Annotated in this window: 99 protein-coding genes, 1 tRNA gene and 1 pseudogene (1 of these 101 only partly in view); 46 read left to right on the top strand and 55 right to left on the bottom strand. The window is 65.8% G+C overall.

All coding sequences use genetic code 11. From position 1 onward, the window contains the following. Positions 1-175, bottom strand: partial view of an enoyl-CoA hydratase-related protein gene (locus tag AC3A6P_RS02080; RefSeq protein WP_487687716.1) — the beginning only. The gene continues 605 nt to the left of window position 1, outside the view; 175 of the gene's 780 nt are visible here — the first part of the coding sequence; its start codon is at positions 173-175; the stop codon falls past the left edge of the window. 11 nt (positions 176-186) lie between these two features. After that, positions 187-1,422 (bottom strand): CaiB/BaiF CoA transferase family protein, encoded by a 1,236-nt coding sequence (locus tag AC3A6P_RS02085; RefSeq protein ID WP_487687718.1) that lies wholly within the window; start codon positions 1,420-1,422, stop codon positions 187-189. 173 nt (positions 1,423-1,595) lie between these two features. Between AC3A6P_RS02085 and AC3A6P_RS02090 the strand changes: the two genes are divergently transcribed. Continuing rightward, positions 1,596-2,516 (top strand): LysR family transcriptional regulator, encoded by a 921-nt coding sequence (locus AC3A6P_RS02090; protein WP_487687720.1) that lies wholly within the window; start codon positions 1,596-1,598, stop codon positions 2,514-2,516. A 25-nt stretch (positions 2,517-2,541) separates the two neighbouring features. On the opposite strand, the gene AC3A6P_RS02095 is transcribed toward AC3A6P_RS02090, so the two are convergent. Next, positions 2,542-3,273 (bottom strand): TVP38/TMEM64 family protein, encoded by a 732-nt coding sequence (locus AC3A6P_RS02095; protein ID WP_487687722.1) that lies wholly within the window; start codon positions 3,271-3,273, stop codon positions 2,542-2,544. Here AC3A6P_RS02095 and AC3A6P_RS02100 point away from each other — a divergent pair. Continuing rightward, positions 3,272-4,225 carry a prenyltransferase/squalene oxidase repeat-containing protein gene (locus AC3A6P_RS02100; RefSeq protein ID WP_487687725.1) on the top strand — a complete coding sequence of 318 codons (954 nt, stop codon included), beginning with the start codon at positions 3,272-3,274 and terminating at the stop codon, positions 4,223-4,225. The genes AC3A6P_RS02095 and AC3A6P_RS02100 overlap by 2 nt on opposite strands. On the opposite strand, the gene AC3A6P_RS02105 is transcribed toward AC3A6P_RS02100, so the two are convergent. Both AC3A6P_RS02105 and AC3A6P_RS02110 read right to left on the bottom strand, forming a co-directional pair. Then, on the bottom strand, positions 4,203-5,168 hold the full coding sequence (locus AC3A6P_RS02105) for an isopenicillin N synthase family dioxygenase (RefSeq protein WP_487687727.1): 966 nt from the start codon (positions 5,166-5,168) through the stop codon (positions 4,203-4,205). The genes AC3A6P_RS02100 and AC3A6P_RS02105 overlap by 23 nt on opposite strands. A gap of 16 nt (positions 5,169-5,184) precedes the next feature. Further along, the gene (locus AC3A6P_RS02110; RefSeq protein WP_487687731.1) at positions 5,185-6,345 is read right to left on the bottom strand and encodes a nitrate ABC transporter substrate-binding protein; all 1,161 of its coding nucleotides are present in this window, start codon (positions 6,343-6,345) and stop codon (positions 5,185-5,187) included. Between the two features lie 260 nt (positions 6,346-6,605). On the opposite strand from AC3A6P_RS02110, the gene AC3A6P_RS02115 reads away from it, so the two are divergent. The 6 genes from AC3A6P_RS02115 to AC3A6P_RS02140 all read left to right on the top strand — a co-directional run bounded on the left by AC3A6P_RS02115 (position 6,606) and on the right by AC3A6P_RS02140 (position 11,722). Further along, on the top strand, positions 6,606-7,382 hold the full coding sequence (locus AC3A6P_RS02115) for an ABC transporter ATP-binding protein (protein WP_487687733.1): 777 nt from the start codon (positions 6,606-6,608) through the stop codon (positions 7,380-7,382). Beyond that, entirely contained in the window at positions 7,379-8,245 is an 867-nt protein-coding gene (locus tag AC3A6P_RS02120; RefSeq protein ID WP_487687735.1) for an ABC transporter permease, read from the top strand. The genes AC3A6P_RS02115 and AC3A6P_RS02120 overlap by 4 nt, the downstream gene beginning before the upstream one ends. 14 nt (positions 8,246-8,259) lie before the next feature. Continuing rightward, entirely contained in the window at positions 8,260-9,327 is a 1,068-nt protein-coding gene (locus AC3A6P_RS02125) for an isopenicillin N synthase family dioxygenase (RefSeq protein WP_487687738.1), read from the top strand. A 15-nt stretch (positions 9,328-9,342) separates the two neighbouring features. Continuing rightward, complete coding sequence (locus AC3A6P_RS02130; RefSeq protein WP_487687741.1) at positions 9,343-9,987, top strand: GntR family transcriptional regulator; 645 nt, start codon at positions 9,343-9,345, stop codon at positions 9,985-9,987. 3 nt (positions 9,988-9,990) lie between these two features. Beyond that, entirely contained in the window at positions 9,991-11,223 is a 1,233-nt protein-coding gene (locus AC3A6P_RS02135) for an amidohydrolase family protein (RefSeq protein WP_487687743.1), read from the top strand. Between the two features lie 175 nt (positions 11,224-11,398). After that, positions 11,399-11,722, top strand: coding sequence for a hypothetical protein (locus AC3A6P_RS02140; protein ID WP_487687746.1), 324 nt, complete (start codon positions 11,399-11,401; stop codon positions 11,720-11,722). A gap of 70 nt (positions 11,723-11,792) precedes the next feature. Here AC3A6P_RS02140 and AC3A6P_RS02145 read toward each other — a convergent pair whose 3' ends face one another. Both AC3A6P_RS02145 and AC3A6P_RS02150 read right to left on the bottom strand, forming a co-directional pair. Then, positions 11,793-12,326: a hypothetical protein gene (locus AC3A6P_RS02145; protein WP_487687748.1), complete on the bottom strand. Its 534-nt coding sequence runs from the start codon at positions 12,324-12,326 to the stop codon at positions 11,793-11,795. Then, on the bottom strand, positions 12,323-12,892 hold the full coding sequence (locus tag AC3A6P_RS02150) for a hypothetical protein (protein ID WP_487687751.1): 570 nt from the start codon (positions 12,890-12,892) through the stop codon (positions 12,323-12,325). Before AC3A6P_RS02150 ends, AC3A6P_RS02145 begins: the two co-directional genes overlap by 4 nt. 606 nt (positions 12,893-13,498) lie before the next feature. Between AC3A6P_RS02150 and AC3A6P_RS02155 the strand changes: the two genes are divergently transcribed. The 3 genes from AC3A6P_RS02155 (at position 13,499) to AC3A6P_RS02165 (ending at position 15,839) form a co-directional block, all read left to right on the top strand. Next, positions 13,499-14,137: a cutinase family protein gene (locus tag AC3A6P_RS02155; protein ID WP_487688138.1), complete on the top strand. Its 639-nt coding sequence runs from the start codon at positions 13,499-13,501 to the stop codon at positions 14,135-14,137. Positions 14,138-14,285: 148 nt separating this feature from the next. Beyond that, positions 14,286-15,131, top strand: a complete 846-nt coding sequence (locus AC3A6P_RS02160; RefSeq protein ID WP_487687753.1) for a DUF5995 family protein — start codon at positions 14,286-14,288, stop codon at positions 15,129-15,131. Positions 15,132-15,236: 105 nt separating this feature from the next. After that, positions 15,237-15,839 (top strand): sigma-70 family RNA polymerase sigma factor, encoded by a 603-nt coding sequence (locus AC3A6P_RS02165; protein ID WP_487687756.1) that lies wholly within the window; start codon positions 15,237-15,239, stop codon positions 15,837-15,839. A 36-nt stretch (positions 15,840-15,875) separates the two neighbouring features. On the opposite strand, the gene AC3A6P_RS02170 is transcribed toward AC3A6P_RS02165, so the two are convergent. Further along, the gene (locus AC3A6P_RS02170; RefSeq protein ID WP_487688140.1) at positions 15,876-18,311 is read right to left on the bottom strand and encodes a glycogen/starch/alpha-glucan phosphorylase; all 2,436 of its coding nucleotides are present in this window, start codon (positions 18,309-18,311) and stop codon (positions 15,876-15,878) included. Positions 18,312-18,525: 214 nt separating this feature from the next. Between AC3A6P_RS02170 and AC3A6P_RS02175 the strand changes: the two genes are divergently transcribed. Further along, on the top strand, positions 18,526-19,416 hold the full coding sequence (locus AC3A6P_RS02175; RefSeq protein ID WP_487687758.1) for an aminoglycoside phosphotransferase family protein: 891 nt from the start codon (positions 18,526-18,528) through the stop codon (positions 19,414-19,416). Here the strand turns inward: AC3A6P_RS02175 and AC3A6P_RS02180 are convergent. Continuing rightward, positions 19,413-20,246 (bottom strand): SMP-30/gluconolactonase/LRE family protein, encoded by an 834-nt coding sequence (locus AC3A6P_RS02180; protein WP_487687760.1) that lies wholly within the window; start codon positions 20,244-20,246, stop codon positions 19,413-19,415. The genes AC3A6P_RS02175 and AC3A6P_RS02180 overlap by 4 nt on opposite strands. After that, on the bottom strand, positions 20,243-22,018 hold the full coding sequence (locus AC3A6P_RS02185; protein WP_487687763.1) for a hypothetical protein: 1,776 nt from the start codon (positions 22,016-22,018) through the stop codon (positions 20,243-20,245). Before AC3A6P_RS02185 ends, AC3A6P_RS02180 begins: the two co-directional genes overlap by 4 nt. A gap of 124 nt (positions 22,019-22,142) precedes the next feature. Here AC3A6P_RS02185 and AC3A6P_RS02190 point away from each other — a divergent pair, with 124 nt between their 5' ends. Then, a complete protein-coding gene (locus AC3A6P_RS02190) occupies positions 22,143-22,964 on the top strand; it encodes a glycoside hydrolase family 16 protein (protein ID WP_487688143.1) in 822 nt (273 codons plus the stop codon). 30 nt (positions 22,965-22,994) lie between these two features. Here AC3A6P_RS02190 and AC3A6P_RS02195 read toward each other — a convergent pair whose 3' ends face one another. From AC3A6P_RS02195 to AC3A6P_RS02205, 3 genes are all read right to left on the bottom strand, one after another. Further along, positions 22,995-24,407, bottom strand: a complete 1,413-nt coding sequence (locus AC3A6P_RS02195) for an NCS2 family permease (protein ID WP_487687765.1) — start codon at positions 24,405-24,407, stop codon at positions 22,995-22,997. Positions 24,408-24,517: 110 nt separating this feature from the next. Next, positions 24,518-25,183: an IF2 family translation initiation factor gene (locus AC3A6P_RS02200; RefSeq protein WP_487687767.1), complete on the bottom strand. Its 666-nt coding sequence runs from the start codon at positions 25,181-25,183 to the stop codon at positions 24,518-24,520. Between the two features lie 26 nt (positions 25,184-25,209). Further along, entirely contained in the window at positions 25,210-25,764 is a 555-nt protein-coding gene (locus AC3A6P_RS02205; RefSeq protein ID WP_487687769.1) for a CsbD family protein, read from the bottom strand. A 101-nt stretch (positions 25,765-25,865) separates the two neighbouring features. Between AC3A6P_RS02205 and AC3A6P_RS02210 the strand changes: the two genes are divergently transcribed. Both AC3A6P_RS02210 and AC3A6P_RS02215 read left to right on the top strand, forming a co-directional pair. After that, positions 25,866-26,780, top strand: coding sequence for a quinone oxidoreductase family protein (locus AC3A6P_RS02210; RefSeq protein ID WP_487687771.1), 915 nt, complete (start codon positions 25,866-25,868; stop codon positions 26,778-26,780). Between the two features lie 57 nt (positions 26,781-26,837). Then, positions 26,838-27,677 carry an SDR family oxidoreductase gene (locus tag AC3A6P_RS02215; RefSeq protein ID WP_487687774.1) on the top strand — a complete coding sequence of 280 codons (840 nt, stop codon included), beginning with the start codon at positions 26,838-26,840 and terminating at the stop codon, positions 27,675-27,677. Position 27,678: 1 nt separating this feature from the next. On the opposite strand, the gene AC3A6P_RS02220 is transcribed toward AC3A6P_RS02215, so the two are convergent. Continuing rightward, complete coding sequence (locus AC3A6P_RS02220) at positions 27,679-28,752, bottom strand: esterase family protein (protein WP_487688145.1); 1,074 nt, start codon at positions 28,750-28,752, stop codon at positions 27,679-27,681. Between the two features lie 492 nt (positions 28,753-29,244). Between AC3A6P_RS02220 and AC3A6P_RS02225 the strand changes: the two genes are divergently transcribed. From AC3A6P_RS02225 to AC3A6P_RS02240, 4 genes are all read left to right on the top strand, one after another. Next, on the top strand, positions 29,245-32,694 hold the full coding sequence (locus AC3A6P_RS02225; RefSeq protein ID WP_487687776.1) for a GMC family oxidoreductase N-terminal domain-containing protein: 3,450 nt from the start codon (positions 29,245-29,247) through the stop codon (positions 32,692-32,694). Further along, a complete protein-coding gene (locus tag AC3A6P_RS02230; RefSeq protein ID WP_487687778.1) occupies positions 32,691-34,265 on the top strand; it encodes a GMC oxidoreductase in 1,575 nt (524 codons plus the stop codon). Before AC3A6P_RS02225 ends, AC3A6P_RS02230 begins: the two co-directional genes overlap by 4 nt. A gap of 89 nt (positions 34,266-34,354) precedes the next feature. Then, positions 34,355-37,522, top strand: a complete 3,168-nt coding sequence (locus AC3A6P_RS02235) for an ATP-binding protein (RefSeq protein ID WP_487687781.1) — start codon at positions 34,355-34,357, stop codon at positions 37,520-37,522. A gap of 26 nt (positions 37,523-37,548) precedes the next feature. Continuing rightward, the gene (locus AC3A6P_RS02240) at positions 37,549-39,369 is read left to right on the top strand and encodes a hypothetical protein (protein WP_487687784.1); all 1,821 of its coding nucleotides are present in this window, start codon (positions 37,549-37,551) and stop codon (positions 39,367-39,369) included. Between the two features lie 10 nt (positions 39,370-39,379). Here AC3A6P_RS02240 and AC3A6P_RS02245 read toward each other — a convergent pair whose 3' ends face one another. Both AC3A6P_RS02245 and AC3A6P_RS02250 read right to left on the bottom strand, forming a co-directional pair. Then, positions 39,380-41,407 (bottom strand): glycoside hydrolase family 183 protein, encoded by a 2,028-nt coding sequence (locus tag AC3A6P_RS02245; RefSeq protein ID WP_487687787.1) that lies wholly within the window; start codon positions 41,405-41,407, stop codon positions 39,380-39,382. A 133-nt stretch (positions 41,408-41,540) separates the two neighbouring features. Then, positions 41,541-42,350 carry a TIGR03620 family F420-dependent LLM class oxidoreductase gene (locus tag AC3A6P_RS02250; protein ID WP_487687790.1) on the bottom strand — a complete coding sequence of 270 codons (810 nt, stop codon included), beginning with the start codon at positions 42,348-42,350 and terminating at the stop codon, positions 41,541-41,543. A 218-nt stretch (positions 42,351-42,568) separates the two neighbouring features. Here AC3A6P_RS02250 and AC3A6P_RS02255 point away from each other — a divergent pair, with 218 nt between their 5' ends. After that, positions 42,569-43,885, top strand: coding sequence for a glycoside hydrolase family 183 protein (locus tag AC3A6P_RS02255; protein ID WP_487687792.1), 1,317 nt, complete (start codon positions 42,569-42,571; stop codon positions 43,883-43,885). On the opposite strand, the gene AC3A6P_RS02260 is transcribed toward AC3A6P_RS02255, so the two are convergent. The 4 genes from AC3A6P_RS02260 to AC3A6P_RS02275 form a co-directional block, all read right to left on the bottom strand. Further along, positions 43,882-44,091, bottom strand: a complete 210-nt coding sequence (locus AC3A6P_RS02260) for a DUF1918 domain-containing protein (RefSeq protein ID WP_487687794.1) — start codon at positions 44,089-44,091, stop codon at positions 43,882-43,884. The genes AC3A6P_RS02255 and AC3A6P_RS02260 overlap by 4 nt on opposite strands. A gap of 83 nt (positions 44,092-44,174) precedes the next feature. Then, a complete protein-coding gene (locus AC3A6P_RS02265; protein WP_487688147.1) occupies positions 44,175-44,612 on the bottom strand; it encodes a hypothetical protein in 438 nt (145 codons plus the stop codon). A 9-nt stretch (positions 44,613-44,621) separates the two neighbouring features. Next, positions 44,622-45,362, bottom strand: coding sequence for an SDR family NAD(P)-dependent oxidoreductase (locus AC3A6P_RS02270; protein WP_487687797.1), 741 nt, complete (start codon positions 45,360-45,362; stop codon positions 44,622-44,624). Then, positions 45,355-45,918: a TetR/AcrR family transcriptional regulator gene (locus AC3A6P_RS02275; RefSeq protein ID WP_487687800.1), complete on the bottom strand. Its 564-nt coding sequence runs from the start codon at positions 45,916-45,918 to the stop codon at positions 45,355-45,357. The genes AC3A6P_RS02270 and AC3A6P_RS02275 overlap by 8 nt, the downstream gene beginning before the upstream one ends. 84 nt (positions 45,919-46,002) lie before the next feature. On the opposite strand from AC3A6P_RS02275, the gene AC3A6P_RS02280 reads away from it, so the two are divergent. Both AC3A6P_RS02280 and AC3A6P_RS02285 read left to right on the top strand, forming a co-directional pair. Continuing rightward, positions 46,003-46,740 (top strand): SDR family oxidoreductase, encoded by a 738-nt coding sequence (locus AC3A6P_RS02280; RefSeq protein WP_487687803.1) that lies wholly within the window; start codon positions 46,003-46,005, stop codon positions 46,738-46,740. Positions 46,741-46,923: 183 nt separating this feature from the next. After that, positions 46,924-48,300 carry an HNH endonuclease signature motif containing protein gene (locus AC3A6P_RS02285; protein WP_487687806.1) on the top strand — a complete coding sequence of 459 codons (1,377 nt, stop codon included), beginning with the start codon at positions 46,924-46,926 and terminating at the stop codon, positions 48,298-48,300. A 66-nt stretch (positions 48,301-48,366) separates the two neighbouring features. Here AC3A6P_RS02285 and AC3A6P_RS02290 read toward each other — a convergent pair whose 3' ends face one another. From AC3A6P_RS02290 to AC3A6P_RS02310, 5 genes are all read right to left on the bottom strand, one after another. Then, entirely contained in the window at positions 48,367-49,974 is a 1,608-nt protein-coding gene (locus tag AC3A6P_RS02290; RefSeq protein ID WP_487687808.1) for a dipeptide ABC transporter ATP-binding protein, read from the bottom strand. Further along, entirely contained in the window at positions 49,971-50,852 is an 882-nt protein-coding gene (locus tag AC3A6P_RS02295) for an ABC transporter permease (RefSeq protein WP_487687812.1), read from the bottom strand. The genes AC3A6P_RS02290 and AC3A6P_RS02295 overlap by 4 nt, the downstream gene beginning before the upstream one ends. Beyond that, positions 50,849-51,805, bottom strand: a complete 957-nt coding sequence (locus tag AC3A6P_RS02300; RefSeq protein WP_487687815.1) for an ABC transporter permease — start codon at positions 51,803-51,805, stop codon at positions 50,849-50,851. The genes AC3A6P_RS02295 and AC3A6P_RS02300 overlap by 4 nt, the downstream gene beginning before the upstream one ends. Continuing rightward, complete coding sequence (locus tag AC3A6P_RS02305) at positions 51,802-53,334, bottom strand: ABC transporter substrate-binding protein (protein WP_487687818.1); 1,533 nt, start codon at positions 53,332-53,334, stop codon at positions 51,802-51,804. The genes AC3A6P_RS02300 and AC3A6P_RS02305 overlap by 4 nt, the downstream gene beginning before the upstream one ends. 243 nt (positions 53,335-53,577) lie before the next feature. Then, positions 53,578-54,831 carry a PE-PPE domain-containing protein gene (locus AC3A6P_RS02310; RefSeq protein ID WP_487687819.1) on the bottom strand — a complete coding sequence of 418 codons (1,254 nt, stop codon included), beginning with the start codon at positions 54,829-54,831 and terminating at the stop codon, positions 53,578-53,580. A gap of 209 nt (positions 54,832-55,040) precedes the next feature. On the opposite strand from AC3A6P_RS02310, the gene AC3A6P_RS02315 reads away from it, so the two are divergent. Continuing rightward, on the top strand, positions 55,041-56,120 hold the full coding sequence (locus tag AC3A6P_RS02315; RefSeq protein WP_487687821.1) for an NAD(P)H-dependent amine dehydrogenase family protein: 1,080 nt from the start codon (positions 55,041-55,043) through the stop codon (positions 56,118-56,120). 101 nt (positions 56,121-56,221) lie between these two features. Continuing rightward, positions 56,222-58,081, top strand: coding sequence for an Hsp70 family protein (locus tag AC3A6P_RS02320; protein ID WP_487687824.1), 1,860 nt, complete (start codon positions 56,222-56,224; stop codon positions 58,079-58,081). A gap of 1 nt (position 58,082) precedes the next feature. On the opposite strand, the gene map is transcribed toward AC3A6P_RS02320, so the two are convergent. Then, entirely contained in the window at positions 58,083-58,853 is a 771-nt protein-coding gene (gene map / locus AC3A6P_RS02325) for a type I methionyl aminopeptidase (protein ID WP_487687827.1), read from the bottom strand. An 87-nt stretch (positions 58,854-58,940) separates the two neighbouring features. On the opposite strand from map, the gene AC3A6P_RS02330 reads away from it, so the two are divergent. Then, on the top strand, positions 58,941-59,207 hold the full coding sequence (locus AC3A6P_RS02330; RefSeq protein WP_487687829.1) for a helix-turn-helix domain-containing protein: 267 nt from the start codon (positions 58,941-58,943) through the stop codon (positions 59,205-59,207). Between the two features lie 5 nt (positions 59,208-59,212). Here the strand turns inward: AC3A6P_RS02330 and AC3A6P_RS02335 are convergent, their stop codons facing one another. The 3 genes from AC3A6P_RS02335 to AC3A6P_RS02345 form a co-directional block, all read right to left on the bottom strand. Further along, positions 59,213-59,509, bottom strand: coding sequence for a hypothetical protein (locus AC3A6P_RS02335; protein WP_487687831.1), 297 nt, complete (start codon positions 59,507-59,509; stop codon positions 59,213-59,215). Continuing rightward, positions 59,506-60,162, bottom strand: coding sequence for a DJ-1/PfpI family protein (locus AC3A6P_RS02340; RefSeq protein WP_487687833.1), 657 nt, complete (start codon positions 60,160-60,162; stop codon positions 59,506-59,508). Before AC3A6P_RS02340 ends, AC3A6P_RS02335 begins: the two co-directional genes overlap by 4 nt. Positions 60,163-60,240: 78 nt before the next feature. Further along, on the bottom strand, positions 60,241-61,320 hold the full coding sequence (locus AC3A6P_RS02345) for a class I SAM-dependent methyltransferase (protein ID WP_487687836.1): 1,080 nt from the start codon (positions 61,318-61,320) through the stop codon (positions 60,241-60,243). A 110-nt stretch (positions 61,321-61,430) separates the two neighbouring features. Between AC3A6P_RS02345 and AC3A6P_RS02350 the strand changes: the two genes are divergently transcribed. Continuing rightward, on the top strand, positions 61,431-62,210 hold the full coding sequence (locus AC3A6P_RS02350; protein WP_487687839.1) for an SHOCT domain-containing protein: 780 nt from the start codon (positions 61,431-61,433) through the stop codon (positions 62,208-62,210). Here AC3A6P_RS02350 and AC3A6P_RS02355 read toward each other — a convergent pair whose 3' ends face one another. The 3 genes from AC3A6P_RS02355 to AC3A6P_RS02365 all read right to left on the bottom strand — a co-directional run bounded on the left by AC3A6P_RS02355 (position 62,211) and on the right by AC3A6P_RS02365 (position 65,215). Further along, positions 62,211-63,200, bottom strand: coding sequence for a glycoside hydrolase 5 family protein (locus AC3A6P_RS02355; RefSeq protein WP_487687841.1), 990 nt, complete (start codon positions 63,198-63,200; stop codon positions 62,211-62,213). A 312-nt stretch (positions 63,201-63,512) separates the two neighbouring features. Next, entirely contained in the window at positions 63,513-64,133 is a 621-nt protein-coding gene (locus AC3A6P_RS02360) for an MBL fold metallo-hydrolase (RefSeq protein WP_487687845.1), read from the bottom strand. Then, positions 64,130-65,215, bottom strand: coding sequence for an S-(hydroxymethyl)mycothiol dehydrogenase (locus AC3A6P_RS02365; protein WP_487687847.1), 1,086 nt, complete (start codon positions 65,213-65,215; stop codon positions 64,130-64,132). Before AC3A6P_RS02365 ends, AC3A6P_RS02360 begins: the two co-directional genes overlap by 4 nt. A gap of 164 nt (positions 65,216-65,379) precedes the next feature. Between AC3A6P_RS02365 and AC3A6P_RS02370 the strand changes: the two genes are divergently transcribed. The 5 genes from AC3A6P_RS02370 (at position 65,380) to AC3A6P_RS02390 (ending at position 70,104) form a co-directional block, all read left to right on the top strand. Next, on the top strand, positions 65,380-65,781 hold the full coding sequence (locus AC3A6P_RS02370) for a hypothetical protein (RefSeq protein ID WP_487687850.1): 402 nt from the start codon (positions 65,380-65,382) through the stop codon (positions 65,779-65,781). Between the two features lie 54 nt (positions 65,782-65,835). Beyond that, positions 65,836-67,473 carry a LuxR C-terminal-related transcriptional regulator gene (locus AC3A6P_RS02375; protein WP_487687853.1) on the top strand — a complete coding sequence of 546 codons (1,638 nt, stop codon included), beginning with the start codon at positions 65,836-65,838 and terminating at the stop codon, positions 67,471-67,473. Between the two features lie 55 nt (positions 67,474-67,528). Then, positions 67,529-68,602, top strand: a complete 1,074-nt coding sequence (locus AC3A6P_RS02380) for a class I SAM-dependent methyltransferase (protein ID WP_487687855.1) — start codon at positions 67,529-67,531, stop codon at positions 68,600-68,602. A 51-nt stretch (positions 68,603-68,653) separates the two neighbouring features. Further along, positions 68,654-69,475, top strand: coding sequence for a serine hydrolase domain-containing protein (locus AC3A6P_RS02385; RefSeq protein ID WP_487687858.1), 822 nt, complete (start codon positions 68,654-68,656; stop codon positions 69,473-69,475). Between the two features lie 113 nt (positions 69,476-69,588). Further along, positions 69,589-70,104, top strand: coding sequence for a DUF3145 domain-containing protein (locus tag AC3A6P_RS02390; RefSeq protein WP_487687861.1), 516 nt, complete (start codon positions 69,589-69,591; stop codon positions 70,102-70,104). Here AC3A6P_RS02390 and AC3A6P_RS02395 read toward each other — a convergent pair. After that, positions 70,076-70,987, bottom strand: coding sequence for a diacylglycerol kinase (locus AC3A6P_RS02395; RefSeq protein ID WP_487687863.1), 912 nt, complete (start codon positions 70,985-70,987; stop codon positions 70,076-70,078). The genes AC3A6P_RS02390 and AC3A6P_RS02395 overlap by 29 nt on opposite strands. Further along, positions 70,984-72,564, bottom strand: coding sequence for an FAD-binding oxidoreductase (locus AC3A6P_RS02400; RefSeq protein ID WP_487688149.1), 1,581 nt, complete (start codon positions 72,562-72,564; stop codon positions 70,984-70,986). Before AC3A6P_RS02400 ends, AC3A6P_RS02395 begins: the two co-directional genes overlap by 4 nt. Positions 72,565-72,596: 32 nt before the next feature. Between AC3A6P_RS02400 and AC3A6P_RS02405 the strand changes: the two genes are divergently transcribed. After that, a complete protein-coding gene (locus tag AC3A6P_RS02405) occupies positions 72,597-73,181 on the top strand; it encodes a TetR/AcrR family transcriptional regulator (RefSeq protein ID WP_487687865.1) in 585 nt (194 codons plus the stop codon). Continuing rightward, complete coding sequence (locus AC3A6P_RS02410; RefSeq protein ID WP_487687867.1) at positions 73,181-74,734, top strand: glycerol-3-phosphate dehydrogenase/oxidase; 1,554 nt, start codon at positions 73,181-73,183, stop codon at positions 74,732-74,734. Before AC3A6P_RS02405 ends, AC3A6P_RS02410 begins: the two co-directional genes overlap by 1 nt. Positions 74,735-74,770: 36 nt before the next feature. On the opposite strand, the gene AC3A6P_RS02415 is transcribed toward AC3A6P_RS02410, so the two are convergent. The 7 genes from AC3A6P_RS02415 to aceE all read right to left on the bottom strand — a co-directional run bounded on the left by AC3A6P_RS02415 (position 74,771) and on the right by aceE (position 84,372). After that, entirely contained in the window at positions 74,771-76,192 is a 1,422-nt protein-coding gene (locus tag AC3A6P_RS02415; protein WP_487687870.1) for an acyl-CoA carboxylase subunit beta, read from the bottom strand. 27 nt (positions 76,193-76,219) lie between these two features. Further along, on the bottom strand, positions 76,220-77,479 hold the full coding sequence (gene kasB, locus AC3A6P_RS02420) for a 3-oxoacyl-ACP synthase KasB (protein ID WP_487687873.1): 1,260 nt from the start codon (positions 77,477-77,479) through the stop codon (positions 76,220-76,222). Positions 77,480-77,502: 23 nt separating this feature from the next. Then, on the bottom strand, positions 77,503-78,753 hold the full coding sequence (gene kasA, locus AC3A6P_RS02425; RefSeq protein ID WP_487687876.1) for a 3-oxoacyl-ACP synthase KasA: 1,251 nt from the start codon (positions 78,751-78,753) through the stop codon (positions 77,503-77,505). Continuing rightward, positions 78,750-79,046 (bottom strand): meromycolate extension acyl carrier protein AcpM, encoded by a 297-nt coding sequence (gene acpM / locus AC3A6P_RS02430; RefSeq protein WP_487687878.1) that lies wholly within the window; start codon positions 79,044-79,046, stop codon positions 78,750-78,752. Before acpM ends, kasA begins: the two co-directional genes overlap by 4 nt. Positions 79,047-79,124: 78 nt before the next feature. Further along, positions 79,125-80,042: an ACP S-malonyltransferase gene (locus AC3A6P_RS02435; protein ID WP_487688151.1), complete on the bottom strand. Its 918-nt coding sequence runs from the start codon at positions 80,040-80,042 to the stop codon at positions 79,125-79,127. A gap of 140 nt (positions 80,043-80,182) precedes the next feature. Continuing rightward, the gene (locus AC3A6P_RS02440; RefSeq protein WP_487687880.1) at positions 80,183-81,472 is read right to left on the bottom strand and encodes a PucR family transcriptional regulator; all 1,290 of its coding nucleotides are present in this window, start codon (positions 81,470-81,472) and stop codon (positions 80,183-80,185) included. A 110-nt stretch (positions 81,473-81,582) separates the two neighbouring features. Further along, positions 81,583-84,372 carry a pyruvate dehydrogenase (acetyl-transferring), homodimeric type gene (aceE, locus tag AC3A6P_RS02445; protein WP_487687882.1) on the bottom strand — a complete coding sequence of 930 codons (2,790 nt, stop codon included), beginning with the start codon at positions 84,370-84,372 and terminating at the stop codon, positions 81,583-81,585. A gap of 132 nt (positions 84,373-84,504) precedes the next feature. On the opposite strand from aceE, the gene AC3A6P_RS02450 reads away from it, so the two are divergent. The 6 genes from AC3A6P_RS02450 (at position 84,505) to AC3A6P_RS02475 (ending at position 87,417) form a co-directional block, all read left to right on the top strand. Next, positions 84,505-85,053: a hypothetical protein gene (locus AC3A6P_RS02450; protein ID WP_487687885.1), complete on the top strand. Its 549-nt coding sequence runs from the start codon at positions 84,505-84,507 to the stop codon at positions 85,051-85,053. 96 nt (positions 85,054-85,149) lie between these two features. Beyond that, on the top strand, positions 85,150-85,575 hold the full coding sequence (locus AC3A6P_RS02455) for a DUF3052 domain-containing protein (protein WP_487688154.1): 426 nt from the start codon (positions 85,150-85,152) through the stop codon (positions 85,573-85,575). Beyond that, entirely contained in the window at positions 85,576-86,037 is a 462-nt protein-coding gene (locus AC3A6P_RS02460; protein WP_487687887.1) for a peroxiredoxin, read from the top strand. It abuts the gene before it with no gap. 48 nt (positions 86,038-86,085) lie between these two features. Beyond that, positions 86,086-86,160, top strand: a tRNA-Val gene (locus tag AC3A6P_RS02465). Positions 86,161-86,342: 182 nt separating this feature from the next. After that, positions 86,343-87,200 carry a GAF domain-containing protein gene (locus tag AC3A6P_RS02470; RefSeq protein WP_487687890.1) on the top strand — a complete coding sequence of 286 codons (858 nt, stop codon included), beginning with the start codon at positions 86,343-86,345 and terminating at the stop codon, positions 87,198-87,200. 64 nt (positions 87,201-87,264) lie between these two features. Further along, on the top strand, positions 87,265-87,417 hold the full coding sequence (locus tag AC3A6P_RS02475; protein ID WP_454790807.1) for a hypothetical protein: 153 nt from the start codon (positions 87,265-87,267) through the stop codon (positions 87,415-87,417). 302 nt (positions 87,418-87,719) lie between these two features. Here the strand turns inward: AC3A6P_RS02475 and AC3A6P_RS02480 are convergent, their stop codons facing one another. The 3 genes from AC3A6P_RS02480 to AC3A6P_RS02490 all read right to left on the bottom strand — a co-directional run bounded on the left by AC3A6P_RS02480 (position 87,720) and on the right by AC3A6P_RS02490 (position 92,760). Continuing rightward, on the bottom strand, positions 87,720-89,669 hold the full coding sequence (locus AC3A6P_RS02480; protein WP_487687894.1) for a hypothetical protein: 1,950 nt from the start codon (positions 89,667-89,669) through the stop codon (positions 87,720-87,722). 206 nt (positions 89,670-89,875) lie between these two features. Next, complete coding sequence (locus AC3A6P_RS02485) at positions 89,876-92,071, bottom strand: hypothetical protein (RefSeq protein WP_487687895.1); 2,196 nt, start codon at positions 92,069-92,071, stop codon at positions 89,876-89,878. Beyond that, the gene (locus AC3A6P_RS02490; protein WP_487687897.1) at positions 92,068-92,760 is read right to left on the bottom strand and encodes a hypothetical protein; all 693 of its coding nucleotides are present in this window, start codon (positions 92,758-92,760) and stop codon (positions 92,068-92,070) included. The genes AC3A6P_RS02485 and AC3A6P_RS02490 overlap by 4 nt, the downstream gene beginning before the upstream one ends. Positions 92,761-93,200: 440 nt before the next feature. On the opposite strand from AC3A6P_RS02490, the gene AC3A6P_RS02495 reads away from it, so the two are divergent. After that, entirely contained in the window at positions 93,201-94,166 is a 966-nt protein-coding gene (locus tag AC3A6P_RS02495) for an AlbA family DNA-binding domain-containing protein (RefSeq protein WP_487687900.1), read from the top strand. 114 nt (positions 94,167-94,280) lie between these two features. Here AC3A6P_RS02495 and AC3A6P_RS02500 read toward each other — a convergent pair whose 3' ends face one another. The 4 genes from AC3A6P_RS02500 to AC3A6P_RS02515 all read right to left on the bottom strand — a co-directional run bounded on the left by AC3A6P_RS02500 (position 94,281) and on the right by AC3A6P_RS02515 (position 97,606). Then, a complete protein-coding gene (locus AC3A6P_RS02500) occupies positions 94,281-95,708 on the bottom strand; it encodes a site-specific integrase (protein WP_487687902.1) in 1,428 nt (475 codons plus the stop codon). Between the two features lie 112 nt (positions 95,709-95,820). Continuing rightward, the gene (locus tag AC3A6P_RS02505) at positions 95,821-96,054 is read right to left on the bottom strand and encodes a helix-turn-helix domain-containing protein (RefSeq protein WP_487687903.1); all 234 of its coding nucleotides are present in this window, start codon (positions 96,052-96,054) and stop codon (positions 95,821-95,823) included. Between the two features lie 298 nt (positions 96,055-96,352). Beyond that, positions 96,353-96,736, bottom strand: coding sequence for a hypothetical protein (locus AC3A6P_RS02510; protein WP_487687905.1), 384 nt, complete (start codon positions 96,734-96,736; stop codon positions 96,353-96,355). A 126-nt stretch (positions 96,737-96,862) separates the two neighbouring features. Beyond that, positions 96,863-97,606, bottom strand: coding sequence for a hypothetical protein (locus tag AC3A6P_RS02515; RefSeq protein WP_487687908.1), 744 nt, complete (start codon positions 97,604-97,606; stop codon positions 96,863-96,865). On the opposite strand from AC3A6P_RS02515, the gene AC3A6P_RS02520 reads away from it, so the two are divergent. Then, a complete protein-coding gene (locus tag AC3A6P_RS02520) occupies positions 97,565-97,831 on the top strand; it encodes a hypothetical protein (RefSeq protein ID WP_487687910.1) in 267 nt (88 codons plus the stop codon). The two genes, AC3A6P_RS02515 and AC3A6P_RS02520, sit on opposite strands and share 42 nt — an antisense overlap. On the opposite strand, the gene mobF is transcribed toward AC3A6P_RS02520, so the two are convergent. After that, on the bottom strand, positions 97,799-102,757 hold the full coding sequence (mobF, locus tag AC3A6P_RS02525; RefSeq protein WP_487687913.1) for a MobF family relaxase: 4,959 nt from the start codon (positions 102,755-102,757) through the stop codon (positions 97,799-97,801). The genes AC3A6P_RS02520 and mobF overlap by 33 nt on opposite strands. Before the next feature lie 232 nt (positions 102,758-102,989). On the opposite strand from mobF, the gene AC3A6P_RS02530 reads away from it, so the two are divergent. Further along, positions 102,990-103,457 (top strand): hypothetical protein, encoded by a 468-nt coding sequence (locus AC3A6P_RS02530; RefSeq protein WP_487687915.1) that lies wholly within the window; start codon positions 102,990-102,992, stop codon positions 103,455-103,457. 1,110 nt (positions 103,458-104,567) lie between these two features. Here the strand turns inward: AC3A6P_RS02530 and AC3A6P_RS02535 are convergent. Then, positions 104,568-105,923, bottom strand: a complete 1,356-nt coding sequence (locus tag AC3A6P_RS02535) for a hypothetical protein (RefSeq protein ID WP_487687917.1) — start codon at positions 105,921-105,923, stop codon at positions 104,568-104,570. A 185-nt stretch (positions 105,924-106,108) separates the two neighbouring features. On the opposite strand from AC3A6P_RS02535, the gene AC3A6P_RS02540 reads away from it, so the two are divergent. Beyond that, positions 106,109-106,972 carry a S1 family peptidase gene (locus tag AC3A6P_RS02540; RefSeq protein ID WP_487687919.1) on the top strand — a complete coding sequence of 288 codons (864 nt, stop codon included), beginning with the start codon at positions 106,109-106,111 and terminating at the stop codon, positions 106,970-106,972. Between the two features lie 336 nt (positions 106,973-107,308). Here AC3A6P_RS02540 and AC3A6P_RS02545 read toward each other — a convergent pair. Together AC3A6P_RS02545 and AC3A6P_RS02550 are read right to left on the bottom strand one after the other, a co-directional pair. Continuing rightward, positions 107,309-107,803 (bottom strand): annotated as a pseudogene (locus AC3A6P_RS02545) (IS3-like element ISMysp3 family transposase); the annotation flags it as partial. Positions 107,804-107,813: 10 nt separating this feature from the next. After that, positions 107,814-109,367 (bottom strand): hypothetical protein, encoded by a 1,554-nt coding sequence (locus AC3A6P_RS02550; protein WP_487687922.1) that lies wholly within the window; start codon positions 109,365-109,367, stop codon positions 107,814-107,816. A gap of 1,321 nt (positions 109,368-110,688) precedes the next feature. Here AC3A6P_RS02550 and AC3A6P_RS02555 point away from each other — a divergent pair. Further along, positions 110,689-111,000: a hypothetical protein gene (locus tag AC3A6P_RS02555; RefSeq protein WP_487687925.1), complete on the top strand. Its 312-nt coding sequence runs from the start codon at positions 110,689-110,691 to the stop codon at positions 110,998-111,000. Here AC3A6P_RS02555 and AC3A6P_RS02560 read toward each other — a convergent pair. Together AC3A6P_RS02560 and AC3A6P_RS02565 are read right to left on the bottom strand one after the other, a co-directional pair. Next, on the bottom strand, positions 110,949-111,788 hold the full coding sequence (locus AC3A6P_RS02560) for a mycofactocin-coupled SDR family oxidoreductase (RefSeq protein WP_487687927.1): 840 nt from the start codon (positions 111,786-111,788) through the stop codon (positions 110,949-110,951). The two genes, AC3A6P_RS02555 and AC3A6P_RS02560, sit on opposite strands and share 52 nt — an antisense overlap. Before the next feature lie 172 nt (positions 111,789-111,960). After that, positions 111,961-112,575, bottom strand: coding sequence for a TetR/AcrR family transcriptional regulator (locus AC3A6P_RS02565; RefSeq protein WP_487687930.1), 615 nt, complete (start codon positions 112,573-112,575; stop codon positions 111,961-111,963). 193 nt (positions 112,576-112,768) lie between these two features. Between AC3A6P_RS02565 and AC3A6P_RS02570 the strand changes: the two genes are divergently transcribed. Both AC3A6P_RS02570 and AC3A6P_RS02575 read left to right on the top strand, forming a co-directional pair. Next, complete coding sequence (locus AC3A6P_RS02570) at positions 112,769-112,975, top strand: ferredoxin (protein ID WP_487687933.1); 207 nt, start codon at positions 112,769-112,771, stop codon at positions 112,973-112,975. Positions 112,976-113,026: 51 nt separating this feature from the next. Next, complete coding sequence (locus tag AC3A6P_RS02575) at positions 113,027-114,307, top strand: cytochrome P450 (RefSeq protein ID WP_487687936.1); 1,281 nt, start codon at positions 113,027-113,029, stop codon at positions 114,305-114,307. A gap of 396 nt (positions 114,308-114,703) precedes the next feature. Here AC3A6P_RS02575 and AC3A6P_RS02580 read toward each other — a convergent pair whose 3' ends face one another. After that, entirely contained in the window at positions 114,704-115,303 is a 600-nt protein-coding gene (locus tag AC3A6P_RS02580) for a hypothetical protein (RefSeq protein ID WP_487687939.1), read from the bottom strand. Positions 115,304-115,343: the final 40 nt, after the last annotated feature.

Below are 115,343 nucleotides of genomic sequence, written 5' to 3' on the forward strand. Positions count from 1 at the left end.
GGCCGGTGGCGCCCTGCAGCGTGACGACCCGGATCTCCGGAGTGTCGTTGACCATGGCGCAGGCGCGCAGCAGTGCCCGCTCCATCTCCCGGGTCGCGGCATTCAGCCGGGCGGGCCGATTGAAAGTGATTCGCAGGACCGGACCCACACGGTGGGTCACCAAGGCATCAGCCACGCCCGCCGCTGTCACCGTGCGCGTCCCGACAGCGCGGGGACGTCGGCCACGGCGATGATGTGGTGCGAGGCCAACTCGTTGATCGAGTCTTCGGTGTAGCCCAACTCGGTCAGGACGGCCGCGGTGCTGTCACCGAGCATGGGCCCGGCCTTCTTGCGCACCGTCGGCGTCTTGGACAGCCGGATGGGTGATCCCATCTGGCGGACCACCTGCCCGTCGCCGGACATCGCGGACCAGTAGAAGTCACGCTGTAGCAGCTGATCGTCGTTGAACGCCTGCTCGTAGTCGTTGATGGGTGCAACGGGGACGCCTGCCTGGCGCAATAGGGAAACCCAGTGCTGGCGTGTCTGTTTGACGGTCTCGGCCTCGATGATGGCGATCAGATCACCCCGGTTGCGCAGGCGGTCGGCGTTGGTGCGGAATCGGGGGTCGTCGACGAGGTGGGGCAGGTTCATCCCGTCACAGAACGAAAGCCACGTCTTGGGTGTTGCGGCGCCGATGGTGAACCATCCGTCAGACGCCTGCAGAGCCTGGTACGGTGCCGCCGACTGATGCACCGCGCCTTGGGCGCGCGGGATCTCGCCGGTGGCGGTGAATTTCGCGAACTCCCAGATGGCATAAGACATTCCGGCCTCGAACAGCGAGACGTCGATGGCCTGGCCCTCGCCGGTGCGGTGGCGGTGGTTCAGTGCAGCCAGGACGGCGATGGTGCCGTAGAGCGCACAACCGATGTCGCACAGCGGAACCCCAACCTTGAGGGGGTCCCCGCCGGGTATCCCCGTGATGCTCATGAGGCCGGAGCGGGCCTGCGCCATGATGTCGAGACCGGCGTCGGCCGACAGTGGCCCGTCCTGACCCCACCCCGAGGCCGACAGGTAGATCAGGGCGGGGTTGGTGGTGCTGAGCGCCGCGTAGTCGAGACCCAATCGCAGCATCGATCCGGGACGGAGATTCTCGATCACCACATCGGCGTCGGCGACCAGTTCGAGGAAGATCTTCTTGCCTTCCGGCGACTTGAGGTCGACCGCTATCGAATCCTTGTTACGGTTCAAGGTCAGGAAAGCGGCACTGTCCTTCGCCGCATCGAACATCGCCCCATAGGTGCGCACCACGTCGCCGGCATCGGGATCCTCCACTTTGAGGACATGGGCGCCGAGGTCGGCGAGCAGGGTCCCGCAGTAGGGACCGGCGATGTAGTTTCCGACTTCGAGAACGCGGACCCCGGAGAGCGCGTGTTGAGCGGGCAAAGCAAGCCTCCGTTACGGTTTTCGGTGATGAGCGCGCGTCATCGATGACGTTGGCGCCCCGGTCCCGCCGGGTGTAGCGGGGAGTCGTGAGGTGCTGCGTCTCACGTGACCATCAGTCAAGCAACGGGTGAACAGTGCGTCAATCGCAAGTTTTGCACGAGTATGGTGCGAATATGCATCAGTCGACGTATGTCCGTCAGACCCTCAGCCTGTGCCCGAATCTCGCGTACCTGGCCATGATCGTCGAGCGGGGGAGTTTCACCGCGGCCGCGGCGGCGCTCGGTATGACACCGTCGACCTTGAGCCGGGCGATCCGGCGCGTCGAACACGAACTGCGCATCGAACTGGCGGTGCCGAAGGGCCGCAGCATCGAACTGACCCCCGCCGGGATGTTCCTGGCCCAACACGCGCAGATAGCTCTGCAGCATGTCGGTACGGGGCTGCGCGAGGCGGTGCTCGCCAGCTCGAATCCCGTGGTCCGGATCGGACTGCTGCGCTCGTTGGGTTCCCACTATGTGCCCACCGTTGTCGGGGACTACGTGAAAAAGTTCCCGGCCGTGCAGTTTTCGTTCCGTCAAGCCAGCGGCACGCAGCTCGAGCAGATGGTGCGCGACCGCGCCATCGATCTGGCTCTGGTGGCACCGCCGTCGACGCACCCCGACATCACGGCCATCGAGTTGTTCGAACAGCGCATCGAAGTGGTGGTCGCCGCCGGAAGCCGCTGGGCGAACCGTTCGCAGATCGACCTGGCCGACCTGGCCGACGAGAGCTTCATCCTCTCCGAGCGCGGGTACGACGCACGCACCGTCGCCGACCGGCTGTTCGAAGCTGCGGGCGTGCAACCCAACGTGATTCTGGAGACCGACGACATGGCCATGGCGGTCGCGCTGGCTGCGGCCAATGTCGGCATCGCCATCACACCACCCACGCCGGAAGCGCTCGGAGACGTGGCGCGGGTGTCACTGCAGGACCCCTTGGCGCGCCGGACGGTGGCGGTGTGTCACCTTTCCGAACCCGCACCCGGCGCGCACGTCAGGGATTTCCTGCAGCATCTCATCGACCATCCGGCGAGCAGTCCACCGCAATCCCGCTGACCCGAGATCGACGAAATTCCGAAAGTCACTCGGACTTTTGGGCCCGTGTGTCGGTTTGGGCGGTGTGGTGGGAGCGCCAGCTGCGGTAGCCGCGGTGCGCGGCGAAGGCGCCGATCACCGCGGTCACGCACCACACCGCGATCGCGCTGTAGGCCAGGGGCGCCGACAGATCACCGATCGACGCGCCGAGTGCGGTGTAGACGAAGGCGCGGGGCGCCGACCCGATGAACGCCCCGACCGCCATCTGCCACAACGGAACTCCGAACGCGCCGAACACATAGGACGCCAGCGCATCCGAGATGCCGGGGACGAACCGCTGCCCGACCACCGCCCACAGGCCGCGGCGTTGGATCTGGGCATCGAGCCGGTCGGCACGTTCGGCGCCCAGCAGACCGCGCGCGCTTTCCCTCCCTGCGCGCCGCCCGAGCAGGCTGGTGATGGTGGCGGTGCCCACGGTGGCACCCAGCGTCGCGAAGGTTCCGACCACGGGGCCGAACAGCAGGCCGCTGGCGGCCGCCAGCAGCGGGCCGGGCACGAAGATGGCACCCAGGGCCGCCGAGACCACCACGTAGACCAGCGGCGCGGCCGGGCCGGCCGATCCGATGAATGCGCGTACCGCATCGATGTCGATGACCCGGGCCACCGCGATCAGGTAGAACATGCCCAGCAGGAAGGCAGCGAACACCGCAAGGCGCAGGAGGTGGCGTCTGCGGTCGGTCGGCTGGTCGGCCGGCGGTGCGCCGTCGGTGTCGGTCATGCTGACCGCAATCCTGCCCGATTACAGTCGGGGAGTGCTCACCGAGTGGCTGCTCGACTCCGACCCGGCGCTGCGCTGGCAGGTCGAGCGCGACCTGCTGCACGAACCGCCCGAGGTCTGGGAGGCCACCCGGGCGCGCGTCGCCACGGAAGGGTTCGGCGCCCGGCTGCTGGCGTTGCAGGACCCCGACGGGCAATGGGCCGGCGGCGCCTTCTTCCCCGCGGGATTCGACGAGTCTGAGGTAGGCCAGCCCTGGACGGCCACCACGTGGTCACTGAATGCGCTGCGGGAGTGGGGGCTCGACGCCGCGGTGCTGGGCGATACCGCCGAGCGTCTGGCCGCCACCTGCCGGTGGGAGTACGACGATCTGCCGTACTGGGGCGGTGAGGTGGACTGCTGTATCAACGCCTGGACACTGGCCAACGGCGCCTGGCTCGGCGCCGACGTCGCCGGCATCGCGGACTGGTTCGTCGAGCACCAACTGCCTGACGGCGGCTGGAACTGCGAGTGGGTGGACGGCTCGACGCGCTCGTCGTTTCATTCCACGCTGAATTCGCTCAAGGGCCTGCTGGCGTACGGGGCGGTTCCGCAGGTGCGTCACGCCGGCGAGGAGTACCTGTTGACCCGCAGGCTGTTCCGCCGGCTGTCGACGGGGGAGCAGGTGGGGCCGTGGGTGGACCGGTTCACCTATCCGTTCCGCTGGTGCTACAGCGTGCTCAACGCCGCCGACTACTTCCGTGCGGCTGACCGCCCGGATCCGCGGCTCGCAGACGCGATCACCATGATCCGCGACGCCCGGCAGCCGGATGGGACCTGGCTACAAGCCAGGCCCCATGCCGGCCGGGTGTGGTTCGAGGTCGACGCACCCGAGGGTGAACCCTCGAAATGGCTGACCTTCCACGCGATGCGGGTGGTGCAGTGGTGGGACGCTAGCGAGCGAAATTCGCGTTGATACGCTGCTGCAGATAGTCTTTCGCGCTGATCTGGGGATACTTGCCGCTGGGGCCGGCGATGGCGACCTCGCTGTTGGCCTGGGCGAAGAACGCGATGCTGTACCGCGCTCCACGATGATCGGCTGGCCCGGGGCTCTTGACGCGATGGAAATTCGACGGCAGCAGGTCATCGCTCCACCGCATCAACATGTCACCGATATTGCAGGTGATCGCGTCTTCGGAGGGGTGTACCGACGTCCATTGCTGGGCATCGCGCTCCTTGCCGGGACACACCTGCAAGCCCCCCTGCCCGTCCCGCTGGAAAAGCAAGGTCAGGCAGTCGAAGTCGGTGTGCGCACCGGCCCGCCACACCCCGGTGAGGTCTCCATCGGCGGGCAGCGCGAAGTAGTGCAACAGCCGCAGCGTGCTCTGGTAGGTGGGCGAGGCCGGGTCGTGGGCCCGGGTGAAGAAGTCACGGTCGAAGCCCAGTTTGTCGGCGAACAGCGACAACAGCTCCATGGCCAGCGCCCAGCATCTGTGTTCGAAATCGAGGATGGTGGAACGGAATCCGGCCAGTTCCTCCTCTGCCGGCCACAACCCGTCCATATTCGACAGGGTGACCTGGTACGACTCCTTCTGGTCCGGCACCCCGACCGAGGGCCGGATCTGGGTGAGCTGTTCCCAGCCGGAGTTGAACCGTTTGGGCCGGCGCGCCTTGACCTCCTCGGGGAGGGCGAAGAACTTCTCGGCCATGGTGAACGCCGCCCGCACCTCGGCGAGATCGATACCGTGATCGACAACCTGGAAGAAGCCGATATCGGTTGCCGCGCTCCATATTTCGTCGGCGATCTGGGCGCGCCGGCTCTCGAGACCGGCCAACGAGATTCGCCGTACCTCGCGGTCGCTCTCGGTGCCGAGCGCGCCCATGGCACGCTCGCGCTGCAGTTCGGTCATCTCTGTCATGCTCATGTGTCCTTACTCAGTTGGTGGCGATCGACGGATCGCTGAACCGGTTGATGAACAGGGTCTCTCCGGTCATGTCCGCCGGGACGACGTTGCCGGTGGCCGCCAGCACGGCCCGCAGGTCTTCGACATTGCGGTTGGTGCGCGCGGGGTCGTAAACGCCGAACGAACCGTTGTCCTCCGCGGCCAGCAGACCCTTCTCGACCAGCAGGTCCGCGCTGAACGCGGCTTCGCCTTCGGAGTACGGCGAGTAGGTGTCGTCCTGGGAGATGACGTCGACGATCACCTTGTTGACGGGCTCTGGCGAGGCGGCGTAGTCGACCCCGGCCTGCTGGATGATCGGCACCAGTTTCCCCAGGCAGGGTGCGAGTTCTTCGAGCTTGTCGGCCCGGACCGACATGTTGGAGGCGTAGATGTCGTAACCCACGTCTTTGATCAGGCCCCAGCCCACCGGCTTGTTCCAGGCCGGGGTGTCGTGCTCGTAGGTGTAGGGCTCGGAGTTCGCGAAGCCCTGCTGGACGATGGTCGGGTCGCCGACGAAGCGGGCGGGTGCGCCGTCGTAGCTGGTGTCGATCTGCGACTGCGCGAGCATGCCCTTGCCGACCATCCACTGCGGGTAGATCTGGTCCTTGGACACCACCACCGTGGCGTCGGTCTTGCCGATGTCGGCGACGGTCTGCCAGTCGGGGTGGCTGGCCGGATCCCACATCAGGATGGCCGGGCTGTATTTGAGCAGCGGGGTCACACCGATGACGGGCTGGTCGGCGGCCGCGGCGATCAACTGGTCGCCGTGCACGATGCCCATGACCAGCGAGTCGTCGACATAGAGCTGCGACGGGACCGACTGGAACCCGATCGCGGGTCCGCCGGCTTTGAGGGTCAGGTCGACGCCGGTGTCCAGGCCGCCGGCCACCAGCGGCCCGGTCACCGACTTCTCGTCGGTGTTCACCTGGTAGCCGGGGCCGAGCATCCCGAACACCGCACCCATGTCCGACTGCGGCTGCCACTGCAGCTGGATGCCCACGTTGGCGGGGCAGACCCCAGCCAGTGACTGGGCGTCGGCGGCCGCATCGATGGTGGTCTCCTCGGGGGCCTGCTCACTGCTGTAGGCACAGGCGGACAGGGTGGCAGCGGCGCAGCTGACGGCCGCTACCTTCCGCAGAATCGATGGGGACATGACTGCTCCTCGGTAAGGTGGGGTGGAAACGATCCCGGCCACGGGCCAACGGAATCCGCGATTACATGCAACCACGGTGACTGTTGCAACGGTGTAAATGATGTCGTATATCGCTCGGATGGTCGCAGTTTCCTGGGGTTGACCCCGATTTACTTACTCAGGGTTCACGATGGGAAACATCGCTGTAATACATGTAATCAAGGCTTGGTCGCAGCCAAGTGCTCAACTACTGCATGTAACCCAAGTCGTCAGGAGCGCCAGTGGATACGGCCCCGTCCACGAGTTCGTCGTTACTCGCCGACGCCCGAGCTCAGATCGAGTTCACGGACGTGACAAAACGATTCGACACCGGCACCACAGCCGTCGAGCACGCCGACCTGACCCTGCACGCCGGTGAATTCGTTGCCGTCGTCGGTCCCTCCGGGTGCGGGAAATCGACCTTGCTCCGGATGGCGGCGGGGCTGGAGTCACCCAGCTCGGGGCAGGTCCGTGTGGACACCTCGTCGGTCGGCTTCATCTTCCAGGAGCCCACCCTGCTGCCCTGGCGGTCGGTGCGGGCCAACGTCGAACTGTGCGCCGAACTCAGCCGGGGCAACCGGGTGGAAACGAAACGTCGTGCCGCGGAGTCGATTTCCGCGGTGGGCCTGGAGCAGTTCGCCGATCACCTACCCAAGACACTCTCGGGCGGCATGAAGATGCGGGTGTCGCTCGCGCGCGCGCTCACGTTGTCGCCGGAAATCCTGCTGCTCGACGAGCCGTTCGGGGCGCTCGATGAGATGACCCGGCTCGACATGCAGGTCGAACTGCAGCGTCTCTACGCCGAGCGGGGATTCACGGCGATGTTCGTCACCCATTCGGTCTCCGAGGCTGTCTATCTGGCCAGCCGGGTGGTGGTCATGACGGCGCGTCCCGGCCGGATCGCCGGCGTCATCGACGTCGACTTCCCTTACCCCCGTTCAGAAGAGCTGCGTTTCCAGGCGCGGTTCACCGACTATGTGGCTGATGTGACGGCGTTACTGCACGGGAGGACGGCATGACGGTTCTGGAGCGGCCCGTTCGATTGTTCGCCCGCAATTCCCCGCAGGCTGCTGAAGCGGGAGAACCCAAGCGCGGCATACGGTTCAGATCAGCGGTCGGATACCCGGTGCTGTCCCTGGCGGCCGGCCTGGCGGTCTGGTCGGCCGTCAGTTACCTGGTGCTCGAACCCCATCGGCGATTCATGCTGCCCCCGCCCGTCGACGTACTGCGTAACTCGCTGATGGACTGGGAGCACCTGCAGCCGATGCTGGCCGCGCTCTCGGTCACCGCGCAGGTGACCCTGGTCGGGTTCCTGGTCGCCGTGGTCGCCGGCGTAGCCACCGGTGTGCTGATGTGCCAGGCGCGTTGGCTCGAGAAGATCATCTACCCGTACGCGGTGGTGATCCAGGTGATTCCCATCCTCGCGATCGTTCCGCTCATCGGTTTGTGGCTGGGCTACGGTATGGCCGCGCGCACGCTGGTGTGCGTCTTGATCGCGGTGTTCCCGATCATCACCAACACACACTTCGGCATCCGGTCGGTGGACCGCGGTATGCACGAGCTGTTCACCATCTCCGGGGCCTCGCGGTGGGACCGGTTGATCAAACTCGAACTGCGCGCGGCCCTTCCGGCGATCCTGACCGGTGTGCGCACCGCAGCAGGTCTGGTGGTGGTGGGCGCGATCATCGGCGACATGTTCTTCGCCAAGGGCCAGCCCGGGATCGGGACACTGCTCGACGTCTACCGAGGCAGGCTGCAGTCCGAAGACCTGATCGCCGCGATCGTGCTGGCCTCGTTGTTCGGGGTGCTGGTTTTTGCGGCCATGGGCTGGGTGACGCGGCTGGCAGTCGGTCGCTGGCATGAGTCGGGACAACAACTGTGAACGGAGACAACCACGTGACCGAAGACACTGCTTTCCACGTCCCCGTGCTCGACGTGAGCCGTTACGTCGCCGGTGGCGACGCGGCCTCGGATCCCGACTGCGCGCAGGTGGCCGCCGCGCTGGACAAGGCCTGCCGGGAGGTCGGTTTCATCCAGATCGTCGGCCACGGGATCGACACCGGCGCGCTGGCCGGGTTGGCCGACGCTCTCGACGAGTTCTTCGGCCTGCCGCTGTCCGTGAAGAACGGCTACCGCCGCGACCCGTCGGCCAACCGCGGCTATTCGCCACCCAAGAGCGAGTCGCTGAGCATGAGCCTGGGTGTCACGACCAACCTGATGAACGACTACTACGAGGCGTTCACCGTCGGCACCGAGGCCGCCGAGTTCGCTGGGCGGTTCCCTGCCCTGCATCTGCCCGAAAACAGCTATGCCCACAACAATTGGCCCGAGGCTGCACCGGGCTTCCGGCCGCGGATCGAAACGTACTTCGCCGAGGCGCAGCGCCTGGCCCGCATCCTGATGGTGGCGTTCACCGATGCACTGAACCTCCCGGCGGGCTACTTCGACTCGATGATCGACCATTCGATCGAGGTGCTGAAGATGAACAACTTCGCCCTGCCCGAAGGGGACACCGCGGTCGCGGGGGAGCTGCAGGGCATGGGCGCGCACACCGATTTCGGCATCCTGACCATCCTGTGGGCCGACCAGGTGCCGGGTCTGCAGGTGCTCGACCGCGCCGGGGTGTGGCACGATGTGCAGCCCGCCGACGGAGCACTGCTGATCAATCTCGGTGACGCGATGGCCCGCTGGACCAACGACCGTTGGATGTCCACCGTGCACCGGGTCGACCCGCCCGTGTACGACGGACGCATCCAGCGCCGCCGGTCGGCGGCGTTCTTCTTCGACGGCAACTACGACGCAGTGCTCGAGGCGCTGCCGGGCACTCTCGCCGACGGGGAGACGGGGTATGAACCGATTACGGTGGCCGAGAACATCGCGATGAAGGTGGCGGGGCTGCGTGCCGGGGTGGCACCGCAGGCGGTGCTGCGGGAAGCGGCACGGGTATCGGCAGCGGCGAAGTAAGGAGAACGCTCGAACATGACGGCCTCGGATGGTGCTCTGCTCACCGAGTCGGTGCACCGCTCGCTGCAGGAGATGATCTTCACCGGCGAGCTGCTGCCCGGCAGCCCCCTGTCCGTACCCGCACTGGCCGCCCGGCTCAACGTCAGCCGAACCCCGGTCCGCGAAGCGGTGCAGCAACTCATCTACGAGGGGCTGGCCACGCATACCCGCAATGCCGGTGCGCGGGTGACCCTTCTGGATGACGACGCGGTGAAGGCGGTCTTCGAGGTCCGGGAAGTGCTCGACGGGCTGGCGGCGCACACCGCCACGCTGATCGCCACCCGCGCCACCGTCGAGCAGCTGCGCAAGATGGTGCAGGTGCAGCGTGAACTGCTGGACGAGGCACCGGACCGGCATCGTGACGCGAAGCTGGATCTGGACTTCCACACCCTGATTCGTGACACCGCCCGCAACCGGCCGCTGTCGGATGCGCTGGCCCGCCTCGACGGACAGGCGCATCTGTACCGGTCGGACATGTGGGCATGCGAACTGAATCGGCGCCTGGCCGTCGGCGAGCACGAACGCATCGTGGCTGCCATCGAAGCCGGCGACGCGAACGGAGCCCGCTCGGCGGCCTGCGCCCACGTGGCGGGGCTGTACGTGCGGACGCGGCGAAGCTGAGTCATGACACCGATTGAGGCGCAACCTGTTTCGCTGCTGCGCGGCGCCACGCTGTCCGACGGCTCGGTGGTGGACGTCCGCATCGAGCGCGACGGCGCCGATGCCGTCGTCACGTCCGTCGCACCCGCGGATCCGGCAGAACGCGGCGGGCTGGATCTTCGTGGGTATCTCCTGTTCACCGCAGCGGCCGAACCGCACGCGCACCTGGACAAGGCGTTGTCCTGGGATGCCCTGAAACCCCAGCTGGGCGACTTGTCAGACGCCATCGCCACGTGGAAGGAGGGCTCGCTGCGTTTCGACGAGGACTCGTTCCGGCGGCGGGCACGCCAGGCCGCGTTGGCGCTGCTGCGCAACGGCACCACCGCCGTACGCACCCACGTCGACATCCTGATGGGCGAGGACCCACTGCGCGGTATCCGGGCCGTCGATGCCGTGCGCCGAGAACTGGCCGGGCTGATGAGCATCGAGATCGTCGCCCTGATCAAGGCCTACTCGGGAGCCGAATTGCTGCACGCCGCACTGGACGCCGGGGCCGATCTGGTGGGCGGGTCACCACACAACGCCCCGGACCCCACCGGCGAACTGGACCGGCTGCTCGGGGTGGCCGAAGACCGCGGCGTGGGTACCGACCTGCACACCGACGAGTTCCTCTTCGGTGACCACCACACGATCGCCGACTACGCCAAGCGCGCCGGCGCCTGGCCCGCCGGCCGCGTCCGGACCGCCAGCCACTGCACGCGGCTGGGCACCATGGCGCCAGACGAACTCGACCGGCTGCTGCCCCAGATCGCCGACGCAGGCATCGGGGTCATCGCCAATCCGATCACCAACCTCTACCTTCAAGGGCGAGACAGCCACTCGGCCACACCGCGCGGCATCACCGCCATCGCGGCACTGCGCCGCGCGGGTATCCCGGTGGCGGCCGGCGCCGACAATGTGCGCGACCCGTTCAACCCCTTGGGCCGCAGCGACGCACTGGAAACGGCCATGCTGAGCGTGATCGCCGGGCACGTACACCCCGATGTCGCCCTGCACATGGTCACCGACGGCGCCCGCACGGTCCTGGGGTTGCCGGAGGCGGGACCGCGGGTGGGGGCGCGGGCCGAGTTGCTGGCGGTGTGGGGCAGCAGTGTGCCCGACGTGATCGCCAACGCGCCGGCCGACCGGGTGGTGATCCACCGCGGGGCCGTGGTGGCGCGCAGCCGGACTCAATGGTGGCTGGCCACGGAAAGCTAGTCGCTCAGCGCGGTCCGAACGACTACTTCCTGCCACCCGCCGGTCAATCCCTGCCAGCGGAAATGAAGCCCTGACGTGGGCGGTTGTAGCGATCAGAACAGCACGAACCGCGACCCACAGACCCTCTCTGCGAGCCACGATTCGCAAATCAGTACTCACAGAGAGAGCCACGATCATGAAGAAGTTCGGATTCGCCACCCTCACCGCCACCGCGCTGACCGCCGGTGTCCTCGGCTTGGCCGCCCCCGCGTTCGCCGCCCCCACGGGGGCCGGCAACGCGCAGGACACCATCGCGAGCCTCGAGGACCAGGGTTACAAGGTGGTCGTCAACCGGCTGTCGCAGAGCCCACTGGCCGAAGCCAACGTCGTCTCCGTCGGCCGGGGCCCCACCTTCACCACGACGGACACCAACGCCGGCAACGAAGGCGGTTACGGCGCTCAATCCGACCGCAACTCCGGCCCCGTGAACACCACCACCGTCTACGTCAACGTCCGCTGAACGGACCCCGGCAGCACTCAGGCACACACCCGATCGGGATGTGTGCCTGAGTGCTTTTGAATTGTGGCGACTACACCGCGAGGATGCGATCGAAGAAGTCGCGGTAGTGCTTCAAGGCGATACGAAGGTCCTCGGTGGAGGCCTCCTCACCGCGAGACCACTGATCTTCCAGCCGGGACCGGGTCTGGCTGAAGCTGGCGGTGAGTTGCTCCACCGCCGAGGACACCAGGCTGTCGGCTTTCTGCACGCAGGCGCGCGGGTCGTCGACGAACTCCGCCTGCACGTCGTTCCAGCGGGACCGCAACTCGGACAGGTCGTTTTCGCCGAACAGCGAGTCACTCATCGGGGTATCGGAGACCGATGACTGTGCGGCCGCAGGTGTGGATGTGCGCTGCTGAGCCGACGGATCGACCTGCCGACCCGCGTTGGGGTCGTACTGGCGATCCGCGGTCGGGTCGCCGTGGCGCTCGGTGGCGGGATCAACCTGGCGCTCACCGGCGGGGTCGACCTGGCCGGCGTTGAATTCCTGTGCTGCGTAACCCTGTTGGTCAGCGGTTCCGGTATTCGGGTCGATCGGATCGGTGTACTGACGTGGTGCGGTCATGCTCGTGCCTCCTTAGGCGTGCCGTGTTCGGATCCCAACAACTTCTCGAACAGCGCGCGGTAGTGGACAAAGGCCTCGCGCTGCGTTTCGGTGCCGATCTGGCCTCGTTGCTGCGACAGGAAGATGCCGTGCGCGGCGCGGTAATCCTCGACCACACCGGGGTGGTCGACCGAGATGTCCGCCGCGCGTTGCTCGAAATCATCGATCGGATAACCGCGTTCGCGCATCACCTGATTGACCAGTAGGTCGGCGTCTTTGAGCGCACTCGCCGGGTTGTCCACGAAACTGGTCTGCACCAAGCGCCATTGCTCGACGTACATCGCCTGTGCCTGGGGCGACAGGGCCACGATGTCGAGTTTCTTGCGCTTGCGTTCGCGGGCGACGAGCTCGGCTTCGGCCGCGCGCGGATCACCCGTCTGTTGGACGGCCCGGTCATACTCGGGGCCGTAATGCTGCTTCAATCTGTCGCTTTGCTTGCTGTTGCGCGATTTGCGGGCGGCGAAGACGGCGGCGACCGCCACGATGACGATCAGTGCCGCGATAAGAATCCAACCCCAACTAGGCATGACTTGACCTCCTCGTCCGCACTGAGGGTTACCCCTGCGGCCCCTACGAAAACGTCAATTTCCGGTGCGGCGAGCTGTCGAGGGCACGCGCAGCGGGGTAAATCGTTGCTAGAGCCGAATATTCGTCTCGGTGCAGGAATCGGGTGTCGCCGTGCTGCTGCCCGGCGGTGCACCGCCGAAAGGGTGGGAATGGGGGAGGTATGCGCGTCGATGACATCACGGTGACCGTTTGCCATGGCGGCGACCCACCGGATTGTTGCCAACGGTAAGGCCGCGACACCCGACCGTGGATCGGCGTCTCGGGAGTACTTGTGTCACCATCGATGTATGGGATTGTCAGGTCATCTAACACGTGTGTGCAGCGTCGCGTTGTTGACGTCGGCTTCGTTGGCGTTCGTCCCGCTGGGGATCCCGTCCGCGGCCGCTGAACCCGCCCCGGCCCCGGCTCCCGCTCCGGTACCTGTACCGGTACCCGTTCCGCTCGGGCCGGCACCCGGTCCCGCTCCTGAGGTGGTACCGGTTCCCGTGCCCGCCCCGCAGGCCGCCCCTGCGCCCGCGCCGGTTCCCGCCCCCGAAGCCCCAGCCCCAGCTCCGGCCCCGGCCCCGGTGCCGGTGGCTGCTGCGCTGCCCCCGGGCTGCCCCGATGTCCAGGTGGTCTTCGCACGCGGCACCACCGAGCCCCCGGGCCTGGGTGCCATGGGGCAGGCCTTCGTCGACGATCTGCGCGCTCGCGTCGGCGACAAGTCGGTGGGGGTGTATCCCGTCGACTATCCCGCCAGTCCGGACTTCCCGACAGGCGTGCAAGGCGTCATCGACGCCAGCACACATGTCCAGGAGATCGCGCAGAACTGCCCCGACACCCAGATGGTGCTCGGCGGCTTCTCGCAGGGCGCTGCGGTGATGGGTTTCGTGACCAACGAGATCGTGCCCGACGGTGTGTCACTGTCCGAGGTTCCCCAGCCCATGCCCGCTGATGTCGCCGACCACGTGGCCGCGGTGGCGCTGCTGGGCACCCCGTCGGACCGGTTCATGAACATGATCAAGCAGCCGTCGGTGAGCGTCGGCCCGCTGTACCAGCCCAAGACCATCGAACTGTGTGTGCCGAACGACTTCGTGTGCTCCGAGGGCGGCGACATCGGTGCTCACGGTCGCTACATCTCCGACGGCATGGTGGTGCAGGCGGCGGACTTCGCAGCGACGAAGTTAGCCGAAGGCGCCGATGCCGGCGAGGTACGAGGCGGCTGAGAAGCCGAGCAGACGGCCCCGAAGGCGCCGATGCCGGCGAGGTACGAGGCGGCTGAGAAGCCGAGCCCGGCGAATGAGGTAGTCCGCTACCTGCGTTCCGCGCGCGCCGCGATGCGACGATCGGTCCAGTCGATTGTCGGGGGGCGCGATGCCGGAGAAGTCTGTCGCCGGAGGTATCGCAGTACCTCTGCCGATACCTGAAGTCACCACGATCGCCGACGTGGTCGAGGTGCTCGATGACGTCCTCGACTGGTCACTGAGAGCGTCGAGTCAGCTGGGTTACTTCGCGGCGCTCTACAAGCGCATCACGGTGGCAGTGGGCCAGGCGATCGACAACGGCGCCTTCCACGACGGCCCACGCATGGAACGGTTCGACGTTGCCTTCGCGACCCGGTACTTCGACGCCCTCAACGGACTGTTCCATCCACGCGACCACAGTCGCCCCACCCGGTCATGGCAGGTCACCTTCGACGCAGCGGGCCGCGACGACCCGATCCTGGTGCAGCACATGCTCGCCGGTGTGAATGCGCACATCGGTCTGGATCTGGGGATCGTCGCCCACCAGCTGTCGGAGCCCACGGCAGACCTGCATGAGGACTTCAACACGATCAACGCGGTGCTGGCCAGCCAGATCAACGGGTTACTCGCCGATGTCCATGAACTTTCCCCCGCGCTGGCCGATATCGCGGCCGTCCTCATGGAGCACGAGATCTTCGCCATCAACGCCGGCGTCCGCCAGCTGCGCGACAGTGCGTGGCGATTCGCGGAATTGCTCACCGCCGAACCGGCTTTCGCACGACCGGTGACCATCTTTGCCCGCGACCGCAAGATCGCCGGACAAGGACGTCTGGTCTACGACCCGCCCAGTCTCACCGGAGTGGTCCGCGTCGCCATCGCCATGATCGCGGCGCGGGAGAGCCGCGATGTCCGACACAACCTCGAGGTGCTCGCCGAGATCGCCGCCGTCCCCGCACCGATTCGGACCGTGCTGTAACCAGTAGGGAAAACCCCCGGGAAGTTGTCGGGTCAGCACCGCAGATTCCGGCTGCGCAACACCAGAGGATGGACACATCAGCTAGTCGCGGAGACGGGAGCCAGCGTGACACACCAACTCGAGGCCACACTCGACCGGCACGGCACCGACATCGAATTGGCCGCGCGTTTCGAACGCGATGCGCTGCCGCTGCTGGATCAGCTCTACGGCGGGGCGCTGCGGATGACCCGCAACCCCGGTGACGCCGAAGACCTGGTGCAGGACACCATGCTCAAGGCGTACACCGGTTTCCAGACATTCCAGGTGGGCACCAATCTGCGGGCCTGGCTGTACCGGATCCTGACCAACACCTACATCAACGGTTACCGCAAGAGGCAGCGCAGGCCGAGCGAATACGCCTGCGACGACTTCACCGAATGGCTGGGATCGAGTTCGGCGCCGGCGTCGACGCTGCTGCGGTCGGCCGAGGTGGAGGCGCTGGAGAAGGTGCCCGACACCGAGATCAGCGACGCCCTCCAGGCGTTGCCGGAGGAGTTCCGGATGGCGGTGTATTACGCCGACGTCGAGGGCTTCCCCTACAAGGAGATCGCCGAGATCATGAACACCCCGCTGGGTACCGTGATGTCCCGGCTGCACCGCGGCCGGCGGCAGCTACGGGAGCTGCTCGCCGGCGTCGCGGTCAGTCGTGGGTACGCGGTGGCCGTCTAGGATCCGGTTGCTCAGGCCTACGCCGGGGCGCGGCCCTCAGATCTCCACGGTCATGGGGCCGACGTTCCAGATCTCATCGCAGTATTCGGCGATCGCCCGGTCCGACGAGAACTTGCCGCTGCGCGCCGAGTTCAGGATCGACATCCGCGCCCAGGTGTCGCCGTCGAGCCACGCGGCGCTGACCCGATCCTGGCAGTCGACATACGCGCGGTAGTCGGCCAACACCAGGAACGGGTCGTGGTGGATCAGCGAATCCAGCAGCGGTGCAAGGATCTGCGGGTCGCCGTGGGTGAAAGCGCCCTCGCGGATGAGTTCGAGCACGGCCGCCAACTCCGGATCCCGCTCCACGTAGTCCAGCGGCCGGTACCCGGTGGCCTTGACGGCCTGCACCTCGTCCTCGGTCAGCCCGAACAGGAAGAAGTTCTCCGCCCCGGCTTCCTCGCGGATCTCGACGTTGGCCCCGTCGAGGGTGCCGATGGTGAGGGCGCCGTTGATCATGAACTTCATGTTGCCGGTGCCGGAGGCCTCCTTGCCGGCAGTCGAGATCTGCTCGGACAGGTTGGCCGCGGGGTAGATGAGATGAGCGTTCTGCACGTTGAAGTTCGGCAGGAACACCACCTTCATGAAGCGGTTCACCTCGGGGTCGGCGTTGACCACGTCACCGATGGCGGTGATCAGCTTGATGATCCGCTTGGCCAGGAAATACCCCGGGGCGGCCTTGCCGCCGAAGATGAATGCGCGCGGCGGCATCGTGTAGCCGGGGATGGTCTTGAGCCGCAGATACTGCGTGATGATGTGCAACGCGTTGAGGTGCTGACGCTTGTACTCGTGGATGCGCTTGACCTGGATGTCGAACATCCACGTCGGGTCCAGCTCGATACCGGTTGCCGTGTGCACGTACTCGGCAAGACGGGACTTGTTGGCACGCTTGACTTCTCGCCAACGCTCCCGGAATGCGGGATCGTCGACGTGGGCCTCGAGCTCACGTAACTTGTACAGATCGGTGAGCCAGCCCGCACCGATGGTCTGGTCGAGCAGCTGGCGCAAGCCGGGATTGGACAGGGCCAGGAAGCGACGCGGCGTCACGCCGTTGGTGACGTTGCCGAACCGCTCCGGCCACATTTCGTAGAAGTCCTTGAGCACGCTTTCCTTCAGCAGCTCCGAGTGCAGCGCTGCGACACCGTTGACGGCGTGGCTGCCCACCGTGGCCAGGTGGGCCATCCGTACCGTCTTGCCGCCGTCCTCGCCGATCAGTGACATCCGGCGCACCCGGTCGTCGTCGCCGGGGAACCTGGCGCGCACCTCGTCGAGGAACCGGTCGTTGATCTCGTAGATCAGTTCGAGGTGGCGCGGCAGGCAGTCACCGAACAATCCCAGCGACCACGTCTCCAGCGCCTCGGGCAGCAGTGTGTGGTTGGTGTAGCCGAAGGTGGCGACCGTGATCTCCCAGGCCTCATCCCAGCTCATGTGGTGCTCGTCGATGAGCAGGCGCATCAACTCGGCGACGGCGATCGACGGATGGGTGTCGTTGAGCTGGATTGCCCACTTGTCCGGCAACGCCGACAGCGGCAGGCCCACCCGTTCGGTGTGGATGCGGATGATGTCCTGCAGCGAGCAGGTGACGAAGAAGTACTGCTGCTGCAACCGCAGACGCTTGCCGGCCTCGGGCTCGTCGTTCGGATAGAGCACCTTCGAGACCTTCTCGGAGAGCACCTCGTCCTCGACGGCCTTGTAGAAGTCGCCGGTGTTGAATGCCTCGAGCGCGAACTGCGTGACCGACCGCGCGCTCCACAGCGTCAGGGTGTTGCACGTGTTGACGCCGTAGCCCTGGATGGGGGTGTCGTAGGAGACGCCCTGCAGCACCCGGCGCGGGATCCAGCGCACCCGCAGATTGCCGGCGATGTCGGTGTACTGCTCGGTCTTGCCGCCCCAGCAGACGAAATAGCTGGCATCCGGCTTGTCGATCTCCCATGGGTTACCGCTGACCAGCCAGTTGTCGGTCTTCTCGGCCTGCCAGCCGTCGTGGATCTCTTGATCGAAGATGCCGAACTCATACCGGATCCCGTAACCGATCGACGGGCGCTCCAGCGTGGCCATCGAGTCCAGATAGCAGGCGGCCAGCCGGCCGAGGCCACCGTTGCCCAGACCCGGCTCCTCCTCGCAGTCGATGACCTCGTCGAGGTCCTGGCCCAGCTCGGCCAGCGCGGCGCGGGCCTCGGCTTCCAGGCCCAGGTTGAGCAGGTTGTTGCCGAGCTGGGGACCCATCAGGAACTCCGCCGACAGGTAGCAGGTCACCTTGTTCGACAGGTCGAGCCAGTCCTGGGTGGTGGCCATCCAGCGTTGCTGCATCCGGTCGCGCACCGCCAGCGACAGCGCTTTGTAGTAGTGCGCCGGCGTCACCGCGGCGGCCGGGCGGCCGATGGAGTACATCAAGTGGTCCGAGATGGCGCGCCGCAGCGCGTCGGCCGACATCCCGGTACGGGAATGCTCGTGCCGGGACGCCAGAGGAAAAGCCGCGCCGTCGGCGGCACCTGCGGACGGCGTATGGGCGGTGTCTGTCACTACCTGCTCCTGATACCTGAATGAGGACGGGTCAGTCTGACACCTCCGTGTTACATCAGATGCACTGCCGGCGTCACGTAGGTGAACACCGACGGGCTGGCACAGTGGTGTCTGTGAGCGACCGGTGATCGAACTGCCCACGGCCGTGCAGGCGATGGCGACCCGCGGCCCGCAGTGGCAGAGCTGGGTCGATGAACTGCCGAAACTCATCCAGCGTCAGCTCGCCGACTGGACCCTGACCCCCGACGGCGCACCGATGCACGGGCATGCGTCGATGGTGCTGCCCGTGATCGGCGACGCCGGCCCGGCTGTGCTGAAAATCGCCTTTCCCGACGACGAGTCACAACACGAACACCTGGCCCTGCGGCGCTGGGGTGGTGACGGCGCCGTCCGGTTGCTGGGTGCCGACCCGCACCGGCGGACCCTGCTGCTGGAACGTCTGCACACCCGGGACCTCACCCCGCTGTGGGACGTCGAGGCCTGCGAGATCGTCGCCGACCTGTACCGCCGGATCCACGTACCCGCCCTTCCTCAGCTGGACACCCTGGCCAACGTCATCACGCGCCACACCGCCGGCCTCGACGCGTTGCCGCGCAGTGCTCCCATTCCGCGCCGGCTCGTCGAGCAGGCCCAGTCCTGGAGCCGCGACCTGGTGACCGACCCCGACACGGTGGGCACACTGATCCACACCGACCTGCACTACGACAACGTGCTCGCCGCTGACCGCGAGCCGTGGTTGGTCACCGATCCCAAACCGCTCAACGGCGACCCGCACTACGAGGTGGCGCCGCTGCTGTGGAACCGCTGGGACGAACTGGCCGGTGATGTCCGCGACGGCGTGCGGCGCCGGTTCTACGCGGTGGTCGACGCCGCCGGGCTGGCCGAGGACCGTGCCCGCGCCTGGGTGGTGGTGCGAATGGTGCACAACGCCGTGTGGGAGCTGACCGATCCCGGTCCCGTCGACCACGACTGGCTGACCACCTGCATCGCGGTGGCCAAGGCGGTACAAGGCTAAGCGGGTACCGGCACCCGGGTGGTGTGCACGGCGGCCCCCATGGTCGTCTGTGCCTGTCCGCCGTCGCCCAGCGTGGTCGAGGTCAGCAGGAACAGGGTGTCGCCGTCGCGGCCGCCGAGGGCGCAGGCGATGGCATGCCGGCCGGGGGTCTCGATGGTGTCGGTCACCTCGCCGCCTTCGAGGACGCGGATGAACCGGTCGGCTACCGGGCTGGCGAACCACACCCCGTTGTCGCGGTCGACGGTGATGCCGTCCGGAAATCCGTCGACGGCGGCCCAGACCCGGCGGTCGGTCAGGGATCCGTCGGAGGCGAGGGTGAAGGCGGTGATGCACTGACCGACGCTCTCGGCCACCAGCAAGGTGGATCCGTCGGCGGTGATCGCCATGCCGTTGGCGAACTGCATGCCCTCGGCGGCCACCTCGGTCGAGCCGTCCGGGTCGATGCGGATCAGCGGGGCCGCCACCGGTGCCTCTCCGGCGCGGGGATCGAAGCCGAACTGACCCAGGAAGGTGTGCCCACGCGAGTCGACCACCATGTCGTTGATCTCCTGGGGTGCCAACGCGCTGACGTCGGCGTGCGCGGTCAGACGGCCGTCCTGGTGGCGCAGCACCCGCCGCTGCAGCATCGACGAGATCAGCAGCGATCCGTCGGGCAGCCAGCCCAGGCCGGACGGCTGTTCGAGGTCGGTGACGGTGCTGACCTCGCCGGACTCCGAAATCCGTAACACTTCGTCGGCGAACATGTCCGAGACGAACAGTGCGCCGTCATGCCAGCGCGGCGCCTCGAGGAAGGCGCGGCCTGTCACCAGGGTGGCCAGTTCGTATGTCACTGCGGCACTCCGTATCTGTTGGCGTACCCGGCCTGGCGCGCGGCGAGCTGGTCCTGACGGCTGTAGACGAGCTGATCGGGTTGCACAGAGGATGGTGCCTGGTCCAGCGGCATCCTGGTCACCGAAACGGTGGGCTGGTCCGGCGAATTCGGGTCCACGCCCTGGAATCGGATGGACAGGGTGCCCTGATTGAGGCCCCCGGTGGACACCCAGTTGGCCACGCCCGGATCGTTTTTCGCGACGACGACGGTGTAGCTGCCGTCGGTGTCGGGGATCGCCTGGGCATTGTTGAGGCTGGTCTGCTGATCCCAGTAGTTGCCGGTGATGGTCCAGACGTCGGTGACCGGAACAACGAAGTACGAGGCGCTGCCCGGGTCGACGGTGAGTACCAGCGCTTCGTCGTCGTCGAGCTGGAAGTAGCCTGCGCTCTGCAGCTGGGTGGACAGGAATTGCGCGTTGTGGGCCGGGGCGGACAATGTATTCGGTTGGCGCAGTTGACCTGTGGTCGAATCAGTGGTGGCCACCTTGATGTATTCGTCCTGTTTGGTGATGCCCAGGAGCAGCATCAGCAGCGCCGCCTCGGTGGCTTGCACCGCCAGTGGCGGTTCGGGGAACGGCGCAACCTGCGAGACCAGCGACACCAGCGCCGGGTTCCGGGTGACGGCCGCGCCGAGTCCGGGGATCAGGAATCCGCCGAGCTGAGCGAAGAGGCTGTCCGGCGGCCCGTCGACCCGCCGGATCGCCACCGACATCGGCGCCTGGGCGGTCCAGTCCGACAACGTGTTCCTGGTGGTGATCAGCGTGGATTCGGGGGACAACTGCAGATGGTCGGCGCCGGGATCCGACGGCGGCGCCGCGCTGACGGTGATGGTGAAGCGACCGTCGGAGTCCACCTCAAGGTCGTTGCCGTTGAGGTTGGTCGCGGTCTGGCCGTTGAGACCGGTCAGCACACTGAAGTTGGTGTCGGCCGGGCGCTGACCCGGGGCGAACTGCCCGCTGATGACGTACTCCGACGCGGCGTTGGCGGGCGTGAACCGGTAGATGGTGTCGGGGTTGTCGTACCAGATGCGGGTGCCCTCGACCTCGCCGCCTCCCCAGGTGTGTGGCGGCATGACCTGTTGCAGCAGAACCGGTTTCGTCGGGTTGAGCATCTGGACTTCCATCGCCGCCTGCATGGCGTACTCGTCGACGGCCTGATCGAGCCGGGCCAGGTTCTCCGTGTCCGGCCCACCCACCAGCGCGTAATTGTGATGCGCCGAGAACAACCACGCCACCTTCAACACCACCTTGGCCAGCCCGACCACTGGGGTTTCGGCGATCTGTTCGGCACGGCGCTCGGCGGCCAGCTGGTCCTCTGTGGCCAGTGTGCTGGACCCGGCGGGGACCTCCAAGCTGTCTCGGCGGGCCGCGCCCAGCAGGGTGGTCAGCCCGGTGGTGGGTGGGGGAGCGGCCGGTTCGGTGTCGGCGTCGGCGTCGTCGTCGCGCGACAACCGCACCGCGGTCATCCGGTCCCGGTGGGTGGGCTTGTCGGTGTCACGCTTCTCTGAGGTGCGCCGTGTCAACGACTTTCGGTCGGGTTCGGTGTCGTCTTTCTTGCGTTCGGTTCTGGCCTGGCGGTCAGGTTCGCGCTCGGAGGCTGCGGACCCGGATGCGGTGGCCGTGTCATCGGCGAGTGCGATGCCGGCGGTACTGCCGAGTGCGATGCCGATACCCAGGGCGACGGCCAGTCCGCCGATGCGGCCGACGTGTCTGGCGTAGGTGCTCGACCTCATTGACGTCTCCATCGACGTGTTCCGGTGATGACCGGACTGTAGTGAGCTCTCCGGCCCGACGGCGGTGATTCGGCGGCTTCGGCGATGTGGACGTTGCCCTCCGGACAGATGACGCGCCCCTTATATTGCGTCTGTGAATCGCCGCAGCATGCTGACGTTGACGGGCCTGGGATTGCTGGCGGGAGGGGCTGGGCTGCAGAAGGCCGGCGCGGAACCGCCGTTGCCGGGAGCCGAGCTACTACCTCCGCCGGTGTTCGCCGACGAGTTCGACGGACCACCCGGCGCTGCCCCGGACTACAACAGGTGGCTGGTGGTGCCGGCCCGGGAAACGATTCGCAACCCTGCCCATTGGGACCGGCCGGAGAACATGGGGCAGTACCGCGACGACCGGCAGAACCTGTTCCTGGACGGCTTCGGCAACCTCGTCATCCGCGCCACCCGGGAAGGCGACCGGTACTTCGGTGCGAAGATCCAGGGCCGGACGTGGATCGGTATCGGGCACACCTGGGAAGCGCGGGTGAAGCTCGAATGCCTCACCCCGGGCGCGTGGCCCGCGTGGTGGATGCTCAACGATCTGCCCGGTCAGGGCGGCGAGATCGACGTCATGGAGTGGTTCGGCAATGGTGGCTGGGCTCCGGGGTCGACCGTGCACACCAGGCTGGACGGCACCACGGCGGCCAATTACCCGATCGTCATCGATCCCGAATGGCATGTGTGGCGGTGCCAGTGGGATGTCGCGGGGATCCGGTTCTGGAAGGACCCGGTGCCCGGGGCGCCGCCGTACTTCGACCTGCCTGCCGGGTCCTTGGCGAACTGGCGATTCAACGACCCGGGTTTCCAGATGTTCCCGGTGCTCAATCTCGCGGTCAGCGGTTCCGGTGGCGGGGATCCCAGCGCCGGCATCTATCCGGCGCAGATGCTGGTGGACTACGTCAGGATCTGGTGAACACAGCCCGGCCCTCGCGCCCCAGAGCAGCTAGACGCCGACCAGCGTGTCGATCCAGCCGCGGGCGAAGTACAGCAGGAAGCCGGCCGCCACGATCCACAGCAGCGGGCTGATCTCACGGGCTTTGCCGGAGGCACTGCGCAGCACCACCCAGGAGATGAACCCGACGCCGATACCGTTGGCGATCGAGTAGCTCAGCGGCATCACGGTCACGGTCAACACGACGGGCAGTGCGACCGAGAAATCCGAGTAGTCGATCTCGCGCAGGTTCGCGGCCATCATGGCGCCCACGATCACCAGCGCCGACGCGGCCACCTCGGTGGGCACGATGGCCGCCAGTGGTGTCAAAAACATTGCGGCCAGGAACAATACGCCGGTGACCAGGCTGGCCAGGCCGGTACGGGCGCCTTCACCGATACCGGCACCGGACTCGATGAACACGGTGTTCGACGACGCCGAGACCGCACCACCGACCACCGCGCCGGCACCTTCGACCACCAGCGCCGACTGCAGCCGCGGGAAGTTGCCGTGCTCGTCGGCCAGCCCGGCCTGCTTCGACAACCCGGTGAATGTGCCCATGGCGTCGAAGAAGTTGGTGAAGACCAGCGTGAACACCAACATGATGGCCGCCAGGATGCCGATGCGGCCGAAGCTGTCCACGCTGAAGTCGCCGACCAGCGAGAGATCCGGCACCGCAAACGGTGAGCCGGACAGGGTGGGCACCGACAGGCCCCACCCGCCCGGATTCTCGGTGCCCGGGCCCAGATGCCAGATCGCTTCGACGATGACGGCCACCACGGTGCCGGTGATCAACCCGATCAGGATGCCGCCGCGCACTCTGCGCGCCACCAGGATGCCCGTCACCAACAGGGTGAAGACGAAGATCACCGTGGGGATGGTCATGATGGAGCCCGAGCCGTCGTCGCCGAGACCCAGCGGCGGGGAGGGGAATCCGGTGGCGCCCACGAAGCCGGCGTCGACCAATCCGATGAACAAGATGAACAGGCCGATACCGGCGGTGATCGCCAACTTCAGCGGCATGGGCACGGCGTCGAAGATCAAGCGGCGCAGGCCGGTGACCGCGAGCAGCACGATGATCAGCCCGTTGATCACCACCAGTCCCATGGCTTCGGGCCAGGTCAGGTCACCGACGATCGAACTGGCCAGGAACGAGTTGATGCCCAAGCCGGCCGCGAAGGCGAACGGCAGGCGGGCCACCACACCGAAGACGATCGTCATCAGCCCGGCCGCCAGTGACGTCACCGCGGACACCTGGGTGAATCCCAGTGAGGTGCCCTCGACGTCGGGTGTGCCGGACAAGATGATCGGGTTCAACACGATGATGTACGCCATCGCGATGAACGTGACGACCCCGCCTCGCAGTTCGGTGCCGATGGAGGACCCACGCGCTGAGATCTCGAAGAAGCGATCGAGGCGATTCACCGTTCGACCATAAAGGGTCGACGGTCGGCGCGCGGACCGTGGATGCGTCTTTGCCGGAACGTGCCGGGTCAGCCGGCTCGCTCGCGATGAAACGGGCGAGCCGGCGGGTCTCAGGTGGTGGTCTGCCGGCTTTGCTTCTCGGCGTCGGCCAGTTCTTCCACCCGGTCTGCCTGGTCGCGGATGGCCTCGGCAGCCACCTGCTTGTCCTGGGCTTCCTGCCGCTTTTCCTGCGCGTCGTCGACGACGGCCTTCTCGGCGGCTCGAATCGCGTCCTGTTGCGAGCGCCGGCTTTGCTCGGCGGCCTGGACGCGCTTCTGCGCCACGGCGTCAGCCTGCTTCTTGGCATTCGCCTTGGCTTTCGCCGCAGTTTGGTCGGCGTTGCGCTTGCGCTCGGCCGCGGCGGCCTTGGCCTCGGCCACTTCCTGCTCGCGCGCTTCGCGGGCTTCCTGCTGGTCCTGAATCGCCTTGTCGCGCTTACGCTTCAGCGTCTGGTCGGCTTCCTGCTTCTTTTCGGCGGCCCGGGCGTCGAGTCGGGCCGCTTCACCGAGGGTTTCGCTGCGCTCGATCAGCGCCGCGCCCCGTTCGACCAAAGCGTCGTCTTTGAGCAGGTTGCCGACAGTCGTGTCGAGGGTGCCCAGTGAACGTTCGTAGAACAGCCGGCCCGGTGCTTCCGCATCGACGCGGGCAGCGACCTGCTGCTCGATCAGCTGAAGAGGGAAGCGGGCTATCTGGTACTGCAGCCGTAGCACGGCGAGGGGAACGTCGGTGATTTTCATCGATTACTCCTAGGGGGTCTCGAGGTTCAGGACTGGCCGGGTTCGGGCAGTTTGGCGGCTTGCTGGCGCAGGCTCTCCGCGGCGGCGCGGTCGGACTCGGCGTCGAGGGTCTTGTCCTCGTGCTCTTCCGCCGCGTCGATGACATCCTCGGCCGCGTCACTGAGTTCGGCGCGTTCCTCGGCCTTGGCCAGCTGTGCCTCACGTTGAGCGTCGAGGTCAGCTTGGGTTTTCGCGACGGCCACGTCACGTTCGACGGCCTGCTCGGCCGCCTGTTTCCGCGCGGCCTGCTCGGCTCGCGCCGCGTTCTCCACTGCGGCTGTCTCGGCCTGCACCTCCCGCCGCTGGGCCGCAGCTTCCGTGGTGGCTGCCACCGCTTCGGCCTGGGCCTCGGCGGCTTCGGCGTCGGCCACCGCCTCGACGGCGTTGGCCTCCTTGCGCTGCTTGGCTTGAACCTGTTCCAGCTGGCCCTCTGCGGTCAGCGAGTCATTGCCGGTCACGGCCCCGGCGACTTCTTTCGCCTTGCCTTTGACCGTGTCGATGAGTCCTTTGCGTGCCTGGTCGGCCTTCTGATGCTCGGTCATGGTCACCCTGGTTCCACGGAGCGGCCGACTCAAACCCTTTGTGACTTCTTGCACTGGTTCACCGTTGTTTTGGTGCCGACGGTGAGGGTAGGCGTGGCTGCATGCGAGCAGCCATTCTCCAGAAAGTCGGTGAACCGCCCGTCGTCGGGGAATTCGACGAGCCCGAACGCGACATCGTCACCGTGACGTTGGCCGGGTGCAACCCCGTTGACCTGGCGTTGGCGTCTGGCTCCATGGGTGAGCCGGTGCTGCCTTCAGTGGTGGGCAAGGAAGGCGTCGGGACCACCGACACCGGGCAGCGCGTGTACTTCGACTCACCACCGAAGCCCTTCGGCTCCTGGGCGCAACGGTGCCAGGTGAACCCGGAGAGAACATTTCCGGTGCCAGACGGGGTGTGCGATGAGCTGGCCGTCACCATCGGTATCGCCGGGCTGGCCGCCTGGCTTCCGCTGACTCGGCACGCCCAGGTGAGCGCCGATACGTCGGTTCTGGTGTTGGGAGCCACCGGCGTCGTCGGCACCCTCGCGGTGCAGGCCGCCGCCCTGTTGGGGGCCGGCCGCGTGGTGGCGGCCGGCCGTGACCGCGACGCGCTCAAGCGGTTGTCGGATCTGGGCGCCGACGCGCTGGTGACGCTCGGTTCCGACGATGACGCCGAGGCCCTGGGCGCCGAAGCCGACGGCGGCTACGACGTCGTGCTGGACACCGTCTACGGCAGGCCTTTCCTGGCGGCTCTCGAAAACGCCGCGCCCACCGCCACGTTGGTGACCGTCGGCCGCGGTGCCGCGCCGAGCGCGGACATCCCGTTCCAGGCGTTGATGGGGCGCACTCACATCGGGCACTACAACGACGCACTGCCGGTCGAGGAGCTGCGGGCGGCGTACGCGGAGCTGGCCGGCCACGCCGGACAGGGCCGGCTGAAGGTCGACGTCGGACACTATTGCCTGGACGAGGCGCCCACGGCCTTCCAGGCACAGCAGGAGAGCCCCCACGTCAAGATCGTGGTCAAACCCTCTTGAATTCAGCACATTCGCAGCGATTCTCGCCCTTGTCACCGACAACTGAAAGGTTCCGTCATGGGATTTCCTGAACAGCAGCAAGAAGTACCCGGGGTGCAGTCGGCGATGGACCCCGTACCCGACTGCGGGGAGAAAAGCTACCGCGGATCGGGACGGCTGACCGGCAAGAAAGCCGTCATCACCGGCGGCGACAGCGGGATCGGGCGTGCGGTGGCCATCGCCTACGCGCGGGAGGGCGCCGACGTCCTGATTGCGTATCTGAACGAGGACGACGATGCCGCCGAGGTGAAGAAGCTGGTGGAGGAGGCCGGACGCAAATGTGTGCTGGTGCCCGGTGACCTGTCCGATCCCAGTCACTGCCGCGCCGTGGTGGAGCGCGCGGTGAGTGAACTCGGGGGTGTCGACATCCTGGTGAGCAACGCGGCCTATCAGATGAGCCACGATTCGCTCGACGAGATCACCGACGAGGAGTGGGATTACACGTTCCGGCTCAACATCGGCGCCTACTTCTACCTGGTCAAGGCTGCCTTGCCGCACATGTCGCCCGGAGCTTCGGTGATTGGAAGCTCGTCGGTGAACTCCGACTCGCCTTCGCCCCAGCTGGCGCCGTACGCGGCCACCAAGGCGGCCATCGCGAACTTCTCGGCCAGCCTGGCGCAGCTGTTGGGCGACAAGGGAATCCGGGTCAACAGCGTTGCTCCCGGTCCGATTTGGACGCCGCTGATCCCGGCCACCATGCCACCGGAGAAGGTGGCGTCGTTCGGGGAGAACACCCCGCTGGGCCGAGCTGGGCAGCCCGCCGAGCTGGCGCCGGTGTATGTGTTGCTGGCCTCCGATGAAGGCAGCTACATCTCCGGCGCCCGGGTCGCCGTGACCGGAGGCCGGCCGATTCTCTAGGTCAGCGTCCGGGAATCGGTAGCGTGATCGCCGCCGGCAGGGCGGCAGGCAGCGCCGGCGGCGGCGCGGGGGCCGGAGCGGGAATTCCACCGGGAAGCGGCGCCGGGAGCACGGGCACCGGCGGCAGCGCCGGCGGCGGCGCGTTCAGGATGCGGATCATGTCCGGCTTCATCGCCTGCAGTTGGCCGCCCCAGTACCCCCAGCTGTGCGTGCCGTTGGCGGGGAACTGGAACACCGCGTTGCGTCCACCCGCCGCCAGGTACTTCTGCTGGAAGTCCTTGTTGGAGGCGACGGTGATGTTCTCCAGGTACTGCGCGCTGAAGTTGGTGCCGAAGTCGTTGCCGGTGTCCAACTCGGCCGGCATCCCGCTGCCGCAGTAGATCCACAACGCGGTGCGGTTGGCGACCAGCCGGTTGATGTTGACCGTCGGGTCGTTGCGCTGCCAGGCGATATCGCTGGACGGCCCCCACATGTTCTGCGCCCGGTAGCCGCCGGCATCGGCCATGGCGAATCCGATCATGGTGGGCCACAGCCCTTGTGACGGGTTGAGGAATCCCGACAGCGAGCTGGCGAAGATGAACTGCTGCGGGTGCCAGATCGCGAGCGTCAGCGCGGCACCGCCGGACATGGACAGCCCGACGACGGCATTGCCGTTGGGATCCTGGCCCCGGTTGGCCGCCAGCCACGCCGGCAGTTCCTGGGTCAGGAACGTTTCCCACTTGTACGTCAGGGTGCCCGCCTTACCTGCCGCCGGCTGGTACCAGTCGGTGTAGAAACTGGACTGGCCACCGACGGGCATCACCACGGAAATGCCGGATTCGTAGAACCATTCGAAGGCGGCGGTGTTGATGTCCCAGCCGTTGAAGTCGTCCTGCGCGCGCAACCCGTCGAGCAGATAGACGCTGTGCGGGCCGCCGCCCTGGAACGTCACGCGGATGTTGCGGCCCATCGACGGGGACGGGATGTCGAGGTGTTCGACCGGAAGGCCCGCACGGGAGAACGCGGCCGCGGTGGGTGCCGGCGCGGCGGTGACCAGCAACGCCGGTAGCAGCGCGGCGGCCACCAACGCCGTCAGCGCACGGACCCGGCCCGTTTTCCGGAGCCGGCTGAGTCGGTGATCCAACGCTTGCACCCATGTCACGTCGGCAAGTCAACCGCGTTCGCCAGGCATCGACGGAGGGCACACGCGGGTGGGGCGGGGTTGTTATCAACCGCTTGGGTAGTCGTGACCCGGCTGTGATCGGCGATCACGAGATTTCGCGCAGGTTTCGTCGCCCTGCGGAATTGCTGAAACGGCGTTCCGCGGCACATCGGGTCTGCCACACTGACGCCATTATCGGGGCACTCGAGAGTGTGGTGGGCAATGAACCGATATGTGGGCGGCGTGGCCGCCGCGACCTGGCACCCGGCGCATGCGGCGATTGACGGCACCTGGGCTGGGAGGCTTGCGCACCGCCGGGCCTGCCCGCATGCCCGCCGATTCGAGTAGCGAACTACGCGAATACGTCGATGCGCACCATGCGAGGGTGGCTGCGTCGAGCATGTTTCCCGCAAGGGGGTCGGTGAAATGTCCAATCGCCCGCATTCAACAGGCAACCACGGCCAGCCGTTGCCGCGGCTCTCCTCGCCCATCACAGAACTCGCGGGGCACGCCTCGGTGGTGGTGATCGGCTCCGGGTACGGCGGATCGATCCTCGCCTCCCGGCTGGCGCGCGCCGGAGCGGACAGCCGGCCCCTGTGGGTGCTCGAACGAGGACGGGAACTGCACCCGGGCGAGTACCCCGACACACTGCCCGACGCATTGGCCAACGGCCAGCTGCAGATCGGGGACCGCCGCGTCGGCAGCAGGACCGGATTGTTCGACATCCGCACCTCCGGCGATATGAACGTATTGGTGGGGTGCGGGCTCGGCGGCGGGTCGTTGATCAACGCGAACGTGTCGCTGAAAGCCGATCCGCGGGTGTTCGAGTCCTGGCCCCAGGAGATCCTGGCCGACGGCCTGCTCGCCAAGGGTTACGAACGCGCCTGCGCCATGCTGCAGCCGCAGCAGCTGCCGGTCGCACACCGCGGCCTGCTCAAGTTGGAAGCGTTGAAAGCCGGTGCCGCGGCGTTGCCTGCCGCTGAGTTCTCCCTGCCACCCATCAACGTCACCTTCGCCGACGGCCCCAATGCGGCCGGGATCGCGCAGCACGCCTGCAATATGTGCGGTGACTGCATTTCGGGCTGCAACTCCGGGGCCAAGAACACCGTCCTGATGAACTATCTGCCCGACGCGGTGGCCAATGGAGCCAAGGTGTTCACGAAAGTCGATGTGCACCACCTGAGTTACGACAACGGCCGCTGGGTGGTGCATTACGAACTCCTCGACACCGGGCGTCGACGCCTGGGCGACGAGTTCGAGACCATCACCGCCGACACCGTGGTGTTGGCGGCCGGCACGCTCGGCTCCACCGAGATCCTGCTGCGCAGCAAGGGAATCGGAGTGTCGGACACCCTGGGCACGAAGTTCACCGGTAACGGTGACGTGCTGGCGTTCTCGTACAACGGCCGCGGGCCGGTCAACGGAATGGGGTGGGGAGCCCGCCGCGACGACCAGCGCGACCCCGTGGGGCCGTGCATCACCGCTGTGATCGACCTCCGCAAGGGCGGTGATGTGCAGCAGGGGATGGTGATCGAAGAGGGATCCATCCCCGGCGGCCTCGCGCCGTATCTGCTCGGAGTCTTCGAAGCAGCCGACGCCCTGGTGGGAAAAGACACCGACCCGCGGTTTCTCGACGAACTCGGGGAGCTGGGACGGAAACTGAAGTCGCTGATCAATGGCCCGTACTCGGGTGCCCTGAACAACACGATGACCTACCTGGTGATGGCCCATGACGGTGCCGACGGCGCACTGGAACTCGACGGTGACCGTGTCACCGTGCGGTGGCCGGGCGTCGGGGGCAGAGAGATCTTCCGGCAGATCGACCGGGCGCTCAACGCCGCCGCCGGGCGCCTGCACGGTCAGTACGTCCACAACCCGCAGTGGTCAGAAGCTTTCGGGGACCGTCTTGTCACGGTGCATCCCCTCGGTGGGTGCCCGATGGGCGACTCGGCCGCCAACGGCGTCGTCAACCACAAAGGTCAGGTTTTCCGCGCCGCCACGGGAACCGAGGTCCACAAAGGCCTCTACGTCGCCGACGGGGCGGTGATCCCGACGTCACTGGGAGTCAATCCGCTGCTCACCATCTCGGCCCTCGCGGAGCGCACCGCAGAACTGCTCGCCCGGGACCGCGGGTGGACCATCGATTACGTGAGCCCGACGCCGGCGCTGCCGGTGCGGAAGGCGCCGACGGGAATCCTGTTCACCGAACGGATGGCGGGCTGGCTGGGTGTCGGCGGGGACCCGGCCGAGAGCTACCAAGCAGCAGCGCTGCGCGGTGAAAACGAGGACAGCGCATTCGACTTCGTGTTCACCATCGTCGCCGAGGACCTCGAGGAATTGCGGAGGGGTGACACACATCGCGCGGACCTCATCGGATCGGTCAACGCACGCGCCATCTCCGAGCATCCGTTGCAGGTGCTCACCGGCACCTTCGAGCTGCTGGTGCCCAATCCCGACACAGTGGGCACCGTCAACATGAACTACACCGCCACCCTGGTGGATTCCCACCAGGAGAACTACTTCCTGCAGGGATTCAAGACGATTCGTGACGACCGTGGTTTCGACATGTGGCGGGACACCACCACGCTGTACGTCGACCTGTACAAGGGCACCAGCACCACCGGCCCCCTGGTCGGCCGAGGTGTGTTGAAAATCGGCGCCCTGGATTTCGCCCGGCAACTGCGGAGCATGCGGGTCACCGGAACACATGACATGGGCGAAATAATCGACGCCAAAGCCAAGTTCGGCAGGTTCTTCGCCTCTGAGCTGGCCCACGTGTACGGCGGGGTGGCCTCGCCGTCGCGGCTGATCAACACCGCCAAGCCGATCCGTACCAAGCGGAAACTGGTGGCACCGCCGCCGGTTCGATACCCGTTCACCACAACCGACAAGGCCGACCTGCTGCTCACCCGGTACCAGGGTGGCGACAAGGGGCCGGTGATGCTGACCCACGGCCTGGGAGTGTCGAGCCGGATCTTCTCCACCGACACCATCTCGACCAATCTGGTGGAATACCTGTGCGGGCACGGTTTCGATGTCTGGCTCCTGGACTACCGTTCGAGTATCGATCTGCTGGTCTCCGGCACGCAGTACACCGGTGACGACATCGCCGTCTACGACTACCCGGCCGCCGTGCAGGAGATCCTGCGGCACACCACGGCATCCGATATCCAGGTGCTCGCGCACTGCTTCGGCTCCACCACGTTCATGATGGCGATGCTGAGCGGGCTGCAGCATGTGCGGGCCGCGGTCTGCTCGCAGATCGCCACCCATGTGGTGGCACCCTCGATGACGCAGCTGAAATCGGCTCTGCGCGTGCCGGATCTACTGCAGATCTTCGATCTGGACACCATGACCACCCGGGCGCAGGACCGAGAACCCTGGCGGGAACGGGTCTTCGACCACGCGCTGGACTTCTGGCCCGTGGGTGACAATGAGAACTGCGAAAGTGCCGTCTGCCACCGCATTTCGTTCCTGTACTCACTGCTCTACGAACACAGCCAATTGAACACCCTGACCCACGAGGACGGCCTGGCCGAGATGTTCGGAGTGGCAAGCACGTCCGCGCTCAAGCACCTGGCCACCATTGTGCGCGCGGGGAAGGTGGTGGCAGCAGATGGTTCTGACCGGTACATACCGCACCTGGACAAGCTGGCTCTCCCGCTGACCATCGTGCACGGCGCCCGGAACGCCTGTTTTTATCCCGAAAGCACCGCCCGCACCGTCCGCGTCCTGTCGGCGGTCAATGGACCCGGTCTCTACCAGCGCCACGAGATCCCTGAATACGGACACATCGACTGCATCTTCGGCAAGAACGCCGTCCGCGATGTGTATCCGTACTTCCTGCAGGGGTTGGCGCCGACGGCGGGGCCATGAACACCGCGGCGCCGCCTGTGGACGCGGTGGTGGTGGGCTCGGGTTTCGGCGGATCGATTGCCGCATACCGGCTGGCGAAAGCGGGTCAGTCCGTCCTGGTACTCGAACGGGGCCGACGGTATGAGCCGGGCGAGTTCCCACGCGACGTCACCGATATCGACGCCCTGTTCTGGCGGCGGCGGCGCGGCGGACAAGCCGTCGGACTGTACGACCTGCGGTTCTTCACCGCCTTGGGCTGCGTCGTCGCCGCCGGGGTGGGGGGCGGCTCGCTGGTGTACGCCAACGTCAACGTCCGGCCCGCCCGAACGGTGTTCGACGACCCGCGCTGGCCGGCCGGCACCACACGCGACAGCCTGACACCGTTCTATGACCGGGTGGCCGACATGCTCGAGGTGGCGCCGGTGCCCGTCTTCCAGGCCCTGCCCAAGCGGGTCCGGTTCCACGAAGCCGCCACCACGATGCATCTCGACGTGTTCGACCCGGACGAGTCGGTGCACTGGCCCGCCGAATCCGGTGCGGCCACCGCCGGTTCACAGAAGCCGTGTGTGTTCTGCGCGGAATGCGAATTCGGTTGCCAGACAGGCGCCAAACGGACCGCCGCCAGCACCTACCTGGCTCAGGCGCAGCAGCTGGGCGCGGTGGTGCGGCCGGGACGGCAAGCGGTGCTCGTGCGCCCGGAGACGGCCGGTTATGCGGTGACCCACCGTGATGTCGTCACCGGGGCAGAGGAGGTGACGGTGGCCAAGCGGGTGGTGCTGGCCGCAGGCACCCTCGGCACCACCGAGCTGCTGCTGCGGTGCCGCGATGAGTTCGGCACGCTGCCGCAGCTCAGCCCCGCACTCGGACAGGGCTTCTCGGCCAACGGGGACTTCCTGGGCTCCATTCACAGAGCCGACGTCGACCTGTCTCCCAATCTCGGACCGGACGTCACCTCCGTCATGCGGTTCTTCGACAGGGAACCCGGATTCACCCTTGCCGCACCCACATTCAACGAACCGGTGATGCGGGCGCTGGCCACGCTGGGGCAGCCCTCGGCGCGGGTGCTGCGGCCGTTCGCGCCGTTGTTGTGGCGGGCGCTGCCCTGGGCGGTGCCGCAGATGTTCGCCCACGGCCTGCTGTCCAAACCGCTGAAGTACCTGGCACCCGGCAAGCTCGACTGGCGGCGGTCGACCAACCTGTTCGGAATCGGCCGGGACAACGCCAACGGTCAGATGCACCTGCGGGGCGGCCGGTTGGACATCACCTGGGACTACCGCGCGGAAAACGCCGAGCTCATCGAGCGTCAACGCCAGGCCATGAGCGACCTGACCACCTTCTACGGCGGCACGTTCGCACCGATGATCTTCTGGAACGCCTTCCGCAAAGCCGTGACCGTGCATCCGCTGGGAGGGTGCCGGATGTCGGCTGATCCGGCGACGGGAGTGGTCTCGGAAGAAGGCGAAGTGCACCACTATCCGGGTCTGTTCGTCGCCGACGGTGCCGTGGTGCCCACCTCGATCGGCTTCCATCCCGCCATGACCATCTCCGCGCTCGCAGAGCGCACCGCCGCCAACATCGTGGCAGGTCTGTGATGGGCCGGGATATTGCCGAGCGGCCGCGGCGATCAACAGCCTATTCTGGGCCGGTCGTCAGTCCGGACAGCGAAACGGCGGGACAGCGGATGGCGGAGGTCATCGAATGCCGCTCCTGCGGCACGTCGTTGCGGCACGCGGCGCGCTTCTGCGACGCGTGTGGTGCCAGCGTGTTCGACGAGCCCGATGCCGCCGAGTACAAGAACGTGACGGTGCTGTTTGCCGACGTCGTGCACTCGATGCACCTGGCCGCCGTACTGGGCGCCGAGCGACTGCGCGAAGTGCTGACCGAACTGGTGAGCCGCGCCGGGGCGGTGGTGCACCGCTACGGCGGCACCGTCGACAAGTTCACCGGCGACGGCGTGATGGCCCTGTTCGGTGCGCCGGTCGCGTTGGAAGACCATGCGTTACGGGCCTGCCTGGCCGCGTTGGAGATTCAGCGTGAAGTAGGCCGGCTGGCCGAGGAGATCCGCGCCAGCGACGGAGTGGACCTGCGGTTGCGGGTGGGCCTGAACTCCGGACAGGTGATCACCGGCGATTTCGGTTCGCTGCCGTCTGGCTACACCGCGGTGGGCCAGCATGTCGGTATGGCGCAGCGGATGGAGTCCGTCGCACCGCCGGGCGCAGTGATGATCAGCGAATCCACCGCGCGTCTGGTCGAATTCACGGCCACCGTGGGCCCGGTGGAACTGGTGGCCATCAAGGGTGCTCGGGACCCGGTTCCGGCCCGTCGCCTCGAACGCGTCGACACCACCCGCCATCCCGCCGCCCGGCCCGACTCGAAGTTCGTCGGCCGCAAGTGGGAGGTGGGCGCCATGGAGGGGCTGATCGACCGCTCCATCGGGGGACAGGGAAGTGTTGCCTGCATCGTCGGCTCACCCGGCATCGGCAAGAGCAGGCTGGTACGCGAGGCCGCGGTGCTCGCCGCCGACCGCGGTGTGTCGGTGTACTGGGCGTTCTGCGAATCCCACGCCGGCGACGTCCCCTTCCATCTGGTGACCCGACTGCTGCGTTCGGCCTTCGGTCTCAACGACCTCGACGACGAAGCGGCCCGGCTGCTGCTGCGTTCCCGGGCCGCCGACGCCGACGAGCAGGACCTGCTGCTGTTCGAGGACCTGCTGGGCATCGCCGCCCCCGGCGCCGTGTTGCCCCGCATCGATCCCGACGCGCGGCGACGGCGCCTGACCGCGCTGGTCAACCAATCACAGCTCAAGCGCACCCGGCCTGCGGTCTTCGTCATCGAGGACGTCCACTGGATCGACGAGGTGAGCGACTCGATGCTCGCCGACTTCATCCGGGTGGTGCCGCAGACACCGTCCCTGGTGCTGATCACCTACCGGCCCGAGTACCGGGGCCGGCTCATGTGGATGCCCGGCGCGCAGACCATAGCCCTTGCCCCGCTGGATGATTCGGAGATCACCATGATGATCGCCGATCTGCTGGGGCCGGCACCGTCGGTGGCGGGGCTGCAGGAGACCATCGTCGACCGCGCCGCGGGCAACCCGTTCTTCGCCCAGGAGATCGTCCGAGATCTGGTGGAACGGGGGGTGCTCACCGGTGCGCGAGGCGTCTACACCTCGACCGAAGACGCCGCCGAGGTGACCGTGCCTGCGACGCTGCAGACCACCATCGCCGCCCGTATCGACCGGTTGACCCCGGCCGCCAAACGCACGGTGAGTGCGGCCTCGGTGATCGGATTGCGCTTCGACGCGGAGCTGCTCGGCCGGATCAACCGCGCCCCGGTGATCGACGACCTGCTGGCCGCGGAATTGATAGACCGGGTGCAGCTGACCCCGCGCGACGAGTACGTCTTCCACCATCCACTGATCCGTGCGGTGGCCTACGAAACCCAACTCCTCTCCGATCGCGCGGAGCTGCACCGCCGACTCGCCGCGGCCATCGAGGAGCGGGAACCCGAAGCGGCGGAGAAGAATTCCGCGATGATCGCCGAGCATCTGGAGGCCGCCGGTGACCTGCACGCCGCCTACGAGCGACACATGCGGGCCGGTGCGTGGTCGATCAACCGCGACATCCATGCCGCCAGGCTCAGCTGGCAAGGTGCCAGCCAGGTGGCCGATGCGTTACCCGCCGACGACCCGGCGCGCACCGCCATGCAGATCGCGCCGCGTACGCTGCTGTGCCTGAGCGGCTGGCGGGTGCACGTCAGCATCGTGGGCGCCCGGTTCGACGAGCTGCGCACGCTGTGCGAGAGCGCCGGAGACAAAGCGTCTTTGGCGATGGCGATGGCCGGGCTGGTGATGGAGCACGTCAACCGCGCGCAGTTGCGGGAAGCCTCGGCGCTGGCCAGTGAGTACATGGGGCTCATCGATTCGATCGGCGATCCGGTGCTGACCATCGGCCTGTCGTTCGCAGCCATTCAGACCAAATGCGAAACCGATGAACTGTCCGACCTGGTGCGGTGGGCCCAGACCGTCATCGACCTGGCCGACGGCGATCCCACCCGGGGCAACCTGGTGCTCGGGTCGCCGTTGGCTGTCACGCTGGCCGCCCTGGGCTTCGCGCGGTGGGGTCTGGGGCACCCGGCATGGCGGGAGGACTTCGACCGCGCCCTGGCGATGGCCCGCAAAGCCGGTGACCCGCTGTCGCATTCGATCGTGGTGGGATACCAGTACCTGCCCTCGATCCCAGCGGGTGTGCTGCTGCCCACCGACGGCGCGGTCGACGACATCACCGAGGCCCTGCGGGTGGTTCAGCAGACCGGCGACGACTTCGGGCTGGCGCTGGTGAAATGTGCGCTGGGCCTGGCGTTGGTGCACCGCGACGAAGCCGACCGGGTGCGTGGTCTCGAGGTGCTGGCCGAAGTGCGCGAGATGTGTGTGCAGGGCCGGTACACCCTGACCGAGCTGCCGATGGTCGACGTGTTCACCGCGCGGGAGCGCGCCCGCGCCGGTGACCTGGACGAAGCGATCCCGGTCATGCGGGCCGCGGTGGACCACCTGTTCCAGACCGGGGTGGTGGGCTGGTGCAATCCCACCACCCGGGTGCTGGTGGAGACGCTGCTGGAACGTGGCACCGAGACCGATCTGCTGGAGGCCGAGGCCGCGATTGCCCGGCTGGCCGCCGGACCGGAGGACGCCGGCCTGGCGATGCGGGAGGTCACGTTGCTGCGGCTGCGCGCTTTACTGGCCGGTGCCCGCGGCGAGCAGCAGGACTACCAGCGCTGTGTGCAGTCCTACCGGGCGCGGGCCCGGGAGTGCGGGTACGAGTGGCACATGGCGATGGCGGAATCGATGTAGTGACGAAACCTCATGGGGGAGGGGACATGTCGATAAGTGAAGAACAACGCAACGGGTCGGCTGCGCCGGCGGAGAAGCGGGTCTACACACCGCCCACCCGGCCGGCGAGCATGGATGATCTGGGCTTCGACCGTCGCGAGCCGGTGCGCTGGTTCAGCCCGTCGACGCTCGCGCGGACGGCTGCCAAGGTGGTGCTGTCCCTGGTGTTCGGCGACTACCTCGACAAACGGGAAATGCAACAGTCGCTGGGCTCGCGGGTGTTGCAGGCCAAGGCGACCGGCACCGACGTATGGGTGGATTTTGTGGCCGACACCGCCGACGGCTTCGACACCAGTTACTCGGTGGCCTGGACTGTGGCCCAGCGTGAGATCGCTGTCGAGGGGGTGCCGCAGCGGTTGCCCCGCGCGGACGTCTTGGTGCTCGGCGGCGACCAGGTGTATCCCTACGCCACCATCCGGGAGTACGAGGACCGCTTCCGCGGGCCCTACAAGGCCGCATTGCCGTGGACGGATCCCGACGGTGAACGGGATCTGCCGATGATGCTGGCCCTGCCCGGCAACCACGACTGGTACGACGGCCTCACCGGTTTCATGCGGGTGTTCGCCCAAGGCGATCGGCCCGGTGACGACGACGTGCCGGAAGGTGGCTGGTTGGGCGGCTGGCAGCTCAAGCAGTCGCGCAGCTATTTCGCTGTGGACCTGCCGGGGCCGTTCTGGTTGTGGGGCATCGACATCCAGAACGGCGCATATCTGGATGTGGCGCAGATCCGCTACTTCGAGGACGCGGCGACGCTGATGAATCCGGGCGATCGGCTCATCCTGTGCACGGCCGTACCGAGCTGGGCCGCCACCGCTGAAGACCCGCGCGCCTACGACAACCTCGCCTGGGTGGAGAAGGCGCTGGTACCCGACCAGGTGACCACCGTGTTGATGATCTCCGGTGACAAACACCATTTCGCCCGGTACGACGCGGCCGACGCCGATCGCGGGAAACGGGTGCGGCTGACCGCCGGCGGTGGGGGTGCGTTCCTGTCCGCGACGCACAAGCTCGACGAGGACCTCGAGGTGATCGTTCCGCAGCCGCGGTCCTCGACCACACCGTTTGTCAACGCCGCCAAAGAGACGTTCATCCGGCGGGATGTCTACCCCGAGCAGCGGACGTCCCGGGGGCTTTCCTGGCGGGTCCTGCAACTGGGCAGGTTCAACCCGGAGTTCATGATCCTGCCGGCGCTGGTGCACCTGCTGCTGTTCATCGCCAACACAGCGGCGCTGCCCAGCGAAGCAATGCCGCCACGGGGTGATCTGTTCGTGCGCACCACCAGTCCGGCGAGCGTCGTGGTGGTGTTCCTGCTGTGGTGTCTGCTCGCAGCGTTTTTCGACGCGCCGAAGAACCTGGGCAACCGCACGCGGATGCTCTACAAGATCGGCATCGGCGCGGTACACACCGCGCTGCACGTGCTGGTGCAAGGCCTCATCGCGTGGATCGCATTCGAGGTCTGTCGAAACCTGGGCGGAGGTGTGGCGTACATGCTGGGCGCCGGGGTGATCGTGCTGGTGCTCGGCGGCATCCTGGGCTCGCTCACCTTCGGCGTGTATCTGTTCCTCACGTTCTGGCTGCTCAACTGCCATGCCACGGAGGCGTTCTCAGCCTTCCGTTACGAGGGCTACAAGAACTTCCTGCGCATGCACATCACCGATGAGGAGATCACCGTCTATCCCATCGGGATCCCGAAGGTCTGCCGGCGGTGGGATGTCGACAACACCACGGTCGATGCCGAGGCTTCCTACGTCAAACCGTTGACGCCGATCGCCCTGCACCTGATCGGTGACCCGATCACGTTGCGCTAGTGCTGGTTTGTCACACCTGCACGGTCTGCAGGGGGCTCAGGTCGGTCTTCATCAGCACCACGTTGTAGTCGCCCCAGATCGACATGTTCCAGTAGAGATTGTTGTAGTCGGCGTCCCCGTCGTCGACCAGAAGCCCGGTGCCCGACCACGGGTGGATCATGGGAGCGTACAGACCCGGGTACTGGACCGAACTCGCCAACTGGACCGGGTCCGACCACGCGCCTTCCGGGGTGTCGGCGACACGCATCTGGATGTTGTTGTTGCCGTCGCCGTAGAGCACCACGTACTTGTCGAGGTACTCGTTGTACTGCACCGACATCTCACTGACGTTGCCGCCGGTCTTGGCGCCGAACAGCCCGCCGAGGTAGCCGCCGAACACGTTGGGATCGTTGGCCCAGTCGACGACAAAACCGAACAGCCCCGACGACCGGTCCGTGCCGATGACCGGCTTGGCCACCGCGGCGTTACCGGCGACCCAGTTGTTTCCGTCCCAGTACTCATACTTGCTCAGGTCGGTGACGTCACCTTCGGCGACGCGGGACAGGTAGGCCGATCCAGCGCGCCCGGAGGGGGTGCCGAATGCGTACAGGTAACGCGGGTCGCCCTCGGCCACTTGGTCTTCGGGCTGCAGCACGTAGGCCATCTGCTGGAAGTTCTGGTCACCGGGCCGGTACGGCGTCGAGGAGCGCAGCCAGCCCGCCGAGCGGATGGTCGACGGCACCAGTTCCCATACGTTGCCACTCGCGTTGAACCGCGAGATGGCCGAGAAGTTGGTGGTCCACCGGCCGGGGGTGTCCCACGATTTCACCGACATGTAGTTGACGTACTGCCTGCCGTCGATGTGAATGCCCGCGGTGGGGATCACGGTCACCTCGGACCCGAAGAGGCCCAGAGCCTGCCGACCGCGGATGAACTGGCTCAGGACCCGGCCGGTGGGCGCGAGGTCGAGGCCGTCCCCGAGTGCGTCGTCGTAGCTGATCAGAAGAGCGTTGCTCAGCCAATCGCCCTGCATGTGCGGGCCGCGGAACGAGTCGCCGAAGGCGACGTGCACGAATCGCTGACCGTTGATGGTGCCGCCGTCCCACATGATGCCCAGGTCGGTACTGCCGATGCCGAACTCGGCAGCGGTGTCCTGAGTCGGGTTGACGCGGATCCCGTTCAAGTACCTGACGCCGGCACCTGTCACCCAACCGAGCGGGCTCGAACTCAGCCGTCCCGGCAGGGGATCGACCACGGCGGCGGCGGCATAGTTGGCCGCCGCGGGGGAGGCCTGCCCCGCGGCGGTGTAGCTGCGCTCGGACTCCCGGCGCACCCAGCCCAGCAGCGCCGCCAGGGCCGGCGCCTGCGCCGGGGCGGTCGGGCTGTTGTCACTCGCGGACTCCGGACCGAAGGCGCCGAGCAGACGCGTCACCAGGCGGGGCCGTACGGCGGCCTCGACCTGGGCCTGGGTGTAGGCGTTGGTGCGGACCCGGGTGGGGGCGGCCGCCGAGGCGGGCCCCACCGCGATGGGCGCCGACAATTCGCGGTCCACGGAGGTGTCGGTCACGGGGTCCGTCGGCTCGGGCTGGGCCGGCTCGGTGGGGGTCTGCTGAGCTGAGGTGGACGGCGCAGCGTCGGTGTCGTCGCGTTCGGCGCGCTTGGTTCCGTACCCCGACTTCGAGGCGCTCGTGGCCTTGGTTTCGGTTTTGGGGGCGTCGCGGTCGGCGTCGTCGTCCTTGTCCGATTTGGTGTCCGGTGCGTCGTCGGCGTTCTTGGTGTCGGCGTTCTTGGTGTCGGAGGGGGTGTCCTTGGTCGACTCACGCGAGGTGTTGCGCTCGGAGGACTTGTAGGTGGATCTCTCGGAGCGCCGGTCCTTGCCTGATTCCGATGATGTGCTCCCGGAGGAGTCCGACGAGCTCGACGATGAGTCCGAGGAGGCGGAGGTGGTGTCGGCGTACGCGATCCCGGCTCCGCTGGCGATCGCGGCGCCGACGCCGAGAGCTACCGCGAGACCGCCGATGCGGCCGATGTAGGTGGCTGCGTTGTTTGTCGCACTCATCTGGAGACATACCTCTCGGATCGCAGGCCCCCCGACCCGTTGTTTGCCGGAGCAAACTTACAGTGTTGTCAGCGCCGAACGGTGGACATCAGGGCAGAATCCAGGCGAACATGTCGCAATCGTTACGGGGTGCTCACCCGAGAAGCAGTGGTGCCAGTGCGCGGGCGGCGGCCAGAGGACCCGGTTGATCCCCGTTGTGCAGGACCGACACCGATACATGATCGGCGCCGGCCGCCCGCAGTTCCGCCGCGCGTTCGGCCACTGCGGCCGGTGAACCCCAGGCGGTCAGCGCGTCGACGAGCCGGTCTCCGAGTGTCTCGATCTCGCGATCGGTGAACCCCTGGCGCCGGGCCGAATCCCGGTACCCGCGCACCTGCCCCAGCAGGAACCGCAACGGTTGACGCGCCGTCTCGCGGGCGGTAACCGGATTGCCGTCGAGCACCGCGAACAACCCGACTGCCAACAGTCTGTCGCCGCCGAGACTGCGCCGGGCGGCCCTGACGTAGGCGGGTGTCACCAGGATCGGCACCGCCCCGCTGGCTCGCCGTCGCGCCACATCCAGCCGCCGCGGACCGATGGCCGCGAGAATGCGCCGTTCGCAGGGCACGGCGTCGAGTTGATCGAGGTACTGCTCGAAGGCCGCGACGGTCGCCGGGCGCTGCGGGCCGCCGAGGCCCACCAACAACCGGCCCGGGTACTGCGACTCGGCGCGCTGGTACAGCTCGATCACCTCAGCGGCGGGATGGACGTCGGCGGAGATGATCGACGACCCGACGACCGCCCGCCGGGTGGCTGCGAGCAGATCCGTCAGCCGGGTCAACCGATCGAGCTGACCACCGGCCATCCACAGCGTGGTGAAACCGAGGTCCTCGATCACGGCGGCCGTGTCCAGCCCGGTCTTTTCGATCGCGAAACCCCACGGTCCGAGCGAGTCAACAGGCATGGAACCGACGCTAAGACCTCAATGACTGTTCAGGTCAAGGCTCGTCACGACACGGTCACGCTTGCATCTCAAGTGGGAGCTGGATCTCCGAATGAGTCACTTCAGTCACTACTGTCACAAGGGCGTCGCTGTCGGGGTCGGCGTCGTTCAGGGCAGAACAAGGTGACCTGTGTTGGAAGGCCGTGCAACGGCCTGTGATTCGCGCCCCGGAAGGTGACATGTCGGCGTTCCTGCGACCTATCTCGATGGCCGCTGCGTCCTCGCTGGTGGCTGCGCTGGTGATCCCGATGGCTGTCATCACCCCTGCTGCTGCGGACCCGTGCTCGGTGCCGCCTCCGAGCGCCTCGGCCCGCGGACTGGCACCGTCGGCCGCGCCGAAACTGCCCGTCCTGCATCTGCCCATCGGACGCAAGCCCGGAGCCGTCGCCAACCCGAACAACCTCAGCCCGGCGCAGGCCGATGCCGCGGTGGCGCCCAACACCGCCGCGCGGGCCGCCGCGGCGCCCGCGGTGACCACCGCGACCCGAGTGGACTGGGTGACCGGCCCGGAAACCGACTCCTACAAACGTTTCGGAATTTCGGGAACCGATCTGGGCATCATGTGGGACAACGGGTCGACCACCAATCCGCAGGTACTGATCGCCTTCGGCGACACCTTCGGCAACTGCAGTGTCCAGGATCAGGAGTGGCGCAAGAACGTCCTGTACCGCAGCGCGGACCGGAACCTGGCCGACGGCATGCGAATACCAGATCCCCGCTATGGCGACATCTACGCCGGCTCACCGGTGGCGCAGAACCGGCCCGACTTCTCTCGCCAGGTCATCGCCAGCCTGGGTCTGCCCGCCACCGAGGTGACTGTCATCCCGACGGCGGGCATTTCGGTGGGCACCAGACAGTACGTGAACTTCATGTCGGTGAGCCAGTGGGGCAATCCCGGGCAGTGGTCGACGAACTTCTCGGCCGTCGCGGTCTCGGACGACAATGGCGAGAACTGGACGGTACCGCGCACCAGCATCCGGCCCAGCTGGTTCAACACGGTGCCCGGCATCCCCTTCGTCTGGGGCTTCCAGAACTTCCAGATGGCCGCCTACGTGCGCTCCGGCGGGTACGTCTACAACTACGGCACGGGTGCCGGCCGCGGTGGAATGCCTTTCCTGGCAAGGGTTCCGGAGAACGCGGTGGCCGACAACTCCGCGTACGAGTACTACACACCGTTCGGCTGGATCAGGAACACGCCCTACCTCGCGCTGCAGGTGGTGTGGGCTCCGGGCAGCGAGATGTCCGTCGCGTGGAATGACCATCTACAGAAGTTCGTGATGCTGTACACCAACACCGTGAACAACGTGGTGATGCGCACCGCCGACCGCCCGGAAGGCCCCTGGAGCCAGGCCAAGACGATCGTCAGCACCGCCGAAGTCCCGGGCGGCATCTACGCGCCCTACATCCACCCGTGGTCCAAAGGTTCAGACCTGTACTTCACGTTGTCGTTGTGGTCGACCTACAGCGTGATGTTGATGCACACGTCGTTGGACTAGTGCGAGGTGCGGGCGTGCTCGTCCGCGGTGATGATGATGGCGTCCGATCCCGGATACACCGTCGCCTCGTGACCGTCCAACGACCAGCGCACCACGTACGGGGGAGACCCGTCCTCGGAGCGGACCTCGAGGATCTCGGCGTGCTGCTCGTGTCGTTCGGTCGTTGTTCCCTTGACGACGAGGAAGTCACCGACTTTCGCCTTCATGTCCGCTCCCTTCGTTCAGCGCTTCGCGGACACTTCCTATCGTGCGCGCCGCGAGCGGCACTCGGGGCGGATCGGCAGAAGATTCAGGCGTGCACGTCGCGCTTGCCGACGGCGAAGCGCAGACCCGAGCAGTTGTAGCACCCGATACAACCGACACAGTTGACACAACCCACGCAGCCCAGGCAGGCGATGCACTTCTTGCAGAAGGCGCAGGCCACACAGGCGATGCTGCCGGCGATGGCGAGAGACATTGCGATGACGATGCTTCCGGCCACCGCGGCGCTGCCCGCAGTGGCGATCGAGCCGGCCACCGCGGTGCTGGCCGCCGTGGCCGCCGAGCTCACCACGCCGGCGCTGGCGACCGTGGCCGCCGAGCCGGCCACCGCGGTGCTGGCGACGGTGGCCGCCGACCCGGCCACCGCGGTGCTGGCGACGGTGGCGACCGATCCGGCGACCGCGGTGCTGTCCGAGGTGGCGATGGACCGGTTGTCAGCCTCGAGGGATTTGACCACGGCGTTGATGGTGCCAGCTCAGCCGGCAGTTTTCCCGTTATCGACGATGTACACCGCGCCGTGTACTGCGGAGGCGTCATCGCTGGCCAGGAATGCGATGGTCTTGGCGACATCGGCGACGTCCATCAACCCCCGCGGCGAGGCGATGCGCAGGATCAGGTTCCAGTCGGCGTTCTCGGGGGCGGCGAACTCAGTGGCCTGCGGGGTCACCATGCCACCGGGGCACACCGCGTTGACACGCAACCGGTCGGCGGTGAACTCGATGGCCAGTGCGCGGGTCAGGCCGACGAGTCCGTGTTTGGCGGCGCAGTAGCCGGCCGAGTACACCTCACCTTCGATGCCGGCGATCGAAGACACGTTGACGATGCTGCCGCCCGTCTCCAGCAGATGCGGGAGCGCGGCGCGGCACAGGAAGAACGGGCCGTTGAGGTTGACCGCGAGGTCGTAAGCCCACTCGTCGTCGGTGACGTCGCGGGTGTGTCGCATGGTGTGAAAACCCGCGACATTGATCAAAGCGTCGAGGCGGCCGAACTTCTCCACGCACTGCTGCACCGCCCCGGCGCAAGCCTCCGGGGACACGATGTCGACCGAGTCGTAGACGCCGCCGGGGACGTCGGCGAATACCGTCGCCATCCGGTCGGCATCGCGGGAGATGCCGAACACCGAGGCGCCGCGTGCGGCGAACAACTGCGCCACCGCTGCGCCGAGTCCGGAGGATGCGCCGGTCACCAGGGCCACTTTGCCCGTGAGGTCAGTCATCGTCAGACCTTCTCACACGCATCCCATCGAGAATCACGCGCAGCAGGTGGTGTGCGCGGAGGTCCCATTCGGCATCCTCGAGGCGGGTGAGATAACCGATCAGGAGAATGACATCGCGGGCGTCGATATCGCCGCGCAGCGTCCCTTCGGACTTGCCGGCGTCGAGCAGGCTGGTGATCGCATCACCGATCGGACCCAGGCTGTGCGCCGAAAGATCCTCCCAGACAGCCACTTCCACGGCCGCGAACACGCCACGTTTGACCCGCGCGTACTCGGCCACGCGGTCGAACCACCGTTGCAGAGCCTCGAGGGCACCGTGTTCGGTGAGCAGTGCGGGCGCGGCGGCCACCAGTTCGTCGACATCGTGGCGGTACACCTCGGACAACAGGTGTTCCCGGGTGGGGAAGTGACGGTACATCGTGGCCTGCCCGACGCCGGCTCGCTTGGCGATGGCATTGAGCCGCAGCTCTTCTGAACCGATTATCAATTCCCGGGCTGCCTCCAGGATGCGGTCGCGGTTTTCGGCCGCGTCGGCGCGGCGTCGTGGTGCGCTCATCACCCTCCTAGCCTAAACGGACACGTGTTCGGTACGGTGGAATCAGTAAACGGACACGTATCCACTTATCTGAGGGAGTGTGGAATGAGCGACAACTCGAAGGTTGTGGCGATCACGGGCGCCGGCACCGGGATCGGCGCCGCAACGGCCGAACGCCTGGCCGCTGACGGGCATGCAGTGGTGCTGGGAGCGCGGCGCCGGGAGCGGCTCGATGAGGTCGTCGAGCGGATCACCGCTCGCGGTGGACGGGCGCACGGTGTGGTGACCGACGTGACGAGTTATGCCGATGTGCAGGCCATGGTGGACACGGCGGTGCGGGAGTATGGCCGGCTCGACGTTCTGGTGAGCAACGCCGGTATTGCCAAGACCGGGCTGGTGGCCGACCGCGACGTCGCCGGCTGGGACGCCATGATCGACGTCAACCTCCGTGGCGTCCTGCACGGCCTCGCCGCGGCCTTGCCGGTGTTCCGGCGGCAGGGCGCAGGGCATTTCGTGACCACACTGTCGACGTCCGGACTCAAAATCGTGCCGACCCAGGGGGTTTACGCTGCCACCAAGAATGCGGTACGGACGCTGCTGGAGGCGTTCCGGCAGGAGAACACCGATGGGGTGGTGCGGACGACCGTCATCTCACCCGGCGTGGTGGCGACCGAACTGGCCGACTCGATCGACGACAGCGAGCTGCGCGAGCAGATCCGTAGCAGCATGGCCGAGTACGGGCTGCCTGCCGATGCGGTGGCGCGGGCGATCGCCTTCGCGATCAGCCAGCCGGCCGACGTGGAGATCGGCGACATCACGATCCGGCCGACGGTGCAGAGCTGACGTTCATCTGGCTGCGCCCAAATCGGCGCTATCGAGGCGCCGATATCTCGCAGAGGGTTGCTTTCAGGCGCACTTCACGACCCTGGCGTGCATCTCGGCGAATCACGAAAACTGCTGCGCCACTTCAGTATCAGCAGTCACAAACGGGGCGTTCTTGTCGGTGGCTGGGTCTAGCTTCAGGGTATGGGTACTTCAGCGATCGCCGACAAGGAGGCGATGCTGGCTGCCCAGGCGCAGATCGAAGTGTTGACCGCGCAGATGAACTCGTTGTCGATCGATGCGTTCACTCCGCTGGAGTTGTTGGAGCTGATGCAGCGCCGCGAAACCGTCGCCTGGATGCAGCCCACCCTGGATCACAAGGTGTACCAACGCCTAACCGTTGAAAGCACGCCGAAACAGTTGGGCTCCACCAGCTTCAAAAAGGTCCTGGCCGCCCGGCTGCGGATCAGTGAAGGCGAGGCCGGCCGACGCCTCACGTCGGCCTCACTTCTGGGCCCGCGGACCGCGCTGACCGGGGAACCGTTGGAGCCGGCGTTGCCGAACATCGCCGCCGCGCAAGAAAAGGGGCTGATCGGTCCGGAGCATGTGGCGAAGGTCAAAACGTTCTTCAAAAAGCTCCCGGCATCGGTGGACTTCTCGGCCCGTGAAGCCGCCGAAGCCGACCTGGCCCGCCACGCCTCGACCCTGGATGTCGACGGTTTCACCGAAGTCGCCGACCGGTTGAAATACCTCCTCAACCAAGACGGCGAGTACAGCGATGTCGACCGCCAAGCCGGCCGGTACTTCACCATCGGCAAGCAGGACGCCGACGGTAACGTGCCGGTGCACGGCAGGCTCACCCCGGAATGCGCGGCCACCCTGCACGCCGCGCAGGCGAAACTGGCCGCCCCAGGCATGTGCAACCCCGCCGATGAGGCCCCGCAGGTCGACGGGGAACCCGACGCCGAAAAAGCTCGCACCGATGCCCGCACTCAAGGCCAACGCAATCATGATGCGTTGCTGGCGATGGGTCGGGCGTTGTTGGCCTCCGGTGACCTCGGCCAACACAACGGGCTGCCCGTCACCATCATCGTCAAAGCGAATCTGACCGACCTGGAGAAAGGGGTGGGCCACGGCCTGACCGCCGACGCGACGTTGATCCCGATGCCCGAGGTCATCCGGATGGCCTCCCACGCGTTTCATTACCTCGCCCTGTTCGACGGGAAGGGGGTGCCGTTGCACCTGGGTCGGGCCCGCCGGACCGCCTCCCGCGGGCAGCGGATCATGCTGTTGGCCCAGCACGGTGGCTGCACCATGCCTGGGTGCACCGCTTGCGGGTACCGCTGCCAGGTCCACCACGCCAACCGCGATTGGAAAGACGGCGGCGACACCAACATCGAAGACCTCACCCTGGCCTGCGGGCCGGACAACCGGATGGTCGAAACCACCGGTTGGACCACCAGAAACCGACCTGAGGACGGCGTCACCGAATGGATCCCGCCCCCGGAACTGGACTGCGGACAGTCCCGCGTGAACGTGTATCACCACCCCGACCGGATCCTCGCCCCCGACGATCCCTAACCCGAGGGTGACCTCAAAGCCGGCCGCCGGCAACACACGTCAGCGGCCGGCTGGACGCCGTCTTGTTCAGGCCGAGGCCCGCGGCCGCGCCGGGGGCACCGCGGCGAGCAGCGCACGGGTGTACTCGTCGGAGGGGTCCGCGAACAACTCTGCAGCGGGGCGGTTTTCGACGGCCACCCCGTTACGCAGCACCAGCACCTGATGACACATGCGTTGCACCACCGCGAGGTCGTGGGCGATGAACAGGTAGGTCAGCCCGAGCTCGGACTGCAGCCGCGCCAGTAGATCCAGGACTCGGGCCTGCACCGATACGTCCAGAGATGCGGTGGACTCGTCGAGGATCAGCAGGTCTGGTTCCGTGGCCAACGCGCGCGCGATGCTGACTCGTTGACGCTGACCGCCGGAGAGCTCATGTGGGTACCGAGACGCGAACCCCGGGGGCAGGCCGACGAGTTCGAGCAGTTCGGCTACCCGCGCGCCCCGGGCACGCTTGTCTTTCGCCAGCTTGTGCACCAGCAGCGGTTCGGCGATCGCGGTGTCGATGCGGGCCCGCGGATTCAACGACGAGAACGGGTCCTGGAACACCAGGCTGATCTGGCGGCGCAGTTGCTTCTGTTGTGTGCCGGATGCGCCGAACAGGTCCACACCTCCCAGCGTGGCGGTGCCCGCGTCGGGGGTGATCTGCCCGGTGAGAGCGGCCGCGACGGTGGACTTGCCCGATCCGGACTCACCGACCAGACCGAGCGTGGTGCCACGGGCAATTGAGAACGAAACCTGTTGTACCGCGTGGACTTCCGTCTTTCCGGTGGGCGTCTGTACGGGGAAGCGCACATCGAGGCCGTCGACCTGCAGCAGCACCGGAGCGTCCGCGGCAGCCGGCGGTGGGCCTTGGTCGCCGATCATCGGTCGGGCGGCCAGTAGTTCGCGGGTGTAGTCGCTGTGCGGGCGGTCGAAGACGTCCAGGACCGGCGCCTGCTCGACCGCGGATCCGTCGCGCAGCACCGTCACCTCGTCGGCCACCTGGCCGATGACACCGAGATCGTGGCTGATCCACACCACCGCAGTTCCGAAGTCGCGCTGGAGTGTGCGCACCAGCTCGATGATCTGGGCCTGGGTGGTGACGTCCAGCGCGGTGGTGGGTTCGTCGGCGATCAGCAGTTCGGGGTCACAGGCCAGGGCGATGGCGATCATCACGCGCTGGCGCTGGCCACCGGAGAGCTGGTGCGGATAGGAGTGCAACCGGCGGGCCGGATCGGGCAGCCCCACGGCCTCCAACAGCTCCAGTGCCCGGTCCTTGGCGGCGTGCCGGGTGAGATCACGGTGTGCTTCGAGGGATTCGGTGATCTGACGTTCCAGCGTCAGCAAGGGGTTGAGTGACGTGCCCGGGTCCTGGAACACGAAGCCGATGCGTGCGCCGTGCACCTTCCTGAGCGCGCGGTCCGAAGCTCCGACCAGTTGCACGTCACCGGCCAGGACACTGGAGCCCCGCACAGCGGCGCCCGGAGTGTCCAGCAGTCCGGTGGCCGCCAGCACCGTCATCGACTTACCCGACCCGGATTCACCGACCAGACCCAACGTCTGCTCACGCTGTACCCCGAAGGAGATGCCGCGCACGATGTCTCGCCGACCGATGCCGACCTCGAGGCCCTCGACCTGCAGCACTGGCGCCGTCATCGCTTGCTCCTGGATTCGATCATGCTGCGCTGTTTGGGATCGAGCACGTCGCGCAGACCGTCACCGAACAGGTTGAACGCCAGCACCGTCACGAAAATGGCCGCACCGGGAAAGACCGCCATCCACCAGGCCAGGGTGACGAAGCCTTGCGAGTCGAAGATCATCCGCCCCAGCGACGGTTGCGGTGGCTGGATTCCCAGGCCCAGAAATGACAGCGCGGCCTCGGACAGGATCGCGAATGCCAGCGACAACGAGGTCTGCACGATCAGCGGGCCGGCGATATTGGGCAGGATGTGCCTGCGCAGTATGTACGCATGTCCGGTGCCCATGGTCCTGGACACCGCGACATACGGCTCGACGCGCACACTGAGTGTGCTGGCCCGGGCCACCCGCGCGAAGATCGGGGTGTAGACGATGCCGATCGCCAGGATGGTCGTCGTCACGCCCGGGCCCAGGATCGCCACCACCGCCAGCGCCAGCAGCAGCACCGGGAAGGCGAACATCACGTCGACGATGCGCATGAACACGGCGTCGATCCAGCCGCCCCAGTAGCCGGCGACCAGGCCGACGGTCACCCCGACCACCGCTGCGAACGCCACGCTGATCACTGCGACCTTCATCGAGGCCTGGATGGCGACGAGGACGCGGGAGAGCACATCGCGCCCCAACTCGTCGGTGCCGAACCAATGTGCGCCGCTGGGGGATTGCAGTGCGTTCGGCACATCGATGTCGTTGATGCCGTACGGAGTGATCCACGTTGCGGTGATCGCGATGAACGCGATCAGGATCAGCAGTGCCGCGCTGATGGTCGTGACGGGATTGGCCAGCAGGATACGCCAGGAAGACACCCTGGCCTGGTCGTCGGTGGGGGTGCTCATGACAGCCGGATCCTCGGGTCGACGACGGCGTACAGGGCGTCCACGATCAGATTGATCAACAGGAACAGCGCCGCGATCAGCAGTACCGCACCCTGGATCACCGGATAGTCGCGGGCGGCGACGGCGTTGTACACCAACCGACCCAGACCGGGCCACGCGAACACCACCTCGACGACGATGACGCCGCCGAGGATGGTTGCCAACTGGATGCCTGTGATGGTCAGCACCGGAACCAGGGCATTGCGCACGATATGGCGTTCGGTGATCACGTGCGGTGCCAGGCCCTTGGACCGGGCGGTACGTACATAGCCGGTGGAGGCGACCTCCAGGACGGCCGAGCGGATGTAGCGGGTCATGATGGCACCCGCCACCACACCGACCGTCAGCGCGGGCAAGATGATGTGCTGCAGCCAGCCAACGGGATCGCTGAGTAACGGCCGGTAACCGGAAGTGGGCAGCCAGCCCAGCGTCGTGGAGAACAGCGCGATCAGCAGGATGCCCATCCAGAAGTCGGGAATCGAGACACCGAACTGGCTTGTGACACGCACGATTCCGTCACTCAGCTTGCCCTCGTGCAACGCCGAGTAGATACCGGCCGGAATCGCGATCACCAGCGCGATCACAATGCCCGCGACGGCCAGGGAGACCGTGGCCGGCAGCCGGTCCAGCAGGGTGACCGTCACCGGGTCGCCGTTGCGGAAGCTGACGCCCAGGTCGCCGGTCAACGCCGAGCCGATGTAACCGAAGAACTGCTCGATCAGCGGGCGGTCCAATCCGCTGGCAGAGCGCAGTGCTTCGTAGGCCTCGGGTGTGTAGCGGGTACCCAGCGCGATGCGCACCGGGTCGCCGGGCACCAGGTGCACGAGCGCGAACACCAGCACCAGCACCCCGAAGAGCACCACCAGGGTGTAGAGCAGCCGCCGGGCCAGGAACCGGACGATTGGTGAGCTCATGCCGCACCGCCGTCGTTCAATTCCGCGGTGCGGAACCGGATTGCGCCGTCGCGTCGCGCGACATACCCCTGCAGCTCCGGCGTCCACGCCTGGATGACCGACGGGTTGTACAGGTAGATGTAGCTGACGTTGTCGGCGATCAGCGTGGCGGCCTTGGCGTAATCGTCGGCGCGGGCATCGCGGTTGGTCTCCACGCGGCCGGCGTCGAGCAGGCGGTCCACCTCCGGGTCGGAGAACTTCTGCGCGTTGCTGGTGCCGTCGGTGTGGTGTTGGGCGTAGTAGAAGTCGTCGGGATCGATATTGCCCAGCCAGCCCATCATCAGCATGTCGAAGTTGCCGGTGTTCTGTTCATCGAGCCAGGTGGCGAAGTCGACGGTGCGGATGTTCACCGTGATACCCAGTGGGGCAAGGTTGTCCGCGATGATCTGCGCCGCGGTGACGGTCTCGGGGTATTCGCTGGTGACCAGCATGTCCAGATTCTCGGGTCGGGCGCCGGCTTCGTCGAGCAGGGATCGGGCCTTGTCGAGGTCATAACTGTAGGTGTCATACGGCGTGAACCACGGGTTGCCGTCGGGAATCGCCAGTTGGTTGAGCGCCGCGGTGCCGTAACTCGTGGCCTGCACAATGGCCTCGCGGTCGATACCGTAGGCGATCGCCTGACGCACCCGGACGTCGTTCCAGGGCGGGCGGGCGCCGTTGAGTGCCAGGTACCAGTAGTCGTTGCTCGGGGTGACCGCCAGGTGCAGTGAGTCGTCGTTCTCGAGTTGGGCGACTCGTTGTGGCGGAACCGAATCGGTCCAATCGATCTCACCGGCCTGCAGGGCCGACAGGGCGGTGGACGGCTCGGAGATGAAGCGGAACGTGACACCGGGAACCTTCGGTGGGCCCGCCCAGTAGTCGGGATTGGCACGCAACGTGATGGAGTCACCGCTTGTCTGGCCCGAGAACGCGAACGGCCCGGTGCCCACCGGATTGGTTGCGATCTGGCCGCTTTCGACATTCTCACGCGACACGATGGCCATACCTTTGAAGCCGCCCAGATTGGTCAACAGGTTCGGGGTCGGCCGTTCCAGGCGGATCACCACGGTCAGCGGGTCCGGCGCGGTGACGTCGGTGACGGCGCTGAACTTGTCGACGTTGGTGAGTTCCTCGTCGATGATGCGTCGGTACGAGAACACCACGTCGTCGGCGGTGAACGGGCTGCCGTCGTGGAATGTCACGCCGGGACGCAGCCGGAAGGTCCAGGTGAGCTGATCGGGGGACACCTGCCATGACTCGGCCAGTGCGGGCTGCATCTCCAGGTTTTCATCGGGTTCGACCAGGGTGTCGTAGATGTTCTCGAGGACTTCGAACGAGAAGTACGCCGAGGTCTTGTGAGGATCGAGTTGGTCGGGTTCACCGGCGATCGCGGCGATCAGATTGCCGGCCCCGTCACCAAGGTCTACCCGCTGCCCGGTGGAACAGCCTGCCACCAGCATGAGCAGAGCGGATAGCACGGCGACAGCGGTCGACACCGCTGGCTTTCGCATCAGGTCTCACCCCACGATCGGATACGCCGGCGCTTAGGGGTTGCCCGAAAACAAATGGGGATAAACCCACGAGCGGATCAGTCGCGGTGCAGCCGCAGCACCGTGCGCTGCGGCTCCGGGTTCCGGTGCCGGATGGCCGCGCCGCCTGCCCCGGCACAGACGCCCAGAACGTGTCCTCGGCCATCCGTCGTCCCGCGCGCGGCTGCGTTGCCGGGCCCGGGAAGCGCAATTCGGTGGATCCGCTCAGGCGGCCGCGGAATCGCTGTCAGTGGCGCTGTCCTGCGCGTCGTGCGTCGTCTCGGCGTCGGTGTCGTCGTCATGCGGCTCGGGGGCGTCCGATTCGCCGGGCCCGTCCTCCGATTCGCCTTCGGCCTCCGACTCCGCTTCGTCGCCGGATCTGCTTTCGCTGGAGAAGGTTTCGTCACTGTCCAGGTCGGCCGAGGCGGACGTCGAGTTGCGTTTGTGCGACGCGGCGGTACGGCGCTTCGTCACCGGTTCGGGGGCATCGACAGCGTCGCTGTCCTCGCTACTGGCGGGGGTCACCTCGTCATCGGCCACTTCGTCGACATCGGCGTCGGCGTGTTGTAGCGGCGAAAACAGTTCAGCCTGAGTGGGCTGGCCGTAATCACTTCTGTCATAACCGAGTTCGATCAGGGTCCGCAGTGGGCGATCGATGGCGTCGAGCAGCTGGTCGGGGACCAGACCCTCGAACGGGATCAGGAGCGGGATGTGTTCGGTGTTGAGCAGGTAATAGGTGGTGTTGCCGTGCGTCGAAACCTCGGCGTCGGCGAGCGTCTGCGCAGTGACGTTCTGATCGGCTCTGCCGTGCAGCAGGGCGATGCCCACCAACGCATTCGCGGTCGCCAGCAGATTCAGCGGATACTTCGGGAAGTCGGCCCAGCCGTCATAGCGGTAGGCGATGTCGATCACCGGGTCGCCGTCGGTGGGGGTGGCCCCGTTGAACGGGATGTCCAAGATGGGAATGTAGAAACCGTTGAACCGCTGCAGGATTCCGCCGTTGGGTCGGTTCGGGTTGCCGACCAGGACGTAGGTGTTGCCGGCGTCGGGGTGGTCGCGCATGTATTCGGTGACCACCACCGCGCCTTCGGAGTAGCCGAAAACGATGACCGGATTGCTGGTGTCGCCGCCGGCGGCGATGGTATCGGTGAGCGACTCGAGGCCTTCTTCGACGGCGGCGCCGTAGGTCGGATCGCTGAACCCACCGCTGGACACCGGCCAGAACCCGCCGGAATACGGCACATTGGTCGGGCCGTCGTGTGCGCCCAGCGTGGCGGTGAGCACCTTGTCGGCCCACGCGACGTACTTGGCGTCCGCCGGGTCGCCGATCTTGGTGCCCCGCACGAGGTAGGAGTTCGGTGCGTCATCGGCGAGCAGGTGCGCGCCGACCGACACCGCCGGCGTCAACCCCAGCGCGACCGCACTGACAACTGCCATCCCCGCGACCGACAGCGCCCCGCCGTCCCGCCACTTCGCCATGCAACCCCCCCGAGAACTCCGTGATCTGCGCGGAATGCTACCTGGCGGATCAGGCTGCCCGTGTCCTTTGCTGAATTCGCACAGACCGGACGGTAAACCGGGTGTGTGCCGACTTTCGACGCGTGGAGTAGCGAAATCGGGTCCGGGAGCGTCGGCGGCGTGCCAGGGTGAGTCTCGACAACCGGGGGATCGAAAGGTGGGCACAGACGGTGGGCACTGCCAAACGGGTCGTGGTGTGGGGTACCGGTTTCGTCGGCCGGATGGTGATCGGCGAGATCGTCGACCATCCAGGGTTCGATCTGGTGGGCGTCGGGGTCAGCAACCCTGACAAGGTCGGCCGCGATGTCGGCGAGATCTGTGGGCTGGATGAACCGGTGGGCGTGACCGCCACCGACGATGTGGACGCACTGATCGCGCTGGCACCCGACGCGGTGGTGCACTACGGGCCCACCGCCGCGCACGCCGAGGAGAACATCCGGTTGATCGGCCGATTCCTGCGGGCCGGAATCGACGTGTGCTCCACCGCGATGACGCCCTGGGTCTGGCCGGCGATGACGCTGAACCCGCCGAACTGGATCGAACCGATCACCCGAGCCTGTGAGGAGGGCGGGGCGTCGTGCTTCACCACGGGCATCGACCCCGGCTTCGCCAACGATCTGTTCCCGATGACGCTGATGGGTCTGTGCTCCGAGGTGCGCCGGGTCCGGGCCTCTGAGTTGTTGGACTACACCAACTACGAAGGCGACTACGAGTTCGAGATGGGCATCGGCCGGGAACCGGAGTTCCGTCCGCTGCTGGAAAACCCGGACGTGTTGATCTTCGCCTGGGGTGCGACGGTACCGATGATGGCCCACGCCGCCGGCATCGAACTCGACGAGATCACCACGACCTGGGAGAAGTGGGTCACGCCCGAGGAGCGCAAGACCGCCAAGGGGGTGATCCCGCCGGGGCACGTGGCAGCCGTGCGCTTCACCATCAACGGTGTCTACCGGGGCGAGACTCGCATCCAGCTCGAGCACGTCAACCGCATCGGCCATGACGCCGCCCCGGAGTGGCCCTCGGGCACCGAGGACGACGTGTATCGCGTCGACATCGAGGGCACACCCAGCATCTTCCAGGAGACGGCGTTCCGGTTCACCGACGGCTCCGGCCGGGACGCGGCTGCCGCCGGATGCCTGGCCACCGGCCTGCGCGCACTCAACGCGGTGCCGGCCGTCAACGACCGCCCGCCAGGCTGGGTGACACCACTGGACCTGCCCCTGATACCCGGGTTTGGCACGATCCGCTGAGATATCGGCCACCTTTGCTGACGTAACGCCTGCCGGCCCGGAGACGAGAAACCCGTACAGGGATTTTCGGGCTTGCCCTGCGCTGGCTCAGATGGGATGAGATGGCAGACGCAACGTTGCAGGCGGTCGGACTGTCGGTGGGCGCCACGGCTGTGGCCGCTGTTACTTCTGATACCGCTGTGGTGAGAACGCCGGTGCTGACGTACTACGCGCAGCGCCCGCCGATGGTCGGCGCGCCGTGGGAGAACCCGACGGCCCCCGCCGACGAGCGCGGTCAGGTGCTCAGCGATTTCGTGGACCGCGTGGGAGATCCGATCGGCATCCTGGCCTCCGACGGTTCCAGCCATCGTGGCGGGCGTGTCCTGGCCGACGCCTTGCGCGCGCTGGCGTATCTGTCCCGTCGTGAGCTCCCCGAGGTCGCTGCCGTGGCCTATCCCGCGCACTGGCGCCCGCAGGCCGTCGAGGCGTTACGCCGCGAAGTGAGCCGGGTGCCGGAATGGTCGCGCACCCAGATACCGGTGATCTCCGATGTGACGGCCGCCGTCACCGCTCTGCAGCACAACCCCGGACTACCCACGCGCGGCGTCGTGGCCGTCTGCGACTTCGGCGGAAGCGGTACCAACCTCACGCTCGTCGACGCCGCCTCCGGCTACCGGCCGATCGGCGCAACAGTTCGTCATCTCGACTTCTCCGGCGATCTGGTTGATCAGGCCCTGCTGACTCAGGTGATCGGCGGGCTGGCCGAGGCCGGTGCCGTGGACCTGGCCTCCACCTCGGCCATCGGTTCGCTGAGCACGCTGCGCCTGGCCTGCCGCGGCGCCAAGGAACGGCTGTCGTCGGCCACGGTGACCGCGCTGCCCGTCGACCTGCCCGGTCACCGTGGTGACGTACGACTGACCCGCACCGAACTCGACGACGTGGTGCGGGCACCGCTGAGTGGTGTGCTCGATGCGCTCGATGACTTGATGCGGCGCAACGGGATTCGGCCGGCGGACCTGACGGCTGTCGCGACCGTCGGGGGAGGCGCGGCGATGGTGGCCGTCACCACCGCACTCTCGGAGACCCTGCGGGTGCCGGTGATCACCTCTCCACGTCCCGCCCTGTCTGCTGCGACGGGCGCGGCCCTGCGGGCGCTGCGCGGGCCCGGCGATGACAGCGCGACGGTCATGACCGTGGCCCCCGCATCCATGACAGCCACCGTGGCCGCCGCCGCTGCGGTGCCGGATACCCAGTTGGCGTGGTCGCAGGCCGAGGACATTCCGGACCTGGTTCCCGTCGACGCCGGCGGGTGGACCGGTGCGCGCCCGCAGGTCGAGTTCATCGAGGATCCGGCCGCTGCACGCGCCGACGAGCCGCCGGCGTGGTACCGCAGACCGGCGCTCCTGATGGCCGCGGCCGCCGCCGTGCTGCTTGCCGCCGTCGGTGGTATCGGTATCGCGCTGACCTCCGAGACCACCACCACCCCGGCGAGCACCCCGAGCCCGACGTTGGCGCCGGCCATCCCGCCTGCACCGGCCCCGCAACCGCTGGCAGTGGAACCTCCGGCCCCGGCGGTCCAACCCGCACCGGCGCCGATCCGCACGGTGACCGCAGTGCCCGCGCCCGTCACCCGTAACCAAGTGGTCCGGGCGCCCGCACCGGCCAGCCCGCCGCCGCCGGCGCCGAGCACAACCCCGCCGCCCACAACGACTGCTCCCGAGACGACTCCGCCTCCGACAACGACTCCGCCGACAACAACTCCTCCGACAACAACTCCTCCGACAACGACTCCTCCGACAACGACTCCGCCACCCACGACGACTCCGCCTCCGGTCCCCGAAACGGTCACCGAGACCGTGCAGCCGAGTCCCGAGCCACCGGTTGCCGAACCCGATCCGCCGCAGGAAGATCCGGCGCCGGCCTGGACAGTGCCGCCGATCCCCACCATCCCCGGCCTGCCGACGTTCCTGCCGCAGCCCTGAGTCAGGGATTCCGCGAGGTGAGTACCAGCGGTGCACCATCGGTGATCGCGATGGTGTGTTCACTGTGGGCGGTGCGAGATCCGTCGGCGGAGCGGATGGTCCACCCGTCCGGGTCGTAGACGATCTGGTCGGTACCGGCCGCGAACCACGGTTCGAGCGCCAGCGTCAGGCCGGGCCGCAACGCGAGACCCCGACGCGGGCGTCCGACGTTCGGGACGTGCGGGTCCTCGTGCATGGTGCGGCCGATGCCGTGGCCACCGAAGTCGGTGTTGACCCGGTATCCGTAGTCCGCTGCCACGGCATTGATGGCCGCGGAGATGTCGCCGAGCCGGTTTCCCGGCAGGGCAGCGGTGATGCCCGCCGCCAGGGCCTCCTCCGTGGCCGCGATGAGGCGTTGGTCCTCGGCCCGCGGGGTGCCGACGATGATGCTGCGCGCGGAATCGGCGGCCCACCCGTCGATGGTCACGGCGATGTCCATGGTCAGCAGGTCGCCTTCGGCGAGTACATAGTCGTGCGGAAGACCATGCAGCACAGCGTCATTGACGGAGAGGCAGATGACGTTGCGGAATGGTCCGCGCCCGAATGACGGTGCGTAATCCCAGTAGCACGATTGTGCGCCACGCTCGGCGATCATCGTCCGGGCGCGGTGTTCGAGGTCGAGCAGGTTCACCCCCGGGTGGGCGCGGCCGGCGAGATCGTCGAGCAACTCGGCGATGAAGGCGCCGGTGACGCCCATGGCCTCGATCTCACGCGGTGTCTTCAGTTCCAACATCAGAGTCCTCCCTCGGCAACCGGTATGAAAATACCAGCCCGGGCGAGGATTCGGTATTTTCATACCGCACCGGGGTAGGCTGGGCTCATGGTGCGTCTCCCGCTGACCGCAGAACAACTGGCCGCCGGCAAGCGGATCGGCAAGCAGATCCGCCAGGCCCGGGCGGACCGCACTCTCACCGAAGTGGCTGAGGCGGCGGGCATTTCCCCCGAGACGCTGCGCAAGATCGAGACCGGCCGACTGGCCACCCCGGCGTTCACCACCATCGCCGCGTTGGCGCGGGTGCTTCCCCTGTCCCTCGACGACCTTGCCGATACCTGCCTCGGCCGTACCGATCTGCAACAGACCGGCTGACGGGCTCAAGCGTGGCGCCGGCCGGTCACGGCCGATCGGGGCAGCCGACCGGCCCGGGAGTGGCCGGTCAACACGTCACCGTCGACGGTCACCTCGAACTCCAGATTCAACCGCATGGGGCGGGTGACCGACTGGCTCCATGTCGCCCGAGGCCCGTCGACGGCGAGATCGATCAACGGCACCGTCTCACCCAGGTGCGTCGCCGTGCCCGTGCCGTCGTCGGCGAACACATAGTCGACGTGCAACGAACCGACCGGTGTCTTGATCCGGACGTCCCACCGCCCCCGCAACGGCGCCGTCACAGCGTCACCGGGGTGCGGCCGCCCCTGGTCCACACCGTACCCCGGCGTTCGTATTCGAACAGCTGCTGAACCGCCAAAGCGACTGACGAACCATACTGTCGCTCAAGCAGATACAGCCCCAGGTCCAATCCCGAGGTGACACCGCCGGCTGACACCAGATCGCCGTCGTCGACCACCCGCGCGGCGGGCACCGTGACTCCGGTGGCGTCGAGCACGTCATTGCCCAACACGTGGGTCACCGCGGTGCGGCCTTCCAGCAGCCCCGCCATGGCCAGCGCCAGCGCGCCGCCGCACACCGTCGCGACGGTGATGTCCGGATTGGCAAACGCCGCAGCCATCAACGGAATCAGCGCGGTCTCGCCGACGCGGGCCAGGAGCACCGGAATGGTCTGCACGCCGGCATCGGGATCGCCCTCGATGGGTCCGGCTGCGCCGGGAACCACGACGAAGCCGGGCTTGTCCGGATCGAGGGCGGCGGTGGCCTGCAACGTCACCCCGCGCACTCCGCTCACAACCGCTCGGGGTCCTTCCGCGGAGACCAGTTCGACCTCGAGATCGCCTCCGGCAGAATCACTCCCGGCGCTGAGTACCTCGAACGGGCCTACGACATCGAGAAGGTCAAAACCGTCGTACAACACGAATTGCGCATTCATGGTCCTCACTGTGTCGCGTGAGTGCGGCTCGCGGCAGTGGCCGTCCGGCCAGCTTCCGCCGAAATCTGGCCAGAGCGGTCAGCGACTCTTCGTGAGCACCACGGCCGCCAGCGGGATGGACACCTGCTCGGGTGCCGCCGCCAGGCGTGTCGCCACCTCTTTCTCCAGCCGGTCGAGGAATTGCCCGCGGCGCGGATCGGCGGGGCCGCCGTCCAAGCCGGACGCCAAGGTGGGCAGCACCGACGCGCGGGCGAACGAGGCCCACTGCGCGCCGAATGCGGCGGCGTCACCGTCGGCCCGATACCGAGTCCAGACGCGGTCTTCGCCACCGAACACCTCGACGTGCTCGACCGTCAGGTCCTCGAAACGACCTCTCGGGGCGAACGGCACCAGGAAGTCCTTGGCGGAGCGGCCGACCATCGGCACCGTGACCCGACGCACCTCCTCGTCGCTGACGAATCCGTCGGCGCGCAACGTATCCAGGGCGGCGACAACGGCGTCGACTACCGCGCCGTAGCCGAAGTCTCCGTCGTCGGCGATGGCCATGGTGAGCACTACCAGCCGACCGCCGGGACAGAGCTCCCGGCCGCGGAAAGCCACGAATTCGTGCCAGTCCTGGGCGGCCTGTCGGGCATACGCCGCCTTGACCTCCTTGTCCTGGGAGTGCGCCACCACGATGTGGTCGGGAACCGGGCCCGGCACACTGCTCAGCCACTGACAGGCCCACGAACTCCAGCCGAGGGTGACGCTGTTCGACGGCAGGATCTGACCGTAGAACGAGCGCCCAATTGCCGAAGCGAAGGTGGCGGCGTCCTTGCCGAGATAACTGTCTGGATCCTCGGACAACGTCCGGAACAGCGTGGTGAAGTCGTTCTCGGCGATATCGGTGTGGGCCACCAGGATGGCGTGCTCACTGCGGGTGCGCCCGCGTAACTTTCCGATGGCCGCCGCGATGGGCACCAGCGAATTGTGACCGGTCGCGGCGCCGTAATCGGCGATGACGATGGGCTGCGGCGGAGTCGGCAGCGGCACGACACCGGCGGCCTGTTCGAAAAGCGCCACCGCCTCGGACAACCCGGCTGCCTGCAGCCGAGACGACTCGGTGTAGCGCGGGCTTCCCATCGGCTCCGGGCGGACGACGATGCTGGACTCGGGCATGTCACCTCCGATCGATGTCGGTGCAGGGGGCACATCAACGGTAGTCCTGATGTGCGGAGGCGGCCGTTGATAACCGCGACGGCGGGACCCGCCCGTGTCACACTTCCGCCATGAGCGGCTCGAGAACTGCCCCGCGAATCGTGCTGGCGGCTGCCATCGGCACCCTGGTGGTGTCCATCGTCGGATTCATCGTCACCCTGCTGCTGAACATCTTCGTCTGGGACGAATTCGACGCCTACGGTGAGGTTCCGATTCCCGGTTCGGCAGAGCTGCAACTGCCCGCGGGCGAGGTGACGATCAGTTTTCGCACGCAGATCATCGGCAGTACCAATGGTGGCGGACTACCGGTACCGCACCTGTCGATGGGCATCGACCCACCCGACGGTGTTCCGGACCCGGTGGTGACAGAGGACATCGGATCCACCACCACTGTCAACAACGATGCCCGCGTTGAGGTCTGGGTGGCGCAGATTCCGGCCGACGGCACCTACCGCATCAGCACCGACGGTGATGTATCGGCCTTCCTGAGCCCCCGGTTGGCCTTCGGGCACGGCAGCTCGCTCGGTTGGTTACCGGTGGTGTTCGGCATCCTGTTCGCGGTCAGCATCCTCGATCTGCTGCTGGCATTGTTCTGGCTGACGCGGGTCAAGTCCCGGTCAAACGAACCCCTCGGGCTGTCGGAGGAACCCGACTTATCCGATCTCGACTTTGATGATTCCGATGACTCCGATGATGTGCCCGCACCGAGGTCGGCACCCGTGTCCTATGAACCCACCGAGGACGGAATCCGTATTCAGCAGCTGAAAACGCTGGCCGCTCTGCGTGATTCGGGCGCCCTGACCGAGGAAGAGTTCAAATCCGAGAAGCGCCGCCTTCTCGACGGGCGCTGACTATGCCGCGCCGGCGCCGATCATCCGGAACAAGGGATCGTTCGGACCGATGTCCAGCGTGCACTCATCCAGGCGCGGATCGGGAACGTAGGACCAGAACATGACGCCGGCCGCCCCATGGGCCCGTTGCGCGCCGACGATCAGGGAGATCTCCCGCTCGCGCTGGCTCAGCGACTTGCAGGTGCCTGCCTCGACACCGACCTCGGCGACGATGAGCGGTTTGTTGAGCGCCTGGGCCTGCTCGATGCGGCGCTGCAACCCGTCGCGGGCGTCTCCGGGGAGGTAGTCGGTGGCTTGGTAGTAGTGATACTCCACAACGTCGATACCCGGTGATGCCGCCACCATCTGGTACTGCTCACCGACCGAACCGCACTGGCCGCCACCGGTGTGCCCGCTGAAGATCACCGCATCAGGATCCTCGGCACGAATCCTCTCACCTACCTGGTCGAAGAACGCCCGCAGCACAACCGCCGAGTCGGCGGGACAGGTGCGGGTTTGCCACGTGCAGTTCTCGTCCGTGCAGTGCGACGGTTCCGGTTCCCCGACCGCCGTCCAGCCGGCCAGTGCGGGTGAGTCACCCCACCGGTCGACGGCGAGGTCGAGCCAGTCCGCGAAGGGCATGGGCAGCCCGTGCGACACCTCGGTCTGCCAGCCGCCGGCGTACCAGTCGTAGTCCTTGAAATACTCGTTCTCGCAACCACCCTCGCCGCCCGTCAGCACAGCGATGAGGAGCTGATTGTGCCGCAGCGCGGACTCGAAAATGGCATCGAGTGCGGAGAAGTCGAGCTGGCCGGTGCGCTTGTTCACCGCGAAGCTGGAGTAGACGTTGATCCGGGTCAAGGAATGCGGGGCGAGGCTACCGAAATACTGGTCGAGGTCGACCTGCGCCCCGCAGCCGGCGTTGACATCCCAATTCGTGCCCAGCTGGTAGGCGTTGATCCCGATCGGCCACCACTTCCGCCCGTCGAGAGTCAGCGAAGTTCCGTCCACTCCCACCTTCGGTATGGGGTAGGTACCGGTTGCTGCGGTATCTTCGGGTATAAGTGGCAGCGGCTGCTCGCGCGCGCAGGAGACAGCAAACATCATCGCGGTAGCTACCAGCAGCGAAACGCACCACCGCCACCGTGGTGAGCCTGCCCGACCTACCCCCATGGATGCCAGGCTACCCAACGCATTGGGGCGCTAAACAGTTAGCTGAGGCGAAAGTTACGGAAGGTGATTGCGCGAAGTGGACAGCGTCGGGTCAGTGGCCGTGCTGGTTGGGCCACAGCTCTTCGCGCTGCTCGTTCCTCGCGGCGCTTGTCAGTGGCCGCGGGCGACCCATTCGTCGTAGTGCACTATTTCGTCGCCGATTTTGGTGGTGTCGCCGTGGCCGGTGTAGACGATGGTGTCGGCGGGCAGGGTGCCGAGCCGGTTCTTGATGGAGTCGAGAATGGTCGGGAAGTCGGAGAAGGAGCGGCCGGTGGCGCCGGGCCCGCCCTGGAACAGGGTGTCGCCGGAGAACACGGCACCGAGTTCGGGGGCGAACCAGCACACCGAGCCCGGGGAGTGGCCGGGAGTGTGCAGGCCGATCAGCTCGATGGCACCGGCCTGCAGGGTCTGCCCGTCATCGACGGCGCGGAAATCCTTGCCGGGGTGGGTCATCTGCCAGAGCACGTCGTCGGCGGGGTGCAACAGGATGGGGGCGTCGAGGGCGGCGGCGAGTTCAGGGGCAACGGTGACGTGGTCGTTGTGGCCGTGGGTGCAGACCACGGCCACAACGTTGCGCCCGGCCACGGCATCGATGATCGGTTGTGCGGTGTGGGCGGCGTCGAAGACGACGACATCGGAGTCGTCGCCGACGATCCAGATGTTGTTGTCGACGTCCCAGGACCCGCCGTCGAGTTCGAACTTCCCGGAGGTGACCACCCGCTGAATGCTCACAGGATCACCACCGAGCGCAGGACTTCGCCGGTGTGCATTTTGTGGAAGGCGTCTTCGATGTCGTCGAGGCTGATGCGTTCGGAGACGAATTTCTCCAAGGGGAGCCGGCCCTGCAGGTAGAGGCTGATGAGGGTGGGGAAGTCGCGCTCGGGTAGGCAGTCGCCGTACCAGGAGGATTTCAGTGCGCCGCCGCGGGAGAAGAAGTCGACCAGCGGCATCTGCAGTTGCATGTCCGGGGTGGGCACGCCGACCAGGACGACGGTGCCGGCCAGGTCGCGGGCGTAGAAGGCTTGTTTCCAGGTTTCGGGGCGGCCGACGGCGTCGATGACGACGTCGGCGCCGAACCCGCCGGTCAGATCCTGAATCGTCTCGACCGCATCCAGTTCGGCGGCGTTGATGGTGTGGGTGGCCCCGAATTCGCGTGCCCAGGCCAGTTTCTTGTCGTCGCGGTCGACGGCGATGATGGTTTTGGCGCCGACCAGGGCGGCGCCGGCGATGGCGGCGTCTCCGACCCCGCCGCAGCCGATGACGGCCACGGTGTCATCGCGGGTGACGGCGCCGGTGTTGATGGCCGCCCCGATGCCGGCCATCACCCCGCAGCCGAGCAGGCCGGCGACGGCGGGGTCGGCGTGGGGGTCGACTTTGGTGCATTGGCCTTCGTGGACCAGGGTTTTTTCGACGAAGGCGCCGATACCCAGGGCCGGGGACAGTTCGGTGCCGTCGGTGAGGGTCATTTTCTGGGTGGCGTTGAAGGTGTTGAAACACAGGTGCGGGCGGCCGCGTTTGCAGGCCCGGCATTGTCCGCAGACCGCGCGCCAGTTGAGGATGACGAAATCACCGGGTTCGACGTTGACCACTCCGTCGCCGATGGCTTCGACGGTGCCGGAGGCTTCGTGGCCGAGCAGGAAGGGGTAGTCGTCGTTGATGCCGCCGTCGCGGTAGGTGAGGTCGGTGTGGCAGACCCCGCAGGCGATGATCTTGACCACCACTTCACCGGGGCCGGGGTCGGGGATCACGATGTCGGTGACCTCCACCGGAGCACCCTTGGACCGAGAAATCACACCACGCACTGTCTGACTCATGCCTATAACCTAATGCCTCGCCTCGACGCTGGGACAGGGTGAGAACGTTGTCCGTACACGTGTCCAGATCGTGGCGGTGCCGGCCGAGATTGGCGTGTACCGAGCCGGGGAATGAATGACCGATGAAAGCAATGCACGAGGGCAGGCTCATCACATTCTGTGTCGTGACAACCGCGGTGGTATTGGGAATCGGCGGGCTTGCCTACGTTCTGGGCGCGTCGGGGTGGTTGAGTGCACTGATCACGATCGCCGCCATCGTGTTTCTGACGTTGGGCGCGCGACGTGCCGAGACCAAGCGTTGGGGCTTCACGCGTCGGTTCTGGTCGGGTGAAGATGGCACCAAGGCGATACAGGTGGTCTTCGACGAGCGGTTGGTCTTCCTCAACCGCGTGACTCTGCTCGTCGATGGCCGCCCGGTTGATCACAAAACCATCTGGTACGGCACCAAAGAGCTCACCGGCGACGGCGTGACCGTCGTCGTGGGGTCGGGATGGATCGGCGAATGCACGGGCGCTGAGGTGCGCGACGGCGAGGGCGCATCCTTCGCGCTCACCGAACGTGACTGAGTACGGCGAAAATACCTCCCCAGCTGCGCCGATCGGCGTTACGGTAGGGGCGAAATGGCCACTTCCTCCCTTGCCACGGATTGGCTCGGCACCGCACGCGCGGCATTCGCCGAACGGCGCTGGCGCTCGAGCTATGACGCCTATGCCGAGGCGAGCGCTCGCGGGCCGCTGTCCACCGATGATCTGGACGCGATGTCACTGGCCGCATGGCGGGTGGGCAACGTCAAGGAGGCAGTGCGGCTCTCGGAGCTGGTGTTCGGTCAACTGACGCGTACCGATCCGGCCGCGGCCGCCATGAAAGCCGTCGAGCTCAGTCTGGCCTGGCTGACTCGTGGCGACGTCAACATCGGCCAGGGCTGGATGAACCGGGCCCGGCGGTTGCTCACCGGCGCTCCGGAAGGCCCGGCCCACGGCTACCTGGCGTACCTCGATGCGGTGGTCGCGGCCATGAGCCAGGACCTCGACGCCTTGGCGTTGCGGGTCAACGCCCTCCGCGAGCTCAGCGTCCGCCTCGACATTCCGGCGCTGACCGCCCTCGGGTTGGTGGCCCAGGGGCTGCACGCCATGCTCGACGAACGTTTGGCCGGTGAGGGTTTCAGCCGGGCCTACGGCTTGATCGACGAGGCGATGCTTCCGGTGCTCGCCGACCAGGTGCCCGTCGAATGGGCCGGCGACATCTACTGCATCGTGCTCTACCACTGTCATCGGCTGGCCGACCTGCCGCGAATGCGGGCCTGGACCGAATCGATGGACCGGTGGTGTGGCATCAGCGGGTCGCTGACCTACGGCGGGGTGTGCGACGTGCACCGACTGCAGGTGCTGGCCGCCAGCGACGACTACCAGCAGCTCGAGGACAAGCTCACCGACGCCAGCCGCAGGCTCGAGGACGTCAACAACTGGGCCGCCGCCGAGGGCTACTACCAGCTCGGTGAGGTGTGCCGTCTGCGCGGCGACGTCGACGGCGCGCTCGCCGCATTCGCGAAAACCCGTGTGCTGGGTGCTGATCCGCAACCAGGGGAAGCATTGTTGCGCTGCAGCCAAGGCGACAAGCAGGGTGCTTGGGCGGGGCTGCGGATGGCGTTGGCCGCCGAGTCCGGGCCCGGCCGCATGCGGCTGCTGCGCGCGGCCGTCGACATCGCACTGGCACGCGACAGCCTCGACGAGGCCGAGCAGTATTGCGACGAACTCGAAAACGGGGCCCGCACCCGGCCCACCCCAGGCTTCCGGGCGTGGGCGGCGCACACGCGGGGCGCGGTGCTGGTGCGCCGCGGCCGCCACACCGAGGCCCTCGCCGTGCTGCAGGTCGCTCTACGCGAGTACCGGACCCAGCAGTCGCGTTATGAATCGGCGCAGGTGTACGACTGGATGTCGTTGGCGCACAAAGGTCTCGGCGATACAGCCACCGCAGCCGCCGACGCCGCGACGGCGGAGGCGATCTACCGCCAACTCGGGGTCGAGGCTCCCACCGACTGCGCGCAGCCGGCCCACGGTGGACTCACCCGACGCGAGGTGGAAGTGCTCACCCACGTGGCCGGGGGAGCCAGCAACCGTGACGTCGCCCGCGTCATGGTGCTGTCCGAGAAAACCGTCGCCCGGCATCTGGCCAACGTCTACGCCAAACTCGGGGTGTCGTCGCGGACCGCCGCAGTGGCATGGGCGTTCGAAAATCTGGGGCTCCGCGGTTCTGCATAGAACCTGCATGATTTGACCGATGTGCCGCAGTCGCAGGCTGCCTAGCGTTCACGGCATGACAATTCTCGAAAGCTCGTCGGTGGAGACCACCGAACACTTCGCCGGTCGCATGATCGACACCATCGACAAGGCCAGCGTGGCGATCCTGGCCAGCATCGGCCATCAGACCGGCCTGTTCGACACCATGGCCACGCTGCCGTCGGCGACCAGCCAGCAGATCGCCGACGCCGCCGGCCTCGACGAACGCTATGTGCGGGAGTGGCTGGGCGGCATGTCCACCGGCGGCGTCGTCGACTACGACTCCACCACCGCGACCTACACCCTGCCCGCTCATCGCGCCGCCGTGCTGACCCGTGCGGCCGGCCCGGACAACCTGGCCCGGCTGGCCCAGTTCATCCCGTTGCTCGGGGAGATCGAGCAGAAGATCGTCGGCTGCTTCCGCACCGGCGGCGGTCTGTCCTACACCGAATACCCCCGCTTCCACGCGCTGATGGCCGAGGAAAGCGGCGAGGTGTTCGACGCCGCGCTGGTGGACGTGATCCTGCCGCTGGTCGACGGTCTGCCGGCCCGGTTGCACGCCGGCGCCGACGTCGCCGACTGGGGCTGCGGCAGCGGACACGCGGTCAACGTGTTGGCACAGGCGTTTCCGCAGAGCCGGTTCACCGGTATCGACTTCTCGGACGAGGGTATTCGCACAGCCACCGCCGAGGCCGCCCGGCTGGGCCTGGCAAACGCGCAATTCCTGCGCCAGGACGTCGCGGCGCTGGACCTCACGGAGGCCTACGACGTCATCACCGCCTTCGACGCCGTGCACGACCAGGCGCAGCCGGCGGCGATGCTGGCCAACATCTATCGGGCGTTGCGGCCGGGTGGGGTGTTCCTGATGGTGGACATCAAGGCCTCGAGCGATCTCGAGGACAACATCGGCGTGCCACTGAGCACTTACCTCTACACGGTGTCGACGATGCACTGTATGTCGGTGTCGTTGCACGACGGCGGCGCCGGCCTCGGAACCGTGTGGGGCCAACAGGTGGCGACGGCCATGCTGCGCGATGCCGGCTTCGTCGACGTCGCCGTCACCGAGATCGAGTCCGATCCGATCAACAGCTACTACCTGTGCCGTAAGTGAGATCTCCCCGGCGGGCAGGCGCTTACCGAGCCGGGGATAAATTTGCAGGCGATGAGCGCACTCGAGTTGCTTCAGAGCTGGCCGGTCCCGACTGTCGCCGCCGCGGTGGTCGGGACCTCCGGTGTGTTGGCCACCCATGGCGACCTCGACCGGCCGTTCCGGCTGGCCTCGGTGACCAAACCGTTGGTGGCGCGGGCGGCGCAGGTGGCCGTCGAGGAAGGGGCGATCGAACTCGACACGCCCGCCGGGCCCCCGGGTGCCACCGTGCGCCACCTGCTGGCTCACACCTCGGGGCTGTCGATGCTCGACGACAAGGTGATCGCCAAACCGGGGACGCGGCGGGTGTACTCCAACACCGGCTTCGCGGTGCTGGCCGAGACCATCGCGCACGCCACCGACATCGACTTCGGCACGTATCTGGCCGGGTCGGTGTTCCAACCGCTGGGCATGTCGTCGTCTCTGGACGGCGGGGCCAAGGCGGCAGGTTATGGCGTCACCGCCAGTGTGGCCGACCTCGTGCAGTTCGCCGGGGAGCTGTTGACGCCAGCGTTGGTGTCGACGGGCATGCACACCGAGGCCATCTCGGTGCAATTCCCGGGTCTGGATGGGGTGCTGCCCGGCTACGGCGCCCAGCGGCCCAATGACTGGGGGCTGGGGTTCGAGTTGAAGGCGGCCAAATCACCGCACTGGACGGGGGCCGCGAATTCGCCGGGTACGTTCGGTCACTTCGGGCAGTCGGGCACGTTCATCTGGGCTGATCCCGCCGTCGGTCTGGCTCTCGTGGTGCTCACCGACCGGGATTTCGGTGACTGGGCACACCCCCTGTGGCCTGCTGTGTCTGATGAAGCTCTGAGAGAATTCGCGGCACACTAGCGCAACACCTGCCACACGGGGCACAATAGACACGCGCGACACACGTTTTGTGATGCTCGAAGTTCTGCAAGGTCGTTGGGGAAGACGTCCCTCGTGGAACTAAGGAGCAGCCAATGCGTGCGTCGAACCAATTTGCCGACGCGACTACCGGCGTGGTGTACATCCACGCCTCACCCGCGGCGGTCTGCCCACACGTGGAGTGGGCGCTTTCGTCGACCCTGAACGCCAGGGCGAACTTGAAGTGGACGCCGCAGCCGGCCATGCCTGGTCAGTTGCGCGCGGTCACCAACTGGGTCGGACCCGTGGGGACCGGCGCTGCGCTGGCCAATGCCCTGCGCTCGTGGTCGGTGCTGCGCTTCGAGGTCACCGAGGACCCGAGTGCCGGCGTCGACGGCCAGCGCTTCAGTCACACCCCTCAGCTGGGTCTGTGGCACGGCGCGATGAGTGCCAGCGGCGACATCATGGTGGGCGAGATGCGCCTTCGGGCACTGATGGCCGAAGGCGCCGACATGCTGGCCGCCGAACTGGATACCGTGCTCGGTACCGCGTGGGACGAGGCCCTGGAGCCCTACCGCACCGGTGGTGACGTCGGCGCGGAGATCACCTGGCTGCGGGAAGGTGTGGGGTAAGGATTCTCAGCGCCCCCGGGACCGCCTCGATGGCGGCCGGTAACGGGCAGGCGAAGTCGCCGTCGGCGTAAGCGTTGATGCCAGGGGAGTCGATGGTCACGGTGCGCACCCGCGTGGTCGTCACGGCTTCGAGCTCCACATGGGTGCCCTTGAACACCGTCGGGAACAACCGCACCAGCCGGGTCCGCGAGTCCGAGGCCACCATCGTCACGTCGAGTTGGCCGTCGTTGTGGTCGGCGCCGGGGCAGATCAACATGCCGCCGCCGTAACTGCGGGTGTTTCCGACCGCCACGAACGTCAGGTCGCGGTCGAACTCCGCACCGCCGTCGAAGGACAGCCGGAACGGCAACAGCCGCAGCTTCGACAACTCGGCGACCATCGCGACGTTGTAGCGCATCCGGCCGTGCGGCCACCGCATGCGGTTGGCCCGGTCCGACACCAGCGAATCGAACCCCGCGGCCACCACCGTGCCGAACCACCTCTGCGTGCCGTCACCGGCCGTGATGCGGCCCAGGTCCACCGTCTCGGTGTGGCCGTCGGCGATGACGTCGGCGGCCGCCTCCGGATCGCCGGTGGGCAGTCCGTATTCGCGGGCGTGGTCGTTTCCGGTGCCCGCCGGGATGATGCCGAGCGGGACGCCGCTGCCCGCCAGCGATTGCAGAGCCAGGGAAATCACCCCGTCACCGCCGACCACCACCACAGCGTCCGTGCCCTGGGCGAGCGCACTCTGCACCAGCTGGGAGGCGTGTGCTGCGTCGGTGCCGACGATCGCGGTGACATTGACGCCGCGCTGTTGGAAGCGGACGACGGCGCGTTCGGCGGCGTGCGGCGCGTTGCCGTGCCCGGAAGCGGGATTGGTCAAGACGGTGACGTGCGTGATCACGGGATCAGCTTGCCGGGGTTGAGAATGCCCGCCGGATCCAGGCAGTCCTTGACGGCCCGGAGCACCTTGACGCCGACGTCGCCCACTTCGTCGGCCATCCACGGCCGGTGATCGGCGCCGACCGCGTGGTGGTGGGTGATGGTGCCGCCGGTACGCATGATGGCCCGAGAGGCAGCACTTTTCGCCGCCTGCCACTGCTCGCTCGGGTTGCCGCGCTGGCCGGCGACCACGGTGAAGTACAACGAGGCACCCGTGGCGTACACATGCGAAATGTGGCACAGCACCAGTGCGGGTGTGCCCGATTCGGTCAGCGAGGTGGTGAGTGCCTCGGTGACGGCTGCCTTCAGCGTTTCGAGATTGGACCAGTTGGTGGCGGTTTCGAGGGTTTCGCACAGTGCGCCGGCGGCCAGCAGTGAATCACGCAGATACGGGGCGTTGAAACGACCGTGCTCCCAGGCCTTCGCCGGGTCCTCGCCGAGTGAGGTGGCGCCGTGCTTTTCGAGCAGGGTTCGGGTCTCGCGGTGACGGCTCTCGGTGTGCTCGTCGGTGCCCTCGAAGACGGTGATGGCCAGGCAGCCGCCGGTGATCTGCTGTTCGCCGATCTGCTCGGTGGTGGCCAGGTTGACCCCGGTTTCGGCCTCGTCGGACAGCCGGATGACCGTGGGGCCGGTGCCGGTCTGCACGACGGCCCGCAAGGCGTCGGCGCCGGTGCGGAAGTCGGGGAACGACCAGGCCTCATAGCGGGTGCAGGCGGGGGTGGGATGGACCCGCAGGCGGACGCGGGTGATGACGCCGAACACGCCCTCGGACCCGACGATCAGATGCCGCAGATCCGGACCCGCCGCCGACTCCGGTGCCCGGCCGAGGTCGAGGATTCCGATGGGCGTCACCGCGCGCAGTCCGCGGACCATATCGCTGATCCGGCCGTAGCCCGCCGAATCCTGGCCGGAGGACCGGGTGGCGGCGAACCCGCCGATGGTGGCGAATTGGAAGCTCTGCGGGTAATGGCCCAGGGAGAAACCGTGCTCGCCCAGCAGTCGCTCGGCGTCCGGGCCGGTGACGCCGGCGCCGAGCTCGGCCTCACCCGAAACTGCGTCGAGTGCGTAGAGCTGGTCGAAGCGGCGCAGGTCCAGGGAGATGACGGCGTTGCGCGAACCGCGGTCGGGGTCGAGGCCGCCGACCACGCTGGTGCCGCCGCCGAACGGTACGACGGCGATTCCGTGCCGTGAGCAGTACGCCAGCACCCCGGCGACTTCGTCCTCGGAGCCGGGGGTGAGTACGGCATCGGGCGCGTCCTGGACTTCGCGGCTGGCGCGTCGGAGCAGGTCGAGGGTGGATTTCCCGCCCGCGCGCAACAACCGGGCGTCATCGTCGGTGCTGAGATTCGGCGTGCCGACGATCGCGGCCAAACCATCCTGATCTGTGGTGCTCAACGCGGTCGGGCGCAGTCGGACGTCCTGGGGTGTGAGCTCGTCGGCGTCAGGGGAGTGGACCCCGAGTGCCTGTTCGAGCAATGAGCGGATGCCGTCGGAGAGTGGCTTGGCAGCGGCCGGGTCGCCCCAGGCATTCCATTTCATCGGAGGACGAATCATGAGTTACAGTATTACAGATGTTGTCAATCAGTAATTCTGTTGCCGAATCGGCAGGGATCGAGGACCGGATCCTCGCTGCCGCGGCCAGTTGCGTGCGGGATTACGGCATCGACCGCGTGACCCTGGCCGAGATCGCCCGCCGCGCCCGCGTCAGCCGTCCCACCATCTACCGCCGCTGGCCCGACACCCAGTCGGTCCTGGCGGCCCTGCTCACCCGCAGGATCACCGGCGTCCTGCGCGACATCCCGCGCGGCGGCACCGACCGCGCCGCGATCGTGGAGCGGGTGGTGGCCGTTGCCCAGCGTCTGCGCGACGACGACCTGATCACCGCGGTGCTGCATTCCGCGCCGGAGATGGCGATGGTGTACATCGCCGAGCGGCTGGGCACCAGCCAGCAGATCCTCATCGACGCGCTGGCCGCCGACCTGGCGGTGGCGCAGGCCGGTGGCAGCGTCCGCCCCGGTGACGCCGTTCAACTCGCCGCGATGGTGCTGCTGATCGCGCAGTCCACCATCCAGTCGGGGCAGATCGTTGAGCCGATTCTGCCCGCCGACGCATTGGCCGCCGAGCTGACCCACACCTTGAACGGATACCTGCGCTGATGGCCGACCCGGCAGCGCTGAACGCCTCTCGACGCGCTCGTGAACTCGACGAGTTGTCCTCTGCGACAGTGGATGTGCTGGTGATCGGCGGCGGAATCACCGGCGCAGGCATCGCACTGGATGCCGCCTCGCGTGGGTTGTCGGTGGCGCTGGTGGAGAAACACGACCTGGCGTTCGGCACCAGCCGATGGAGCTCCAAGCTGGTGCACGGCGGGCTGCGCTATCTGGCCACCGGCAACATCGGGATTGCCCGGCGCAGCGCGATCGAACGCGGAATCCTGATGACGCGCACCGCTCCTCACCTGGTGACGGCCATGCCGCAGCTGGTGCCGCTGTTACCGTCGATGGGCAGGGCCGAGCGGGCGCTGGTGCGGGTGGGCTTCCTGGCCGGCGACGGGTTGCGCCGGTTGGCGGGCACACCGGCTTCCGTACTGCCGCGGTCGGGGCGGGTGCCAGCGACCCGAGCGATGGAGCTGGCGCCCACGGTGCGCAGGTCCGGCCTGGCCGGCGCACTGCTGGCCTATGACGGACAGTTGATCGACGATGCGCGGCTGGTGACGGCCGTGGCGCGCACCGCCGCCCAGCACGGCGCCCGCATTCTCACCCGGGTGGCGGCCACCGAGGTCACCGGCGACTCGGCCACGCTGGTCGATGGTCGCGGCGGCGCCACGATGCACGTGCGGGCGCGCGCGGTCATCAATGCCACCGGGGTGTGGGCGGGGGAGGTCGATGCCGGGCTGAAGCTGCGGCCCAGCCGCGGAACACATCTGGTGTTCGACGCGCGCGCCTTCGGCAATCCTGTTGCGGCGCTGACCATTCCCATTCCGGGTGAGCTGAACCGCTTTGTGTTCGCGATGCCCGAACAGCTGGGCCGGGTGTATCTGGGGCTCACCGACGAAGACGCGCCGGGGCCGATACCCGATGTGCCGCAAGCAACTCCCGCGGAGATCGACTTCCTGCTCGACACGGTGAACACCGCGCTGGACACGCAGTTGACCACCGATGATGTGCGCGGGTCCTACGCCGGCCTGCGTCCATTGCTGGAGCCAACGGGGGATCGGAGGGCCGGAGCGAAGCGACCCGGGGAAAAGGCACAGCACACCGCCGACATCTCCCGAGACCACGCGGTGCTGGAATCGTCGTCCGGAGTGATCAGCGTGGTCGGCGGCAAGCTCACCGAATACCGGTACATGGCCCAGGACGTCCTGAACCGGGCTGTGGCGCTACGCGGGTTGGCGGCTGGGCCGTGCCGTACGCAGGACCTGCCGCTGGTCGGCGCCGGTGCCCTCGATCGCGGGCTGCCGCCGTCGTTGGTGGCGCGTTTCGGTGCGGAGGCGGCGAAGGTGATCGCACTAGCCACCTGCGAGCGCCCGACGGACCCGGTGGCCGACGGAGTCGACGTGCTGCGCGCTGAATTCGAATATGCCGTGACGCATGAGGGCGCGCTGACCGCCGACGACATCTTGGACCGCCGGACCCGGATCGGGCTGGTGGCCGAGGATCGACAGCGGGCTTTCGCGGCGGCTCAGGAAGCGATTTCGGCGCGTTCGTAACCGCTCAGCGGTTACGAACGCGCCGAAATCACCAGGTCACAGCGGGATGTTCTTGTGCCGGCCGCGGCGGGGAGCCGCTTCGGCCAGCGCCTGGGTGAGCACGCTGCGAGTGTGGGCGGGGTCGATCTTCTCGTCCACGACACCGATCTCGATGGCGGAGTCCACCCCACCGGCGATGCGCTCGTGCTCGGCGGCCAGTTCCTCGTGCAGCGCCTCGCGCTCCTCGGGAGCGGCGGCAGCCAGCTTCTTCTTGTGCAGGATGCCGACGGCGGCCTTGGCGCCCATGACGGCGACCTCGGCTTCGGGCCAGGCGAACACCTTGGTGGCGCCGAGCGAGCGCGAGTTCATGGCGATGTAGGCGCCGCCGTAGATCTTGCGGGTCACCAGCGTGACGCGCGGAACGGTGGCCTCACCGAAGGCGTGCAGCAGCTTGGCGCCGCGACGGACCACGCCGCCCCACTCCTGATCCACACCGGGCAGGTAGCCGGGGACGTCGACGACCACCACGATCGGGATACCGAAGGCGTCGCACAGGCGCACGAATCGTGCTGACTTCTCGGCGCTTTCGGAGTTCAGGCAACCGCCCAGGCGCAGCGGGTTGTTGGCGATCACACCGACCGTGCGACCGGCCAGCCGGCCCAGGCCGACGACGATCGACGGCGCCCAGCGCGACTGGAACTCCTCGAACGGCACACCCTCGTCGAGCAGGGCGGTGATCAGGGGCCGCACCTCGTAGGCGCGCCGGGCTGATTCGGGCAGCAGCGCCTTGAGGTCGGTGTCGCCGGCCTCGGCCTTGGTGCGGTCGAAATGCCCCTGCTGGCAGAACAATCCGACCAGGCGGCGGCCACGCTCGTAGGCGTCGAGCTCATCGTCGGCGACGATGTGGCACACCCCGGACTTCTTGTGGTGGGCGTCGGGCCCGCCCAGGGACACCATGTCGACGTCCTCGCCGGTGACACTGCGCACCACATCGGGGCCGGTGACGAACACCTTGCTCTCCGGCGCCATGATGATGACGTCGGTCAGAGCCGGACCGTAGGCGGCACCGCCGGCGGCGAAGCCGACGACCACCGAGATCTGGGGGATGAAGCCGGACGCGCGGATCATCGCCTCGAACACCAGGCCGACGGCATGCAGGGCGCGCACGCCCTCGGCCAGCCGGGCGCCACCGGAGTGCCAGATGCCCACAATGGGGCTCTGCTCCTCGATGGCGGTGTCATAGGCGTTGACGATGTGGGCGCAGCCCTCGACGCCCATGGCGCCGCCCATCACCGTGCCGTCGGTGCAGAACGCGATGGTGCGCACCCCATTGACGGTGCCTGCCGCCGCGAGCACGCCGGAGCGGTCACGCTCGTGCAGCAGCTCCACGGTGCCGTCGTCGAAGAACGTGCTCAACCGCAGCAGCGGATCGCGGGGGTCGAGCGACTCGTTGACTGCCTCAGGCGCCATGGTCGTCATATGGGGTATCTCCTAGCGTTTGTTGCGTCAGTACTTGCCGAAGGCGAGTGCGACGTTGTGCCCGCCGAATCCGAATGAATTGTTGATGGCGTATTCATAGTTGCCCGGACGCGGTGAACCGGCGACCACATCGAGGTCGATCTCGGGGTCGAGGTTTTTAAGGTTACGGGTCGGCGGGATGATTCCCTCACGAATCGCGAGGACTGTGAGAATGGACTCAACGGCACCGACGGCGCCGACAGAGTGGCCCAGGGCGCCCTTGGGTGCGTACACCGCAGGCTTGTGAGCGCCGAGGGCGTTGTTGATGGCCTTGCTCTCGGCGACGTCGCCGACGGAGGTGCCGGTGGCATGGGCGTTGACGTGATCGATGTCCGACGGGGACAACCCGGCGAGCTGGACGGCGCGCGTGATTGCGTATCCGGCCTGCTCACCGTTGGGGTCGGGAGCCACGATGTGGTAGCCGTCCGAGGTGATGGACGCACCCATGAGGCGTGCGTGGATGGTGGCTCCGCGCGCCTTGGCGTGCTCTTCGGTCTCGATGACCATCAGAGCGCCGCCCTCGCCGAAGACGAACCCGTTGCGGTCCTTGTCGAACGGTTTGCACGCGCCGGGAGGATCGTCATTGGTGGTCGACAGCACGATGCGCATCTGGGCGAACCCGGCGATCGGCACGGCCTCGATCCTGGTTTCGACGCCGCCGCAGATGGCGACGTCGGCTTCGCCCAGCACGATGTTGCGCCAGGCCTGGGCAACACCTTCGGAGCCGGAGGCGCAAGCCGAGACCGGGGTGACGACCCCGGCCCTGGCTTTGCGCTCCAACCCCACCGCGGCCGCGGCCGCGTTGGGCATGTACATCTGAACTGCCAACGGGGACACGGCTTTCAGGCCTTTGGCCTTCATGCCCTCGTAGGCGAAGAGAAGCTGCTCGGTGGAGCCCATTCCGGTGCCGATCGACACCATCAGGCGGCGGGGGTCCACCTCGGGGCTTCCGGCGTGTTCCCACACCCGGCGGCTCAAGATGGTGGACATCTTCTGCAGGTACGACAGCCGACGCAGTTCAACCCGCGTCAGCTCGCCGTCGAAATCCTCCAGAAGGCGCCCACCGATGCGCACCGGGAGGTCGTACTCCTCGACGAACGGATCGGTCAGAGTGCGGATGCCACTCTCACCGTTGAGCAGTTTCTTCCACGTGGTGTCGGCGTCGGTCGCCAACGCAGTCGTCATCGCATAACCGGTGACAACGACGTTGGGAAAACCGTCCCCCGTCGATAATTTCGACCCCGCCATTACTGCCTGCAGCTTTCTATTGCTCAGTACTTACCAAAAGCCAGAGCGACATTGTGTCCACCGAAACCGAACGAGTTGTTGATGGCGTACTGGAAGTCGCCGTACCGAGGCTCACCCGCAACGACATCGAGATCGATCTCGGGGTCGGGCGTCTCGTAGTTCAGTGTCGGGGGAATCACGCCGTCGCGCAGCGCCAGCACCGTGAGGATCGACTCGAGGGCACCCACGGCGCCGATCGAGTGGCCCAGCGCGGACTTCGGCGCGTACACCGCCGCATGCTCCACACCGGCGACACGGATGGCGTTGGCCTCCGCGGTGTCGCCGATCGGGGTGGCCGTGGCGTGGGCGTTGACGTGGTTGATGTCCTTGGCGGACAGACCCGCGGTCTCCAGTGCCCGCTTCATGGCGCCGCCGGCACGCAGGCCGTCGGCCGCCGGGGCCACCATGTGGAACGCGTCCGAGGTGATGCCGGCGCCCATCAGGCGAGCCAGCGGCTTGGCGCCGCGAGCCAGGGCGTGTTCCTCGGTCTCGATGATCATCATCGCGCCCGCTTCGCCGAAGACGAAGCCGTCACGGTCCTTGTCGAACGGCCGCGACGCGCCGGCGGGATCGTCGTTGCGGGTCGACATGGCGCGCATCATCGAGAACGCCGCGATGGGCAGTGCCTCGATGCCGCCTTCCACGCCGCCGACCACGGCGAAGTCCGCGTCACCCATGACGATCTGGCGCCAACCGTGGGCGATGGCCTCCGAGCCGGACGAACACGCCGACACCGGGGTGATGACCCCGGCGCGGGCGCCCAGTTCCAGACCGGCGACCGCCGCCGCACCGTTGGGCATGATCATCTGAACGGCCAGCGGCGACACCTTGCGGGGTCCGCCTTCGTTCATCGCGTCGTAGGTCTCGACGATCTTCTCGCCGCCACCCAGGCCGGTGCCGATGATGACGGCGAAGCGGTCCGGGTCGACCTCGGGCTTGCCCGCGTTCTCCCAGAGCCGTCCCGACAGCAGCTTCGACATGCGCTGCACGTACGACATGCGGCGCATGTCGATGCGGGTCATGTGGCTGTCGACGTCGTCGACGAGGTGGCCGCCGATACGCACCGGCAGGTCCCACTTGGTGACGAAGTCGTCTTCGAGGACGCGGATACCGCTCTCGCCTGCCAGCAGGCCCTTCCACGTGCTCTCGATGTCCGCGGCGAGAGACGTGGTGGCCTCGACGGCGGTCACGACAACGCTCGGGAAACCGCCGTTAGCCGTGGAAGGCCGGCTCATTCTGCGGAGAACTTCTCGCGCAGGGCAGCAGCAGCCTCGGGGTTCTCTTCCTCGAGCTTCTGGATGTAGGCAACAACGTCACCCACGGTGCGCAGACCGGCGAGGTCCTCGTCGGGGATCTTCACGCCGTACTTGTCCTCGGTCTGCACCGCGATCTCCACCATCGACAGCGAGTCGATGTCCAGGTCGTCGACGAAGCTCTTCTCGGGGGTCACCTCGGACGGCTCGATACCGGTGACCTCTTCGATGATCTCGGCGAGACCGGCGATGATTTCCTGCTGGCTGGCGGCCACTGCGTGGCTCCCTTCATATTTTCTGGAGTCGGACCGGGAATTCGGTCCTGTTCTTGCTTGTCCTGGCTGGCCGGGCGGTCAGAGCTCGGCGAGCGTATCCAGGTCTGCGGGGGTCTTGACGGCGTGCGTCGGCGTCCCCCGAAGTTCACGTTTGGCGATTCCGGCGAGGGTGCCCGCGGGCGGGAACTCGACGATCGCCGCGACACCCAAGTCCCGCATGGTCGCCGTACACAGATCCCAGCGCACCGGCTTGGTCAGCTGAGCCACGAGCTTCTCCATGGCGTCAGCAGCGGAGGCGACGGGCTGGCCGTCGGCGTTCGACAATAGCGTGCCCGATGGTTCATCGGTGCTCACCGCGGCGGCAGCGGCGGCGTAGCCGTCCAGGGCCGAGGCCATGAAGTGGGTGTGGAACGCGCCGGCGGTGGCCAGCTGACGCACGCGGGCCTTGGCCGGCGGGTTCTCGGCGAGCTTGGCCAGTGCTTCGACGCGGCCCGCGGCGACGATCTGCCCGGCGGCGTTGCGGTTGGCCGGAACCAGTTCGAGATCCTCGAGAGCGGCCAGCACCTCGGCTTCGTCACCGCCCAGGATCGCGGACATGCCGGTGGGCTGCTCGGCGCAGGCCTTGGCCATCTCGGCGCCGCGGGTGGCGGCCAGGGCCACCGCGTCGTCGGCGGAGATGACACCGGCGATGGCGTAGGCGGCGATCTCACCGACGGAGTGACCGGCGATGACGAGCGCAGAATCCGAGAACAGGCCGCGCTTGGTCAATTCGTCATGGGCGAGCAGCGTGGCGGCGACGACCAGGGGCTGGGTGACCGCGGTGTCGGTGATCTCCTCGGCGGTGGCGGTGGTGCCGAGCTTGGCGAGGTCGAGCCCGCTGATCTCGGACCACGACGCGATGCGCTCGGCGGCCGAGCTTTCACCGGCGGGCCGGTCGAGCCACGGGGAGAGCATTCCGGGGGTCTGCGAACCCTGGCCGGGTGCGAGCAGCGCGATAGGCGTTTGGGGCACGTTATTAAGAGAACCTTGTGAGAGCCGTTTTGCGCGGTGTAAGAGATTATGAACCTTGTCTTAGGTTTTTGTGGGGAGCCTACAAAACGGCATGTGATGCGACTTCATCGATACGGTTCCGCGATCTAGCGCAGAACTCCTGGGGCGTCAGGGGCCGGTGGGATCTGCTTTGTGACCGGGATCATAAGCGCGTTTGCCGTGCTGGACGATTGCTGGTGATTGTTCAGCCTGCCGACCGTGGTGGCTACGCGCAGGACATAGGCATCGCGGGGGGTGGTGGGATCGCGTCCGGTGAAGTCGGCGATGCGCTTGAGGCGGTAGCGCACCGTATTTGGATGAACGAACAATTGGCGGGCACAGGCCTCGATGGCTCCGCCCGAGTCGAGGTACGCATCCAGGGTCTCGGTGAGCGCGGGGCCGGCGTCGGCGAGTGGGCGCATCACGTCGGTGTGCAGCGCCGCGATGGCCGAGGCGTCACCTTGTAGCGCGCGTTCTGGCAGGAGCTCGCGTGCTGCCACCGGGCGGGGTGCACCGGACCAGCCGACCACCGCATTCATGCCCGAAATCGCTTCGTTGGCGCTGTGGTAGGCCGCGGTGAGCATCGGCGCGGTCGGTCCGACGACCACCGGACCGTCGGAGAACGCGTTGAGCAGATCGGTGAGGAATTTGTCGGTCCGCGACAACTGACCCGACACGATGGCGATGAGATAGGTGCCGTGCACGTCGGTCAGCGCGGCGCGGCCGTGCCGAATGGCGACCGCGCGGACGTCTTCACTGGCGAGCTGGACGCGCCCCGGCGGCGGGGTTCCGACGACGACGGTGGCCGGCGCGGTGGTGTCCCAATTCAGCGCCGCTGCCCGGGACAACAGTTCGGCCCCGGTATCGCCGCGCACCACGGCGTCGACGACGCTGGCCTCCATCCGCGAATCCCACGCACCCCGCGACTCGGCGGCCACGGCGTAGGCCGTCGCCGCGGCGAAAGCGAGGTCGCGGCTGTAACGCAGGATGCCGACCGTCAGCGCTTTGGTCTGCTCGTCGTTACGCCCCAGCATCGGCACCAGTTCTTCGAGGAACTCGGTGGTGACCCGCACCATGTCGACGGTCTGGCGCAGCGCCACCCGGCGGGTCAGGTCCTGGGGTACGAGGGCGAACGCCTCGGCGGTGTAGCCGACGTCGCTGCTGGGGTCATGCAGCCACTCGGCGAAGTTGACCACCGCGGTCTGCACCACCAGTTGCACGCTGGCCCGCTGGGAGGCCTCGAGTTCGGCGAAGAACGGCAACCGCTCCTGCATGGCCTGCACGGTCTCGGTGGCCAACCGTCCCGAGTACTGCTTGAGCCGGCGACGCAGCGACTCCGGCACGCTCTCGAGGATCTCGAGCGGAGAGCGCGGCTCGAGGAACGGATTGTCTGCCACAGCTAAAAGCTACGCCTCATTTCTGGCGGGAAGCTACAAGCCGTTGCTGAAATGCGGTGAGTGCGCGCTCTCGGAGGAAAATGCGCACTCACCGCAGTCTCGGCGAGGTGTCAGGCGCTGCCGGTGTCCTTGAACGACACACCGGCGGCCAGTACGTCGTCGATCTTGTATTCCTTGGCCGCGGACACCGCCACCGACGGATCGATCTCGCCGTCGCGCGCCAACGCCTCCAGCACCGCCACCACCACCGACTCGGCGTCGGTGTTGAAGTACCGGCGCGCCGCGGGGCGGGTGTCGGAGAAGCCGAACCCGTCAGCGCCGAGCGTCACATAGGTGCCGGGCACCCAGGGCCGGATCTGCTCGGGCACCGCCCGCATCCAGTCCGACACCGCGACCACGGGACCGGCCGAATCAGCCAGTGCCGTCGTCACATACGCCTCGCGGGCCTGGCGATCCGGATGGCGCAGCTTCTCCCTCTCGAGAGCCACACCGTCGCGGTTGAGCTCGCCCCAGCTGGTCACCGACCAGACGTCGGCGGCCACATCCCACTTCTCCGCCAACAGATCGGCCGCCCGCAGCGCTTCCGGCATCGCCACCCCGGAGGCCAGGATCTGCGCGGTGCTGCTGCGCTTCTCCGCGGCCGGCCGGTACTTGTAGATGCCGCGCAGCAGGCCCTCGGGATCGAAGTCCGCCGGCTCGGCCGGCTGCACGTACGGCTCGTTGTAGATGGTGATGTAGTAGAAGATGTTCTCCGGGTTCTCCCCGTACATCCTCTTGAGGCCGTCCTCCACGATGTAGGCGATCTCGTAGGCGAACGCCGGATCGTAGGCCGCCACCGCAGGGTTGGTGGACGCCAACAGCAGTGAGTGCCCGTCGGCGTGCTGCAGACCTTCACCGGTGAGCGTGGTGCGCCCGGCGGTGGCGCCGAGGACGAAGCCCTTGGCCATCTGGTCGGCTGCCGCCCAGAACCCGTCGCCGGTGCGCTGGAACCCGAACATCGAGTAGAAGATGTAGATCGGGATCATCGGCTCGTTGTGGGTGGCATACGACGTCCCCACCGCGGTGAACGACGACGTGGATCCGGCTTCGTTGATGCCCTCGTGCAGGATCTGGCCGACTTCGCTCTCCTTGTAGGCGAGCATCAGTTCGGCGTCCACCGCGGTGTAGAGCTGACCGTTGCGGTTGTAGATCTTCAGGCTCGGGAACCACGAGTCCATACCGAACGTGCGGGCCTCGTCGGGGATGATCGGCACGATCCGCTTGCCGATCTCCTTGTCCCGCAACAGTTCCTTGAATGTACGGACCGTCGCCATGGTGGTGGCGACCTCCTGATTTCCGGAACCCTTCTTGAGCGCCTTGTAGGCGTCGCGACCCGGCAGCGTCAGCACCTTGGACTTGGTGCGACGCTCGGGGAGGAACCCGCCGAGGGCGCGGCGGCGGTCCAGCATGTAGCGGATCTCCGGAGCGTCCGAACCGGGGTGGTAGTACGGCGGCAGGTACGGGTTCTCTTCGAGCTGCTCGTCCTTGATCGGGATGCGCTGGGCGTCGCGGAAGTCCTTGAGATCTTGCAGCGCAAGCTTTTTCATCTGATGCGTGGCGTTGCGGCCCTCGAAGTGCTTGCCCAGGGTGTAACCCTTGATGGTCTTGGCGAGGATGACCGTGGGCTGGCCCTTGTGTTCCATCGCGGCGCGGTAGGCGGCGTAGACCTTGCGGTAGTCGTGCCCGCCGCGCTTGAGGTTCCAGATCTCGGCATCGGTCATCGGGTCCACCAGGGCCTTGGTCCGGGGATCCCGGCCGAAGAAGTGGTCGCGGACGTAGCCGCCGTCGTTGGCCTTGTAGGTCTGGTAGTCACCGTCGGGCGTGGTGTTCATCAGGTTCACCAGTGCGCCGTCACGGTCGGCGTGCAGCAGCGCATCCCACTCGCGGCCCCACACCACCTTGATGACGTTCCAGCCGGCGCCGCGGAAGAACGACTCCAGCTCCTGGATGATCTTGCCGTTGCCGCGCACCGGGCCGTCGAGACGCTGCAGGTTGCAGTTGATGACGAAGGTCAGGTTGTCCAGGGCCTCGTTGGCGGCCACCTGGATCAGGCCACGGCTTTCCGGCTCGTCCATCTCGCCGTCGCCGAGGAACGCCCACACATGCTGGTCGGAGGTGTCCTTGATGCCACGGTCGTTCAGGTAGTGGTTGAAGCGGGCCTGGTAGATGGCGTTCATGGGGCCCAGGCCCATCGACACCGTGGGGAACTCCCAGAAATCGGGCATCAGGCGCGGGTGCGGGTAGGACGGCAGACCGCCGCCCGGGTGGCTGTGTTCCTGACGGAAGCCGTCCATCTGATCGGCGGTGAGGCGGCCTTCGAGGAAGGCGCGGGCGTAGATGCCGGGGGAGGCGTGGCCCTGGATGAAGATCTGGTCGCCGCCGCCGGGGTGGGCCTTACCGCGGAAGAAGTGGTTGAAGCCGACCTCGTACAGCGCGGCCGAGGACGCGTAGGTCGAGATGTGGCCGCCGACGCCGACGCCGGGACGCTGCGCGCGGTGCACCATGATGGCGGCGTTCCAGCGGATCCAGGCGCGGTAGCGCCGCTCCACGTCCTCGTCACCGGGGAACCAGGGTTCCAACTCGGTGGGGATGGTGTTGACGTAATCGGTCGAGGTCAGAGCAGGAATCGAGACCCGCTGCTCACTGGCGCGTTCGAGCAGCCGCAACATCAGATAGCGGGCACGCGCCGGGCCGGACCGTGACACCAGATCGTCGAAGGATTCCAGCCATTCGCCGGTCTCCTCTGGATCGATGTCAGGCAGATACGAGGCAACGCCTTCCCTGATCACACGTACACGATCAGGTTCAGCTGCGGTGCCGGAGTTTTGGGCCAGGTCCTGGCGCACGAACTCGGTAGTCAACGCACTACTCCTAGATTGGGTGCGTAGGGGGTGTCCTACCTCTCCTATCTTTCCGCACTTGGATCGTTCACGACGAGCGGATCCCCATGCTCGCGGGGTCGGGGGCCCGCTGAGCCGGTAACGTCTGCATCTGTGCTGATCGGACGGCTGCGGTTGGTCTCGGGCGTGGCGGCGGGAGTGCTGATCGCGGTGCTCGGCTGCAGCAACGTGACCGGCGGTAACGCCACGGTGGACGCCTCGCAGGCCCCCGCATACCGCACGTCGGTGTCGGAGTCGCTGTCGGCCTCGGTGGCCACTTCGAGTGCCCGCGAGTCGCAGCGGCAGGAGTCGCTGACCGTCGAGGCCATTCACGCCGCCTGCGAGACCATGAGCACCAGCAGCGCCGAGGCCATCGACTCGCTGAACGTCTACGTGGACTCGATGAACGCCGGCAGTGACGGCCTGGCGACCGAAGGACCCGCCGCCGAGTCCCTCAATCGCAGCGCTGACCTGGTGCTGGCCGATATCAACGACACTCTTCCGCCGGAGATTCGCGACGCCCTCAATGCCTGGGTGGACGCGGCCAGGGCGACGGCGACGGCCGTGCTTGCGCGGGTACCGGCCGGCGAGTTCAACGATGCGGTGACCCGGCTCAACGATTCCCGGTCCAATGCGCTCAATCTGTGTGATGCGTCGTACTGAACGGGGTGTCACAGTGGCTTCTGTGACCTGTCGCACCTGGTTGTGCGACGATAAGCACTCGAACAGTGCCATTTGACGTTGAAGGAGGGTCCCACGGTGGTCGCGGCGGACAACGCAGCGAACTACGCCCGCAGTCTGGGCATCCAAAAAGAGCAGGTTGTGCAGGAGTTGGGCTGGGACGAGGACACCGACGACGACATCCGCGCCGATATCGAGGAAGCCTCCGGCGGTGAACTCCTCGACGAAGACGCCGATGAAGTCATCGACGTGGTGCTGCTGTGGTGGCGCGACGACGACGGTGACCTGGTTGACGCCCTGATGGACGCCATCACGCCATTGGCGGATGACGGTGTCATCTGGGTGCTGACGCCCAAGACCGGTAAACCCGGTCACGTGCAGCCCGCCGAAATCGCCGAATCGGCACCGACGGCCGGTCTGATGCAGACCTCGTCGGCCAATCTGGGGGACTGGATCGGTAGCCGCTTGGTCCAGCCGAAGTCGAAGGCAGCCGGCCGCCGCTAGATGTTGACGATCGGGAGCACCGCGCCGGACTTCAGCCTGAAGGACCAGAACGGCCGGTCGGTCACGCTGAGCACCTACCGCGGGGACAAGAACGTCCTGCTGGTGTTCTTCCCGCTGGCCTTCACCGGGATCTGTCAGGGCGAACTCGACGCCATCCGGGACAACCTCGCGTCGTACGAGAACGAGTCCACCGCGACCTTGGCGATCTCCGTCGGGCCGCCGCCCACCCACAAGATCTGGGCCAGCCAGAGCGGATTCACTTTTCCCGTGCTGTCGGATTTCTGGCCGCACGGCGCCGTCGCTTCCGCCTACGGAGTCTTCAACGAGGTCTCCGGTGTCGCCAACCGGGGGACCTTCGTGGTGGACCGTTCCGGGGCCATCGCCTTCGCCGAGATGAAGCAGCCGGGTGAAGCACGCGACCAAGGGGTGTGGGTCGACGCGTTGGCGGCCCTTTCGCCGTGATCCCGGTTTTGGTTTCCGCGCTTTCCGGCGTGTAACCTGCTCCGGCACGGGCGTGTAGCTCAGTGGTAGAGCTCTGGTTTTACACACCAGCGGTCGGGGGTTCGAAACCCTCCGCGCCCACCATCAAAAAGCCTGATCAGAGGCTTGCCGACCAGATTCTAGGCGGTTTTCAAAACCCCCGTTGTGCCAAGAATGTGCCAAGAGGTTCGAACTCGAAGAGCCAGGTGCGACGAGGCTCGCGGCGACACACGATGGCCGGTCATGGGTTGCAGGATCGCGCCGACGCTGTGTGAGATGCTGCCGCGGTGGGGGTGGAGCAGACGAAGGCTGTCAAGGACCAGGCGGTCGCTTTCAACTTCGCGCTGACGGTGATGGCTGTTCTGACCGCTGCGGCCACGTTTGCGATCAGTCTCATTCCGCCGGGCAATTGGCTCGTCGGGATCCGTATTCTTGCCGGCTGCCTGGCGGTGGCGACCGCTGTTGTCGGCTTCTTCAAGTTCCGCAACGAGCGTGCGTTCAAGCGCCAGCAAGAGGAGGAGCGGGTCTCGCTCGATCAAGCCTTGAGGGCAGAGTCTCGCCGCACGTCATTGCTCATCAATGGAGCCATGCTCGGTACTGCGGACAAGCTGCGCCGGCTGTCGATGTTGGATCAGGCGACCAAGGATGCGGAGATCAGCGGGTTTCGCACGTCGATCGTCAGCAAGGTCTGCGATCTCGTTCAAAGTGAAGCGCCGCGCGCCGCCTACTTTCGCGTGCAGGATCTGAGTGCCCAATTCCGGGTGATGCAGTCGGGTCCCTACAGTGACTCGCGAAACCGCGAAGACTCCTTTACCAGCGAGTTCGTCGAGGGTCGTGGCGGTGATCAGGGGGTGTGGGACCTTATAGATGCCGGTGACGTCGAGCTGAGCAACGACACCGACGCCACAGTCCCTGCATCTTGGGACATCACCAAGGACCGCCAGTACAAGTCTTTCGTCTCTGTCCCGGTTCGCGCGGAGGGCGTTGCGTTCGGGATGCTGACGGCGAATACGCTCGAAGCCGACGGGTTTTCCAACTCGGATGTCGCATCCATCAAGGTGTTGGCCCACTTGCTGGCGGCCGCGGAAGCGACGACGATGACGCCCGCCCGCGTCGCCAGGGCTGTCCAGCGACGGGCGAACTAGGATGTGTCTAATGTGTTATGTCGGGGAGCGCAGCTATGCTGGCGTCGTCCGAAAGGGGTGACTGATGGCGAAGACCGTGGAGTTCCACGACGCTGACATGCGTCGTGCCTGGGAGGAAGCCGACGCTGCCGAGCGTGACGCCGAGCAGAATCCGGAGCGCATCGCCGAACGCCGTCGCCGCTTGATCAAGTGGGTTGAGGCGCGCGCGAGCGCTTAGTTCACAGCCATTTTCCAGCCGTCATTTCAGCGGGGCCGGTAGGGCCTAGGGTGCGGGCCCGGTGAAGTAGCCGCCGTTGCCGCACAACCCTCAGCGTTGGCTTGACGGTCGTGAAGGTTGTGGCTGCCCTTTGCCTTTCCGTTCTCGAAAGACCAGAAGTGTTGTGGCGCAGTACTTTAAGTATCGGTCACACTCCTTGCTCATGATCCTAGAGCTCTGAGGTGGATAGCTGCGAACCAAGATGTCTCCTCACGGATGCCACAAGAGGGAACACCCAATGATTGAGCTGCCGCGAGCTGCTGTTACTTTGCTGTAGATTCCGAAGGTCTTGTCCGACTGCCAGGTATCGCTACAGTGATGATGTGACGCGGGTCGGCGTCACCTGGGACGTCAAATCTGGTATGCCCCATTAGAGTCTTGATATGAGGTGTAGGGCCACCTTTGGTGAATGCTTTGTGGCGTAGCGCGATTAAGAACCCAATCCGGATGTCGTTGCCCTGATATGTGGCAGCTTGCTTTAAGTATGCCGTCCTTTCGTTCATAGCGACCTGCGTACTATCGACCTTCATCTCGATGTGAACTGCGAAGGTGTCAAACTTCAGCCGGAGATCTACACGGCCTCCTCCTACATTCGGTACTTCGTACTCTGCACTCGCACCCAGATTTCCAACGAGGTAGTTGTATAGGTCCTCGTGGATGTGGCTCTCATCGGCGGTCTCGTCGAAAAGGTAACGGTAATGGCCAGATTCCGCTGCCGTCCTACTGACCGCAAAGTTCAGGATCAGGAGCAGTACTTCATCGACGACGGGCGCGACGTCGTCCTTGTAGTCTGGGCACGCGGCCAGCTCATTCCGAAGGTCGTCGAACAGTTCTTTCTGAACCACGTTAAGGCGTTTTCGTCCCGCTTCTACGTGTTCGACACCCGCAGCGAGGGCAAATAGAGTATCCGGCGAGAATTTCCGCAGCAGAGCCTCATCAGGTGACCCGGGCTGGACAAAACGGGTGAGCGAAGGAGGGAGCGGCGTAGGCAGGACGCCGCTTTGCGCTTTTCCCGGCGAATCGTGTTCCTTTGCCGCCTGGCGAGCTATGGCAATGATCTGCTGCGCCGCTTCAAGCTGCTTCTCAAGATCCGCATTCTGTTCCAACGCGTTACGTGCCTTGAGCGTCGCAGCGTGCTGCTCAAGATTGCTTAGATGACTGGCCTTGCTCGCGAATCCGCCTTCGATAACTGGTTGTACTAAAGTCTGAACACTCGTAAGGTTTCCTTCTCGATGGTAGGTCTTGAAAGACCGGCTGCTCAGATAGATATGCAGAAGATCATCGACAATGACCTCAGCCTGGTAAAACGCGTCTTTGGCGAACTCGACGCGGAGGCGATCGAGATCGTTGGCGACAGCAGCCCAGGCTACGAGCGTTGCGCGCTTTCTGTCGCCGTACCAATGGTCGAGCCCAGCAGCGTCGACGCTGAATTGAAGGGCTCGTGCGCGGAGGTCAATGAGGGTGTTGGCAGACAGCGCCACATTATCCAGCGCGCGGATCGGCTCCCGCCCGAGGATTGCGCCTGTGAGGCTCTGAAGGGCCTTCACTATTGACAGCATCACAGCCGCGTCTGGTCGGGCATAGGTTGTCGCGGCCACCTCAAGAAGGCGGTATGCGTTAGCAAGGTGCGGAGCCATTTCGCTTAGCGACCTTGCTCGCAACGAGCGCAGAACCTCGATCGTGGCCAGACTCCAAGTTGCGTCTTCCTCCACAGCTTTCGCGCGATTCAGGTCGGCTCCATCGACTGGATCCAAGCCCCCGATTGCACGGATTCGGTGAGCGAGGCTATCGGCTTCAGGCCAGATCTCGACCGCAACGTTGATCGACCGGATGACCGCTCTTGCAACGGGAGTAGTAATTGGAGCATCGAATCGTTCGAGGAGGGCCCATAGCTGGAATCGTGAACCATACCCCCCGATGGTCAGCGTCGTAAGCACCTCTAATGCATCGGCAGAGGCGAGATCGGCGACAGGTTGTTCCTCAGCGCGGGTAAAGAAGGCCTCGACTTGCAGGTGCAGACCCGCAAATAGGCGCTCACCGATGACTGGTATGGCCGCTTCTCCATTGAGTAAGCAATCCAGTGAATCTCGTAAGACTGCTGGTCGCGTAGTCGCCGCAACAGAGTCGGCGACGGCTAATAGGGCGTCTACAGCGGCAGGTACCGGAGTGGAGCCAGCGTCGCGAACGACCAAGTGTGCTAGCAGCGGAAGCATCGGACTACCGACCAGAGAGCTTGCTTCTCTTGTGATTCGGTCCCACCCACCAATGACTGTCACTGCGTCTGCTTGGAATGGTCGTCCGGCGGATTCCTTCGCCAGTCCAGCGAGTACGTCTGACAGCTCAGTCACTTTGGCGAGTCCACCTAGCGTTCGAACATCTGGGCGTGCAGTGATAGCGGAGCTGGGTTCTCCGACTGGAGTTACCAAACGTAGTCATCGCCGCTCGCGATTCTACGGCTCTCTTGGGGGAGAAGCTCGACAAGCGGACCCGTACTGCGCGTTGCCACAATAATTTGCACGGGGGCCTCCTTGGTCACTTCGATCAGCGCCGACACCATAGTCGCCAGATCTCCGTCAGGGATTTCCTCTGCGGCAGGAGAGTCAAGCAAGAGGAAACCGGGGTGTCGACCGATGCCTGCGGCGTATCCATGCTTGATGAGCGCGATCACTGTAGCGATCTTGACCCGAAGTTGTTCTCCAGGAGTCAATTTCCCGTACGAAGCTGGATCGCCGCTTTGACGCATGCTCATGTTCGCCGCCCCATCCAGTTTGATATCAGTGAGATCGGCGCCGCCAAACTTGTCGACGAGTCGTTCGATGTCCGCCGAGATCCTCGCAAGTAGCGGGTCCTGGTTTTGCTTTACCCAGCCCCGGAGGACAGCCTCAGCAGTTATTGCTATCGCTAGATGAACCGGATTAACGGGTGTGTTCTTCGGCGAGGGGGGCGGAGTGGTGAGTGCGCCAGCGGCGCCTTCGGCCCGGGCAAGTTCTATCTCTAACCTCTGTCGATTCTGGGCTGCAGCGAGCAAAGCTGCATCCATCATGCTGTCGCTACTCGCTGCGTTTCTCGCAGTAGTGAGTTCATCCAAGCGGCTTCTCAAGGACTTGACTGCGGCATTGGCTACGGTCAATCCTTCCTCGAGCGCCTCAATTTCGTCGCGGGGCTGTGGATCTTCCTCGCCTGCATCTTCTAACCGCGACTGTGAGGCTGCCTGCGTGACGGAAGATGAGACAACGAGATTCGCGTCGAGTGCTTCTAGATCTAAGTCGCTAGTACATATTGAACATTTATGGCTGTCTGGCTCTAGCGCTCGCCGTTCTTCCGTAACCGCTGCGGTGCACCGAGGGCATACCGAAGGTGCCATTTGGTTGAAGAACTTCGTAAGCAGCGCATGCTCATAGTCGGTGTGCTGCCGCGCCTTCGCCGCGTTGAGCTGTCGCTGCACCGTCTCTCTAGCGGCCGATTGGCTGAGCAACTGTGTCTCCACCAAGTGGAGCTGGCGAGCAGTTTCGCTCGCTCTCAGACTTGTTTCAGTGATTCTCGCGAGGTCCGGCGTTCCAACCGGCAAATTTTCGATCTCGGATCGCAGTTCGTCGACTCTCCGCAGGGCCTCGACTCTCGATGTGTCCACGGCCTCATTGACCTCGGCTGTCCTCTGTTCCGCGGCCTTCTGTTTCGCGGCGAGAGCTCCTGCTACAGTCGAAGCAACAGCGAGTACAGGGACCCAATCGGTGCCGATGAACATCTGTATAAGACGGATTGCGAGGGTCTGTTCTTTGCCCAGGATTGAGGTCAAATACTTGGGCCGTACCCACAGAGCGTTCACGTAAGCAGCCCATTGATGGGATACCGGCTTGCCGTTCTGCGACATAGTAAAGGACTGCAGTCGAAGGCGACTAAGCATCACCGAATTCATAGCGTCTTCGAAGGAGTCGCCGTCGAAGGTTGCAAGCTCTTGATCCGAGCCATCGGATTCACCGACCAGAGTTACTGTACCGCTGCGGACAGATCCGTTATCTGCGTCGAAGGCGACTCGAAGCGTCTCATGGCCGACAAGCCACTCCACGTCGACGCGCTCAATCCAACGAAGCACATTTGGTGAGAATTCAGAGCAACGCCCCGATAGAGACCACAGCAGTACGTTGATGATGGTGGACTTTCCACGTAGGTTTCGTCCAGAGCCGACGCCGTTCACCGCCCCCTGTGGGTGCCACGTAAAGGTGAATGGCACCAATGCCCGAAGTGTCGGTTTTCTATCAGCTTCAGCGCTAGCATCATCGATTTCATTCAGTCCGCCTGATCCGCGCGGAGTAGCTTCTGGTACTGAATCGGTCGGCTCGGCGAGGGCCGCCTCGTCGAGGTGTTCGAGCTTATCTGCAGCTGTCGCTTCTTCCATTGGGTGACCGGCGGCATCGGGGTGATTCTGAGGTAAACGCTTGGTTCCGCTGAAACTGACCCGTCTCACTCGGAGCGGCACGGGTACGCCCTTTGCAGCTGAAGTGGGTATGCCCAGTTCGAGAAGCGCGGCGTCGACCTGGGCCACCTCGAGTTCCAGCCGGTTGGCCTTCGTCTTGCGCGCTAGCGCTGCAACAATCTCCTCGGCGAGCGCGCTCACGACTTCGTTCCTTCGGTGCCTTTGGCGGCAGGTGCGACGAGACTCTCCAGTCGCACACGCACACGACCCGCGATAGGCGCGATGTTCAGGCCCAGCTCAGTTCCCGCGTATGTAGCCTGCTCGTACTGGCGGCTTTTGAGCTTGGATCCGATTGTGTCTTTGGCCACCAGCGCTACCAGGACGGCTTGCCGCGTGTACCAACTGAGCACCGGATCTTGGCCAAGCTCGTCAACTGCTTGTTGCCCGTTGCCGGTGAGGAAAAATGAGTTTCGGAGGCTTTTTGAACCGGGCAGGCCGGCGCGCCGTACCATTGCGAGACCGTAGGTCTCCAGGAGTGCGACCGCGTCATCAAGGGCCTCGTATGCTCCGTAGAACCATCGCGGCATTGGATACCAACGCAGATCGGGTTCAGGGTCATCGAGGAGCCACTTGGCGGTGTCCAAGTAGGTGTGTGGCAGTTCATCGTTATCGACTTGAGTTATGAGCTCGTCCGCCAAGTAATCTGGGTTGCGCATCCAAAAATCCATCGCTTGCAGGCGCAGTTCGCTGCGCACAACCTTGAGTGCGCCGTCTGGGTCGCCTTCGGTTGCTGCGGAACCGCAGTGGCTCAAGAGGACCAATATCCTGATCGCATGTTGAGTTCGCGTATGCGAGGGGCGCCCATCCGCTATGGCCGAATCAACCGTCATTACTACCTCACATTCGCCGAATTGAGCTTTGGCCTGTGGCATAAGCTATCGAACCGCAGACTTCGACGCGCTGCGCCGCGCCAATCGAGCAGAGAGCAAACAGACAAGCTCGGGTGTAGATCGCACGAGCTCAGGCTGGGCAGTGAGGCAACGGAGTCGATGGTCCGCCTTCAAGCAGGCTCCTGGGATAGCGCCAATCGGTTTGTCCCTCGCGCGGATGTGTGCAAACTCGATTGGTGACATCCTCGAAGGACGAAAAGCCCACTAGAATCCGTCGCGCCCCTGGGGGCGAAGGTTGGTATTTCGGCGACAAATTACGGGACAGGCGCCTATACCGAAACAGGATTATTGCGCGGCGTACCGACCTCGGCGGTTGCACTGCGACCGACCTGCAGCGCGTGTTGCGTGCAGATACGCGCGCGGGCATCGACGGACCACGCATGTGGATCACCTTGGACGATGAGAATCACTTCGATGATGAAGAGTGCGCAATTGAGCCCATCTCATTCGGTCTGACCGGCAACTCTCTATCCGTTTCGTTCGACTTCACAACTAATACGTGGATGGCTCCGGACCGTGAAAGCGCTGAGGCTGCGGATTTCATCGACGGCGATGATTGGTACGACGAACATGCAGCTGCTGCCGCGGTGTTGACTAGCCTCCTAAACCCATACCTCGAACGAAATCGCGCGAGTCTCAGGTTGGTTGAGGCCGATATGAACCATCTGAGCCCACCCTGGCGATGGCGTGCCGAAGCCGTCGTCGAAACGCGTGGCAGGAGTGTCAATGACATCGTTCTGCTCGGCCGAGATTCGATCGCGTTGGCAGAAGCGTTTGGAGACAATGGCGCCATCACGAGAAGTATCGCCGCAGACCTTGTTCGTAGTGGCCATGCGGGCGCTTTGATTGGGCAATCAGAGGGCGATTGGCTCGACGTGAAAAGGCAGCACTATGACTTCGCCTCTGCCGTGGGCAAGATCAAGCTGGCTCAGGCCGTAGCCAAGTTTGCGAACGCGGAACAGGGCGGTGTCCTGATCATCGGCATGCTCGGAAAGAAGGTCCCTGGCGGTGAACTCATTCATAAGATGTCCCCTGTTCCTATCGACGCGGATACCGAAAGACGATATCGGCGGACGATTGGAGAACGCCTCTACCCGCCACCTCATCTTCTGGGGATCGAACTCGTCGGAGGTCCCGACTGCGGAGTTGTTCTGATCGACATACCCCCACAGCCTGAAGAACTCAAGCCCTTCCTTGTTCACGGAGCAATCGTCGACGGCGAGGCTGTGGGTACCTTCATCAGTATTGTCCGGCGCAGAGGCGAGGAATCGATACCGATAACAGCGCCCATGATCCACTCGACCCTCGCCGCCGGTCGTGCGTTATTGAGGCGCGGCCAGCTGTGAAGCCTGGAAAGCGAGTTGAACTTCGTAAACCAAAACTCGCGCATCAGGTTTAGATCCTAGGGAAAGCATTGCTGCCTAACTGGTCGTACGACGTGTTACCTCAGCCGGAAACACCTAGGGCAGTTTCTTTCGCGTACGTGATCGTCCCATCAGAGCATCACCTGCAGCGGCGAGCGCATCGTCATACACGTGCCCGTACACACGCAGTACGGGGCCCCGCAATTGGTGGTGCCGGTGCGTGATCGCGGGATCGTGGCCTAGCCATTTGGCCGTCGCGGACGGCGTGTGGCCGCCGTCGAGCAGCATGGTGGCTGCGGTGTGCCGAACATCGTGCAATCGAATGACCCGTACACCAGCATCTCTCGCATGCCGCGTGAACTCGCTGGAGTACGTCTCAGGTCGAATGGGGGAGCCGTCCTCGTTCACCGCGACGAGCCCAGTGTCGGTATAACTCCGGCCCTGGGCGAGCTGCTCTTCGGCCTGGCGCGCCATGAAGGCTCTGAGGGCATCGAGGACGTCGGTCGGCATCGGCAACGCGCGGCGCGACCGCCTCGACTTCGGATCTCCTGTCACGGTTCCACGCCCTTCAACCACCACGCGCCCCTGGGTGACCGACACTGTGCCCGCGTCGAGGTCGACGTCTGACCATCGCAGCCCGAGCACTTCAGAACGCCGTAGCCCGGCCAAGGTCAGCAGCCAACAAGCGACAATCCGGTCATCGCTGACGTGCTCGCGGAACTGTGCGGCCTGTTCTGGTGTCCAGCTGGACATTTCGTGATGGGGAACTGGAGGTCGTTTGACCAGACGGGCAACATTTCGGGCTGTCAGGCCTTCTCTCATGGCATCGTCCAAGGCCGCTGATAGAACGACGAGCATGGTGACGACTGTCTGAGGCGCGACTCCGCCCGGAACCTTCGGTCGTTCGGGCTCGGTTGGATTAGTCGCAACGTATCGACCGCGCACTGGCCGCAGGGCGTCGCCCGAAGCCACGAGTCTGTCGAGAGACTTGATGCCGGGCTTACCCAGTGCGGCGAAGATGTCACCGTACTGAGCTCCGTCTGGACGCTCTCGCAAGAATGCGAGTACTTCGGCCGCCCGCTGGCCACGTTTGTCACTCTGGGCTACCGGGGTGCCATTGAGTCGCACAGTCACGAGTGCGTCGATGTCCGAGGTCCGCAAGTTTTGCAAGCTCATCGAGCCGAGGTGATCGATCACCGGTTTGAGCGAATGTCGGTATCCGGTCAGCGTATTCGGGCGAACATCGCGCCTGCTGTCGAGCCATCTGGTCAAGAACTCCGCGAGGGTGGTCGTGTCCCTTCGGACGAAGGTTCCTGCCGAGACCTCAGTAGTGATCCTGCGGTACTCGCGGCGTGCCTCTGCGAGAGTCGAGTAGGTGAAGCGCTGCCTCTCGCGCGAACCGTCTGGCCGGGCGCCGACGTCAACTTGGAAGGTGTAGCTGACGCCACCGGTTCTTGCTTTGCGCCGAGTGATGGGCTCAGAGCGGCGGGTTCGCTTCGCACCTGGTTCGTTGTCGGCGGTCATCTGGTCTCCTGGCGGGTCCCCGTAGCGTCCTACGCGGGTGGTTCATTCCATGGTGCCTCAACGGTCCGACATCGTGGGCTGTGAATCCGCAGATTCGGGCCCGCGCCATGGTTCACGATGCAATCAGCTGTTGAAGCTCGGCAGTCACGATGTATACACGTCCGCCGAGTCTGCGCACGGGCAGCTCGCCCGACGCGGCAAGACGATAGGCTGCGGCGCGACTGATGCCGAGTATCGCGGCAGCTTTCGGGACGGCCAACAGCAGAGGTAGCCCGTCAAAGATGTTGCTCTCCAGGTGTTTCACCTCCTTCGTCCAGAAGTCGGTGATAGTTGTTGACAGTGCCACGCTTGTTGAGAATTGCTTGTGCGTTCCGGAGTTCTCGTACCAGCTGCAGCCAAGCGATCGTCGATATGACTAGTGGTGCGATCTGACCCCATGCCACGGGCTCGCCCTTGGCGGCGTTGTCGTGGTCATGTTGTTCCATGGACCGAATGTACGTACATCCCGGAAACGCGGTCCACCACCTGAGCCATTTTTGATTGGCCGGGATTGCAGATTCTCCGCTTGTCCACAGCGGAAAGCGATTTCAGCCCCGTAATGGGGACACAGTTAGAGGGACGTCGGCGTGCGAGGGCTGAGGAGGCTACTCGTCGATACTAATCAGTTCGTAGAGTTCGGTGTTCATGACGTGGGTGAACGCCTGATCTCGGGCGGCGGTCAGCATCGAAGCCCGAAGCGCGTCGTCGGGGGTCTGACCGCCCGTTCGACGAGTCCAGTCTTTGATGGTGCGGTCACCGATAGTGCCGGCTTCTGCGCGTACCATCCAGGTGATCTTCTCGGCTTCGGCGGCGATGAACTCGGCACGTTGGGCGTCGGTCCATTCTTCGGGGAGTGCGAGGTCTGTGGTGTAGGCAGTTTGGACGGCGTGCAGGATGGTGGGGTCGGTGTCGAGTGGCATGGACTCGGTGGTGCAGGCGTGGATGCGTCGCCGTCTGGTGGCGCTGCGGGGCCGGATTCGTCTGCTCATTGCAGCCCTCCTGCGAGTAGTGGGGGCGAAGGGGTCCCTCCCCGCTGAGGTTACTCGTGGACCTGGCGGGAATCCGGTAGGCGCTGCCGGTGGTATCGATAGTGTTCTACTGGAACGGTTTTCGGGTCAGTCGTCGATGCCGAGGGAGTTGTCGGGTGTGTCGAGGCTGCGTGTGCGGTGCTGCCAGCTCAGCGTGAGTTGGAGGCGGTGCGCGGAGCGAATGGTGCGGGCTGCGGTTTCGTAGCGGGCGAGCAGGTGGCGCCAGGGTTCCGCTAGACGGTCGCGGTCGAGTCGACTGGCCAGGGTGATGGCCGGTGTCGGCTCTCCGTGGCGGTCTTTGGGGCCGGTGGTCAGCTCGGTGGACCAGGGCGTGGTGGTCGCGAGCAAGCGTAGAGCAAAGCTGCTGGGGCCGTGGCGGCCGCTGTCGAGGACGATGGCCCGGGCATTGTTGCTGGTGACGTAGTCGATGAGGGTGGCCAGGTGTGCGGGGTCGGCGTCGGCCGGGTGGTCGATGAGGACGACGGGGTGTGGTTGCAGCGACCACAGGTGGTCGGCGATGTCGGGGTCATCGACGGTGGTAGCGGCATCGGCGAATCCGGCTGCGCGGGCTGTTGCCGCGTCCTCGTCGGTGGTGCTGAGCCACAGCACTTTTCGGATCTCGTTGTTGGCGGCGATGCGAAGTGTCTGGAGGGCGGCGAGGGTGTCGGGGTTGGTGGTGTCGGCGCGGGTGTAGCTGAGCAGGTAGGGCCCGGACGCCAATTGTGTGAGCTGTGCGGCGAGGGTTGTGTCGTAGGTGGTCAGTGCGGTGTCGGTGATGGCGAGTGGTGCGTGTTCGATGTCGACGCGGCCGGCGCTGGTGAGAAGGTCCACTTCGGTGCGCGCGGAGGTGAGCAGCGCGTCGAGGGTGTCGTCGGCGGCGGTGTGGGCGGCGGCGAATGCGATGGCGATGTCGCGTTCGGCGCGGACGAGGTCGTCGCGCAGAGTGTCGCGGCGGTGCCGCAGCTGATCGCGTGTGGTCCGGTCGGCGGCTTCGGCGGCGCCGCGCGCTGTGGCGAGGTCGGCTTAGGTGACGATGTGTCCGCCGGCGGCTGCTGACCGGGCGTCGCGAGCCTCGGCGAAGGCCTGCTCGAACTGCGTGCCGTGGTCGGCGTCGGGGAGTTGATTGGTGTGAAAGTCGAGTTCGGCGCGGGCGGAGGCAATCTCGAGTTCATCCGCGCCCTCGGTGCGGAGCAGGGTGTGCAGATGGCGGCGGGCGTGCTCGATCATCATCTGGAGCTCGGTCTGGGCGGCCTCGGCGTTGCACCATTGCTCCATCACGGCGGCGATGGCGTCGCTGTAGGGGCGGTCGGCATCGATCTGACGGCGCATCCGCAGCAGTTCGTCGTCGGCGGCGCGCATCGCGGGGCCCGTTCCTTGACGGAGGTCAGCCTCGAGTGCGTTGAGGTCGTCGCAGACCGTGCGGTACTCCTGGTGCAGTGTGGCAACACCCTCCATCGTGATCCGCAGCGCACGCGGTGGAGCAGTGGTGGTGAGCGCCTCGAACGGCAGACCTTCGAACGGCCCGGTCCAGTAGTCGAACGTGGCGAGATCGTTGTCCCCGGCGATGTCCCGCTGGTCACCGATGAGTGTGTCGCCCTCGATGTTGCCGTAGGTGGGGAGGTTGTCGGGGTCGGGTGGAAGGTGTTCGTCGTCAGTGGGATCCGGTGCGTCGTCGGGTAATGGGATGTCGTCGAGGCCGGCGCCGTGGTGGGTGCGCAGTCGGTGGGTGAAGGTGTCGACGGTGTAGGTGATCAGGCGGGCGTAGTCCCCGGCGGGTATGAGTTGGTTGGTGTCGGCGAGGTGTTCGTCAGCGAGGTGCAGCAGGTCGCGGGGTGTCCAGGTGTCGGGGTCGGCGGAGCTGATGGCGGCGACCAGGCCGGGCCAGTGCGGGTCGGCGATGATGGTTTCGGCCAGCACGGTGCCGAAGACCGCGTCGAGGTCGGCGATCCAGACGGGTCGCAGCCGTGAACGAGTGGTGGCGAGTGTGGTGGTGGGGGAGATCGCGCCGACGATGCGCCACCACAATGCTGCGGCGGGTAGTTCGTCAGGCAGCGGTGTGTGGCTCATGGCGGTGGTGAGGATGTGGCGGAGGTCGGGTGTGGTGCGGGCAGCTTGGGCCAAGTTCGCAGCCAGGTGGGGCCAGTAGGCATCGGCGCGCAGCCGTGGGTTGAGAGTGTCGAGGAGGTCGTTCCAGCGGGTGGTGTCGGCACTCATGCGTCCGATGCCGGCGGCCGCGTGTCTGCGGAGCAGGGTTTGGATGGCAGCGGTGCGGGCCGGGTACTGGCGTGCCCCGGTGAGGCGGGTGTCGGCGTCGTCGACGCCGACGGCGGCGCGGAAGACGGCGATCTCGGCGGTCAGTGCGGTGTTGACCGTGACCAGCGGACGGGCCCAGGCGGGTGCGGTGGCGGTCGTCCAATCGCGGGCGTCGGCGCGGGTCTCGTCGGCGAGGTGGTCGACGAGCTGTTCACGACGGCGGAGATAGTCACCCCAGTGCGGATCCTCCTGCAGCGCAGTAGGGATGGCGGGCAGCCACCGTAGGACACCGACGCCGCAGGAATGGGCGCCGGTGGGGTCGAGGCGGTGATCGAGGACGGCGGCGGGGTCGGCGGCGTCGTCGAGGTTGCCGTGGGCGAGGGCGTCGACCAAGAGTTGGTGCGGGTCCGCGCCGGCGACGCCGTTGATGGCGAGGTTGCGGCGCAGTACCGGCCACGCTTCGCGGGTGCTGAGTGCCGGGAGGACGGTGTCGGCGATAGTGTCGAGGCGCTCGCGGGTTTGGGGGCCGAGGTGGTGTTCGGCGGCGGCGCCGAGGGCGTCGTAGAACATGTCGGCGGCGGCCTGCAGGCGGGCGGCGGGGTCGGCGGCGCGGCGGGCTTCCGTGGTGGCGGAGACCTGGGCGCCGTCGCGGGCCAACGCACGGGTCAGGACATCGACGGCGGTGTCGGGGTGGGTGGCTTTGGGGGACAGCAGGCGGTGCGGGTCGGCTTCGGCGGTGGACAGGTACAGGTGGTTGTCGTCGGTGGCGCGGGTGAGCGCGACATAGAGGTGTTGGCGGGTCATGGTGTCGGAGCCAACGATGTGGCAGCTGCCTCGGGTGTCGCGGCTGCCGGCGGTCAGCCCTTGGGCGGAGTCGATGGTGGCGGCGTAGCCCAAAGACACGTGTTCGGTGACGTATTCGGCGGGCAGGGTGACGGTGTGGCCGCTGCGCAGATGCTGGGCCGCGACGGATCCGTCGGGAAGGACTGTGATGATGGTGTAGCGGTAGCCGTTGCGGACGAAATCATTGCGGCCGAAGCGAATCCCGCGGGCGTTGCGACGGCTGCGGATCGTGTCGCCGACGCTGGCTTCCAAGCCGTCGGCCAACACCACCGCCGGCGCATCGGCCGTGTCGGGGTGGGTGGCGAGTCGATCGGTGCGGGCGCGGGCATTGAGGGCGTTGATGACGTCGTGGGTGGGAGCCAGCAGGACGGAGTCCACACCGTTGGCGAGGTCGGCGCGCCAGGCCTGGTAGGCCATGTCGGCGGCGGTCTCGTTGGTGCCGACGTGGATGCGGTGGTGGTCGAGGTAGAAGCCGATGCCGGCCGGATCGGCGTCGTGCAGCGCCAGGCCGGCCGCGGCTTCGGCCGGGTCGCGGAAGCGGACGACTTCGGACAGGGTGAGGGCGTCGGTGGCCTCGGCGATGTCACGCAGAATGCCGCCCGCAGAGATAGAAGACAGCTGACCGTCGTCGCCGACCAGGCGAATGCTGGCGCCTTTGGCGAGGGCGTCGTTGATGAGGGTGTCGAGTCCGGCGGTGGAGGCTTTGCCGGCTTCGTCGACGACGATGAGGGTGTCGGGACCGATGCGGGTGAACCAGTCGGGTCGTGGCGTCGTAGCGGACGGATCGGTGGACCAGACGTACTTGTCGAGGGTGTCGGTGGGGGCGCCGAGATCCTCACCGAGCAGGATCGCGGCATCGGCGGTGGGTGCGAGACCGAGGACGTGGCCGCCGGAGTTGCGCCACGCCCACGACAGGGCGGTCATCGCGGTGGTCTTACCGGTCCCGGCGGGGGCGAGTGCGAGCGCGACACGTCGCCCGTTGGTCGCCATCTCGGCAACTAGCGCTGCCTGCCCGGGATTCAGCGTGCGTCCGCGGGCCGTGGAATCGGCCAGTGCCAGTGCGACATCGGCGTCGGTGGCGCAGCGTCCGTCGAGGCGGCTGACGGCGATGAGGATGCGTCGTTCGGCGGCCAACGTGGCGCGGCTGGTGTAGAGCTCGGTGCCGTGGCGGCGGTACACGCTCGTGCCGTCGCGGCGACGCAACGCGGCAGGTTCACCCAGCTCGGCATCCGGGACGCGGGCGTGCGGCACCGACAACGCCTCGCCCAGCGCGGTGTCGGTGAGCCGGTCGACCAGCGCGGCGTCGTGGGCCACACCGTGGGTGCGCACCACCCGCAGCGCTTCCGCGTGCACGTGGTGGCGCTGCCAGGTCGAGCGTGCGAGGCTGACCGTCGCGATGATCTCGCCGGCACGCGCCGCAATCCACCGCTCATCCACCACCGGAGTGCTGCGAGCGGGGCGGGGCCCGGTGAGGAGGTCGGCCAGCATCCGCTGCAGACCGTCACGCCCCAACACCTGCCTAGCCTGGGTGCGCCAGGTCGCGCGCTGCTCGGCTAGGGATCGCGGCTCGTGCTTAGCTTCCCGGGTCTCCAGCGTCGCCTGCTGAGCGAGGGCGATGATCTCGACGTGGGTGGGTTCACGACCATGATCGGTCTGAAACTGCCCGGCCAAGGTGGCGGTGCGGGTGTTGATGGCGTCGCGTCGACTCGACCATCGGGCCATCAATTCGGCGGAGACGCCGGTGATCTCGCGGACCGGTCGCTTGCCGGTGCCGCGGGAGGTGTCGATGAAGGTCACGCCGAAGGCGGCGATCATGTGGCCTTCGAGGCGGGTGTTGTACATCTCCGAGGCCGCGACCGTGACGCGGTGCAGTGGTTGGCCGTCCAACGCGAGCCAGCGACGCACACCGCCGGCGTCAACGTAGGAGACCTTGTTGGAGATCGCGACATGGGTGTGTAGGTCGGGGTCACCGGCCCGGGAGTCGCGGTGGGTGAACACCGCGGCGATCAGCCCCTCGGTGTCGACCTGGGCGATGCCGTTGGCGCCGACGCGGGTGAAGGCGGCATTGTCCTGCAACCACTCCAGGACGTTATTTACCGCCGCGTCGTGGGCGGCTTCAACCTGTTCAGCGACGTGGAGCGGGGCGATGGCCCAAAGTGCCGACACGGATTTCACGGGGGAGAAGGTGAGGTCGTAACCGGCGACGGCGGTGGTGGCCGCGCCAGTGTTGCGGGCGATGAACCCGGACAGCTCACGATCATCGGCCGGTGAGCGGCCGTACTGCGCGTCGAACAGTTCGCAGGCGATCCGGGTGCGGATGCGGGCGCGGACCTCGGCGTCGATGGTGGCGTGCCAGTGGGCGCCGATGGCGGCGTTGTAGTCACGGTAGGCCACCGCGAGTCGGCGCGCGAAGTCCGTTTGGCCGTCGCGGACTTGGAATCGACGCCCCAGTTGGCCCGCAGCCAGCTGGGCAGAGATCCCGTGCCCGGCGACGTGGTTCATGATGTGCTCGGCATTGGGGTGCAGACCCTCTCCGTAGAGGGCGCGCATCTGCTCCTCGGACACGACCGAGCCCGGCGCGACAGTCCACATCTTCTCGCGGACTTGCGCACTGACGTTGATGCCGCCGGTATCTGAGAGGGCGGCCAGGCCACGGCCCACCCAGCGCCCTGGGGCTTCTCCGTGGGCGGAGTAGTAGTCGGCCAGCGTGGAACGGCCTCGCTCGGTGCTGTCCGCGGCGGCGACCTGTCGCACCAGGTACAGGTAGCCGTCCCCAGCGGTCAACTTGTGCAGAGTCATCACCATCGTGTGCACCTCAGCGTCGGCATGCGCGAACAGTACGAAGCCGACGTTCGAAAACTCCACCACCAATCCAGTGGTTCTCAAACAACTCTCATAATTCGTGACCTGGATGCAAGAGGTGTGTGCTGTCGAGGTGGGGCCTACACCCGGGGACACACGGATAGCGAGCCGGGTGCCTTGCGGGCGGAGAGGATGGTGGGCTAGCGGTCAGCGGAGCGTCCGGCATTGCGCGTGGGGGCGGTCCGGTGAAATTGGTGGGAAACTAATGTGGCGCTGGTGGTGGCCCTGTCCGCGGGCCGGCGAATATCGTCCCGCTATGACAAAAAGCACTTCGAAAGTAGAAGCCCGCCGCCGGGTGCGCGAAGCGCAAGCCCGCGCCAATGAGACCCGGGTGCAACGAGAACGCGCCAACATCGAAGAGGCCGCGACCTACATGGTTGCAGTCGGCAAGATTCGCGAGGTCGACACCTGGGAGACAGAAAGGCTGGCCGCAGCGCGGGATCAAATTCGCGCCGAGGCCTGTAGACGCCGCGCCGACTGCCAAGCCGCGGCAGGGGCAGCAGTCGCACAGATGCAGCGCCGCGGTGAGACACTGGCGACGATCGCCGAGTTGACCGGCGCAGGTACCGGCGAGGTCCGCGCAATGTTGTGCCACGCACTCCGATCTAACGAACCGACAGCGACGACGAAGCCACCGAGGTCGGCTAATGTTGAAGATACCGAAAATCTCTCTGCTGCTTCCGATGAAGGCGAGGGTGTGGCCACCGATGCGGCTCTGGCGTGATCAGCGTCCCAGCGGTCGTTCATGCCGCAGGAGTGAGCCAACTGAGCCGGCACGCCGACGCAGAACGCCAATGCTCCTCAACCGAAATTCAATCCCGTGTGAGCTCGTGGCGATCCAGGCCTTGGCGCGGCTGAGATCTGGCGCGGACGCTTTGAGTGCCGTTCGAATCCAGGACGGCGGGAGTAACATTCCCGTGGTTCACGATGTAGCTCTCCTAGTGAACCCATTGGGGGTCGCTGTGGGTGCTCCAATTGCCGAAACAGTGAGCGGGTTTCATCGGCCATGACAAGCGCGAGTCGGTTGATAGTTGATCCAGATCGGCGTGCCGGCGAGATTGCTCGCTTTCACAGCCACGTTGTTTGTGGGCCGAAACCTTCGGACTGCAGTATCTGGACCGGTGCGATCGGAGCCGACAGTTACGGTTGCTTTCACCTCACCCGTGAGGGACAGGGGGGGTGTGTGTGCGTCCGCACCGCTACGCAGTGGCGACCGCACGCGGAGTGGTCGAAGCCGGAGTGCTCGGACTGCACGAGTGCGACAACCCACTGTGCGTGAAGATCGCTGCTGAGGGTGACGTAGAACATGTCGTCCCAGGTTCGCAGAGCGACAATATGAGGCGGATTGCGCGGCTGCATCGCGGAGGCGGTCGCCGTAGGGCACCGCGCTTCGATGGTCAAGCGGCGCGGCGCGCACGATCGGTAGCGCTGCGCGACGCCATTCAGCATGGTTGGAGCGCGGAAGCGGTGCAGTCATTGCTGAATGGCGATAAGTCGGCGCTGTGGTGAGGGGGTCCCCGGTGCAGCCCACGCGAAACGTCGTCGGGAGGCAGCGCCGCGCAGGCCCTGCGTCGGGCATTGCAAGCGAGAAGCTTGGCTCGAATACGCGGTGAAATGCGGACTCCGGCAACACGAGTCCGCGCTGGCAGCGCTTCGGGGCTGTGTCTACGGGGACGAGTGTTATCCATGACCGGGCACATCGAAATCGTCCAGCTGCTTAGTGCAGGCGCGATTCTGACCCGGGGTAGCCGGCCTAACGAAAGCGACCGCCGGCGACGACGCTGCATTCGCAACAACGAGCGGTCAACTCGATGGATCGGGTGAGTTCGGCAATTCATTGACGAATGTGTCGCCGGATCTCCGTTCGCGATTCCATCGGTTTCCAGCCTGGGCCAGTCGTCTCGATCTGCTTGTTGGGCAGCAGGCGATGGTGGGCAGCGCCTGGGAACAGCGCTGCATCCAGTGGGTGGATTGCGTTCGGGTTATGGAAGACGTCCATTCCTTCGAGCCAAGTCTCTGGGTGGCCTTCGATCACTATCTGTTCAAACGGTATTGGGGTGGCCGCGCTTGGGTCGGGATTCCAAGCGGTTCCGTACCGAACCAGGGTGATGTTGTCCTTGCCGAATCCAGCACCGACACCCATACGGTTGAACTTGTTGAGGGTCCCGGCATTGTTGAAAAGGACTGCACTGATGTTCTCGGTTTTTGGTAGCGAGAAGTATCCGGATGGCACCACCTTCGTGCCCCATCTGTGTTCGGTGATGACAGTGACATCGATGATCAGTCGGTTGGCGTCGTCGCGCCGAGGAGTGTGGGTCAGACCGTAGAGATAGCTCGGTAGGGCTGAAAAGCTATAGCCCATTGAGAGCGGCGCGTGAAAGTCTTGGATCGCGAGCACAAGCGCCTTCCCTGTTGCCGCCGGCATCGTCCAGTACTCCTTCTTGAGTTTCGCGTTCAGAGGCCCGGCGTATCTGATTGGCAGGTAGTTCTGCACATAAAAATCGAACTCCTCACGGCTACGCGGGATCAGCGGCTTAACGGGTCGCCCGTCAGCGGATGTGGTCGGCTGAATCGTAGTGGCCTCTACGGCCAACTCGCCATAAATCCCACGGGCAAACATGTCCGGTGCCGGCTTTGGGCGTGAGACCTCTAGTCCAGCCTCGGTCAGCGCAGCGAACAAGTAGAGCTCCCACACGCGGGCGTCGAAGCCGGTGGTCTGAAACTGCTCCACGAAATTCCCGTCGACATCCTTGTACCAGCGCATCATTGCGCCAATGGTTGCTCTCGCAGCTGAGAAGTCGTCCTCAAAGGCCAGTCGACGGAAGCTCCGGTGTAGCTTCTCCTCTGGGACTCGGGGGGCGAAAAAGTCGACCGCCTCACCGACCTCATCCCCTTGAATTCGCAACTCATCCAGGTTCGGCAGCAGTTCGGCCAGCTTGCTATTCAGGCCGGCGACAGCCGAGTCGCGCGACTCGAATGGGCCCGTTACTGTTATGGCGCGAAAGCGTTCCAACCTGTCCCGCGCGAGGATAACCGCGTGAAGTTCGCGATCCGTGTCTATAAACAACGTCGCGAGTGCCCTGCCGTCGTCGGACTCGAACCAGGCGAGCTCTTGGAGCACAAACACCGATTCAGGCAACCGGCAGTACGATGCAAGCGCGTCCCACCTTTTGAGGGAGATCTCGCGCATCCTCACCACCATTCGCTGTGCCAATTTCCCGCTGAACCGCGATTTTAGAATGTCCGCCCCCAGCGGTCCATGCGATCGTCACGCAGGACGTCGAGGTTTCGTGTGATCAGCATCCCTACATGTTTGGCCGAACAGCAGTGAGACACTCACAAGACCGCGCATCACCTGACGATAAGGTTTCTACCATGACCGATACCGGCCAGGACACTGTGTTTGGCAACTTTGAGGTACCGATCGAGTACTTCCACACAGTTTTGATAAAAATGCTGTGGCACGTAGATGGAGAAGATGTCGCCGATGAAGAAATTCTAAAGGCTAATACTTGGACGACTGGTACTGGTTTCTTCTATCGAGTTGACGGAACCGATTTCCTGATAACTGCTCGACTTTGCTTCTCGGGCCGCGCTTGGCGTACTGATGAATGGCTCGGACGTGCAGTAGCGCCTACGCACGTAAAATTACGGCTTCGCGCGAAGTTGCCCCCAGGCGGATTTCGGGCTGACCAATTGGAGTACACCGATGTCATTATTCCGCTGCTCGATCAAGACGAGAAGCCGTACTGGCTCGAACATCCTGACCTAGGTCAGGGGTTCGATGTTGCTGTTCTCCCGTTCGACTTCCCCGAAGGCTCCCACTATGTACCTCTCGAGCCTAGAGATGTTGCCACTGCAGGGCTAGACTTCCGATTTTGGGTTACGGATAACGTCTTCGTCGTCGGATATCCATTTGGACTTGACCACGGATACCTCTTTCCACTGTGGATCAGAGGTACGGTCGCATCAGAGCCAGGTTTTTACTTCACTTACAAAGATGAGAGTTATCCCCTCTTTCTTGTGGATGCAAGGACACGGAGCGGCCAATCAGGGTCGCCCGTTTTCTTGCTAAGAAGGCCTTTTGCAGAGATTGTGGGCGACGATGCACCCCCACGTGCGCGATTGGTTGGTGTGTACACGGGCCGGTTTCATGAGAAATCGGATCTGGGTTTTGTTTGGCACATGGGTGAGGTCGACCGGATCATCAATGGGAACGTGCGTGGTTCGAAGAGGTGAGCTCGATGTGCCGGCCTGCCCACATGCTTGAGAGTGGACACCTCGGAGCGGGACGACTTTGAGCCCTAAATTGGGACGCTGCATCTGGGGCACGCCCGAAAGCCGGCCGTGCGCAGCCGTGTGTTTCCTACTTGTTCGCGCGGCGGATCGCAGCCGCCGAGACCGCTAACGCCTCGACTGGCTATATCGAGTCGGCTGTAGCGCCAAGCGCACGTGACTTGCGCAAAGTGCTGTTTGCGCCGGGCTGTCAGATCCGGCGCGGGTCATCAGAGTGCGCCACGTCTGGTGCTGCTTAGCGTTTGTACGCCCCTTATACGTGCGACACGCCGTTAAGCAAGACTCGGGCTTGCGGCGCCCTAGTGCGTCGGGCTCGTATTTGCCGGCCAGGATCTCAGTGATCGTGGCATCCCACAGGGCATAGCACGTTGGCGGTGCGAATCGCCACCCCGTGCCCGGTGCGCGGCAGATCGGAGCAACCGTGAAACGGTCACGGTGCTCGGCGATGAATGCACAAACCGTAGCGGTCAGCGCGGTTGTGCGGGTCGGTCTCCCGCGCGAGGAAAGTTGTTGCCGCACTTGATAGTCGACGCCCTGCTCCAGCTCAGCGGTACGCCGCTTCAGCGCGCGGATCTCCGCGGCCGCCGCGCTAGAGACCCGCCACACTCATTAGCGTCGATCTGTTGCTGGGGGTTCGAATGCGCAGGTTTCCGCGGTCATCCCCAGGTGCCTGGACACCGCGGTGATCGCCGCCCACAAGCCCGGACAGTCCTCACGATCCAGCACTAGACGCACAGCCCTGGCCCGGTCTCCTAGTAGCATTTTTGCCGGCAATAGAGGTGCATCAAAGGTGGGAGGCTTCACTTGGGCCGCCATCTGGCTGCAGTACGAAGTCAGACACTCCGAGGTCTTCGCCTCGAAGTGCGAGGCTGCGCTCCAGCATGCTTGCGAGACGGGCTTCGTGACCATCAATGTCGTGAAGCGTGACAGCTTCGCGGAAACGTTGCGCTAGCTGGGGATTCTGCTTATCGAGGCGTATCAAAACCTCGTGCGCGAGCACGTATGCGGCTTCGTCGAGTACGTCACCGCGGGCGGTATGTTCAGCGTGTTCGTCAGGCTCGGACTGCACCTGTTCTAAGAGACGGCGAGCTCCAGAGATGCGGGCGTTCGGCCGGAGATGGGAGAAGTGGCCGAGTGCAATGTTGTAGCTACCCATTCGTTTGAAGCCGGCCAACTCCAGCCAACGGGATGGCGCAGGCGCCACCGCGAGGTCTTCCAGGCGTTGAGCTCGAGTTTGCTTCAGGCGATGCGATCGGGCGCGGGCGGAATGCTCCAAAATGACGCGAGCACAACTCAGTGAGAGATCGGTGTCCTCTAGCCATGTGTGCCAGCCTGATTCAAGAGCGTCAGCAGCGACAAGCAGTGCTCGCTGTTCGGCATCCGAGTCGCAGCTGGCATTAGCGCAGAGCCGAGTCATCTCGGCTATACCGATGTAGCGAAAAAGTCTTGCATGCAACGATTTTGGGTCGAATGCATCGCCATACGTTTCGATCTCATCCGCAAAAGCCTTGCGCGCGAGATCGACAGCACGTCCGCGTCGCTCAACGTAGGCCATCTGCGCGTAAACCAGGGAGATGGATCTCTGGAGGGCTACAGCGTTATTAGGGGCACGGACGAACTCACGGTACCGGGCGCCCTCTTTGGACAGGTCAGCGGCAGCTTTCGTAGCAAGGAATACCATGTCCATTTGATAGAGCGACGCTGAAATCAGCGGTCCCTCTTCCCAAGTGGAGTGTGTTCTTGGTTCCACCGGATACTTGAATAACGCGGAAGCTAAGTCCTGCAAGCCGTTGTCGAACGCGTAGGTCTGGATGGCGCCAAGTACCTGCGTGAAAGTCGTAGAGGCAATAATCGCCATCTGCTCACCAGCATTGGCATAGTCCTTGCTTGTATTGGATGAGTAATCTGGATGGGTTCCCCAAGCGCTATACAGTTCCGGTCGGCCGTGAAGATACTCCGACAGCCAACGCCAGTACTGACCCATGTCGTGCTGCGCGGCCACTTCCGTGTATACGGACCATGTTCGCGTGAAAAACGCCGCTTCTGACTCGCCCTCCCCAGGGGCAATGTGCTGAGTATTCGCTAGATTGAATGTCCATCGCTCGAGCAACATCCGGACTGCCATAGCCGCGGCCACCAGTTTTTGTGTTCGTACCAGGTGCATCGCGTAGACGTAATAGTCGAGTGCCCACCGTAATGTGGCCGGCCAATCAACACATGCGATGACGTCCTTAGACGGTGACCACTTCGCGCCGGTACGGCTCAGAATATGATCAGCAAGGGGGATACGTGCCAGCGTGTACCAAGTCTCCATCGGCAGGAGCGTCTGATCAGCCAAGACGCGAGAACCGCGACGGGCGTAGATGGACGTGAGAATCGGCCCGAGCATTGCTGGGTTCTGTCGCGCTGCTGCTGAGACAGCGGACATGGTGGACTCGACCCGCTCGGCCTGGCGGACTCGGCGTTCGCGGAGCTCGTCCCTTTTCCTGGCGCGTTCAGCTGGACCGGCCTCCGCAACGCGTCGGCGGCCCCGGCCTCGATTGTGGTGCGGCATACGCAGACGACTCACTAAGTTTCTGAAGCATTGTGCAAAGTCGGGTTGACTTCAGCTAGACGAGCGTACGGTCATCGGGCGTTCAGCACGATTGATTTCTGATGCTTGCAGGCTGGATCCGGGCATACGCGCAGCGCCCCGGCTTACTTCGGCCACTGGCCAGCGGGAGAAGACGCAAGAGTTCAGGCGTCTCTCCGGTAACGCTGTTGGCACTGATTCAGCCGGCGACGGTGCGCGTCTAAAAGGCTTGTGGAACACAGTCCATCGGGCCTCAGGTCTTTGCATCCACAAGAACCCCCGCTGTGCCAACAGTGTGCCAAGAGGCGCAGAAACGAGTGAGAGATTGCGGATGAGGCGAAACGACTGAGACTCGCTGAGCTGGACTTATCCGTACGGATTAGGCACGCTGAGACACCATAAAACCAGGTCAAAGGCATTTACACACCAGCGGTCGGGGGTTCGAAACCCTCCGCGCCCACCATCAAAAGTCCCGTTCAGGGGCTTTCGGAACCCCCGTTGTGGTGGTGACGGTGGAGGATCTGCCAGCGCACACGGCGCGTCGGATCGACGTTGACGTCTCCGCGGGCTCTCCCCGTAGCCGGAAGCTGTAAACGGAGCCGTGCGACGGTTGTGCTGCTCCGGTATCCGAGCAAGCCGGCGAGCATGTCTTTGAAGTCAACTTCGATCGATTGCTGGATTCCTCTCCAGGGACGCGGACTCCACCGTCTGGACCTGACGGCGCTCCGCACCTGATCGTTGGCCGCGACGGTGCCGGGGGTGATGATCCGCAGATCACCGCCACGTCGTAGCAGCGGATCGACCGCCGCAAGGAACGCATACCACCCGGCCCGGCATAGGCAGCAGCAGAAGCATTGCGCGCCAACGCATATACCCCTCAACCGCTATCGGCATTCGGGATCGCCGCCGCTGCGACGACAGTGATCGATCTGTCCACCTGTGAACGCGCTGCCCGCCGCCCAAGTCAGTCTCTGTCAACGTCTGCGCGGCATCTGGGCCGTGCTCGAACTCCCCGACGCCGCCGAAGCACTGCGGTCGGTTCGTGCGTTCTCGTACGTCGTGGCTTGGAGATAATCACGATCCCGGCATGACAACCTTCGCCCTGCTGCACGGGGGTTGGCACGGTGCGTGGTGCTGGGAGTTGCTGACGCCGTTCTTGCAGCACGAAGGCCACGATGTGGTGGCGATGGACTTGCCGTGCGACGGCGCAGTCATTCACCGTTCCTTCCCGGCCGTCAGCCCTCGCGGAGGTGTTGCTCCGAGTAGCTGGCGCGCGACCGGTATGACGGTGGGGCTGGGTCAGCTCGAAGTGCCCTCGACCGGCGGCGCATTTCCGCGTTCTCGCGTTTACTTGAGCATGCTGCCGGCGTCGACGGTAACGGGAAGTCCTGTGATGTAACGTGATTCGTCGGATGCCAGGAACAGCACGGCATTGCTGACGTCGACTGGTTCGACCCAACCGACAGGCAGGACGTGCATGAACTGAGCGGCAACGGCCAGATCGTCGGGGCCCGGGTTCTCCAGGTCGGGACGGAACAGCTTCATTGTGCCTTCGTTCATGAACAGGGGCGTGTTCACGTTGGTGGGGCACACCGCGTTGACGCGGATGGAATGTTGGCCCAGCTCCACCGCAAACGTCCTCATGAGTCCGATCACGCCATGTTTGGCGGCGATGTAGTGGCCGGTGTGGGCGTAGGGCTTGAGGCCACCCACTGAGCTGGTGAGGATGATGGAACCGCCGTTGCCGCCTGAGAGAATGTGCGGGACAGCCGCTTTCACTGACTTCCAGACGCCTGAGAGGTTGACGGCGATCATGTCGTCCCAGTCGGTCTCACTGGTCTTGTCGAGGGTCTGGCCGCCGTTGCCGATTCCGGCGTTGGCCACGATGATGTCCAAGCGTCCGAGTTGTTCCACACCGCTGTCGACGGCGGCTTTCAGTGCGTCGTAGTCGCGGACATCCACCTCCGCGGTCACGATTCGGCGGTTCAGGCCCTTGACCAGATCGGCGGTCTCGGTCAAGTCTTCGGGCGAAGCCGGCGGAATCTGGCTCTCCGAACTGATCTGCTTGCACACGTCGACGGCGATGATGTCGGCGCCTTCCTCCGCCAGGCGTACCGCGTGACTGCGGCCCTGACCTCGCGCTGCGCCGGTAATGAACGCAACTTTGCCCTCGAGTCGCCCGCCCATGTGTACACCTCGTCGTCTCTGACCGCCGGAGAGCTGTCCCCGGGCGGTGCCGCTAGTCAACCAATACTTGTCGATCGATCAGGAATGTTGACACTCATGGCTACGACTGTCAACCATGTGTCGTTGTCGGAAAGGAGCCGGCGTCGAGCGGGCGACGGTCCGCGCTGGGGGGCTACCGCTGTGGTGTGGCCGATGGGGGCGTCGCAGCGGCGTCCGCCAGCAGGCTTATCTGGCGCTCCACCAGTTCGCGCAACTCGTCGTGGCCCAGCGTGACGCCCACCGCGCTCTCGTTGCACAGGCTGCGTGCGGTCTGGGCGATCAGCATGGAGATCGCCATGGCGGGATACGCCTCGAGATCGACCCCACGGCTGCGCAGCGCCACCGTGACAGCGGCTGTCTCGATATCGCGGACCCGCTCGGCGTAGGTCTTGAGCTCGGCACGAATTGCTTTGCGGTGGTTCGCCAATGCCATGAACTCGGTGTTCAGGGCGGTCAATCGGTGGTCGCTGTTGATCAACCACAGCGCGCGTATCGGGTCGGCGTCGGAGAGCGCTGTACGCATGTTGTTCAACGAGGCTTCGGCTCCGGTGCGCAGCACCTCCACGAACAGGTCATCCATCGTCGGAAAGTAGTAATAGACCAGCGCCTGCTTGACGCCCGCCTCGGCTGCCACGCGTCGTGAGGTCGCGGCCGCATAGCCCTCGTCGCGCATGATCTTGGCGGTCGCCTCGATCAGGCGCTGCCGCGCGCCGGTATCGGCGGGCTTGGTCTTGCGCGCCGTTGTCATTCAGCTCGCCCCGACTCGGCGAATGCTTGACCGCCTGGCGCTCATTCTGGTAAGCATGGCGCATTCTAACAGTTGATCGATCGATCAGAAATTGGCGCGGTGCGGAGCCGAAATCATCACGACTGGAGGTATGGCCGGTGTTCAGAGCTCGATCACACGCATCCGTCTCTTCGCCTTTTCTGGATCAGCGGCGATGACCGTCCGCAGGAGGGTGGTGGTGGATCCGCACCTGTGCGAAGGTCACGCACTCTGCCTCGACACCGCGCCCCAGGTCTTCGCGCTGACCGACGACGACGTCGCGACCTGTACGGAACGGCCGTCCGACGATCTCTGGGAGCAGGTCCAGGCCGCCGTCGACGCGTGCCCGCGCGGGGCAATCAGCGTGGTCGAGGACCAGTAAGCCCTCACCGACCTCTTCAGCCGATCCCTTGACCGAAAGGCCAGCCCTTCCATGACCGACCTCGCAACAGTCGACTTCTTCTCCGATCCGGCAGTCAGTCAGAGCCCGTATGAGTACTGGGACCATCTGCGTGAACAGGGCCCGGTCGTCAGGGAACCCCACCACAACGTCGTGGCGGTCACGGGTTACCAGGAGGTCATGGCGGCGTTCAAAGACCACGATTCGTTCTCGGCGGTCAACGCCATCGGCGGACCGTTCCCGCCGCTGCCGTTCGAACCCGAAGGTGATGACATCACCGAACAGATCGAGGCGCATCGCCATCTGTTCCCCATCTACGAGCACATGGTCGTCATGGACCCGCCGGCCCATGAGAAGGCTCGGTCCTTGCTGAGCAAGTTGCTCACGCCTCGTCGTCTCAAGGAGAACGAGGACTACATGTGGCGGTTGGTCGATCACCAGATCGACCAGTTCATCGCACGCGGCCGTTGTGAATTCCTGAGCGAATACGCCAAACCCTTTGCCACTTCGGCCATCATCGACCTGCTGGGCGTTCCCGAGGCGGACCGGCCCGAGTTCCTGGCGGCACTGGGCGCCGAGCGTCCGGACGGCAACCGCGTGGGCGCCCTCGACGGTGAACCGGTGGGCCTCGATCCGCTGAAGTATCTCGACGACAGGTTTGTCGGTTACCTGGCCGAACGGCGTCGCGACCCGCAGGATGACGTCCTTTCCGGGATGGCCGCCGCGGTCTACCCGGACGGGTCCACACCGGAATTGATCGAAGTCGCGAAGCCGGCCACGTTCTTGTTCGCGGCGGGGCAGGAGACGGTCACCAAGCTTCTCAGCGCCGCGGTACAGACTCTGGGAGACCGGCCTGAGTATCAGCAGATGCTGCGCGAGAACCCTGATCGCATACCGACGTTCATCGAAGAGGCGTTGCGGATGCACTCGCCGACCAAGGTCGATTTTCGGCTGGTCCGCAAGACAACCACCCTCGGGGGTGTGCATCTGCCCGCCGGCACCATCGTGATGCTGTGCCTGGGTGCGGCCAACCGCGATCCGCACAAGTTCGAGAACCCGCACGAATTCCGGCCGGATCGCAAGAACGTCCGTGAGCACATCGCCTTCGGCCGGGGCATCCACACGTGCGCCGGCGCACCCCTGGCACGGGTCGAAGGCCAGATCACTGTTCGCCGACTTCTGGATCGCATGCGCGACATCAGGATCGACGAAACGAACCACGGTCCTGCGGACAACCGCCGTTATGCCTACGAGCCGACTTTCCTGCTGCGCGGTCTCACCGAGTTGCACATCGAGTTCGAACCCTCCGCGTAGCTTCACACCCCACCTTGCGGAGAGCCCTGCCACCCGGGGGCGGACGGCGGGGTGATGACAAACCCTGACGGGCACACTGACCACCGTTCTTGATGGCACGACCCACTTCTCGCCGGGTATGGGACAGTGACCGGCAAAGTCAGCGGCAGGCAAGTGCGCGGTGCAGAAACTCCCGCTGACTGCGCAGGAAGTCCTCCGTGACAGCTGTTTTGGGTTCGACCTTGTCAAAGCCATGGAGGGCGCCCGGCATCCTCCGTAGACCGTCGCCGTCGCGCGGGCAACGCGCGAGATACTCTCACCGTCAGGGGTGTGACCAGGGTGCGCGGCAGGTGCCGGGCGTGACGGTGAAGCTCAGGGTGAAACACTGCGGTGCCTGCCCGCCTGACCACTGGGACCTCACCGACGTTGGCCGCCGGTGGCCGGGGGTGGGAACGCAGCTCGGGCGGACATCATGGCTGTCCGGTTGGTACGGATCACCTCGACGGCCGGCAAGGGTTCGACGGGTCGAGCCGCCGCAGCCAGTGCGCGTGCTTTGAAGGCCCGCGCTGCGATGCTGAGCCGGTACTCAACAAGGTCGACCTGCGCGACCGAATCCAGTTCCGTGGGCCAGGTTTGACCCCACAACGCGACTTCGCTGCGCCCGGAGTCCAGTGCGAGTTGTACTTCGTCCCGAATGCGGTTGTCCCGGCGACACAGGTCGGACGCCACGGCGAGCGCGTCCGGGCTGAAGCGGCACCGCTGTCGCTGGCGCCCGGTCTCGAGAGCGACGACCTCACCACCGAGAATGCGTAGCGGCAGTGGGTTTTCACCCGCGCCCGCCAGCGAAATGGTCACCTCCCATCCAGCCATCGCATGATCGAACATCCAGCCACCCACGGACTCGACGACGTCCACGACGCTCGGCGCGATGACGTGGAGCCGGTATCTCTCCAGTTCAGGGAACAAGATCTCTCCTGCGACCAGCCGTACAGGCGAAACCGTGGGCCGGGCGGTCATGAGATCTCCAATCTGGTGATGGAAAGTCGACCGGTAGCCT

Source organism: Mycobacterium sp. Soil_C_30 (assembly GCF_057656995.1).

Bases quoted from the DNA above. Each gene is read 5' to 3' on its own strand.
- AC3A6P_RS02380 (WP_487687855.1), top strand. From the start codon at position 67,529: ATGACAATTCTCGAAAGCTCGTCGGTGGAGACCACCGAACACTTCGCC.
- AC3A6P_RS02320 (WP_487687824.1), top strand. From the start codon at position 56,222: ATGGCAGACGCAACGTTGCAGGCGGTCGGACTGTCGGTGGGCGCCACG.
- AC3A6P_RS02365 (WP_487687847.1), bottom strand. From the start codon at position 65,215: ATGAGTCAGACAGTGCGTGGTGTGATTTCTCGGTCCAAGGGTGCTCCG.
- AC3A6P_RS02200 (WP_487687767.1), bottom strand. From the start codon at position 25,183: ATGAAAATCACCGACGTTCCCCTCGCCGTGCTACGGCTGCAGTACCAG.
- AC3A6P_RS02375 (WP_487687853.1), top strand. From the start codon at position 65,836: ATGGCCACTTCCTCCCTTGCCACGGATTGGCTCGGCACCGCACGCGCG.
- AC3A6P_RS02150 (WP_487687751.1), bottom strand. From the start codon at position 12,892: ATGCCTAGTTGGGGTTGGATTCTTATCGCGGCACTGATCGTCATCGTG.
- AC3A6P_RS02295 (WP_487687812.1), bottom strand. From the start codon at position 50,852: ATGAGCACCCCCACCGACGACCAGGCCAGGGTGTCTTCCTGGCGTATC.
- AC3A6P_RS02225 (WP_487687776.1), top strand. From the start codon at position 29,245: ATGTCCAATCGCCCGCATTCAACAGGCAACCACGGCCAGCCGTTGCCG.
- AC3A6P_RS02240 (WP_487687784.1), top strand. From the start codon at position 37,549: ATGTCGATAAGTGAAGAACAACGCAACGGGTCGGCTGCGCCGGCGGAG.
- AC3A6P_RS02560 (WP_487687927.1), bottom strand. From the start codon at position 111,788: ATGGGCGGGCGACTCGAGGGCAAAGTTGCGTTCATTACCGGCGCAGCG.
- AC3A6P_RS02095 (WP_487687722.1), bottom strand. From the start codon at position 3,273: ATGACCGACACCGACGGCGCACCGCCGGCCGACCAGCCGACCGACCGC.
- kasB (WP_487687873.1), bottom strand. From the start codon at position 77,479: ATGGCGGGGTCGAAATTATCGACGGGGGACGGTTTTCCCAACGTCGTT.
- AC3A6P_RS02260 (WP_487687794.1), bottom strand. From the start codon at position 44,091: ATGAAGGCGAAAGTCGGTGACTTCCTCGTCGTCAAGGGAACAACGACC.
- AC3A6P_RS02405 (WP_487687865.1), top strand. From the start codon at position 72,597: ATGTTGTCAATCAGTAATTCTGTTGCCGAATCGGCAGGGATCGAGGAC.
- AC3A6P_RS02475 (WP_454790807.1), top strand. From the start codon at position 87,265: ATGGCGAAGACCGTGGAGTTCCACGACGCTGACATGCGTCGTGCCTGG.
- AC3A6P_RS02090 (WP_487687720.1), top strand. From the start codon at position 1,596: ATGCATCAGTCGACGTATGTCCGTCAGACCCTCAGCCTGTGCCCGAAT.
- AC3A6P_RS02270 (WP_487687797.1), bottom strand. From the start codon at position 45,362: ATGACTGACCTCACGGGCAAAGTGGCCCTGGTGACCGGCGCATCCTCC.
- AC3A6P_RS02160 (WP_487687753.1), top strand. From the start codon at position 14,286: ATGCCGGAGAAGTCTGTCGCCGGAGGTATCGCAGTACCTCTGCCGATA.
- AC3A6P_RS02530 (WP_487687915.1), top strand. From the start codon at position 102,990: ATGACAAAAAGCACTTCGAAAGTAGAAGCCCGCCGCCGGGTGCGCGAA.
- AC3A6P_RS02410 (WP_487687867.1), top strand. From the start codon at position 73,181: ATGGCCGACCCGGCAGCGCTGAACGCCTCTCGACGCGCTCGTGAACTC.
- AC3A6P_RS02310 (WP_487687819.1), bottom strand. From the start codon at position 54,831: ATGGCGAAGTGGCGGGACGGCGGGGCGCTGTCGGTCGCGGGGATGGCA.
- AC3A6P_RS02345 (WP_487687836.1), bottom strand. From the start codon at position 61,320: ATGCCCGAGTCCAGCATCGTCGTCCGCCCGGAGCCGATGGGAAGCCCG.
- AC3A6P_RS02120 (WP_487687735.1), top strand. From the start codon at position 7,379: ATGACGGTTCTGGAGCGGCCCGTTCGATTGTTCGCCCGCAATTCCCCG.
- AC3A6P_RS02275 (WP_487687800.1), bottom strand. From the start codon at position 45,918: ATGAGCGCACCACGACGCCGCGCCGACGCGGCCGAAAACCGCGACCGC.
- AC3A6P_RS02540 (WP_487687919.1), top strand. From the start codon at position 106,109: ATGACCGATACCGGCCAGGACACTGTGTTTGGCAACTTTGAGGTACCG.
- AC3A6P_RS02285 (WP_487687806.1), top strand. From the start codon at position 46,924: ATGGGTACTTCAGCGATCGCCGACAAGGAGGCGATGCTGGCTGCCCAG.
- AC3A6P_RS02300 (WP_487687815.1), bottom strand. From the start codon at position 51,805: ATGAGCTCACCAATCGTCCGGTTCCTGGCCCGGCGGCTGCTCTACACC.
- AC3A6P_RS02510 (WP_487687905.1), bottom strand. From the start codon at position 96,736: ATGAGCAGACGAATCCGGCCCCGCAGCGCCACCAGACGGCGACGCATC.
- AC3A6P_RS02575 (WP_487687936.1), top strand. From the start codon at position 113,027: ATGACCGACCTCGCAACAGTCGACTTCTTCTCCGATCCGGCAGTCAGT.
- AC3A6P_RS02170 (WP_487688140.1), bottom strand. From the start codon at position 18,311: ATGTCGGCCGACGCGCTGCGGCGCGCCATCTCGGACCACTTGATGTAC.
- AC3A6P_RS02145 (WP_487687748.1), bottom strand. From the start codon at position 12,326: ATGACCGCACCACGTCAGTACACCGATCCGATCGACCCGAATACCGGA.
- AC3A6P_RS02555 (WP_487687925.1), top strand. From the start codon at position 110,689: ATGACAACCTTCGCCCTGCTGCACGGGGGTTGGCACGGTGCGTGGTGC.
- kasA (WP_487687876.1), bottom strand. From the start codon at position 78,753: ATGAGCCGGCCTTCCACGGCTAACGGCGGTTTCCCGAGCGTTGTCGTG.
- AC3A6P_RS02185 (WP_487687763.1), bottom strand. From the start codon at position 22,018: ATGAGGTCGAGCACCTACGCCAGACACGTCGGCCGCATCGGCGGACTG.
- AC3A6P_RS02130 (WP_487687741.1), top strand. From the start codon at position 9,343: ATGACGGCCTCGGATGGTGCTCTGCTCACCGAGTCGGTGCACCGCTCG.
- AC3A6P_RS02400 (WP_487688149.1), bottom strand. From the start codon at position 72,564: ATGAAATGGAATGCCTGGGGCGACCCGGCCGCTGCCAAGCCACTCTCC.
- AC3A6P_RS02255 (WP_487687792.1), top strand. From the start codon at position 42,569: ATGTCGGCGTTCCTGCGACCTATCTCGATGGCCGCTGCGTCCTCGCTG.
- AC3A6P_RS02490 (WP_487687897.1), bottom strand. From the start codon at position 92,760: ATGACGGTTGATTCGGCCATAGCGGATGGGCGCCCCTCGCATACGCGA.
- AC3A6P_RS02245 (WP_487687787.1), bottom strand. From the start codon at position 41,407: ATGAGTGCGACAAACAACGCAGCCACCTACATCGGCCGCATCGGCGGT.
- AC3A6P_RS02415 (WP_487687870.1), bottom strand. From the start codon at position 76,192: ATGACGACCATGGCGCCTGAGGCAGTCAACGAGTCGCTCGACCCCCGC.
- AC3A6P_RS02460 (WP_487687887.1), top strand. From the start codon at position 85,576: ATGTTGACGATCGGGAGCACCGCGCCGGACTTCAGCCTGAAGGACCAG.
- AC3A6P_RS02535 (WP_487687917.1), bottom strand. From the start codon at position 105,923: ATGCGCGAGATCTCCCTCAAAAGGTGGGACGCGCTTGCATCGTACTGC.
- AC3A6P_RS02350 (WP_487687839.1), top strand. From the start codon at position 61,431: ATGAGCGGCTCGAGAACTGCCCCGCGAATCGTGCTGGCGGCTGCCATC.
- AC3A6P_RS02215 (WP_487687774.1), top strand. From the start codon at position 26,838: ATGGGATTTCCTGAACAGCAGCAAGAAGTACCCGGGGTGCAGTCGGCG.
- AC3A6P_RS02105 (WP_487687727.1), bottom strand. From the start codon at position 5,168: ATGACAGAGATGACCGAACTGCAGCGCGAGCGTGCCATGGGCGCGCTC.
- AC3A6P_RS02235 (WP_487687781.1), top strand. From the start codon at position 34,355: ATGGCGGAGGTCATCGAATGCCGCTCCTGCGGCACGTCGTTGCGGCAC.
- AC3A6P_RS02570 (WP_487687933.1), top strand. From the start codon at position 112,769: ATGACCGTCCGCAGGAGGGTGGTGGTGGATCCGCACCTGTGCGAAGGT.
- AC3A6P_RS02390 (WP_487687861.1), top strand. From the start codon at position 69,589: ATGCGTGCGTCGAACCAATTTGCCGACGCGACTACCGGCGTGGTGTAC.
- AC3A6P_RS02280 (WP_487687803.1), top strand. From the start codon at position 46,003: ATGAGCGACAACTCGAAGGTTGTGGCGATCACGGGCGCCGGCACCGGG.
- AC3A6P_RS02140 (WP_487687746.1), top strand. From the start codon at position 11,399: ATGAAGAAGTTCGGATTCGCCACCCTCACCGCCACCGCGCTGACCGCC.
- AC3A6P_RS02210 (WP_487687771.1), top strand. From the start codon at position 25,866: ATGCGAGCAGCCATTCTCCAGAAAGTCGGTGAACCGCCCGTCGTCGGG.
- AC3A6P_RS02305 (WP_487687818.1), bottom strand. From the start codon at position 53,334: ATGCGAAAGCCAGCGGTGTCGACCGCTGTCGCCGTGCTATCCGCTCTG.
- AC3A6P_RS02340 (WP_487687833.1), bottom strand. From the start codon at position 60,162: ATGAATGCGCAATTCGTGTTGTACGACGGTTTTGACCTTCTCGATGTC.
- AC3A6P_RS02135 (WP_487687743.1), top strand. From the start codon at position 9,991: ATGACACCGATTGAGGCGCAACCTGTTTCGCTGCTGCGCGGCGCCACG.
- AC3A6P_RS02480 (WP_487687894.1), bottom strand. From the start codon at position 89,669: ATGCTTCCGCTGCTAGCACACTTGGTCGTTCGCGACGCTGGCTCCACT.
- AC3A6P_RS02500 (WP_487687902.1), bottom strand. From the start codon at position 95,708: ATGACCGCCGACAACGAACCAGGTGCGAAGCGAACCCGCCGCTCTGAG.
- AC3A6P_RS02110 (WP_487687731.1), bottom strand. From the start codon at position 6,345: ATGTCCCCATCGATTCTGCGGAAGGTAGCGGCCGTCAGCTGCGCCGCT.
- AC3A6P_RS02100 (WP_487687725.1), top strand. From the start codon at position 3,272: ATGCTGACCGCAATCCTGCCCGATTACAGTCGGGGAGTGCTCACCGAG.
- AC3A6P_RS02385 (WP_487687858.1), top strand. From the start codon at position 68,654: ATGAGCGCACTCGAGTTGCTTCAGAGCTGGCCGGTCCCGACTGTCGCC.
- AC3A6P_RS02330 (WP_487687829.1), top strand. From the start codon at position 58,941: ATGGTGCGTCTCCCGCTGACCGCAGAACAACTGGCCGCCGGCAAGCGG.
- AC3A6P_RS02580 (WP_487687939.1), bottom strand. From the start codon at position 115,303: ATGACCGCCCGGCCCACGGTTTCGCCTGTACGGCTGGTCGCAGGAGAG.
- AC3A6P_RS02230 (WP_487687778.1), top strand. From the start codon at position 32,691: ATGAACACCGCGGCGCCGCCTGTGGACGCGGTGGTGGTGGGCTCGGGT.
- AC3A6P_RS02250 (WP_487687790.1), bottom strand. From the start codon at position 42,350: ATGCCTGTTGACTCGCTCGGACCGTGGGGTTTCGCGATCGAAAAGACC.
- AC3A6P_RS02205 (WP_487687769.1), bottom strand. From the start codon at position 25,764: ATGACCGAGCATCAGAAGGCCGACCAGGCACGCAAAGGACTCATCGAC.
- AC3A6P_RS02495 (WP_487687900.1), top strand. From the start codon at position 93,201: ATGTGGATCACCTTGGACGATGAGAATCACTTCGATGATGAAGAGTGC.
- map (WP_487687827.1), bottom strand. From the start codon at position 58,853: ATGTTGGAACTGAAGACACCGCGTGAGATCGAGGCCATGGGCGTCACC.
- AC3A6P_RS02565 (WP_487687930.1), bottom strand. From the start codon at position 112,575: ATGACAACGGCGCGCAAGACCAAGCCCGCCGATACCGGCGCGCGGCAG.
- AC3A6P_RS02290 (WP_487687808.1), bottom strand. From the start codon at position 49,974: ATGACGGCGCCAGTGCTGCAGGTCGAGGGCCTCGAGGTCGGCATCGGT.